We start from the raw sequence: 113,890 nt of genomic DNA, 5'->3' as shown, positions 1-113,890 counted from the left end.
ATACGCCCTGCATGTCAAATTGACCCTCAAAGGCGTGCTCACCGATGCACAGCGCGAAGAACTGCATCGCGTGGCTGACCGTTGCCCGGTCCACAAACTGATGACGACCACTGACGTCAGCATCGAAACCCACTTGTCCGAAGGGGCGTTCAGCCAATAGCGGCAAGGGCTGCGCAAGCGGGTTATGCTCCACGCATCACCCGCTCAGCCTGGAATGCAGCATGAACACTCCGCTCGTGATCCGCCCCCGCGCCGAAGATGTAGAAGGCCAGCCGATATTTCGCCCGTTGCCGTCCGCCAAATGCCGCAGTGTCGGGCCTTTCGTGTTTTTTGACCACATGCTCGAAACCGTTTATCCGGCGGGCAAAGGCATGAATATCCGACAACATCCGCACATCGGCCTGTCGACCCTCACCTACTTGTTCGAAGGGCAAATCCAGCACAAGGACAGTCTCGGCTCCGACCAGGTGGTGAGCGCCGGTGATGTCAGCTGGATGACTGCCGGCAGCGCAATTGCCCACGTAGAGCGCACGCCCGAGGCGTTGAAGGACAGCGGCTTTACGATGCACGGCTTGCAGATCTGGCTGGCCTCACCCAAGGACCATGAGCAGGGTCCAGGCCACTACAGCCATCACCCGGCGGCCACCTTGCCGGTCAGCGATAACCTTGGCGTGAAGATCCGGATGATTGCCGGGTCAGGCTTTTGCCTGGAGTCGCCGGTGCCAGTGCTGTCCCCTACGTTGTACGCGGAATTGAACCTGCAAACGGCGACCACACTGCTGATTCCCACCGAACATGAAGAGCGTGCGTTGTATGTCTTGAGCGGTGAAGCGCAGCTGAATGGCGACACGCTGGAGGTGAATTCGCTGGTGGTGTTGCCTGCGGGGGAAGAAATGACCCTGTTCGCCGAAAGCGACTGCCACGCCGTGTTGTTCGGCGGCGCGCCGCTGGACGGGCCACGGCGGATCAACTGGAATTTTGTGGCCAGCGATCCGGCGGCCATCGATGAAGCGCGGCGGCGCTGGGCGGCCGGGGATTGGCCGACAGTGCCGGGAGAAAGCGAGCGGATCGAACTGCCTTAGCTTTTCGATCGTTCCCACGCATCATCGTTCCCACGCTCTGCGTGGGAATGCAGCCCGTGACGCTCCGCGTCACTGGACGCAGAGCGTCCCTAGAGGCGTTCCCACGCAGAGCGTGGGAACGATCCGAAAATCAGTGGTCAGCCTTTAAACACTTCATCCAGCAAATTGTGCATCGACGTAAACGCCCGTGCAGCGATCTTCGCGTCGTACATCATCATGCCTGGCACATTGGCATGCGGATCGGTAAAGGAATGCACCGCCCCGCCGTAGCTCAGCAATTGCCAGTCCACACCCGCCGCATTCATTTCCGCTTCGAATGCCGGCAGTTGCTCCTTGGGCACCAATGGATCGGCGGCACCGTGCAGCACCAGCACCGAGCCCTTGATGTTTTTGGCATCCGCCGGATTTGGCGAGTCCAGCGTGCCATGGAACGACACCGCCGCTTTCAACGGTGCCCCCGTGCGTGCCAGGTCCAGGGCGCAGCAACCACCGAAGCAAAAACCGAATGCCGCCAGTTTCGAGGTATCGACCGCCACCTCGTCCTGATTTTTCAGTTGTTCAAACGCCGCCTGCAGGCGTTTGCGCAACAACGGACGGTCATGTTTGAGCGGCATCATTGCCGCGCCCGCCTCGTCGCCGTTCTGAGGGCGAACCGACTGACCGTACACATCCGCGATCAGCACCACGTACCCCTTGGACGCCACCGTCTTGGCAATCACTTCGGCCCCGGCGCTCACACCCATCCAGTTCGGCGCCATCAGCAAGCCCGGGCGCGGGCCTTTGTGGTCGGCGTCGAAAGCCAGGCGGCTTTCATACGAGTGGCCATCAATTTGATAAACGACTGAACGAACAGTGATTTGACTCATGACTCTCTCCCAGCAAAAGGCACCAGAATGAAAAAAACCCGCCGAAGCGGGTTTTTTTACAACGCAGTTAAACCGACAGTTCAACCAGCAGCTTGTTCAGACGGCGCACGTAGGCGGCCGGGTCTTTCAAGCTGTCACCGGCAGCCAGTGCCGCCTGATCGAAGAGAATGTGCGACAGGTCGCCGAAACGCTCCTCGCTCTGCTCGTTGTCGAGCTTCTCGATCAGTGGGTGGGCCGGGTTGAATTCGAAGATCGGCTTCGAGTCCGGAACCTTCTGACCGCTGGCTTCCAGGATCTGACGCATTTGCATGCCCAGGTCCTGCTCGCCGATGGCCAGAATCGCCGGGGAATCGGTCAAACGGTGGGAAACCCGTACTTCAGCAACCGAGTCACCCAGTGCGGTTTTCAGACGCTCAACCAGACCTTCTTTGGACTTGGCGACTTCTTCTGCGGCTTTCTTGTCCTCTTCCGAGTCCAGATTGCCCAGGTCGAGGTCACCGCGCGCCACGTCAACGAAGCTCTTGCCGTCGAAGTCGTTGATGTAGCTCATCAGCCACTCGTCGATACGATCGGTCAGCAGCAGCACTTCGATGCCTTTCTTGCGGAAGACTTCCAGGTGCGGGCTGTTTTTGACTTGCGCGTAGGTTTCGCCGGTCAGGTAGTAAATCTTGTCCTGACCTTCCTTGGCGCGAGCCAGGTATTCGGCCAGGCCAACCACTTGCTCGCCTTCCTCACCATTGGTCGAGGCGAAACGCAGCAAGCCAGCGATTTTCTCTTTGTTGGCGAAGTCTTCTGCCGGGCCTTCTTTCATGACCTGACCGAAGTTCTTCCAGAAGCTCTTGTATTGCTCAGGCTCGTTCTTCGCCAGTTTTTCCAGCATGTCCAGAACGCGCTTGGTCAGCGCCGACTTCATCGAATCGATGATCGGGTCTTTCTGCAGGATTTCCCGCGACACGTTCAGCGACAGGTCGTTGGAATCGACCACGCCTTTGATGAAGCGCAGATACAGCGGCAGGAACGACTCAGCCTGGTCCATCACGAACACGCGTTGCACGTACAGCTTCAGGCCTTTCGGCGCTTCACGCTGGTACAGATCGAACGGAGCACGGGCCGGCACGTACAGCAGCGAGCTGTATTCGAGCTTGCCTTCGACCTTGTTGTGGCTCCAGCTCAGCGGGTTCTCGAAATCGTGAGCGACGTGTTTGTAGAACTCCTGGTATTCCTCGTCTTTCACTTCAGTGCGAGGACGAGTCCACAGGGCGCTGGCACGGTTGACGGTTTCCCACTCAACGGCTGGCTGCTCTTCGCCTTCTGCGGCGGCCGCTTCCTTGGGCAACTCGATCGGCAGCGCGATGTGGTCGGAGTACTTCTTGATGATGTTGCGCAGACGCCAGCCATCGGCGAATTCGTCTTCACCGGACTTCAGGTGCAGGACGATGCGAGTGCCGCGCTCGGCTTTCTCAACGGTGGCGACTTCGAAATCGCCTTCGCCCTTGGACGACCAGTGCACGCCTTCGCTGGCCGCATCACCGGCACGACGGCTGAACACGTCGACTTTGTCGGCGACGATGAATGCAGAGTAGAAACCCACACCGAACTGGCCGATCAGGTGCGAATCTTTCTTCTGATCGCCGGACAGGTGTTTCATGAAATCGGCGGTACCGGATTTAGCGATAGTGCCCAGATGGGTGATCGCGTCTTCGCGGGTCATGCCAATGCCGTTGTCTTCGAGGGTGACGGTTTTGGCGTCTTTGTCGAAGCTCACACGGATTTTCAGTTCGGCGCCACCTTCCAGCAACTCAGGCTTGGACAGGGCTTCGAAACGTAATTTGTCGACAGCGTCAGAGGCGTTCGAGATCAATTCGCGAAGGAAAATTTCCTTGTTGGAATACAGCGAATGGATCATGAGGTGCAGCAGCTGCTTCACCTCGGTCTGGAAGCCCAGGGTTTCCTTTTGAGTTTCCACACTCATGGTCATCAAACTCCAATCAGATGGCTAAGCCGCGACCTTGAGGGTCGGCGGCGGGATGTCATCAGAGTTGGGGGCTGTGTTCAGGATTTCAAGGGCTCTTCAATTTTGAAATGCGCGCGGGCCGTGGCAATGGGCTCGGATTCGGTGCTTTGCCAGGCCGTCACGGCCACGTTGGCGACCCGGCGCCCCTGCCGGCAAACCTGACATTTGGCCCAGGTATCGCGAAACTGCCCGGCGCGCAGGTAGTCGAGGGAGAAGTCGATGATTTTCGGCACACCCGGTGAGCCGGTAAAAATCAGCAAGTGCAGCGCAGCCGAGAGTTCCATGAACCCGGCGATCACGCCGCCATGAATCGCCGGCAATAAAGGGTTGCCAATGTTGTCCTTGTTGGCCGGCAGGCGAAACAGCAGGTCATCCCCTACCCGCGAACATTCGACGCCGATCAGTTTGGCGTAAGGAATCAGGTGCAGCAGCGAGGCGTAGTCACCCTGCTCATGGGCCAGTTGAAGTTGTTCCTTGAAAGCGTCCGTCATTGCGCACCTCCGGCAATCGCGCCGCCAAAACTTTTGGTGCCCTTAATGCCTTTGCCCATGCGCATGAATGTACCGACAACATGAGCGATAGGTTGCTCGGGATCATCCTGATAGGCAAAGCCGCGAGCGAAGATCACGTCAGTGGTCACCCGATAGCATTGGGCAAAGCCGTAGACATCTTTATGTGGCTCGGCGGCATGCATGTAATCGATGCGCAAATCGAGGGTCGGGCAGACTTCGAATTCGGGCAGCACACACAGTGTCGACATACCGCACGCGGTATCCATCAACGATGTCAACGCCCCGCCATGAATGACACCGGTTTCTGGATTCCCCACGATTTGCGGACTGTAAGGCAAGATGACCGTTAGTCCGTCACTGCTGGCGCTGTGAACCCGCAGCCCGAGGACCTGACAATGACGCAGCGCCGACAGGAATCGCGTCGCACGCTCAAAAACGGGGTTTTCGGCCATGTGTTTAAAACTCTTCTTAATGTTCGGTCAAAGTAGCTCGTCAGCGGGGAAAAGTTCCATCACCTAACAAACTTATATATCTGAACGAATTGAGGAACTTAACGCTATGGAGCGTGCTCGAAAGGCCAGTAGTTATTTCCATAAGGAGAAACACCCCATGCGTAAGACTTTAGCTATTGCCTTGATGTTGACCGCTACCCTCGGTCTCGCTGCCTGCGATAAAAAATCCGAGGACAAAGCTCAAGATGCTGCCAAACATGCTGAGCAAGCTCAGCAAGATATGAGCAAAGCTCAGGATAAAGTGAACGACGCGGCAAAAGAAAACGCCGAAGCTGCCAAAGCTCAGGCTGAATCGAACGAAGCTGCCGCAAAAGAAGCACCTAAAAACTAAAACAGTTTTTAGCGTGACAAAAGAAAACCCGCCAAGTGCGGGTTTTCTTTTATTTGTGATTTGCTGCGTTAGAGCAAAACGCTTCTAAAAGTCGGACTAATCATCAGTAACAACGAACGGACGAAACCCACAAACCAGACCAGACTGCGCTGCCAGGCCAAATCCCCCCAGTAACACAGCAAGTAAATAACACGTGTGATCACAAAAATGATCGCCAACACATCGATCAACCATCCTGCAGTTTGTGTGGTGTGCGCCATCAACACGCCCACCGCAAACAATATGAATGCCTCAAAACAGTTTTGATGCGCAGCCACCGCCCTGGCGCCGAAACCGGTAAGTTGTGCCTGTTGCTGGCGTGGCGAGTGATTGTTGTAACCACCCTGCTCTTTCATCGCCTTGGCCACCGGCATGCGGGCCACGTAAATCAGTAGTGCGCTGATAAACACACACCAGAACGGAATACTCATCAAGCGGCCTCTTTGTTCGCCTCAGGCAAGGGTGCCTCTGTAGGGGTATAGACCATCACGTCGAGCACGTCGGAATGGAATTCCCGGCGATACAACACCAGCACCACGCCGGCACTCATCAACATGAACAACCACGGGCTGACAAACCAGGCCAGCATGGTCATGCCGAAGTAATAGGAACGCAGGCCAAAGTTGAACTGGTTCGCCGCCATCGAGATAACGCGAGCCGCTCGGGCAGCAAAGGCTTTGCGCTCCTGTTCGGACACATGGCGCTCACCCACCATCGGCGCCGAGCCAATCAGGATCGCCGCAAAGTTGTACTGACGCATGCACCAGCTGAACGTGAAGAACGCGTAGACAAACACCATTGCCAGGCACAGCAACTTGATTTCGGACATGCCCTGGGACGCCTGCTGCACCATCGGGATATCCGCCAGTAACGACACTGCTCTTTCGGAAGCACCGAGTACCGTCAAAATACCCGCCAGGATAATCAATGTGCTGGAGGCAAAGAACGAAGCGTTGCGCTCCAGGTTGCCGATCACACTGGCGTCGGCAATGCGGTTATCGCGCAGCAACATGCGACGCATCCAGTCTTCCCGGTAAAGGTGCAACACACTGGCCAGGCACGCGGTGTCGCGGCCCTTCCACGAGGCATAGCGGGTGTAACCACCCCAGCAGATGACAAACCAGAGCGCGGCGAGGATGTGGATCAGGTTGGCGTGGATGAACGACATGCAATTCCTTGTGAGACGTTGGCATTGGTAATCCCCGTAGGAGCAAGGCTTGCCCGCGATAGGGCCTTGGAAATCGCCATCGCGGGCAAGCCTTGCTCCTACAGGTAGTGCTTCGACGTTAGCTCAAGGAAAAAGACACTGCCTGACGCCCATAAAAAATGCCCCGTATCGATTGATACGGGGCATTTTTGTTTCAGCGTAACAGCCCGCTTGTGGCGGGCCATTGCGCGACTTAAGCCAGCACTTCTTCGCGCTTGCCCAGCAGACGATCGCAAACCACTGCGACGACCAGGGTCATGACCGATGGCACCAGCCACGCCAGGCCCTGCTCGCTCAGCGGCAAATGGGACAGCTGAGTCGGCATCCAGTCTGCCAGACCGGCGCCCTTGAGCGCGTCGATCAGGCCGAAGATGAACGACACCAGCATCACCGGACCGACAATGCGGCCCTGCTCATGCCAGAAGTCCTTGCAGAAGCTCAGCGCCACCAGGGCGATGCACGGCGGATAAATCGCGGTCAGTACCGGGATCGAGAACGCAATCAGCTTGGTGAGTCCCAGGTTGGACACCAGCAAGGAGAACGCCGCCAGGATGATGACCAGGGTCTTGTAGGACAGTGGCAACACGCGGCTGAAGTACTCGGCGCAGGCACAGGTCAGGCCGACCGCCGTCACCAGGCAGGCCAGCGAGATCAGCACCGCCAGGAAACCACTGCCCAACGAACCGAAGGTGTGTTGAACGTAGGCGTGCAACACGGCCGCGCCGTTGGTTGCACCGGCGGCCACTTCATGGCTGCCCGAACCGAGGCGGAACAGGCTGACATAAACCAGCGCCAGGCCCACGCCGGCAATCAGGCCGGCAATGATCGCGTAACGGGTAATCAGCGCCGGCGATTCCACACCGCGGGAACGGATCGCGTTGACGATGACAATGCCAAACACCAGCGCGCCCAGGGTATCCATGGTCAAGTAACCATTGATGAAGCCCTGAGAGAACGGTGCCGCCACATATTCAGGCGTGGCCATGCCGATATCACCGGCAGGCAATGCAAACGCGGCGATACCAAGCGCGGCCAGGGCGATGATCTTCAGCGGCGCGAGGAAACGTCCGACGGTATCCAGCAAACGGCCCGGATAGAGCGAGATGAAGAACACCACAAGGAAGTACACGGCACTGTAGATAAACAACGCCAACGGGCTCTCGCCGGTCAACGGCGCCAGGCCTACTTCGAACGATACGGTAGCGGTACGTGGTGTCGCGAACAACGGGCCGACGGCGAGGTAGCACGCGGCAGCCAGCAGGCCACCGGCGATTTTGCCGATAGGACTGCTCAGGGCATCCATTGCCCCGCCGACTTTTGCCAGCGCAACCACCGTGACCACCGGCAAACCGACTGCGGTGATCAGAAAGCCCAGCGCCGCCATCCAGACATTAGGCCCGGACTGCAAACCGACGATAGGCGGGAAGATGATGTTGCCAGCCCCGACAAACAGGGCAAACGTCATAAAACCAAGTGCCAGGATGTCCTGGCCTTTCAACACTTTCATTAAGGAAATACCACACTACTGAATCGGAATTTAGAGAGGGACTTCCCTTGGGGGTGAGGGAAATGCTGTCGATCCGTATGGGACTGACCCGTTTAGCGCGACGCTTCCTTGTGGGATGCGAACGCAAAAATGGCGAGTAGCCTAACGAATTTGCCCGACAAACGCACTGTTAGAGGGCGAACTATCCGATACGCGACGTTTCTGTGTCGCGTTTATGCATGTAAATGGTGGATGCCTGTAAATCCGTCTTCGCGAGCAAGCCCGCTCCCACAAGACTTGGGGCGTTCAACCGATGATTGATCGTTCCTACGCAGAGCGTGGGGACGATCACCCGGAAACGACAAAGGCCACCCGAAGGTGGCCTTTGTTTGGTGAAGCGTGAATTAAGCGCGAGGCTTACTTCATCGCCCAACCGGTCAGCTCGGACAAAGCCTTGCCGATGTCTGCCAGCGAACGCACGGTTTTAACGCCTGCGTCTTCCAGGGCAGCAAACTTCTCGTCTGCAGTGCCTTTGCCGCCAGAGATGATTGCGCCAGCATGGCCCATGCGCTTGCCCGCAGGGGCAGTCACACCAGCGATGTAGGAAACAACCGGCTTGGTCACGTGTGCCTTGATGTAGGCAGCCGCTTCTTCTTCAGCCGAACCGCCGATCTCGCCGATCATCACGATCGCTTCGGTCTTCGGGTCTTCCTGGAACAGCTTCAGGATGTCGATGAAGTTCGAACCCGGGATCGGGTCACCACCGATGCCGACGCAAGTCGACTGACCGAAACCGGCGTCAGTAGTCTGCTTCACAGCTTCGTAGGTCAGGGTGCCGGAACGGGAAACGATACCGACCTTGCCTGGCAAGTGAATGTGACCTGGCATGATGCCGATCTTGCATTCGCCTGGAGTGATCACGCCTGGGCAGTTAGGGCCGATCAGGGTGATACCCAGCTCGTCGCACTTGACCTTGGCATCCAGCATGTCCAGGGTAGGAATGCCTTCAGTGATGCAAACGATCAGCTTGATGCCGCCGAATGCTGCTTCCAGGATGGAGTCCTTGCAGAAAGGAGCTGGAACGTAGATCACGCTGGCGGTGGCGCCAGTGGCAGCTACAGCATCTTTCACGGTGTTGAACACTGGCAGACCCAGGTGCTCGGTGCCGCCTTTACCCGGAGTTACGCCGCCAACCATCTTGGTGCCGTATTCGAGCGCTTGCTGGGTGTGGAAACTACCTTGCGAACCGGTAATACCCTGGCAGATAACTTTGGTGTCTTTATTGATCAGGACGCTCATTATTTGCCCTCCGCAGCTTTAACAACTTGTTGAGCAGCGTCGGTCAGGCTGGTAGCAGCGATGATGTTCAAACCGCTTTCTGCCAGTACTTTAGCGCCCAGCTCAGCGTTGTTGCCTTCAAGGCGAACAACAACCGGGATTTTCACGCCGACTTCTTTCACAGCGCCGATGATGCCTTCGGCAATCATGTCGCAACGAACGATGCCGCCGAAGATGTTAACCAATACTGCAGCGACGTTGGTGTCGGACAGAATGATCTTGAACGCTTCGGTAACGCGTTCTTTGGTAGCACCGCCGCCCACGTCGAGGAAGTTGGCTGGTTTGCCGCCATGCAGGTTGACGATGTCCATGGTACCCATGGCCAGGCCAGCACCGTTGACCATGCAACCGATGTTGCCTTCCAGTGCTACGTAGTTCAGTTCGAACTTGGCAGCGTGCGCTTCGCGCGGATCGTCTTGCGACGGATCGTGGAAAGTCTTCAGCTTAGGCTGACGGTACATGGCGTTGGCGTCGATGTTGATCTTGGCATCGAGGCAATGCAGATCGCCGTCAGCCTTGATCACCAGCGGGTTCACTTCCAGCAGAGCCAGGTCGTGATCCTTGAACAGCTTGGCCAGACCTACGAAGATCTTGGCGAACTGAGCAACCTGCTTGCCTTCCAGACCCAACTGGAATGCCAGCTCGCGACCCTGGAATGGCTGAGCGCCAACCAGTGGATCGATAGTGGCTTTCAGAATTTTTTCTGGAGTGTCGTGAGCGATTTTCTCGATGTCCACGCCACCTTCGGTGGAAGCCATGAACACGATACGACGGCTCGAACGGTCAACGACAGCGCCCAGGTACAGCTCTTTAGCGATATCAGTGCACGATTCAACCAGGATCTTGGTGACTGGCTGACCATTGGCGTCAGTCTGGTAAGTCACCAGACGCTTGCCCAGCCACTGCTGTGCGAATGCCTTAGCGTCTTCTTTGCTGCGAACCAGCTTTACGCCGCCCGCTTTACCGCGACCACCAGCGTGGACCTGGGCTTTGACAACCCACTCGGTGCCGCCGATTTTGTCGCAAGCTTCTGCTGCTGCTTCCGGGGTGTCTACTGCATAACCGGTGGAAACTGGCAGGCCGTATTCAGCGAACAGCTGCTTACCCTGATACTCGTGAAGATTCATGCTTATTACCGTCTTCGTTAGGTACTGCGCATTCGGTGCTGCACTCATTCAAGTGCCGCACCACCTGTGACTGCTGCTTGCGTAGCCTTTCCGGGCATCCGGTGCAGCTACGCAAGACTGCGTCCAGCGGATATTCCGCGGTGAGTCTTGCATGCAAGGCTCACGACGGGCCATTCCGCCGTGGTTTCTTATTGTCTTAACGCTTCTTGCGGTTGGCGATGTGGATGGCGCCGCCATTCACTGCCAGAGCAGCTTCGTGCAAGGCTTCAGACAGGGTCGGATGGGAGAAAACCATCATGCCCAGGTCTTCAGCGCTGGTGCCGAATTCCATACCGATCGCGCCCTGCTGAACCAGTTCTGCAGCGCTCGGGCCAATCACGTGGACGCCCAATACGCGGTCGGTCTTGGCATCGGCGATAACTTTTACGAAACCGCCGGTATCGTTGGCAGCCATGGCACGGCCACTGGCTGCGAACGGGAAGGTGCCAACGTTAACTTCAACGCCTTCTGCCTTCAAGGTCTGCTCGGTTTTGCCGACCCACGCGATTTCCGGGTGAGTATAAATAACAGACGGGATCAAATCATAGTTCATCTGGGCTTTGTGGCCCTTGATGCGCTCGACGACCATGATGCCCTCTTCCGAGGCCTTGTGTGCCAGCATCATGCCGCGAACCACGTCGCCGATAGCGTAAACGCCCGGTACGGTGGTGGCGCAGTGATCGTCAACGTGCACGAAACCGCGCTCGTCCAGGGTCACGCCGCAATCAGCGGACAGCAGATCAGTGGTCACTGGACGGCGACCAACGGCTACGATCAGCTTGTCAAAAGTGATGTTCTGCTCGCCTTTGGCATCGGTGTAGTTCACAACGACTTCGTCGCCGTTCACTTTGGAACCGGTAACGCGAGCGCCCAGTTTGATGTCCAGACCTTGTTTGGTCAGGGTTTTCAAAGCTTCTTTGGACACAGCAGCGTCGGCAGCCATCAGGAACGTGTCCAGGGCTTCCAGAACAGTGACTTCAGCGCCCAGACGGGACCATACCGAACCCAGTTCCAGACCGATCACGCCAGCGCCGATCACGCCAAGACGCTTAGGTACGGACTGGAATTCCAGTGCGCCAGTCGAATCGACGATCACATTCTGGTCAACCGGAGCTGGCGGAATGTCGATCGGACGCGAACCTGGAGCCAGGATCACGTTCTCGGCTTCAATGATTTCTACCGAACCGTCAGGCTTGGTGACTTCGACTTTCTTGCCGGCCAGCAGTTTGCCGTGGCCCTGGATCGAGGTCACGCCGTTAGCCTTGAACAGGGTGGCAACACCCGAGGTCAGGCCTTTGACGATGTTGGCTTTACGGCCGACCATTGCTGGCACGTCCATGGTCACGCCGGCGTGGTTGATACCGTGGATCGCGAAGCCGTCTTGGGCTTCGTGGAACTTCCAGGAGCTGTCCAGCAGCGCCTTGGATGGAATGCAGCCGACGTTCAGGCAAGTACCGCCGAGGGCCAGTTTGCCTTCCTTGTCGGTGTACTTCTCGATGCAGGCAGTGGTGAGACCCAGCTGGGCTGCTTTGATGGCAGCAACGTAGCCGCCAGGGCCCGCGCCGATCACTACTACGTCAAATTTCTGCGACATTCAAAAAATCCTCTTTTTTGCGGCAAGCTTGAAGCCGCAAGCCTCAAGCCAGACTGCCCTTTCGTGCAGCCTGGACCTTGAAACCTGCAGCCGCTTCTATCAGATATCCAGCAACAAACGAGCCGGGTCTTCCAGCAGGTTCTTGATGGTAACCAGGAAGGTCACAGCTTCTTTGCCATCGATCAGACGGTGATCGTAAGACAGAGCCAGGTACATCATCGGACGGATAACGACCTGACCGTTGATCGCCATAGGGCGCTGCAGAATGTTGTGCATGCCCAGGATAGCCGCTTGCGGCGGGTTGACGATCGGGGTCGACATCATCGAACCGAAGGTACCACCGTTGGTGATGGTGAACGTGCCGCCGGTCATTTCGTCCATCGACAGTTTGCCGTCACGAGCCTTCTTGCCGAAGGTGGCGATGCCGCCTTCGATTTCAGCCAGGCTCATCAGTTCGGCGTTACGCAGAACCGGTACAACCAGACCACGGTCGCTGGAAACAGCAACACCGACGTCGGCGTAGCCGTGGTAAACGATGTCGCCACCGTCGATCGACGCGTTGACAGCCGGGAAGCGTTTCAGCGCTTCGGTAGCGGCCTTGACGAAGAACGACATGAAGCCCAGGCGTACGCCGTTGTGGGACTTCTCGAACAGGTCCTTGTACTTCGAACGCAGGGCCATGACTTCAGTCATGTCGACTTCGTTGAAAGTGGTCAGCATCGCCATGTTCGACTGAGCTTCTACCAGGCGCTTGGCCACGGTAGCGCGAACGCGGGTCATCGGTACGCGCTTCTCGACGCGGTCGCCGGCGGCGAACACAGGAGCAGCGGCAGCCGGGGCAGCAGCCTTGGCAGGCGCGGCAGCCGGAGCGGCTTTCTTGGCAGCGACAGCGGCTACTACGTCTTCCTTGGTCACACGACCGCCTTTGCCGGTGCCGGCAACGGAAGCGATGTTGATGCCGTTTTCTTCAGCCAGCTTGCGAGCAGCCGGTGCAGCAACAGGATCGTCTTCGCCATCAGCAGCTGGAGCAGCCGCTTGTGCAGCGGCCGGAGCGGCAGCAGGAGCAGCGGCTGCAGCGCCGCCTTCTACGATGGAGCCCAGAACTTCGTCGGACAGGACGGTCTCGCCCTCGCCCTTGACGATTGCGCCCAACACGCCATCAGCGGTAGCCAGAACTTCCAGTACGACTTTGTCGGTTTCGATGTCGACGATCAGTTCGTCACGCTTGACGGCGTCGCCCGGTTGCTTGTGCCACGTGGCAACGGTGCCATCGGCAACCGATTCCGGGAAAGTGGGGGCTTTGATTTCGATAGCCATTATCTGTGAGTCCTTAAATTCGGTTTCAGGTGCGCGAAGGCGTTAAACAGTAAAGGCGTCTTGCAGCAGTTTTTCCTGCTGTTCGGCGTGCATCGATGCATAACCACATGCCGGTGCAGCAGAAGCCTCACGGCCCGCGTACTCGAGTACGAGAGACTTGTTGAGGGTACTGATGCTGCGACGCAAATGGTGTTGGCTGCAGTACCAGGCACCCTGGTTCATCGGCTCTTCCTGACACCAAACGGCATGTTTGGCGTTGGTGTAAGGAGCCAGGACTTCTTTCAAGTCGTCCTCAGGGAATGGGTACAGCTGCTCGATACGCACGACGGCGATGTCGTCACGACCTTCGGCACGGCGTTTTTCCAACAGGTCGTAGTAGACCTTGCCGCTACACAGAACAATGCGCTCGACCTTTTTCGGATCTTGAGCATCGATTTCCGGGATCACGGTCTGGAACGAACCTTCGGCCAGATCTTCCAGCGTCGAGATGGCCAGTTTGTGGCGCAACAGCGACTTCGGAGTCAGAACGATCAATGGCTTGCGCAGCGGGCGAATGACCTGGCGACGCAGCAAGTGATAGATCTGAGCCGGCGTAGTCGGTACGGCTACCTGAATGTTGTGCTCGGCGCACAATTGCAGGTAACGCTCCAGACGTGCCGAGGAGTGCTCAGGACCCTGACCTTCGTAACCGTGCGGCAACAGCATGGTCAGACCGCAGAGACGGCCCCACTTGTGTTCGCCACTGGTGATGAACTGGTCGATAACCACCTGGGCACCGTTGGCGAAGTCGCCGAACTGGGCTTCCCAGATCACCAGCGCATCAGGCGTGGTGGTCGAGTAACCGTATTCGAACGCCAGTACGGCTTCTTCGGACAGGAACGAATCGTACAGGTCGAAACGTGGCTGGCCGTTGTACAGGTTTTGCAACGGGATGTAGGTACCCGCGTCTTTCTGGTTGTGCAAGACAGCGTGACGGTGCGAGAACGTACCGCGACCGATGTCCTGACCCGTCATGCGAATCGGGTGACCTTCGAACGCCAGGGTCGCGTACGCCATGGTTTCGGCGTAACCCCAGTTAATCGGCAGGCCGCCGGCTTGCATTTTCTGACGGTCTTCGTAGATTTTTGCGACCTGGCGCTGAACCACGAAACCTTCTGGAATTTCCAGCAGCTTGGCGGACAGTTCCTGCAGGGTCTTGAGGTCGAAACGAGTGTCGTGACGCGCAGTCCAGGCATGGCCCAGGTACGGACGCCAGTCCACGAACAGCTCTTTGTTCGGCTCTTTGACCAGGCTTTTTACAACATGCAGACCGTTGTCCAGTGCGTTGCGGTATTCGTCGATTTTCGACTGCACACGCTCTGCGTCCAGCACACCGCTCTGTGTCAGGCGATCGGCATACAGCTCACGGGTGGTGCGCTGTTTGGTGATCTGCTGATACATGATCGGCTGGGTGCCGCTTGGTTCGTCGGCCTCGTTGTGGCCGCGACGACGGTAGCAGACCAGGTCGATCACCACGTCACGCTTGAACTGCATGCGGTAGTCGATGGCCAGCTGGGTCACGAACAATACAGCTTCCGGATCATCACCATTCACATGGAGGATCGGTGCCTGGATCATTTTCGCAACGTCAGTCGCGTACTCGGTGGAACGCGAGTCCAGCGGGTTGCTGATGGTGAAACCGACCTGGTTGTTGATCACGATGTGCACGGTACCGCCGGTTTTGAAACCGCGGGTCTGCGACATCTGGAACGTTTCCATGACCACGCCTTGACCTGCGAACGCAGCGTCACCGTGGATGGAGATCGGCAGGACTTTTTCACCGGTAGGATCGTTACGACGGTCCTGACGGGCGCGAACCGACCCCTCGACCACCGGGGAAACGATTTCCAGGTGGGACGGGTTGAACGCCATGGCCAGGTGAACTTCACCGCCGGCGGTCATCACGTTGGACGAGAAGCCCTGGTGATATTTAACGTCACCAGAACCCAGCTCGACCTTCTTCTTGCCTTCGAACTCGTCGAACAGCTCGCGCGGGTTCTTGCCGAAGGTGTTGACCAGCACGTTAAGACGACCACGGTGGGCCATGCCGATGACGATTTCCTTGGTGCCGTAGGAGCCGGAACGCTGGATCAGTTCGTCGAGCATCGGAATCAGGCTTTCGCCGCCTTCCAGACCGAAACGCTTGGTACCCGGGTATTTGGTGCCCAGGTATTTTTCCAGGCCTTCGCCGGCGGTCACGCGCTCAAGCAAGTGGCTCTTGATGTCAGCGGAGTACGTCGGACGACCGCGCACGCTTTCCAGACGCTGCTGGAACCACTGGCGCTGCTCGGAATCGGTGATATGCGTAAATTCAGCGCCGATGGTGCGGCAATATGTCTGCTGCAACGCTTCGTGAATTTCGCGTAGGCTCGCCTCCTCTTTGCCGATGAACAGGTCGCCGGCACGGTAGGTCGTATCAAGATCGGCATTGGTCAAGCCGTAGTGATTGATTGACAGGTCTGCAGGTGCAGGACGCTGCCACAGCCCCAGCGGGTCAAGCTGGGCTGCCTGGTGGCCACGCATACGGTAGGCCTGGATCAATCGCAGCACTTCAACTTGCTTCTTCTCGTGCTCACTGCTCACGCTGCCGGCGGAAACCGGTTGGGCGCGGCGCTGGTTCTTTGCCAGCAAGACGAAATGATCGCGAATTGTGGAGTGCGAAACATCGGTGGCAGTGTTGCCGTCAGCAGGCAACTTCTGGAAGTAGGTGCGCCACTCTTCTGGCACAGCGTTAGGGTCGTGCAGGTAGAGCTCGTAAAGCTCTTCCACATAGGCAGCGTTACTACCGGACAGGTAGGCGCTGTTCCACATGCGCTGCATCACGCTTTCTTGCATGCTTGGTCACCCTCGGTTAGGGGAACACCACCGGCGTCGACACCGAGCAAACTTGCAGAAGTCCGAATGCAGCGACCAAAACAAGCCACTTAGGATCACGCTGATAGTCCGGGTACCAGCCCGGATGCCCCTGCTTGTCTCATTTCTTCAAAATAAGAGCTGCAGCTTTGTGAGCTGCTGCTCAGGTTAAAACTACGGCGCCGGTTGAAGCCTGCGCCGTAGCATCTACGGGTACAGCGGTCTTACGGGTACAACAGCTGAATCACACGCCGCTTTGCAGAAGCATGTTACGAATGTGACCGATGGCCTTAGTCGGGTTCAGGCCTTTCGGACAAACGTTGACGCAGTTCATGATCCCGCGGCAGCGGAATACGCTGAACGGGTCATCCAGCGAAGCCAGACGCTCGGAAGTCTTGGTGTCGCGGCTGTCTGCCAGGAAGCGATAAGCTTGCAGCAGAGCAGCTGGACCCAGGAACTTGTCCGGGTTCCACCAGAAGGACGGGCAAGAAGTCGAGCAGCAAGCGCACAGGATGCACTCGTACAGACCGTCAAGCTTTTCACGCTCTTCAGGGGACTGCAGACGCTCGATGGCCGGAGCCGGCGTGTCGTTCTGCAGGTAAGGCTTAACCTTCTCGTATTGCTTGTAGAAGATGCTCATATCGACGACCAGGTCACGGATAACCGGCAAACCTGGCAGAGGACGAACGATCAACTTGTTACCTTTTACGACGGCGGACAGCGGCGTAACGCACGCCAGACCGTTTTTGCCGTTGATGTTCATGCCGTCGGAACCGCATACACCTTCACGGCAAGAGCGACGATAGGAGAAACCTTCGTCCTGCTCTTTGATCAGGGCCAGCACGTCCAGCACCATCAGGTCTTTACCACCGGTATCGACCGAGAATTCCTGCATGAACGGCGCAGCGTCCTGATCAGGGTTGTAACGATAAACGCTGACTTTCAACATGGCGGCCACCCTTAATAAGTCCGAATCTTAGGTTCAAAAGTCGGAACAGTCTTCGGCGAGAAGTTCACAGCACGCTTGGTCACGCGCTTGTCACCCGGGAAGTACAGGGTGTGGCACAGCCAGTTTTCGTCGTCACGGTCTTCGAAGTCTTCACGGGCGTGAGCACCGCGGGACTCTTTACGTACTTCGGCAGCGATGGCAGTAGCTTCAGCCACTTCCAGCAGGTTCTGCAGTTCCAGAGCTTCGATACGTGCAGTGTTGAACGCCTGCGACTTATCGTTGATCTTGACGTTGGCGATGCGCTTGCGCAGGTCAGCCAGCTGGGCAATACCCTTCTGCATGTATTCGCCAGTACGGAATACACCGAAGTAGTTCTGCATGCAGTTTTGCAGCTCGCGACGCAGGGTTGCCACGTCTTCGCCTTCGGTACGCTCGTTCAGAGCAGACAGACGCGCCAGGGCCGCATTGATGTCGGCGTCGGTGGCGTCGTCGTATTCGATACCGTCGGTCAGTGCTTTTTCCAGGTGCAGGCCGGCAGCGCGGCCGAATACCACCAGGTCGAGCAACGAGTTGCCGCCCAGACGGTTGGCACCGTGAACCGATACGCACGCCACTTCACCCACTGCGAACAGGCCAGGGATGATTTCGTCGACGCCTTCGTCGTTCTGGGTGATTGCCTGACCGTGAATGTTGGTCGGAACGCCGCCCATCATATAGTGGCAAGTCGGAACAACCGGAACCGGAGCAACAACCGGGTCAACGTGAGCGAAAGTCTTGGACAGTTCGCAGATGCCTGGCAGACGGCTGTGCAGCACTTCCTCGCCCAAGTGGTCGAGTTTGAGCATTACGTGGTCGCCATTCGGGCCGCAGCCGTTACCAGCGATGATTTCCTTAACCATCGAACGGGCAACAACGTCACGACCTGCAAGGTCTTTGGCGTTCGGAGCATAACGCTCCATGAAACGCTCGCCGTGCTTGTTGATCAGGTAACCACCTTCACCACGGCAACCCTCGGTAACCAGTACACCAGCGCCGGCGATACCGGTCGGGTGGAACTGCCACATTTCAATGTCTTGTACCGGCACGCCAGCACGCAGAGCCATGCCGACGCCGTCACCGGTGTTGATCAGGGCGTTGGTGGTGGACGCGTAGATACGACCTGCACCGCCGGTAGCCAGTACGGTGGCCTTGGCACGGATGTAGGTGGTTTCGCCGGTTTCGATGCAGATGGCGATCACGCCGACGAACTCGCCTTCGCCGTTCTTCACCAGATCGACAGCGTAGTACTCGTTCAGGAACACGGTACCGGCTTTCAGGTTGCCCTGATAAAGGGTGTGCAGCAGCGCGTGACCGGTACGGTCGGACGCAGCGCAAGTACGAGCAGCCTGCCCGCCTTTACCGTAATCCTTCGACTGACCGCCGAATGGACGCTGGTAGATACGACCTTGCTCGGTACGCGAGAATGGCATGCCCATGTGGTCCAGCTCGTAAACGGCAGCCGGGCCTTCCTGACACATGTACTCGATAGCGTCCTGGTCACCGATGTAGTCGGAACCCTTGACGGTATCGTACATGTGCCAGCGCCAGTCATCGTTCGGATCAGCCGAAGCGATGGCGCAGGTGATGCCACCCTGGGCAGATACAGTGTGCGAACGGGTCGGGAAAACCTTGGTGATCACGGCAGTCTTGTGACCGCCCTGCGCCAGTTGCAGCGCAGCGCGCATGCCGGCACCGCCACCACCAATGATGATGGCGTCGAAAGAAATCGTTGGAATGTTAGCCATGAATCAGATACCCCAGAGAATCTGCACACCCCAGACGAAGTAAGCGAACATCGCAACGCCGCATACTGCCTGGAAAAGGAAACGTACTGCAGTCGCGGACTTGCCCAGCGCCATTGGCGTCAGGTAGTCGGTCGCGATGGTCCACATGCCGACCCAGGCGTGTGCGCCCAGGGCCACAAGGGCCAGCAGACTGAAGATACGCATCCCGTTGTGGGCGAACAGGCCATGCCATTGGCCGTAGCCAATGCCCGGATTCGCCGCGAGGTATCCGATCAGGAAGATGAAATAAGCCGCGAGAACAACCGCAGACACACGTTGTGCCATCCAGTCATAGAGGCCCGAACGCGAAAGGTTCGTAACGCTGGTTACCATATCCAAACTCCTGCCAGAACGATCAACACCACGGAAACGGCGATGATAATTTTCGAGCCCAGGCGGCCGCCTTCAAGCGTCTCGCCGATGCCCATATCCATGATCAAGTGGCGCACACCGGCTACCAGGTGATACAGAAGAGCGGACAGGAGGCCCCATGCTACGAACTTGGCCAGCGGGCTGGTCAAGCATGCCTTCACCTCGGCAAAACCTTCCTCGGAACCCAGGGATTTGCCCAATGCATAAAGCATGAAGCCAAGGCCCAGGAAGAGGATGATGCCGGAAACACGGTGAAGAAACGACGTAACGCCGGTGATGGGGAGTTTGATGGTCCTTAGGTCTAGGTTTACAGGTCGTTGGCTTTTCACGGCTTTTTTTTCACACTGAAGAGCCCCTAACAATCAGGGCAAAGTTGTTGGGGAGTGCACTGGTCAGGTAACCACCACCCAGGGATGCGACCCCCAATAAAGCAGGCCCAAAAGCCCCTGGCGGTCGGTGGCCGAGTATAGACAGTTAGGCTACTAATGACAACGCGTTCACCTTCCCCTAATAGCTGATTGCACAAGTTGGATAAAAGGCGTAAATGGCAGTCAATTTCGAGGAAAAAGTCCGGTTAAAGCCTTCTGGAGCAAGACTTTAGGCAAATTGACATTCGAATTTATCTCACTATAGTGGTGCGGGCCCTGCGTGGGGGGTCTGTCTGATGATTTCAAGCATAAATAGGAGGCCACATGGCTGACAAAAAAGCGCAGTTGATCATCGAGGGCGCAGCCCCCGTCGAGCTGCCCATTTTAACCGGCACCGTTGGTCCCGATGTTATCGATGTTCGGGGCCTGACGGCCACGGGCCGTTTCACCTTTGACCCTGGTTTCATGTCGACAGCCTCCTGCGAGTCGAAGATCACCTATATCGACGGCGACAACGGCATTCTGCTGCACCGCGGTTACCCGATCGAACAACTGGCTGAAAAGTCGGACTACCTGGAAACCTGCTACCTGCTGCTCAACGGCGAATTGCCGACCGCAGAACAGAAGGCCCAGTTCGTCAGTACCGTCAAGAACCACACCATGGTTCACGAGCAGTTGAAGACCTTCTTCAACGGCTTCCGTCGCGACGCCCACCCAATGGCCGTCATGTGCGGTGTAGTCGGCGCGCTTTCCGCCTTCTACCACGACTCCCTCGACATCAATAACCCGCAGCATCGCGAAATCTCTGCGATCCGCCTGGTTGCCAAGATGCCGACCCTGGCAGCAATGGTTTACAAGTACTCCATGGGCCAACCCATGATGTACCCGCGCAACGACCTGACGTACGCGGAAAACTTCCTGCACATGATGTTCAACACCCCGTGCGAGATCAAACCGATCAGCCCGGTGCTCGCCAAGGCCATGGACCGGATTTTCATCCTCCATGCCGACCACGAGCAGAACGCATCGACGTCAACCGTACGCCTGGCCGGTTCTTCGGGTGCCAACCCGTTCGCCTGTATCGCCGCCGGCATCGCTGCACTGTGGGGCCCTGCCCACGGCGGTGCGAACGAAGCCGTTCTGACCATGCTGGATGAAATTGGCGATGTATCGAACATCGACAAGTACATCGCCAAGGCCAAGGACAAGAACGATCCGTTCAAACTGATGGGCTTCGGTCACCGGGTTTACAAAAACCGCGACCCACGCGCCACCGTGATGAAGCAGACCTGCGACGAAGTACTGAAAGAACTGGGCATCAAGAACGACAAGCAGCTCGAACTGGCCATGCGCCTGGAAGAGATCGCCCTGACCGACCCGTACTTTATCGAACGCTCGCTGTACCCGAACGTCGACTTCTACTCGGGGATCATCCTCAAGGCGATCGGCATTCCAACCAGCATGTTCACCGTTATCTTCGCCCTGGCGCGGACTGTTGGCTGGATCTCCCACTGGAAAGAAATGCTCTCCAGCCCGTACAAGATTGGCCGCCCGCGCCAGCTGTACACCGGCTACGAGTCGCGTGACATCACCAAGCTGGAAGACCGCAAATAAGACCTGTCTTGCGATAACGTCTTAACTGCACCGGAAACGGCCTCTATTTATATAGAGGCCGTTTTTGTTTGTGCGCTTTGAAAGTCCTCATCCCACCACCCTCCTCGCCGCGCCGGAAAAAGCGGGACGCAGAGCATCCCCGGCAGCATTCCCACGCAGAGCGTGGGAACGATCATCCTACACATCTGTTAGAGATGGGTCGGCTGGCAGGCCGCCATCGCCGGCAAGCCATGCTCCTACAGGGAATGAGTACATCTGCAAAAGGCTGGCCGGCTGTCAGGCCGCAATCGCGGGCAAGCCCGGCTCCTACAGGGAATGAGTACATCTGCAAAAGGCTGGTCGGCTGGCAGGCCGCCATCGCGGGCAAGCCCGCTCCCACAAAAAGCAAAACAACACACATCCGCTGTTGCCCCTCACCACTCATCAGGCCGAGCGTTAGCTCGCCTACAGCTTTTGATCTTGATCCACCCGCCCCTTCGGGAGGCTGAGTAGAGGTGTTCATCCGGGGAGTGGCGCGCAGCGCCGTTCGACGCAGTCGAACACGCTGCATGTAGGTCGAAGCGAAGCCGACCGGAGGGCAGTGTCCCCGGAGGGATACCGGAGCGAAGGAACGCCGAGCCTTAGCGAGGGGCCGGACGCTCGGGGCGAGCGCTTTTGGTTACTTTTAAGGCGTTTGTTAAAAGTGACTCGCCGTAAGGGCGAAACCCTAAGCCGCCATTACCGCAACAACGGATATGTACTCAATCAACAAAAACACAGGCCGGCTATCAGGCCGCCTCGACAAAAAACCAAATTCAGACCGATAACCGCCCAATAAAAAATGCCCCGATCTCTCGACCAGGGCATTCATATTTTACGCAACTTACATAATTACCACTGAAACCTTAGTGCGCAACCGCCCCACTCGCCCCCAACCCAGTCTGCGAACGAACAAACTGCGGGAAGAACAGCGCACGCTCATTGTCAGCTGCGGTCGATTTGTCAGTAACCGAGAAGAACCAGATACCGACAAACGCAATCGCCATCGAGAACAGTGCAGGGTACTCATACGGGAAGATCGCCTTCTCGTGATGCAGGATCTGCACCCAAATGGTTGGCCCAAGCACCATCAAGCCCACAGCGCTGACCAGCCCCAACCAGCCGCCAATCATCGCACCGCGCGTGGTCAGCTTCTTCCAGTACATGGAAAGCAGCAGCACCGGGAAGTTACAGCTCGCCGCGATGGAGAACGCCAGGCCCACCATGAAGGCGATGTTCTGGCTTTCGAACAGAATGCCCAGGCCGATCGCCAACACACCGAGTGCGATGGTGGTGATTTTCGAGACGCGGATTTCATCCTTGTCGTTAGCCTTGCCCTTCTTGATCACACTGGCGTACAGGTCGTGAGACACCGCAGTAGCACCGGCCAGAGTCAAACCAGCCACTACAGCCAGAATGGTTGCAAACGCGACCGCCGAGATAAAGCCCAGGAAAATACTGCCACCCACCGCGTTGGCCAAGTGCACCGCCGCCATGTTGTTACCGCCCAACAGTGCGCCAGCCGCATCTTTAAAGGCCGGGTTGGTGCTGACCAGCAAGATCGCGCCGAAGCCGATGATGAAGGTCAGGATGTAGAAGTAACCAATGAAGCCGGTTGCGTACAGCACGCTCTTGCGAGCTTCTTTCGCGTCACTCACGGTGAAGAAGCGCATCAGAATGTGCGGCAGGCCAGCGGTACCGAACATCAGCGCAAGCCCTAAGGAGAATGCCGAGATCGGGTCTTTCACGAGGCCGCCTGGGCTCATGATCGCTTCACCTTTAGGGTGAACCTTGATCGCCTCGGAAAACAGCGTGCTGAAGTCGAAGTTGACGTGCTTCATCACCATCAGTGCCATGAACGAGGCACCGGACAGCAGCAGCACAGCCTTGATGATCTGAACCCATGTGGTCGCCAGCATGCCGCCAAACAACACATACAGGCACATCAGGATGCCGACCAGAATCACCGCAACGTAGTAGTCGAGACCGAAAAGCAGCTGGATCAGCTTGCCGGCACCCACCATTTGCGCGATCAGGTAGAACGCCACCACCACCAGCGAGCCGCAAGCAGACAGCGTGCGGATCTGGGTTTGCCCCAGGCGATAGGACGCCACGTCGGCAAAGGTGTATTTACCCAGGTTACGCAGGCGCTCGGCGATCAGGAACAGAATGATCGGCCAGCCCACCAGGAAGCCGATCGAGTAGATCAGGCCGTCGTAGCCGGAGGTGAATACCAGGGCGGAAATCCCCAGGAAGGACGCCGCGGACATGTAGTCACCGGCAATCGCCAGACCGTTCTGGAAACCAGTGATCTTGCCGCCCGCCGCATAATAGTCGGCAGCAGAATTGTTGCGCTTGGAAGCCCAATAGGTGATGCACAGGGTCAAACCGACAAACGCCACGAACATCAAAATGGCGGAAACGTTGAGCGGTTGTTTATGCACTTCGCCGGTCAGGGCTTCACCCGCCCAAACGGCCGGGGCAAAGGCTGCGATGCTCAATAGAGCCATTAGACGCCGGATCATTGCTGAGCCTCCTTGAGAATCGCATTGTTCAGGTCGTCGAATTCGCCATTGGCGCGTCGTACGTAGATTGCAGTCAGGACAAAGGCCGAGACAATCAGCCCGACACCAATGGGTATCCCCCAGGTAATCGAAGACTCAGGGGTGATTTTCGCCCCCAGCACCTGCGGCCCGTAAGCAATCAAAAGGATGAATCCGGAGTAAAGCCCAAGCATGATTGCCGAAAGAATCCAGGCGAATCGCTCCCTCTTGCTGACCAGCTCCTTGAAGCGCGGGCTGTTTTGAATCGAGAGGTAAATGCTGTCGTTCATTGTTTTTATCCTCGCAGCACAGATTATTGTTAGAACGTTATCCACTCTATGCGGCTGCGATACAGGTTCCAGACGACCTTAGTATTAGAACGACATGACTGTTTTGTTTCCTGTAGGAGCCCGGCTTGCCGGCGATGGCGATTTTGAGACCGCCATCGCAGGCAAGCCGGGCTCCTACAGAAACGCAAAAGGCCGCTTGGCGGTTATGCCAAGCGGCCTTCAGAAGTGCTGACCAGACGCGTCAAATCAAATCATTTGGTCCAGTCGGCAACACGTTCCGGGTGTTTGGCCACCCAATCCCTCGCCGCGGCTTCCGGCTTGGCACCATCCTGGATTGCCAGCATGACTTCGCCGATTTCATCTTTCGACGCCCACTGGAAGTTCTTCAGGAACTTGGCCACTTCCGGTGCCTTGGTGGCGAGTTCTTTGCTCCCGATGCTGTTTACGGTTTCAGCGGCGCCATAAACGCCTTTCGGATCTTCCAGGAAGCGCAGCTTCCACTTGGCGAACATCCAGTGCGGCACCCATCCGGTCACGGCAATGGATTCGTTTTTCTTCTCGGCACGGGTCAGCTCGGCAATCATGCCGGCGCCGGAACTGGCCTTGAGTTGATACCCGGTCAGGTCGTAGTCCTTGATTGCCTGTTCGGTCTTGAGCATCACGCCTGAACCGGCGTCGATGCCGACAATGCGGTTTTTGAAGCTGTCGTCGGTTTTCAGATCGCCGACGGTTTTGGCTTTGACGTACTCCGGCACGATCAGGCCGATTTTTGCGTCTTTGAAGTTCGGACCGTAATCGACGACCTGATCCTTGTTCTTGGTCCAGTAATCACCGTGTGTCACCGGCAACCAGGCCGACAGCATGGCATCGAGTTTGCCCGTGGCCACACCCTGCCACATGATCCCGGTCGCGACGGCTTGCAGTTTCACGTCATAACCCAGTTTCTGTTTGATCACTTCAGCCGCTACGTGGGTCGTCGCGACGCTGTCGGACCAACCGTCAACGTAACCGATGCTCAGGGTTTTGCTCTCGGCATTGGCCATGGTGGAGCCAATCGCAAGCACCAGAGCGGCACCTGCACCTAAAAGTCGTCGCATCTTCATCGTTACTTCCCCGAAAGTGCTGCGCTCGACGGATGCCGAGTCGCGTCAACGTATTGTTATGGTGCACAGCGCCCTCATCACGCCCACCGCAAACTCGTTCGAACATCAGCGTGATTTATCTATGAGAGCACTGATGCTTCGATAATCAACCTCGCGACAATAGCGACCTGCTCTGCCAGCGACATCAAGGCATCGAGAAACGACATCAGAACGCCATTAATCTTGAGCGGCGCAAACGCCTCGACCGCTCCGCCCGAACTTTGCATGTCAAAACCATGCAGGCCACCTGAGCCGGGAGAAATGCAGGTAACATGCGCGGCTTTGCTCTCAGACGGCCTGACCATGCCCGCGACATCACGCTTTCCTTTTTTTGCTTACCTGTTCGCCTGTCTGCTGGGGTTGTTTGCCTTCGGCGGCTTTTGGTACGGCCTCGGCAAACCGGTGATTCTGCCGGACGTGGCCAGCGCGACACACAAACTGCAATGCGCCTCCTACACCCCGTTCGACAAAGATCAATCGCCGTTCGATGTGCCGTTCAAGTTGCGTCCGGAACGCATGGACGCCGACCTCGCGCTGCTGGCCAAAAGCTTCGAATGCATCCGCACCTATTCCATGACCGGCCTCGAGGCCCTGCCCGACCTGGCGCGCAAACATGGCTTGAAACTGATGATCGGCGCCTGGGTCAACAGCAACCCGGTGGACACCGAGAAAGAAGTCGACCTGCTGATCGCCTCGGCCAATGCCAACGCCGACGTGGTGACCTCGGTCATCGTCGGCAATGAAACCTTGCTGCGCAAAGAAGTCACCGGCGCGCAGCTGGCCAGGCTTATCAACAAGGTCAAAAGTCAGGTCAAGCAGCCGGTCACTTACGCCGACGTATGGGAGTTCTGGCTCAAGCACCCGGAAATCGCCCCGGCGGTGGACTTCCTGACCATCCACTTACTGCCGTACTGGGAAGATGATCCCTCGAACATCGACGCGGCCCTGCAACATGTGGCCGAAGTGCGCCAGGTTTTCGGCAACAAGTTCGCGCCCAAAGACGTGATGATTGGCGAAACCGGTTGGCCGAGCGAAGGCCGCCAACGGGAAACCGCCCTGCCGAGCCGGGTCAATGAAGCCAAGTTCATTCGCGGTTTTGTCGTGATGGCAGAACAGCATGGCTGGCATTACAACCTGATCGAAGCCTTCGACCAGCCATGGAAACGTGCCAGCGAAGGTGCGGTCGGTGGCTACTGGGGATTGTTTGACGCTGATCGCCAGGACAAGGGCGTGCTCGCAGGCCCGGTGTCGAACGTGCCGTACTGGTCGCAGTGGCTGGCGGTGGGCGTGGTGATTTTTTTCGGCACGTTGATGCTTGGCGGTCGCGTTCGCAGCACTCGCGCCGCGTTGGTACTGCCACTGCTCGGCGCACTGGCGGCTTGTTCGATTGGCGCGTGGGGTGATCTGGCTCGCGTCACCACACGGTTTGCCAGCGAATGGCTGTGGGTGGCGCTGCTGACGGCGTTGAATTTGCTGGTGTTGACCCATGCCGCACTGACGCTGAGCGCCCGCACGGGTTGGCGTGAGCGCGCCTTCAATGCGCTGGAGCGCCGGGCTGGCTGGTTACTCGCGGCGGCAGGATTTGCCGCCGCGGTGATGATGCTGGAACTGGTGTTCGATCCGCGCTATCGCAGCTTCCCGAGTGTCGCGTTCATCCTGCCGGCGTTGGTTTACCTGTGCCGCCCGGTGAGCGTGCCACGTCGCGAGATTGCGTTGCTGACCTTCATCATCGGGGCTGGCATTGCGCCGCAGTTGTTCCGTGAAGGTTTACACAACCAGCAAGCCTGGGGCTGGGCGCTGGTGAGCGGGCTGATGGTTGCAGCGTTATGGCGCAGTTTGCGGGTTCGCAACAGGTAAACGTCGGCGAAGCTTCTGGCCTCATCGCGGGCAAGCCACGCTCCCACAGGACTCTGCAGCGAATGCAGCATTTGTGTACGACAAAATCCCTGTGGGAGCGGGCTTGCCCGCGATGACGATTTATCAGGCGCTACGAGAAGCCCGAACCAACCGCAAACCCGCAATCACCACCGCAAAAACAGCCAGCGTCGTGTTGTACAACGCCAGTGCCGGGAACCCGAACACCAGCGCCAGCACCGCCAGCCACCAACCTGCCCGGCCCGGCAGCACGAAGCCAAGCACCGCTGCCGAAATCGCCGCCCAGCCCAGCACGTTGAAGTGAATCATCAAGCCCAGATTCGAACGCACCCCACATTCCCAGCGGTTAGCCTCGTCCACGCAGATGCCCACCCACTGCCCATCCTCCATGAAGCCATAACGCGCGCCGTAACTGGCGGCCAGCCATAAAGGCAGCAAAACGAGCAGCAAAAACACGGGCAGACGGCGGGACATGAAACACTCCAATAGGGGAAAACGGCGGCCAGCTTAATCCCCCGACAGCGGTATGCAAACGCGAGCAACAGATAATTGGTAAGGAAACCGCTGCAAAGTGTATCGTCCAGCTACTATTACCCGAAAATAAGCCTCTTTGGTGCCGATGCGTGGCACTTTGGCGCAATACAAGTGGTCTTAGCCTGCGAACTTTATTCAGCACCTTCTTCTAAGGGATCTAGTCATGCTCCGTTCCTTGCGCTTCGCCGCCCTGTTTTGCGGCCTTATATTGAGTGCGTCCGCACTGGCAGTCGATATCGACGCCGCCAGTTATGGCTACCCCTTGACCAACCCGTTCGAGGCGACCATCGCAACGACACCTCCGGACCTGCGTCCGGAATTGCCGCTGGACGACGACATCAATCAGCGGGATGAAACCATCACGCTACGCCCGGAGCGCGCCTTCGAACTGCCAGACAACTTCTGGGCCGTGAAGAAGCTGACCTACCGCATCGCTACGCAAGATAAAGCCGCACCGCTGATCTTCCTGATTGCCGGCACCGGTGCCCGTTATGACAGCACCCTCAACGAATACCTGAAAAAGCTCTACTACCAGGCCGGCTATCACGTGGTGCAACTCTCGTCGCCGACCAGTTTCGACTTCATCGCCGCCGCCTCTCGCTTCGCCACCCCCGGCATAACCAAGGAAGATGCCGAAGACATGTATCGAGTGATGCAGGCCGTGCGGGCACAAAACCCGAATCTGCCGGTCACCGATTACTACCTGACCGGTTACAGCCTGGGCGCCCTCGACGCGGCGTTTGTCGCGCATCTGGACGAAACCCGCCGCAGTTTCAACTTCAAGAAAGTCTTGCTGCTCAACCCGCCAGTCAACCTGTACACCTCGATCACCAACCTGGACAAACTGGTCCAGACAGAGGTCAAGGGCATCACCAGCAGCACTACGTTTTATGAGCTGGTGTTGAACAAGCTGACCCGCTACTTCCAGCAGAAAGGCTACATCGACCTCAACGATGCCCTGCTCTACGACTTCCAGCAGTCCAAGCAACACCTGACCAACGAACAGATGGCCATGCTGATTGGCACTTCATTCCGTTTCTCGGCTGCCGACATTGCCTTCACCTCGGACCTGATCAACCGTCGCGGCCTGATTACGCCGCCGAAATTCCCGATCACCGAAGGCACCAGCCTCACGCCGTTTCTCAAGCGTGCGCTGCAATGCGACTTCGACTGCTACATCACCGAACAGGTCATTCCGATGTGGCGTGCCCGCACTGACGGCGGCAGCCTGCTGCAACTGATCGACCAGGTCAGCCTGTATGCGCTCAAGGACTACCTGCACGACAGCCCGAAAATCGCTGTGATGCACAACGCCGACGACGTGATCCTGGGCCCGGGCGACCTCGGTTTCCTGCGCAAGACCTTCGGCGATCGCTTGACCGTTTATCCACTCGGCGGCCATTGCGGCAACCTTAACTACCGCGTCAACAGCGACGCCATGCTGGAGTTCTTCCGTGGCTAAATATCTCCTGCTTATCGCTGCGTTACTCTGTGCAGGCGTCGCCAATGCCGACAACAGCAAAGCCAACGCCCCCGTCGTGATCGACAATGACGGCTTCAAGGAGCCGCTGAGCAAACTCAAGTTCAACCCCGGGCTGGACCAGCGCGAGTTCGAACGCTCGACGCTCAACGCACTGGCCGTCTATGACCCGCTGGAAGAGTGGAACCGCCGGGTGTATCACTTCAACTACCGCTTCGACCAATGGGTGTTCCTGCCCGTGGTCGACGGCTATCGCTACGTCACGCCAAGCTTCCTGCGTACCGGCGTGAGCAACTTCTTCAACAACCTCGGCGACGTGCCGAACCTGGTGAACAGCCTGCTGCAACTCAAGGGCAAGCGTTCGATGGAAACCTCTGCGCGCCTGCTGCTCAACACCACCATCGGCATCGCCGGCCTGTGGGACCCGGCCACCGCCATGGGCCTGCCGCGCCAGAACGAAGACTTCGGCCAGACCCTGGGCTTCTACGGTGTACCAGGCGGCGCCTACTTCGTCTTGCCAATTCTCGGGCCGTCCAACATCCGCGACACCGGCGGCCTGGCAGTCGACTTCACCGTAGAGTCAGCGATCAACTACCTGAACGTCTCCGAAGTCAGCTCCAATCATCCTGAAGTGTGGATCCTGCGCGGCATCGACAAACGCAACCAGACCCGCTTCCGCTATGGCCAGCTGAACTCGCCGTTCGAGTACGAGAAAGTGCGTTACGTGTATACCGAGTCACGTAAGTTGCAGATCGCCGAGTAATTCCGGCGGCAACAAAAAAGGCCATTCGATGTGAGTCGAATGGCCTTTTTTTATTCAATCACCCATGGATGACTTGCGATTGTTGGGGATCTGCGCCGTAGTCATTTTCACCCTTGGTTCCTCGGGTCCCCATAGATATCAAAACCAAAAGCGGGCCAATGAAAGGGATAAGTATCCATAGAAAGTTAACCCCTCCTTTGTTCAAATCATGATATCGCCGCCATGTAACCGCCAACCGAGGGCAAATAGTGCACACCGAATACACCGGAAGGAGCAGCAAGTAGACTCGTTCTTCGAGTAAACCCGACCACAATCCAAAAGCCAACCAGCATAGAACCAAGCAATTTTCGACTAGAGTAAACATCCAATACTCTTTCCTGCCGGCCCTACCTTGAAACGTTGCGTATTTCCCCAGCACCTGCAAATACCACTTCATCCCTAAACCCTTTAGCTTCTGGAAAATCCATTCAGGCTATTGCAGCCCAAACAGGGGAGCGAAGTTTACGAGAACCTCAAAAATAGCCTTGTAGGAACAATCTGAAAGGAATGTGGGCGCTTTGAGTTTCTTAACCTTTCACCGCTTTCCAGACCTTGCTGGCAACCATCACCCCCGCCAACACCACCGCGCCCGCGACAATCCCCGCCACCGCGTTCAGCAATGTCGGCACGATAAACCCGGCACCGCCGGCGCTGACGCTTTCGATCCAGTGATGAACCACCGGCACGCCGTGAGTCAGGATCCCGCCACCGACCAGGAACATCGCCGCCGTCCCGATCACCGACAGGCTTTTCATCATGTAAGGCGCTGCGCGCAAAATGCCGCCCCCGATGCTTTTCGCCATCTGCCCAGGCTTTTGGGTCAACCACAAACCGAGGTCGTCGAGTTTGACGATACCGGCGACCAGGCCATAGACGCCGACGGTCATGACGATGGCAATCCCCGAGAGCACGATCACTTGCTGGGTCAGCGAGGCGCCCGCCACGGTGCCCAACGTGATGGCGATGATTTCTGCCGACAGGATGAAGTCGGTGCGGACCGCGCCCTTGATCTTGTCCTGTTCGTAAGCCACCAGATCGACCGCCGGATCGGCAACAGCCTCGACCAGCTCTGCATGTTCAGCCTGATCCTCGGCCTTGCTGTGCAAAAATTTGTGGGCAAGTTTCTCGAAGCCTTCGAAACACAGGTACGCGCCGCCGACCATCAACAATGGGGTGACCAACCACGGAATGAATGCGCTGATGGCCAACGCTGACGGCACCAGGATCAGTTTGTTGCGAAACGAGCCCTTGGCGACCGCCCAAACCACCGGGATTTCCCGCTCGGCCCGCACGCCGCTGACCTGCTGGGCATTGAGCGCCAGATCGTCGCCCAGTACACCGGCGGTCTTCTTGGCGGCCATTTTGGTCATCAATGCCACATCGTCGAGCACAGCGGCGATGTCATCGATCAGCACCAGCAAACTGCTTCCTGCCATGAATCAGGTTTCCTTCTTGAATGAATGCTGCGCAGCATAGCGCGGCCGAGTGCCACACGGGGCATTCTTGAGCGGCGCGCGAGGCCGGTGATACCATGCGCAACCGCCAGAACAGGCAAGGAACCCCCTGGTTTATGAGCACTATCCGCGAGCGCAACAAAGAACTGATCCTGCGTGCCGCCAGTGAAGAATTTGCCGACAAGGGCTTCGCTGCGACCAAAACCAGTGACATCGCAGCCAAGGCGGGATTGCCCAAGCCCAACGTCTACTACTACTTCAAATCCAAGGAAAACCTCTACCGCGAGGTCCTGGAAAGTATCATCGAGCCGATTCTGCAGGCCTCGACACCGTTCAACCCTGAAGGTGTGCCCAGCGAAGTGCTGAGCGGCTACATCCGCTCGAAAATCCGCATCTCCCGCGACCTGCCTTTCGCTTCCAAGGTGTTCGCCAGCGAAATCATGCACGGCGCCCCGCACCTGAGCGCCGACCTGGTCGAACAACTCAACAGCCAGGCCAGACACAACATCGACTGCATCCAAACCTGGATCGACCGCGGCCAGATCGCCGCCATCGACCCTAACCACCTGATGTTCAGCATCTGGGCCGCGACCCAGACCTATGCCGACTTTGACTGGCAGATCACCGCCATCACCGGCAAAGCCAAACTGGATGAGGCCGATTATGAAGCAGCGGCGCAGACGATTATCCGGTTGGTGCTCAAGGGGTGTGAACCGGACTGACAGACCGGTTCAAAGCGAAAAGATCACCGGCCCATGCAGCAGTCGCGCGCTGGCGAAGATTGCGATCTTTGAGCCTAAACTTCACCGCCCATCATCCAGCGCAATGCCTGCGGGAGTGATGTTCTCCAGCCGTCCGGAAACGTGTGCCCGCCATCATGGGTAATGGATTTAACCTCGTTACCCTCACTGAATAACGCACGAAAATCGGCACTCATTTGCAAGTTGCCCGGTCCTTCCATCTTCCCGTTGATCACAAACACCTTTTTGCCACGCGCCTTGCTCGTGGTCGGTGTCGGTTGCATACCGCCGGGTGACAGCAACAATGCGCCTGCGTAATCATCCGGATGTTGCGCCAACAACGCTCCGGCATGCTGTGAGCCTTGAGAAAAGCCCATCAGGTAAACATGTTTGCGGTCGATGCATTGCTGCACCGCCAGCTCCTTCAGACCGTTTTGTACCGCTTTATGCGTGCCCTCAAAACCCGGGCCGATCCAGCGGAAGCTGTCGACAGAATTGATCATTTCAGTGCCATTAATGCCCAAGATAATGGCACCGGTGTCCGCAAGTGGCTGGTAATCCTCATCGACTTCACCGTTCACGCCATACCCGTGCAACCAGACCACCACCGGCCGACACGCGGCGGGCACAGGAATAGTGGCGGAAGGATTGAGCACTGAAATCGCTCCGACCTTGCCTAGGGCAATTTTCTGATAGCGTTGCTGGGCATTGGCCAACACGTTCTTGTAGGTGGATGTCTGGCGCAGATCGGCAAAGTCCTCGTCGCTCGCCATCAGTGGACCGAACCACATGCCGCGGTCATCGGCTTCCTTCAAAAAGCGCTCCGCCAGCTTGTTGTCACCGCGACGGGCAAACAGCGCCGCCACCTGATAAGGCGCTATCAACTGCTCGGGTTCTTCGCGGCTCGCCGCCAGGTAAACAGCAATAGCCTGCAAGGTGTCGGTACCTTCCAGTTTTTCAGCCCGGGCCATTAGCTCTTCTGCATCTTCGGCGTTGAGCAACGCAGTGACGACAGGACTGAGCGCCTGGAAAGCGATTTCATCGGCGTCCAGCGCTTCGTCGGCGTGCAGAAAAGGGGGGCAGAGGGTCATGGCCGCAGCCAGGGTGATGCCAAACAGCGTCTTCACGCATATCTTCCTTGATACAAAAACGAGAGGGGCGGCAGTCTATAGAGGCCGCCCCGCTTCGTCACCAGCGTCCTGCCGGCAGTATCGATTTAATTCACATCAAGCCGTTACCCCAGCATCCGCCGTCAACCCCAACGCCTCGATCGCACTAATCGCGCACTGTTCATCAACATCCGACAGATCCCCGCTGATGCCGACCGCCCCCAGCACGTTCCCTGCCAGATCGCGAATCAGCACACCACCCGGTGCCGGCACGATGCTGCCCTGCCCCAGGCTGTTCAACGCCGCGATAAACGCCGGGCGTTGTTGTGCGTCCAGCGCCAGCAGACGCGAGCCTTTGCCCAGGGCAATGGCGCCCCAGGCCTTACCGATGGCGACCTGCGGGCGTAGCAGGCTGGCGCCGTCTTCGCGTTGCAGGGTGATCAGGTGCCCGCCGGCATCCAGTACTGCAATGGTCAATGGAGCTGCAGAGATTGCACGCCCGGCAGAGATGGCCTGATCGATCAGGTTGACTGCGACTTTCAAGGTTAAAGCGCTCATGGTGCCGTCCTCATTTTGTTTTTCGGAAAGCCGTTGGGCTGCGCCGTTGTGCCGCAGCCCGATGCAACAAATAGAACACAATGAATTATTTTTTTGTATACAATAATTATCGAAAAGCGCCACATGCGACGAAAAGCCACACGTTAAAGGGCTTCCGACGAATGAAACAGTCGCTTGAGAAAATGGATTGACCTGCGCCGTCCGCCGTGAATACACTCTGCGCAAAGCCACTTGTATACAATTACAAAACGTAAGAGGCACAAAACCATGAGCAAAATGAGAGCAATCGAAGCCGCCGTTCTGGTGATGCGCCGTGAAGGGGTTGATACCGCTTTTGGCATCCCGGGTGCTGCAATCAACCCGCTGTACTCCGCCCTGCAGAAGGTCGGTGGCATCGATCACGTCCTCGCTCGCCACGTTGAAGGCGCCTCGCACATGGCCGAGGGCTACACCCGCACCAAGGCCGGCAACATCGGCGTGTGCATCGGTACTTCCGGCCCTGCCGGTACCGACATGGTCACCGGGCTCTACAGCGCCTCGGCCGACTCGATTCCAATCCTTTGCATTACTGGCCAGGCACCCCGCGCCCGTATGCACAAGGAAGACTTCCAGGCTGTCGACATCACCACCATCGTCAAGCCAGTGACCAAGTGGGCAACCACCGTCATGGAACCGGGCCAGGTGCCTTATGCGTTCCAGAAAGCCTTCTACGAAATGCGCTCCGGCCGTCCAGGCCCGGTGTTGATCGACCTGCCGTTCGACGTGCAGATGGCCGAGATCGAATTCGACATCGACGCTTACCAACCACTGCCGCTCGCCAAGCCCACCGCTAACCGCGTGCAAATCGAGAAGGCCCTGGCCATGCTCGATCAGGCTGAACGCCCATTGCTGGTTGCCGGTGGCGGCATCATTAATGCGGACGCCAGCGAGTTGCTGGTCGAGTTCGCCGAACTGACCGGCATCCCTGTCATTCCAACCCTGATGGGCTGGGGCACCATCCCGGACGATCACCCGTTGATGGTGGGCATGGTCGGCCTGCAAACCTCGCACCGTTACGGCAACGCGACGATGCTCAAATCCGACCTGGTACTGGGCGTCGGCAACCGTTGGGCCAACCGCCACACCGGCTCGATCGACGTGTACACCGAAGGCCGCAAGTTCATTCACGTTGATATCGAACCGACGCAGATCGGCCGCGTGTTCAACCCGGACCTGGGCATCGTTTCTGACGCCGCAGCCGCGCTGACCGTGTTCATTGAAGTCGCTCGTGAATGGCAAGCCGCCGGCAAGCTGAAAAACCGCAGCGCCTGGCTGCAAGACTGCCAGCAGCGCAAAGCCAGCCTGCAGCGCAAGACTCACTTCGACAACGTGCCGGTCAAGCCGCAGCGCGTCTACGAAGAAATGAACCAGGTGTTCGGCAAAGACACCTGCTACGTCAGCACCATTGGCCTGTCGCAGATTGCCGGCGCGCAGTTCCTGCACGTCTACAAGCCGCGTCACTGGATCAACTGCGGTCAGGCAGGTCCCTTGGGCTGGACCATTCCGGCGGCACTGGGTGTGGTCAAGGCGGATCCGACCCGTAAGGTCGTGGCGCTGTCGGGCGACTATGATTTCCAGTTCATGATCGAAGAGCTGGCAGTCGGCGCGCAGTTCAAACTGCCGTACATCCATGTTGTGGTAAACAACTCGTACCTGGGGCTGATTCGTCAGGCTCAGCGCGGTTTCGACATGGACTACTGCGTGCAGCTGTCCTTCGATAACCTGAACGCTCCGGAACTCAACGGTTACGGTGTCGATCACGTCGCAGTGGCCGAAGGCCTGGGCTGCAAGGCATTGCGCGTGTTTGAACCAAGCCAGATCCAGCCTGCCCTGCGCAAGGCTCAGGAACTGATCGAAGAGTTCAAGGTGCCGGTGATTGTCGAGATTATTCTGGAGCGCGTGACCAACATTTCCATGGGCACCGAGATCAACGCCGTCAACGAATTCGAAGACCTGGCGCTGGTCGGCAACGATGCGCCAACGGCGATTTCGTTGCTTGATTAAGAAGACCTGATACCTGTAGCAGCTGCCGAGGCACGAGGCTGCGTTGCGTGTCCGCAGGACCGCCCTCGGGGGCCGCTTCGCAGCCCAACGCAGCCTCGTGCCTCGGCAGCTGCTACAGGCAACTATTTTTACAGGAGACCACCATGCCGCGTTTCGCAGCCAACCTGTCCATGCTGTTCACAGAGCAAGATTTTCTTGCCCGTTTCGAAGCGGCCGCCAAGGCCGGCTTCAGTGGTGTCGAATACCTGTTCCCGTATGACTTCAGCTCCGCCGAGATCAAGGCCAAGCTGGATGCCAACGGTCTGACCCAAGTGCTGTTCAACCTGCCAGCCGGTGACTGGGCCAAGGGCGAACGCGGTATCGCGTGCCTGCCGGATCGGGTTGAAGAGTTCCGCGCCGGTGTCGACCTCGCCATTGCCTACGCGCAAGTGCTGGGCAACACCCAGGTCAACTGCCTGGCCGGTATTCGCCCACAAGGCGTGGACGATGCCACCGTGGAAAAAACCTTCGTCGCCAACCTCAAATACGCAGCAGACAAGCTGCAAGCGGTGGGCATCAAACTGGTGATGGAAGCGATCAACACTCGCGACATCCCGGGTTTCTACCTGAACAACACCGCGCAAGCCCTGTCGATTCGCGAACAGGTCGGCAGCGCCAATCTGTTCCTGCAATACGACATCTACCACATGCAAATCATGGAGGGTGACCTGGCCCGCACCATGGCCACGCACCTGGGCGAAATCAACCACATCCAGTTGGCCGACAACCCTGGGCGCAACGAACCGGGCACCGGTGAAATCAACTACCGCTTCCTGTTCGAACACCTTGACCGCATCGGTTATCAGGGTTGGGTGGGTTGCGAATACAAGCCGCTGACCACCACTGAAGCGGGCCTGGGCTGGCTGAAAACCCATAACGCGATCTGACACCGATCCCTGTAGGAGTGAGCCTGCTCGCGATGAAATCACCTTGGTACACCTGATGTACCGCAGCGGCTGAATCGCGAGCAGGCTCACTCCTACAAAAAGCTACGCCCCCTATTTGCTTGAGCAAGACAAAAACAAGAGGATTTTCTCATGGCTAAAATCGGATTTATCGGCACCGGCATCATGGGCCACCCAATGGCGTTGAACCTGCAGAAAGCCGGCCACAGCCTGTTCCTGTCGGCGCACCACGACGCTGCCCCTGCCGACTTGGTTGCTGGCGGCGCCGTTGCTCTGGCGAACCCGAAAGAAGTCGCACAAGAAGCCGAATTCATCATCGTCATGGTGCCGGATACCCCCCAGGTCGATGACGTGCTGTTCCGCGCCGACGGCGTTGCAGCCGGTGTTGGCAAAGGCAAAGTCGTCATCGACATGAGCTCGATCTCGCCTACTGCCACCAAGGCTTTCGCCGCCAAAATCAATGAAAAAGGCGCCCAGTACCTCGACGCACCGGTGTCCGGCGGTGAAGTCGGCGCCAAGGCGGCGAGCCTGAGCATCATGGTCGGCGGCGATGCCGATGCTTTCGAACGCGCCCTGCCGCTGTTCCAGGCCATGGGCAAGAACATCACCCTGGTCGGTGGCAACGGCGACGGTCAAACCGCGAAAGTGGCGAACCAGATCATCGTGGCGCTGAACATTCAGGCGGTGGCTGAAGCCCTGCTGTTCGCTTCGAAGAACGGTGCTGATCCAGCCAAGGTGCGTGAAGCACTGATGGGCGGTTTCGCCTCCTCGAAGATCCTCGAAGTACACGGCGAGCGCATGATCAAAGGCACCTTCGATCCGGGTTTCCGCATCAGCCTGCACCAGAAGGACCTGAACCTGGCCCTGCAAGGGGCCAAGGAACTGAACATCAACCTGCCGAACACCGCCAACACCCAGCAAGTGTTCAGCACCTGCGCAGCCATTGGTGGCAGCAATTGGGACCACTCGGCGCTGATCAAGGGCCTGGAGCACATGGCGAATTTCTCGATTCGCGATAAGTAAGCCCTGCGCTACAGAGGGCCTGACTGGCCCTCTGTAGGAGCAAGGCTTGCCCGCGATGGAATCGCCTCGGTGCAGCAGAAACACCTCAGCGTCTGCATCGCGGGCAAGCCTTGCTCCTACAGGGATCGTGCACGTTCGATAACCCCAATAACAAGAATTCCGGGAGCCCGCCATGTCGGTCGATCCGCAACAATTCCTGCGCGAGCTGTTTGCCACAGCCATCGACGCCGCCCACCCACAGCAAGTCCTCGAAGCCCATTTGCCCAAAGACCGTAGCGGTCGGGTGATCGTCATCGGCGCCGGCAAAGCCGCGGCCGCCATGGCCCAGGTGGTCGAGCGTTGCTGGCAGGGTGAAGTCTGCGGTCTGGTGGTGACCCGTTACGGTCACGGTGCCCCGTGCGAAAAAATCGAAGTGGTCGAAGCGGCCCACCCAGTGCCGGACGCTGCCGGTCAGGCCGTTGCCAAACGGGTCTTTGAACTGGTCAGCAACCTGACCGAAGACGACCGCGTGATCTTCCTGCTTTCGGGCGGCGGCTCTGCCCTGCTGGCATTGCCGGCGGCCGGCATCACCCTTGCCGACAAGCAATCAATCAACAAAGCCCTGCTCAAATCCGGCGCGACCATCGGCGAGATGAACTGCGTGCGCAAGCACCTCTCGGCGATAAAGGGTGGCCGTCTCGGCAAAGCCTGCTGGCCTGCCACTGTTTATACCTATGCGATTTCCGATGTACCGGGCGACCTCGCCACGGTCATCGCCTCCGGTCCGACCGTGGCCGACCCAAGTACCTCTGCCGAAGCACTGGCGATCCTCAAGCGCTACGACATTGACGTTTCGGTCTCTGTGCGCAACTGGCTGCAAAGCCCGGAATCGGAGACGGTCAAACCCGGCGACCCGAGCCTGGCCCGCAGCCACTTCCAGTTGATCGCCCGCCCACAGCAATCGCTTGAAGCGGCCGCCGTGAAAGCGCGGCAGGCCGGTTTCAGCCCGCTGATCCTCGGTGATCTGGAAGGCGAATCCCGTGAAGTGGCCAAGGTTCACGCCGGCATTGCGCGGCAAGTGGTCCTGCACGGCCAGCCACTGGCGGCGCCATGTGTGATTTTGTCGGGCGGTGAAACCACCGTGACCGTGCGCGGCAATGGCCGTGGCGGGCGCAACGCCGAATTCCTGCTGAGCCTGACCGACAGCCTCAAAGGCCTGCCCGGTGTGTATGCCCTGGCCGGTGACACCGACGGCATCGATGGCTCCGAAGACAACGCCGGCGCCCTCATGACCCCGGACAGCTACGCCCGTGCCACGGCGCTGGGCCTGAGCGCCAGCGACGAGTTGGACAACAACAATGGCTACGGTTATTTCGAGGCACTGGACGCCCTGATCGTCACTGAGCCGACCCGCACCAACGTCAACGACTTCCGCGCCATCCTGATTCTCGAGAACCCAAAAAATGACGCCTGACAAGAAGGTTAAAATCCTCGCCACCCTCGGCCCCGCCACCGACGGGATCGACGACATTCGCGAACTGGTGCAGGCCGGGGTCAACATTTTCCGCCTGAACTTCAGCCACGGCGATCACGCCGACCACGCACAGCGCTACCAGTGGATTCGTGAAGTCGAGCGCCAGCTTAATTATCCGCTGGGTATTCTGATGGACCTGCAAGGCCCGAAACTGCGGGTCGGCAAGTTTGCCGAGGGCAAGGTGCAACTGCATCGCGGTCAGGCCCTGCGACTGGACCTGGACCCGACGCCAGGGAACGAGCGCCGCGTTAATCTGCCTCACCCGGAAATCATCGCGGCGCTGGAGCCGGGCATGGACTTGCTGCTGGACGACGGCAAGCTGCGTTTGCGAGTGGTCACCAAGTACTCCGACGCCATCGACACCACCGTGTTGAATGGCGGCGAACTGTCGGACCGCAAAGGCGTGAACGTGCCGCAAGCGGTGCTGGACCTAAGCCCGCTGACCGCCAAGGATCGCCGCGACTTGAGCTTCGGTCTGGAGTTGGGTGTGGACTGGGTCGCGCTATCGTTTGTGCAACGTCCGCAAGACATTCGCGAAGCCCGCGAACTGATCGGCGACAAGGCCTTTTTGATGGCCAAGATCGAGAAGCCATCGGCCGTGACGCAACTGCGGGAAATCGCCGAGTTGAGCGACGCGATCATGGTGGCGCGTGGCGACCTCGGCGTGGAAGTGCCCGCCGAAAGCGTGCCGCAGATTCAGAAAAACATCATCACCCTCTGCCGCGAGCTAGGCAAACCGGTGGTGGTGGCCACGCAGATGCTGGAGTCGATGCGCTTCTCCCCGGCCCCGACCCGGGCCGAGGTTACCGACGTGGCCAACGCCGTGGCCGAAGGTGCGGATGCGGTGATGCTGTCGGCGGAAACCGCCTCCGGCGAGTACCCGCTGGAAGCCGTGCAGATGATGAGCAAGATCATCCGCCAGGTGGAAAACGGCCCGGACTATCAGGCACAACTTGACGTGAGCCGACCGAAAGCCGAGGCGACGGTGTCCGATGCGATCAGCTGCGCGATTCGTCGCATCAGCAACGTGCTGCCGGTGGCCGTGCTGGTGAACTACAGCGAGTCCGGCACCTCGAGCTTACGTGCGGCGCGGGAACGGCCGACGGTGCCGATCCTCAACCTGACACCGAACCTGCAAACCGCGCGCCGCTTGACCGTGGCGTGGGGCGTGCATTCGGTGGTCAATGACCGACTGCGGCAAGTGGATGAAGTGTGCTCGACGGCGCTGGAAATCGCCCAGGCACAGGGCATGGCCAAGCGTGGCGATACATTATTGATCACGGCAGGTGTGCCGTTTGGGCAGCCGGGATCGACTAACTCACTGCGTATCGAGACATTGATTTAGCGCCTATCCGGCCTCATCGCGAGCAAGCTCGGCTCCTACGGTTCGTTGAGGACCTGTAGGAGCCGAGCTTGCTCGCGATGCAGGCGACACGGTCCCACTGACACACTGAACTAAAATGCCTGCCCACCATTTCAACACCCACTGTCCCGACTGGGCCGAAGCGTTGCTCAACGGCTTCAGTCAGATCTTCCTCCAGCGCAATCCGCTGTGCGGCCTGCTGTGCCTGTTGGCGATTCTGTTTACCGCGCCGACGTTGCTCGGCGGTGCGCTGCTGGGCGGTGTCGCCGGTTTGCTCACTGCGCAACGCCGCAACTATGCCAAGGCTGATCGTCAGGCCGGGTTGTTCAGCTACAACGGCGTTCTGCTCGGTCTGTTGCTGAGTTTGTATTTCCCTTGGTCGGCGATGATGCCACCGCTAACTCTGGCCGCCGGCGGTCTGAGCGCGATGATCACCCAGCAGTGGCTCAAGCGCGTCCGGGTCAGCCAATGCCTGCCGGCCTACACGGCGCCCTTCGTCGGGCTGGGCTGGTTGCTGCTGTGCTTCGCCACGCCCTCGACAACGGCGCATTTGATCGAAATCAACACGCTGAACATGCTCGCCGCCCCCTTCAAAGGCGTGGGTCAGGTGATGTTCCTCGGCCATCCACTGGCCGGTGCGATGATTGCCGTCGGTTTGCTGATCGCAGATCGCCGTGCATTCTGCTGGGCGTTGTTGGCGTCTGTCGCGGGCATGGGCTGGAGTATGTTGCACCACGACTTCTACAGCGCATTGCTCGGTCTCGGGAGCTATAACGCCGTACTCGCCGCCCTCGCCTTCAGCTCACAGCGTCGCCAACCGTGGCTGCCGTTGGTGGGCATCGGCCTGGCGCTGTTACTGACGCCGGTCTTTGCCGCCATCGGCCTGCCCACGCTGACCGCGCCGTTCATTCTCGCAGGCTGGTTGATCCGCACGGTTGTGCAGATGCTCGGCAAAGCCACGGTCGAAAGCGCGCCTTGCGTTCCCGGGGAGAATCAACCTAGGCTGCGCTGATTAGCGGCCAAGGCGATTTGAATGAACAGCAACGACACGTGGCGCAATCGCCTTTACGTGATTATTTTCCAGACCGACACCGTCGCCGGACGGCGCTTCGACTCAAGCCTGCTGCTGATTATTTTCGCCAGCCTGGTGGTGGTGATCCTCGACAGCATCGATGACGTTCATCAGAACTACGCCGGCCTGCTGGCGGCCATCGAGTGGGGCTTCACGGTGATTTTCCTGGGCGAGTACATCCTGCGCCTGTATTGCTCGCCCAAACCCATGCGCTACGCGTTCAGTTTTTACGGCCTGGTGGATCTGCTGGCCATCGTGCCGGGCATCCTCGCGCTGTATTACAGCGATGCCCAGTACTTGCTGATCATTCGGGTGATCCGGATGCTGCGCATCTTCCGCGTGCTCAAGCTCGGTCCCTACCTCAAGCAAGCCCATTACTTGCTCGATGCCCTGCGCGGCAGCAAGCAGAAAATCCTCGTGTTCCTCCTCAGCGTCTGCACCCTGGTCACGGTGTTCGGCACCCTGATGTATGTGGTTGAAGGCCCGCAACATGGCTTCACCAGCATTCCCAAAGGCATCTACTGGGCGATCGTGACGCTGACCACCGTCGGCTATGGTGACATCGTGCCCAAGACCGCGTTGGGCCAGGTGATTTCGTCGATGGTGATGATCACCGGTTACTCGATCATCGCCGTACCCACCGGGATCTTCACCGCCGAACTGGCCACGGCCATGCGCGGTGGCCAGTTGCATCACGATTGCCCGGTGTGTACCAAAGACAACCATGAACAGGAAGCATCGTTCTGCTCTCGCTGCGGCAATGCGCTGTTCAAAAAACAGGAATAAGCAAAGAGCTTTTTAATCTTTAAGGCTCTATGCGAGCCCAGTTATAGTCGCTGGCAAATTGCCTCAATTTAAATAGAACAAGGACTGCGCAGTGAAAAAACTCTTTGGCGCCTCACTTCTGGCCGCTGGCCTGGCACTGACCAGCATGGCCCAGGCCGCACCGACCCTGCTCAACGTTTCTTACGACGTGATGCGCGATTTCTACAAGGACTACAACACTGCCTTCCAGAAACACTGGCAAGCCGAACACAACGAAAACATCACCCTGCAAATGTCCTTCGGCGGCTCCAGCAAACAAGCGCGCTCAGTCATCGACGGCTTGCCGGCTGATGTCATCACCATGAACATGGCCACCGACATCAACGCCCTGGCAGACAACGGCAAACTGGTGCCGGAGAACTGGGTCACGCGCCTGCCGAACAACAGTGCGCCGTTTACTTCCGCCACGGTGTTCATCGTCCGTAAAGGCAACCCGAAAGCCCTGAAAGACTGGCCTGACCTGCTCAAGGACGGCGTTCAGGTGATCGTGCCCAACCCGAAAACCTCGGGCAATGGCCGCTACACCTACTTGTCCGCCTGGGGTTATGTGCTGAAGAACGGCGGTGACGAGAACAAGGCCAAGGAGTTCGTCGGCAAGCTGTTCAAGCAAGCACCCGTGCTGGACACCGGCGGTCGTGCCGCTACCACAACGTTCATGACCAACCAGATCGGCGACGTCCTGGTGACCTTCGAGAACGAAGCGGAAATGATTGCCCGCGAGTTTGGTCGCGACCAGTTTGAAGTGATCTACCCAAGCGTTTCCGCCGAAGCCGAGCCACCGGTGTCGGTGGTCGACAAAACCGTCGACAAGAAAGGCACCCGTGCCGCCGCCGAGGAATACCTGAAGTACCTGTGGTCGCCGGAAGGCCAGGAAATTGCGGCAGCCAATTACCTGCGCCCGCGTGACCCGGCGGTGCTGGCCAAGTACACCGATCGCTTCCCGAAAGTGGACTTCCTGTCGGTGGAGAAGACCTTCGGTGACTGGCGCACCGTGCAGAAGACTCACTTCAATGATGGCGGGATTTTCGATCAGATTTACACCGGTCAGTAATCGCTGAGCGGCCATGAAAAAGGCGACCTTTGCAGGTCGCCTTTTTTGTGGGTTTCAGCGGTTACAGTTTCCTTGTACGACGTCAATCCTGTGGGAGCGGGCTTGCCCGCGATGGCGGTTTATCAGTCACATCAATGCTGAATGTAGCGCCTTCTTCGCGGGCAAGCCCGCTCCCACAAGGATTTCGCCAAGCCCTTACATCGGCGGCGTCACACCCTCCTTACCCGCAGAAATCGACTGAGCCGTCAGCGTCCCGTCCGCACTCTGTGTCACAAATGTCACGATCTTCACCCCCACTTTCAACAAGCTGCGATCCCCCGGCATCAGGTTCACAATCGGCACGTCCTCCGGCACCAGAATCTTCTGCTGGCCGCCCTTGTAGTTGACCGTCAAGACCCGGCCGTTGCTGACCACCAGATCGCCGACGCTGCCGTTGGTCATGCTGCTGCCCTTGACCAGGTCGAACGGTCGATGCCCGTCGCCGCTACCCGCCAGTTCCGGTGGGAAGACATGGACTTCCAACGCCTTGAGAGTGCCATCCTCCTGAGGAATAGCCGCCGAGCCGATGTAGCTGCCCGGTTTGATGTCGTCGATATTGGCCAACGTGACAGCGCGGACTTTGGTATCCGGGGTCAGGTTGATCACGACGTTTTCGCCGCTGTTGACGTGAACCTTCAACACATCAGGGCTGACCCCGGTGATTTCGCCACGAACACCGATACGCAATCCCGGCGCGTCGGCGGCCTGGGCCAGGCCTGTGGTGAACAATGTGATCAGTGTCAGGGCCGAAGCGCCGCGAATCAGGTGACGGAACATCGTATTCATGGAAGTACCTTGCGGTGATGAAACGTGAGAGAGAACATAAGCACGCTATCGAACAGGATGTAAGTGAATGTATCATCGGACCTGATTATTTGGACGCAAGGTGCATGGGCCAACTGCACATGCCGGTGCCACTCATTCCGCAATGGAATGATTACTATCACTTCAATCCCACTTCCGCCGTCCCGGCTTGCCGCTTAGCCTTCGCGCATTCCCTTCTGTTCAGCGAGACACGTTATGAATCCAGCGACGCCGGCGCCTCACGGTGCCACGACAATGACCAAAGGCATGGTGCTGCTCTTCGCCTTCTGTTGCGGCGCCATTGTGGCCAACCTCTACTATGCCCAACCGATCATCGGCCTGATCGCGCCGGACATCGGCCTGACCAGCACCATGGCCAGCCTGATCGTTTCCCTGACACAGATTGGCTACGCACTGGGGCTTTTCTTCCTCGTGCCGCTGGGCGATTTGCTGGAAAACCGCCGACTGATGATCATCACCACCGTGGTGGCGATTGCGAGTTTACTGGGCGCCGCGTTCACCGATCAGCCCAATGTGTTTTTACTGATTTCGTTGCTGGTGGGCTTCAGCTCGGTGTCGGTGCAAATCCTGATTCCACTGGCCGCGCACCTGGCTCCGGAAGAGTCGCGTGGCCGCGTGGTCGGCGGGATCATGGGCGGGTTGCTGCTGGGGATTCTCCTGGCTCGCCCGGTGTCCAGCGTGGTGGCTGACTATTTCGGCTGGCGCGCGATGTTTGTGATAGCAGCGGTGTTGATGGTGGCGATCAGCATCGTGCTGGCGCTGACCATACCCAAGCGCCAGCCTGATCACAGTGCATCTTATGGGCAATTGCTGGGTTCGCTGTGGACATTGCTGCGCCAACAACCGGTATTGCGTCAGCGTGCGTTTTATCAAGGCTGCATGTTCGCGACCTTCAGCCTGTTCTGGACCGCCGTGCCGCTGGAGTTGGCACGCAATCACGGCCTGTCGCAAACCCAGATCGCGATCTTCGCCCTGGTCGGCGCCATCGGCGCTATCGCGGCGCCCATCGCCGGTCGCCTGGCGGACGCCGGCCACACGCGCATCGCCTCGCTGCTGGCCCTGCTGTTCGCCAGCCTGAGCTTTCTGCCGGCGTTCATCCATCCGCTCTACAGCGTCATTGGCCTGGCCGTGACCGGCGTGGTCCTCGACTTCTGTGTGCAGATGAACATGGTGCTCGGCCAACGCGCGGTCTACGCCCTCGACGCCAAAAGCCGCAGCCGCCTGAATGCGCTGTATATGACCAGCATCTTCATCGGCGGCGCCTTTGGCTCTTCGGTGGCCAGTGCCGTGTACGAGCACGGTGGCTGGTTGTGGATCGTGATAGTCGGCAGCGCGTTTCCACTGTTGGCGTTGCTGCGTTTTTTGAGTGTTTCGCAGAAGGGCTCGCTGGCGACGGCTTAATCGTTCAAAAACAACTTCGCAATGCCGGCCGGAGCAAGATTCGGTCGGTGTTCCGACAAATGTGACGTATCCGCCACCTCATTCCCCCCAAGAATGAATCCTATGCCCCCCACCTGCGTTCCGCCCTCCTCGCCTCAAGGTCACCATTGATCCCGGCCATCCGGCTTTCTCACCAAGGATTACGATCATGACCTTGCAAGCAAAACTCGATGCCTTCAAAGCGGACTTCAAGGCTGGCAAACCGCCCTATAACGCCCCGGCTGACATCCACCCGATCATGGAGCGCGCCACTGCCGAGCTGATCGCCTCTGGTGCGGCGAACAAAGCGCTGAAGGTCGGTGACAAGGCGCCACTGTTTACCCTGAAAGATCCCGACGGGCATCCGGTGTCCTCCATCGACCTGCTGGCCAAGGGGCCTTTGGTGCTGACGTTTTACCGTGGCGTGTGGTGCCCTTACTGCAACATGGAGCTGCAAGCGTTGCAGGATTTTCTGCCAATGTTGCAGGACGCCGGCGCCAGCCTGCTGGCGATTTCGCCACAGATCGCCGCCAACAGCCGCAAGTCGATGCGGACCAATGGCCTGACGTTTCCTATCCTCAGCGACACCCACAATGACGTGGCGCATGCATTGGGTTTGCGCTTTGAGTTGCCGGATTACCTGATCGAGCTGTACAAGAATCTGCGTAACGATTTGCCAACTTTCAATGATGATCCGTCGTGGACGCTGCCGATGCCGGCACGCTATGTGATCGGTCAGGACGGTGTGATTCGTTACGCCGAGGTCAACCCGGATTACACTCAGCGTCCTGAGCCTGAAGCGATGCTGGATGCTATTCGCGGCTAACCGATCAAATGCCGCCTGACCCGCGGCATGTTTTTTCAAGGAGTGTGAAATGACCCGTCGTACCTTCCTCATCACCGGCGCCAGCAAAGGCATTGGCCGCGCTGTGGCCGAGCACCTGGATCGTGCGGGCCACCGGGTGGTGGGCATCGCCCGCACGCCCGACCTGACGTTCCCCGGCATCCTGTTTCCGCTGGACCTGAGCGACCGCGTCCTGACCCAGGAAGTGCTGGCCGATCTGGCCCGGACTTACGAATTTGACGGGCTGGTGAACAACGTCGGCCTGGTGCGCCCACAAGTACTGGGCGAGATTGACCTGGACACCTTCGACGACGTGATGCGGGTCAACCTCCATTCGGCGTTGCAGGCCACTCAGGCGCTGCTGCCCCACATGCGCGACAAGGGGTGGGGTCGTGTGGTGAACATTTCCAGCCTGACCGTCCTCGGGATTACCCAACGCACGGCCTACGCGGCGGCCAAAGCAGCGCTGATCAGCTTCACGCGCTCCTGGGCGCTGGAACTGGCGAAAACCGGCGTGACGGTGAACGCCGTGGCGCCAGGGCCGACCGAGACCGAACTGTTTCGCACCAATAACCCGCCGGGCAGTGAAGGTGAAGCACGGTATCTGGCGGGAGTGCCGATGGGTCGATTGGGGCAACCACAAGAAATCGCGGCGGCGATTGCGTTTTTGTTGTCCGAGCAGAGTGGGTTTATTACCGGGCAAACGTTGTTTGTCGACGGCGGCGCCTCAATAGGAAAAGCCGCTTTCTGACCGACGATTTTCGGTGAATTTCAGAACCTCATAAGGACCTTCGATGGACCGCCTCGGCGCAATGGAAACCTTCGTCTACGTGGTGGAAACCGGCTCGTTTTCCGCTGCCGCCCGGCGTCTGAATATCGGCCAGCCCGCCGTGTCGAAAGCCATTGCGCAGCTGGAATCACGTCTTGCCGTGCGACTGCTGTTGCGCTCAACCCGAGGCCTGACACCGACCGAGGCCGGCCTGGCCTTTTTCGAGCGTTCCAAACGCGCCCTCGAAGAAGCCGACGAGGCCGACAACGCCGCCCGCGGTGCCGCCAGCGGACTCACTGGCAACCTGCGCATTTGCGCCGCCGTGACCTTCGGCCGGCTGCACATCGTGCCGCACCTTGGGCCGTTTCTCGAACAGAACCCGGACTTGAACATCGACCTGATGCTCGACGACCGTAACGTCAATCTGGTCGAGGAAGGCGTCGACATTGCCCTGCGCATGGGCGCCCTGAGCGACTCGGGGCTGACGGCCCGCAAAATCGCCGAGTGTCGACGCGTGGTACTGGGCACACCGGCCTACTTCGAAAAATACGGCGAACCCACCTGCCCCGCTGACCTGTGCAAGCATCAGGCGGTCGTCTACTCCTTGGGCGGCGGCGCCAATTGGCAATTTCGAAACGCCTCTGAAGAACAGGCCGTGATCATCAGCGGCCGAATCCGCGTCAACGCCGCCGAGGGATTGCGAGAAGCAGTGCTGGCTCATCAGGGGCTGACCATGGCGTCGCAATGGATGTTTGCCCCGGAGTTGGCCAACGGGGCGGTCAGGGAAGTGATGACGGACTGGACGCTGCCAAACCTGGACCTGTGGGCAGTGTTTCCAACCGGAAGAATGGCCAGCGCCAAGGCGCGGGCGTTTGTGGAGTATGTGCAGGAGTTGCTGACAAAAGAGACCTGAGGTTCGCCGGTTTCGTTTCCTGACAGTACGCGTGGACTGATTTCACGACTGCTTCGCCCGAGCGCGGACCGGCCGAACGCAGGCTTCGCCAGCTGCTACAGGTTTGGGGTGAATCGGGAATTTCAACAGGCACAAAAAAGGCGACCCGAAGGTCGCCTTTGCTTACTGCCCGAATTGCCGTCCCAACCCACCCGGCACGCCGTGAATATCCGTGTCTTCCCATGGCCCGTTGGGGCTGATCGAGCGGCTCCAGCCATTGTTCCAGCGGTAGTAGGTGCGCTGGCGGTAGAAGGTGTTGGTCTGGTCATCCAGCACGTAGACGCCGAGTTTGGCATCCCAATGGCTGTTGCCACCCGGCGGCGGCGCGAAGCTGGCGGAGGTGCGCGGCATCGGTTTGGCAGGCTTGGCCGGAATGCCCGGTTTACCTGGCGTGGGTGTTGGCGACGGAGTAGGCCTTGGCTGTGACGGCGGAATCGGTGGCGGCGACGTTCGCTCCGGCGGCTGGACCGCACAAGCGCTTAACCCCAAGACCAGACTGAGCAGGGTGATACGAGCGATGGCGGTCATGGGGCGTTTTCCTGTTATTTGTCAGGGCTGTCGATGGTCAGTGTCTGCGGCGCCGTCGTGTTGCTGGCCAGAGGCTGGCTGCGACCGACCCATTCACCGGCAGTCGGTTGGCCGGCACGGGAGACGCGCGCAACCAGTTGGACTTCAGGAAAGTTCGACAGTTTCAACTGCGGCATCATGGCGTCGGCATCGCCTAATTCGACGGTCACCGGCAAGTCGGCCACGGTCAGGCGCTTGGCGGCCAACGGTGCAGGTGGACCGGAGGTGGCGCGGGCGAAAATGAACACGCTGTCGCCCGGCTGGACCTTGGCTTTGAGCGCCGGGGCCAGGTCAACGGTGACTTTCAACAACGCTGCAGCTTTGGCCGCAGGTGCCTGAACCACCTTGCCGCCGCTGGCTTCGAGCTTCTCGGTGGCCCGGGCAATCCCGCCTTGCAGCGCAGCGCGGGAGTTGTCATCGGGTGGCAGTTGCGTCAACAGACGATTCCAGTAGTTGATGGCGTCCTGGTAACGCTGGCTTTCAAACGCGGCGATACCGAGCAGGCCCAGGCTGGTGACTTCTTTCGGATCGGCTTTCAGCGCTTCATCGGTCAGGGCCTGAATCTTGTCCGACCACTTTTTACCTTCGGCAAAATACAGCGCCTGAGCCCATTGGCCGAGCAGTTCCGGTTGGCGACCGGCCAGGTTCACGGTGCGTTCGAAAATCTTCGCCGCGTCGCCCGGACGATCCTGAGCCATGTACGTGCGGCCGAGGAAATACAGGCCTTCAGCCGACTCCGGTTGAGCGGCGACGGCGCGTTCCAGCCGACGGGTCATCTCTTCCATCGACTGCGGCGCCTGAGCGAACTCGCGGGTCAGCTCGACTTTGTCGCTGGCACCGAAATGCAGGTACAAACCAAGGCCCAACACCGGAACCAGAACCGCCGCCAGCAAAGGCAACGGCTTGCCCAGGCGGGTCACTCGCGGCGCCCCAACGCCTTCGGTGTCGGCGAGCAGCTCACGGGCCGCTTCGGCGCGGCCGGCGTCCATTTGCGCCGCGTCGAGAACGCCCTCTTCCTGCTGAACCTGCAGCTCAGCCACGCGCTCTTGATACAGCGCGACGTTCAGGGCAGTACGATCCTCTTCACGCTGAGCGCGGCGACCGCGCAGAACCGGGATCAACAGAAAACTCAGGGCAACCAGAAGCAGCAGACCTGCAGCGAGCCAGAAATCAATCATTCTTGGTTTTTATCCAACAGGTGGTCGAGGCGCTCACGCTCATCGGTGGAAAGCTCAGTCTTGGTTTCGGCGCGTTGCACGCGACGACGGCGGACGATCACGGCGATGACCACAAAACCGCCCAAAAGCAGACCGGCCGGGCCGAACCAGAGCAGTGCAGTCTTGGCGTTCAGTGCGGGTTTGTAGCGGACGAAATCGCCGTACCGATCAACCATGAAGTCGATGATCTGCTGGTTGTCCTTACCCTCGCCCAGCATGCGAAAAATCTCTTTGCGCAGGTCGGCGGCAATCGGTGCGTTGGAATCGGCAATGTCCTGATTCTGGCACTTGGGGCAACGCAGCTCTTTGGTCAGCTCGCGAAAACGCTCGCGATCACCTTCTTTGGCGAACTCGTAGGTGTCGATGGCCGCGTGTGCCACGCCGGCCAAGCTCAAGCCCAACACCACGGCGGCTATCCAGCGCTTCATGGCTTGGCCTCATCGACCAGCGCCTGATACTTGGCGGCCAGTTTTTCACGCCAGACTTGCTCGTCGATCACGCCGACGAACTTGTCGCGGATGATGCCCTTGGCGTCGATGAAGAAGGTTTCCGGCGCGCCGTAGACACCGAGGTTCAGACCCAGGGTGCCGGCATCGTCACGAACATCCAGTTGGTAGGGGTTGTGAAACTCCACCAGCCACTTCAAGGCGTCGGCATTGACGTCCTTGTAGTTGATGCCATAAATCACCACGCCCTGCTGGGCCAGCTTATTCAGCACCGGGTGCTCGACCCGGCAGGAAATGCACCAGGTGCCCCAGACATTGACCAGCGCCGGTTTACCGACGATGTCAGCGCGGGTCAGGGTCTTGTCGCCCTGCACCGAAGGCAGGGAAAACTCCGGGAACGGCTTGTTGATCATCGCCGAAGGCAGCTCGGCCGGGTCCAGGTACAACCCACGGTAAAGGAATACAGCGACCACTAGAAAAATCGCCAGTGGCAACAACATCAACCAACGCTTCATGCAGTGGCTCCCGACATGCCCAGTGCTTCACGCACCCGGCTTTTCACCTTGACCCGATAACGGCGATCCAGCGCCGCCAGCAACCCACCGAAACCGGTCAGCAGTCCGCCGAACCAGATCCAGCGCACAAACGGTTTGACGTGAACACGAACAGCCCAGGCGCCATCGCCCAGTGGCTCACCGAGGGCGACGTAGAGGTCACGGGTGAAACCGGCGTCGATCCCGGCTTCGGTCATCACCGAGTTCTGCACGGTGTAGAGGCGCTTTTCCGGGTGCAGCACGCTGACTTCCTTGCCGTCGCGAATCACTCGAACGGTGCCCTTGTCGGAGGTGAAGTTCGGGCCTTCGAAGTGCTTGGCGCCTTCGAACACGAAGTGATAACCGGCCAGGTCCATGGACTCGCCCGGCGCCAGGCGCAGGTCACGCTCGGCGCTGTTCTGGCTCGACAACACGACGCCCAGTGCGCACACGGCAATGCCCAAATGCGCGACCTGCATGCCCCAATAGCTGCGAGTCAGGGTCGGCAAGCCTTTGATCAGGCCTTTGTGGCGGGTCTTGTCGAAGATGTCTCGCACGCCGGCCAGCAATACCCAGGCCGCGAGCATGAACGTCGCGATCACCGCCCAGTTGAAATCGCCGTAAGCGACGCCGGCCACTACGGCCAGTGCGGCACTGCCGAGCAATACCGGCGTGAGCATGCTGGCCAGCCATTTCACCGGCGTGTCTTTCCAGCGCACGATCACACCGACCGCCATCACCATCATCAGCAACGCCATCAATGGAATGAACAACGCGTTGAAGTACGGCGGGCCGACCGACAGCTTGGCGCCGGTCATTGCGTCAAGGATCAGTGGGTACAAGGTGCCGAGCAGGATCATCGAGGCCGCCACCACCAGCACCAGGTTGTTGCCCAGCAGCAGGGTTTCCCGGGACCAGAGGTTGAAGCCCACCTGACTCTTGACCACAGGCGCGCGCAGGGCGAACAGCGTCAGCGAACCACCGACCACAAACAACAGGAAGATCAGGATGAACACGCCGCGCTCAGGGTCGGACGCAAACGCGTGAACCGACGTCAGCACGCCGGAACGCACGAGGAACGTACCCAGCAAGCTCAACGAGAACGCGGCGATGGCCAGCAACACGGTCCAGCTCTTGAACACGCCACGTTTTTCCGTGACCGCCAACGAGTGAATCAGCGCGGTGCCCACCAGCCAAGGCATGAACGAGGCATTTTCCACCGGGTCCCAGAACCACCAGCCGCCCCAGCCAAGTTCGTAATACGCCCACCACGAACCGAGGGTGATGCCGATGCCGAGGAATGCCCAGGCGACGATGGTCCACGGACGCGACCAGCGAGCCCACGCGGCATCCAGGCGACCGCCCATCAGCGCCGCGATGGCGAAGGCAAAGGCCACCGAGAAACCGACGTAACCCATGTACAGCATCGGCGGGTGAACGATCAGGCCGATGTCTTGCAGTAACGGATTGAGGTCGGCGCCATCGCTGGGCATCTGCGGCAGGATGCGCTTGAACGGGTTGGACGTGAGGATCAGGAACAACAGGAAACCAGTGCTGATCATGCCCATCACGGCCAGTACCCGGGCCAGCATGACTTGCGGCAATTGGCGGGAGAACACCGACACCGCGAAGGTCCAGCCGCCGAGGATCAATGCCCACAACAGCAATGACCCTTCGTGGGCGCCCCATACCGCGCTGAATTTGTAGTACCACGGCAAGGCACTGTTGGAGTTGCTGGCGACGTAGCCGACCGAGAAGTCGTCAGTCATGAACGCGTAGGTCAGGCACCCGAAGGCGAACACCAGGAAGGTGAACTGACCCCAGGCGGCCGGCTGCGCCAGGCTCATCCACAAGCGGTCACCGCGCCAGGCACCGAGCAACGGCACCACGGCCTGAACCAGCGCGAAACACAGCGCCAGGATCATGGCCAGGTGGCCCAGTTCGGGGATAAACAGCCCTGAATTATAGAGAGCGGATGTCATCAATTAACCCTCTTTGGCTTGTGTGGGCGCCGACTGGCCGCTGTCTTTCAGGGCCTTGGTCACTTCCGGCGGCATGTACTTCTCATCGTGCTTGGCCAGCACTTCGTCGGCCACCACCACGCCGTCGGCGTTGATTTTGCCCAGGGCCACGATACCCTGCCCTTCACGGAACAGGTCTGGAAGAATGCCGCGATAGGTGATGGTCACGGATTTGTTGAAGTCAGTAACGACAAATTTCACGTCCAGCGAATCACCGGAACGTTGCAGCGAACCTTTCTCGACCATGCCACCGGCACGGATGCGCGTGTCTTGCGGCGCTTCGCCATTGGCGATCTGGGTCGGGGTGTAAAACAGATTGATGTTCTGCTGCAGGGCGCTCAGGGCCAGGCCGACGGCAGCGCCGACACCCACCAGGATCGCGAGAATGATGATAAGACGCTTTTTGCGCAGCGGATTCACTTGCCGTTCTCCCGGCGCAGACGACGCGCCTCTTGTTGCAGATACCGCTTGCGGGCCAGGATCGGCGCCGCCACGTTGAGGGCCAGCACCGCCAGGCAGATGCCATAGGCTGACCAGACATACAGGGCGTGATGGCCCATGGCGAGGAAGTCGCCAAATGAAGCAAAACTCATCGAGCGACCTCCAGACTGTTCTGTACTTCGGCCTTGACCCAACTGGCCCGCGCTTCGCGCTTGAGTACTTCAAGGCGCATGCGCAGCAACAGGACCGCGCCAAAGAAACAGTAGAAGCCCAGCACCGTCAGCAGCAGAGGCAGCCACATTTCGGCCGGCATGGCCGGTTTTTCGGTGAGGGTGAAGGTCGCGCCCTGGTGCAGGGTGTTCCACCACTCCACCGAGTATTTGATGATCGGGATGTTGATCACGCCAACAATCGCCAACACCGCACACGCCTTGGCGGCGCTGTCACGATTGCTGATGGCGTTGCCCAGCGCAATCAGACCGAAGTACAGAAACAGCAGAATCAACATAGACGTAAGTCGCGCATCCCAGACCCACCACGAGCCCCAGGTCGGTTTGCCCCAGATCGCGCCGGTGACCAGCGCCACGGCAGTCATCCAGGCACCGATGGGCGCCGCACATTGCAGGGCGACATCGGCCAGTTTCATCTTCCAGACCAACCCGACAATGCCGCACACGGCCAGCATCACATAGCAGGATTGCGCCAGCATCGCGGCAGGAACGTGGATATAAATGATGCGAAAGCTGTTGCCTTGCTGGTAGTCGGGCGGCGCGAAGGCCAGGCCCCAGACTACGCCAACGCCGATCAACAGCAACGCCGCGACGCTCAGCCAGGGCAACAGTTTGCCGCTGATGCCATAAAACCATTTGGGCGAGCCGAGCTTGTGAAACCACGTCCAGTTCATACTGTTTCCATCACGGTTGCCCTTCGCTGTGAAGAGCTGGGTCTTTACTGGTCAAATTTTAACCAGACCTCATTATTCGCCGACGCTGATCTTCAGGCCAGCAGCTATTGCAAACGGTGTCAGGGTTATCGCCAGGGCGGTCAGGCTACCAAGCCACAAGAGATAACCGGTCGCCGGCATGCCCATCAAGGCTGCCTGCAAGGCGCCACTGCCGAGAATCAACACCGGGATGTACAGCGGCAGAATCAGCAGCGCCAACAACAGGCCGCCACGCTTCAATCCTACCGTCAGGGCTGCGCCCACCGCACCGAGCAGGCTCAGTACCGGTGTACCCAGCAATAACGAAAGCAGCAACACCGGCAGACAAGCGGCAGGCAAACCGAGCATCAACGCCAGCAGTGGAGCGAGCAAAACCAGTGCCAGGCCCGAGAAGGCCCAGTGTGCCAGTACCTTGGCCAAAACCAGAAGAGGCAGAGGGTGCGACGAAAGGACCCACTGTTCGAGGGAACCGTCCTCGAAATCACTGCGGAAAAGCCCGTCCAGCGAGAGCAAAACCGATAAAAGGGCCGCGACCCAGACCAGCCCCGGAGACAAGGTTTGCAACAATTGAGCCTCGGGGCCGACCGCTAGCGGGAACAGGGCAACCACGATGGCGAAGAACACCAACGGGTTCGCCAACTCCGCAGGACGGCGGAATAACAAACGGGCCTCACGGGCGACCAACAGGCCGAAAACACTCATACGGCCCAATTCCCCAGATCAATATCGCGATAACCGGTCGGCATCCGCGTCAGCGTGTGGTGGGTGGTCAATACGACCATGCCGCCGCGCTCGCAGTGTGCGGCCAGGTGCTCTTCGAGCTGCGCCACGCCTTGTTTGTCGAGTGCGGTGAACGGTTCATCGAGAATCCACAGCGGTGGGCTGTCCAGGTACAACCGCGCCAGCGCCACACGGCGATGCTGGCCGGCAGACAGCGTGTGGCACGGAACGTCCTCGAAACCGCGCAACCCCACCGCCGCCAAGGCCTGCCAGATGGCGTCATGGGACGCCGGATGATGCAGGGCGCAGAGCCAGCTGAGGTTTTCCTCAGGGGTCAGCAATTCCTTGATACCGGCGGCATGACCGATCCACAACAGGTTGCGCGCCAGTTCAAAGCGTTGCTCATTGAGCGGCTGGCCATTGAGCAGCACTTGGCCGGCGGTCGGTTGCATCAGACCGCACAGCAGGCGCAACAGGCTGGTCTTGCCACTGCCGTTGGGGCCGCTGATTTGCAACATTTCGCCACTGGCCAGTCTCAAATCGAGATTTTCGAAGAGCAGCCGAAGGTCTCGCTCACAAGCGAGGGCAACGGTTTGCAGGACTGGGCTGGTCAAGGGATCACGGGCCTTTTGCGGTTCAAGTCGGCAGTAGTACGGCCGCTAAAGAGATGCAGAATAGATGCATTGGCGGCCCGTCATAGAGAGCTGGGTCAAACATTTGCAATGTTTTTAGCGCCCCAGTGATAACGGGGCGGCATTATACATGCCATGCCCTACTCTCAAGAGGGCAATTTCCTCAGGTTGTGACCGCGTATGACAGGCGAAATGAACATTCTCCCGCTACCGCAGACCCCGCCCGCGACGTCGCGGCCGCTGGTGGTGAGTGGCGACCTGCTCAAGTTACTGACGCCGATGGAGGGCCTGATCTCCGTCGGGCAAACCGCCAAGGCTGAAGTGCTGTCGCTCAAGCAGACGGATCAGACCTTTCAATTGTTGCTCAAAGTCACCCTCGACAGCGGTCGCCAGACCACGGTCCAGGCCACCAGCAGCCAGCCTCTGCCTCAAGGCACCAGCCTGGCGATCACCCAACCGTCGGCCAGCAACCTGGCGATCACCGTGCAACAGGCCATCGCGGCGAGCGTCGCCACCCTCACCCGCATTGACACGGCGCAACTGCCCGCTGGCACGCTGTTGCAGGGCAAAGTGCTGACCTCACAAGTCATGCCGCAGGTGCCGGGGCAACCCACGGTGTTCCGCTCCATGGTGAGTTTGCTAAACACGGTGCTGAGCGGCAGCACGCTGAGCATCGACAGCCCCACGCCCCTGCGCATTGGCACGTTGTTGAGCGCCATGGTGCAAGACACCCAAACGCTTAAATTCGTCCCGCTGAGCAGCCGTCAGGAACAGTTGGCGGTGACGCAGCAACTGGTCAGCCAGCAAAGCCGCCAAGGTTCGCTGGATGGCTTGATCAAAGCCTTGCAAAACCTGACGCCGACGCCGCAATCGTCACTGCAGCCGCCATTGCAGCCATCGCCACTTGCGTTGGACCCAACCTCCAGCGACCTGCGCCTGGCCGTGGAAAAACTCCTCGCCGGCCTGCCGGACGTTCAGCAACTGAGCACGCCAAAGGGCCTGGCTCAAGCGCTGGCAAACAGCGGACTGTTCTTGGAAGCGAAATTGCTCACCGGGCAAAATCCGACATTGGCGCCGGACATGAAAGGCGATTTGCTCAAGCTGATCGCGCAACTGACACCGGGACTACCGGCCAATACCAACCTCAACGCGATCATCGCCGCCAATACATTGGTGCAGACGATGCCGAGCTTCGTGCGCAGCGCCCTGGGGATGCTCGGGCAAGTCAGCGCCAAGCCGCTGCCGACCAGTTTCCCGCTGCCCGAACGCCTGCTGCAAAGCCATGACGGTGAAGGTGATCTGGAGCATTTGCTGCGTTTGGCGGCGGCAGCCGTTTCGCGCCTGCAAAGCCATCAACTGTCGAGCCTGGAGCAAACCGGCGTGACCGACGATGGTCGGCTGCTCAGCACCTGGCAACTGGAAATCCCGATGCGAAACGCGCAGGACATTGTCCCGCTGCAGGTCAAGTTCCAGCGCGAAGAAGCGCCCGAGAAAGAACACCCCCACGAACGCCGCGACGAACACGAACCCAAGCAACCGCTGTGGCGTGTCGACCTGGCCTTCGACATGGAACCGCTGGGCCCCTTGCAGGTTCACGCGCAACTGATCAAGGGCAGCCTGTCCAGCCAGCTCTGGGCCGAACGGCCGTACACCGCCAGCCTGATCGAAAGTAACCTGGCCGGCCTGCGCGAACGCTTGCTGGCATCGGGCCTGAACGTCGGCGATCTGGATTGCCACCTCGGCACCCCGCCACAAGGACCGCAAACCCGTCTGGAACAACGCTGGGTCGACGAAACCGCATGAAAACCACCAACGCCCCACGCCAGGCCATCGCCCTCAAATACGACGGCAGCCACGCCCCTACCCTCACGGCCAAGGGTGACGAAGAACTGGCCGAAGAAATTCTGCGCATTGCCCGCGATTATGAAGTGCCGATCTATGAGAACGCCGAGCTGGTAAAGCTGCTGGCGAGGATGGAACTGGGGGAAAGTATTCCGCAGGAGTTGTACCGCACGCTGGCCGAGATCATCGCGTTTGCGTGGCATTTGAAGGGCAAGTTTCCGGCGGGGCATGATCCGCACGCGCCGATGATCGAGAAGGATGTCACCGATCGCGGGGATGATTATTGAATCTTTGTTGAATGCAAAAAATCGCAGCCTCGTTTCACTCGACAGCTCCTACATTGGAATGGCGTACGCCTTGTAGGAGCTGTCGAGTGAAACGAGGCTGCGATCTTTTGATCAGTTCAGTTCAATTCTTGTGCAACTTACGCATCAACTCCGCCTCAGCCTGGGTCAACCCGCAAGACTGAGTCAGTTCATCAACCGTCGCCCCCATTCCCACCAATCGCGCCGCCTGGGCGAACGACAGGCTCGACGGGTCGCGCTGTTCCAGCTGTGCCAGTTTGTCCGGCAAGGGGCCAACCACCGCGCGCAGTTCGTGCAGGTCTTCACCCATGCGCACGTTGCCGCTCTGGTAGTCGTCCACGCGTTTGGCCAGGTCCTTGATGCGCTGATCCCGCAGCGCATCGCCCTGGGCCTGTTGAGCGGCGATCAGTCGTTGACCGCGAATGTACGCCAGAAACATCGCCAGCGTGCCTGCCCAGAAGAGGAACAGGACAATGACCGCAACCTCAAGAATCAATCAGATGTTCTCCAGGTCCGACCATTCTTCTTCGCTCATCATCTTGTCCAGCTCGACCAGGATCAGCAGTTCGTTGTTCTTGTTGCACACGCCTTGAATGAACTTGGCGGATTCTTCGTTACCGACGTTTGGCGCAGTTTCGATTTCCGACTGACGCAGGTAAACCACTTCGGCCACGCTGTCGACCATGATCCCGACAACCTGCTTGTCGGCTTCGATGATGACGATACGGGTGTTGTCGCTGATCTCCGCATTCATCAGGCCGAAGCGCTGACGGGTGTCGATCACGGTGACCACGTTACCGCGCAGGTTGATGATGCCCAGCACGTAGGTCGGGGCACCCGGAACCGGGGCGATTTCGGTGTAGCGCAGGACTTCCTGGACGCGCATCACGTTGATGCCGTAGGTTTCGTTGTCCAGCTTGAAGGTTACCCATTGCAGGATCGGATCTTCGGAACCCTTTGCAGCCGTCGCCTTATCATTCATACCCTGACCCCTCAAAAAACCGCCCTGGCGGTGTGTGTTCTGTGCAGCGGCATTCACTGCCGTTGCGTGTTTTTTATGCTGGTTTGTGAGCCGGCTTGATATTGCTTATGTGCTTTGCCCCGCCACTGGCGATCAACTCGGCCAGCGCGGAGACGTCGAGCAATGCACACATGTGTTCAATCACAGTGCCCGCCAGCCATGGCCGTTGACCACGGTGGCTGCGCCATTTGATTTCGTTCGGGTCCAGGCGCAACGAGCGGCTGACCTGATGCACCGCCAGCCCCCACTCGTAGCCCTGAACCGAAATAACGTATTGCAGGCCCTGCCGGAAATCGTCGCGGTAGCGGTCGGGCATGACCCAACGTGCGGTGTCCAGGACTTTCAGGTTGCCGGCCTGGCTCGGCAGAATCCCGAGGAACCATTCTGGCTGGCCGAACAGCGGCGTCAGCTCGTGGCCCGCCAACGAATAAATCGAACCCAGGCACACCAGTGGCACCGCCAGGGTCAACCCGGCGACGTCGAATAACAGACACTCGAACGGCTCGGCGGCCCACGACGGGCGACCATCGGTTTCGACCGGTGGCGGCGTGTTGCTCGGTGGCAAGTGGACTTCGACGACGTGCGGCACCAATGTTTGCAGCAGGGGTGCAATGGTCGATACCGGTGCGAGGATCGGTGCCGGCGCCTCCATGACCGGCGCTGGCGCCTTGGCCACGGCGGCGATCACGGGCGCTGCAACCACAGGTGCGCCAACTACAGGCGCAGCAACCGCCGCCGGGCGTGCATCGCGCGCTTGTTCTTCGAGGACCGCGGCCTGGAATTCGTCCAGGGTGTTATCCGGTTCGAGCACTTCGGCGGGCGCTTCGATGATCGGCGCAAGCTCCTCCGTCGCGTCCTGCAGCAAGCTGTCCAGATAATGCTGGAGCGCCAGTTGCGGGCGAGAGGTGATCTTCACCGGCCGATTCATTTAAGCACCACGCAAGGAAGGTTCATCTCACGCCACCTGCGCGACAGATTGCTGCGCCAGCAAATGCTTGAGCAGCGCACGGTAAGCGAGAACTCCACGGCTCTTGCCGTCGAATTGCGAAGGCGTTAGGCCGGCCCGGCTCGCATCCCGCAAGCGGGTGTCGACCGGGATGTAACCTTGCCAGATTTCTTCCGGGTACTTGTCACGCAGCACGCGCAGGGTCCCGAGGGACGCCTGGGTACGACGGTCAAACAAGGTCGGGATGATGGTGAACGGCAGCGCCTGTTTGCGTGAACGATTGATCATGTCCAGGGTGTTGACCATGCGTTCCAGGCCTTTGACGGCCAAGTGCTCGGTCTGCACCGGGATCACCAATTGCTGGCTCGCCGCCAAGGCATTGACCATCAGCACACCGAGCAACGGCGGGCTGTCGATCACCGCGTAATCGAAGTCCTGCCACAACTGCGCCAGGCTCTTGGCGATCACCAGGCCCAAGCCACTCTGCCCCGGCGATTGACGCTCAAGCGTGGCCAGTGCGGTACTCGAAGGCAGCAGCGAAATACTGTCGTGACTGGTGGGCAACAACAACTGACCGGGCAAGCCTTGCGGCACGCTGCCCTTATGCAGGAACAAGTCGTAGCTGCTGTGTTCCAGGCTGTCGGGATCGTAGCCGAAGTAGCTGGTCATGGAGCCGTGCGGATCGAGATCGACCACAACCACGCGCTTGCCCGCCTCGGCCAGCAAACCGGCTAAAGCGATAGAGGAAGTGGTTTTACCAACACCACCCTTTTGATTGGCAACGGCCCAGACTCTCATTTGAATGTTTCCTCCCGGCCGACGAGGTCAGCCGAGAAATAGCTCAACGTTTTAATGCGGGTGACGGAGAATTGACGGCGCTCTCTCGTACCGGCGACTTGACCGCTGACGGTGCAGTTTGTGTGCCAGCACGCTTCAACGCGGCGTCCGGTTGCGCATGAGCGGTTCCGGTGCCGGTGAGGCTGCGACGAACATCGAGATTGCGTGAAACCACCAGCACCACACGACGGTTGCGTGCCCGGCCTTCGGCGGTGGCATTGTTGGCCACGGGCTGAAACTCGCCATAACCCACGGAGGCCATTCGGCTCGGGTTCACGCCCTGCATCGCCAGAATGCGCACAATGCTCGCCGAGCGGGCCGAGGACAGTTCCCAGTTAGTGGGGTACTGCGCGGTGCGGATCGGTTGATCGTCGGTAAAGCCTTCGACGTGAATCGGGTTGTCGAACGGCTTCAGAATCCCGGCCACCTTGTCGATGATATTGAACGCGTTGTCGCTGGGCATGGCATCGCCGCTGCCGAACAACAGGCTGGAATTGAGTTCGATCTCGACCCACAACTCGTTGCCACGCACGGTCATCTGATTGGAGCTGATCAGGTCGCCGAACGCCGCGCTGATGTCGTCTGCAATGCTTTTGAGCGGGTCGTTGGAACCGGCCACACCGGCATCGACCTGCTCGCTGTCTTTCACCAACGGCTTGGCCGGCGTCACCGTCATCGGTCGCTCTTCGCCAACAGGAATCGGCTTGAGGGAACGATCGGCATCGGTGAAGACCCCGATCAGCGCTTGCGAAATGATTTTGTACTTGCCTTCGTTGATCGACGAGATCGAGTACATCACCACGAAGAATGCGAAGAGCAAGGTAATGAAGTCGGCATAGGAAACGAGCCAACGTTCATGGTTTACATGTTCTTCAGGTTGGCGACGACGAGCCATAATCCATTACCCCCATCAATCCATGAAGCCCTGAAGCTTCAACTCAATAGAGCGAGGGTTCTCACCTTCGGCGATCGACAGGATCCCTTCCAGCAACATTTCGCGGTAACGCGATTGGCGCAATGCAACGGATTTGAGCTTGGACGCAATCGGCAGCAACACCAGGTTGGCACTGGCCACGCCGTAGATGGTGGCGACGAAGGCCACGGCAATGCCGCTGCCCAGTTGCGTCGGATCAGCGAGGTTGCCCATGACATGGATCAGGCCCATCACCGCACCGATAATCCCGATGGTCGGCGCGTAGCCGCCCATGCTTTCGAAGACTTTGGCAGCCTCGATATCGCGGCTTTCCTGGGTGTAGAAATCCACCTCCAGAATGCTGCGAATCGCTTCCGGCTCCGCACCGTCGACCAGCAACTGAAGGCCTTTGCGCGAGTAGCTGTCGGGTTCGGCATCGGCCACCCCTTCCAGGCCCAGCAATCCTTCCTTGCGCGCGGTCAGGCTCCAGTTCACGACTCGATCAATGCCACCGGCCAGATCAACGCGAGGTGGAAACAGAATCCAGCCAACAATTTGCATGGCGCGCTTGAAGGCGCTCATCGGCGACTGCAACAAGGCTGCGCCAATGGTCCCACCGAGAACGATCAGCGCCGCCGGGCCGTTGGCCAGCGCGCCAAGGTGGCCACCTTCAAGGTAGTTGCCGCCAATAATGGCGACGAACGCCATGATGATGCCGATAAGGCTTAAAACATCCATCAGATACACGCCTCGACCAAGTGCTTGCCAATATCTTCCAGCCCATAGATCGCATCCGCGAGATCGGCTTTGACGATGGCCATCGGCATGCCGTAGATCACGCAACTGGCTTCATCCTGAGCCCAGATCGCGCTGCCGCTCTGTTTGAGCAGGCGAGCACCTTCACGACCGTCGGCGCCCATGCCGGTGAGTACGACCGCCAGAACTTTGTCGCCGTAGGACTTGGCTGCCGAACCGAAGGTGATGTCCACGCACGGTTTGTAATTGAGACGCTCGTCGCCCGGCAGGATTTTCACCGCGCCACGGCCGTCGATCATCATTTGCTTGCCACCCGGTGCCAGCAACGCCAGGCCCGGACGCAGGATGTCGCCATCCTCGGCTTCCTTGACGCTGATGCGGCAGAGCTTGTCCAGACGCTCGGCGAAGGCCTTGGTGAAGGCTGCCGGCATGTGCTGGACCAACACGATCGGTGCCGGGAAGTTGGCCGGCAACTGAGTCAAGACTCGTTGCAGCGCAACCGGACCGCCCGTGGACGTGCCGATGGCAACCAGTTTGTAGGCTTTGCGCTTGGGTGCAGGCGACGATGGGCCGGGGGACGCAGGGGCATGATGCGTACGTGTCGGGATCGGTGCCGGTGCAGGGCGCGAAGGTGTGCTGCTGCCGTAACTGCTGACGCTCGAAGGCGCGGGCGTCGGGGCTGGCGCGGCAACCGGTGCCGGCGCGCTGTAGGCGCTGGCGCGACGGTTACTTCGTGAAATGCTGAGAATCTTCTCGCACAGCAGTTGCTTGACCTTCTCCGGGTTACGGGAGATGTCTTCAAAATTCTTGGGCAGGAAATCGACGGCGCCGGCGTCCAGCGCATCAAGGGTGACCCGGGCGCCTTCGTGCGTCAGCGACGAGAACATCAACACCGGCGTCGGGCAGCGCTGCATGATGTGCCGCACGGCGGTGATGCCGTCCATCATGGGCATCTCGTAGTCCATGGTGATCACGTCCGGCTTGAGGGCCAGGGCCTGATCGATCGCCTCTTTTCCGTTGGTCGCCGTACCGACGACCTGGATATTCGAATCCGCTGAAAGAATTTCCGAGACGCGGCGGCGGAAAAACCCCGAATCGTCCACCACCAGGACTTTAACTGCCATAAACACTCCGTTAGACGCAGCGGGGCCTCAGTCGCCCCGCTCCACCAGAATCAAATACGCCGTGTGGCGTAACGCTTGAGCATGCTCGGAACATCGAGAATCAGCGCAATACGGCCGTCACCGGTGATGGTGGCGCCCGACATGCCCGGGGTTCCCTGGAGCATTTTGCCCAATGGCTTGATGACCACTTCTTCCTGGCCCACCAGTTGATCGACGACAAAGCCGATCCGCTGCGTGCCCACCGAAAGGATCACCACATGGCCTTCGCGCTGCTCTTCGTGAGCGGCGGAGCTGACCAGCCAGCGCTTGAGGTAGAACAGTGGCAGCGCCTTGTCTCGCACGATCACCACTTCCTGGCCGTCCACCACGTTGGTGGTCGACAGGTCGAGGTGGAAGATCTCGTTGACGTTCACCAGCGGGAACGCAAACGCCTGGTTGCCGAGCATGACCATCAGCGTCGGCATGATCGCCAGGGTCAACGGCACCTTGATGACGATTTTCGAACCCTGGCCCTTGGTCGAGTAAATGTTGATCGAACCGTTGAGCTGGGAAATCTTGGTTTTCACCACGTCCATGCCCACGCCACGACCCGACACGTCGGAGATCTCGGTTTTGGTCGAGAACCCTGGCGCAAAAATCAGGTTGTAGCACTCGGTATCGCTCAAGCGATCGGCCGCGTCCTTGTCCATCACACCGCGTTTAACCGCGATGGAACGCAGGACGTTCGGGTCCATGCCTTTACCGTCATCGGAAATCGACAGCAGGATGTGGTCGCCTTCCTGTTCGGCAGCAAGGACCACCCGGCCGCCACGGGACTTGCCCGAAGCTTCGCGTTCTTCCGGCGACTCGATGCCGTGGTCGACCGCGTTGCGTACCAAGTGGACCAGCGGGTCGGCCAGGGCCTCGACGAGGTTCTTGTCGAGGTCGGTTTCTTCACCGACCAGTTCCAGGTTGATCTCTTTCTTGAGCTGGCGAGCCAGGTCGCGAACCAGGCGCGGGAAGCGCCCGAAGACTTTCTTGATCGGTTGCATCCGGGTCTTCATGACCGCGGTTTGCAAGTCAGCCGTGACCACGTCGAGGTTCGACACAGCCTTGGACATGGCCTCGTCGGCACTGTTGGCACCCAGGCGAACCAGGCGGTTACGCACCAGCACCAATTCGCCCACCATGTTCATGATTTCGTCGAGGCGAGCGGTATCGACCCGCACGGTGGTCTCGGCTTCGCTGGCCGGTTTTTCCGGTGGCGGCGCGGCTGGAGCACGGGCCGGGGCCGGTGCAGCAGCGGCGGCTGGTTTCGGTGTTTCAGCTTTCGGTTCAGGCGCCTTGGCGATCGGGGCCGGTGCGGCAGCCTTGGCGACGGGTGCCGCGACATTCGATACAGCAGAACCTGTGCCGACTTCGCTGAACTTGCCTTTACCGTGCAATTCGTCGAGCAGCGATTCGAACTCGTGATCGGAGATCAGATCACCACCCGCCGCCGCTGCAGTTGGCGCAGCAGGAACTGGCACAGAAGCAATGGCCGACTCCAGCGCATCCACCGCAAAGTTGCCTTTGCCGTGCAACTGGTCGAGCAGTGCTTCAAATTCGTCGTCGGTAATGTCGGAGCTATCGCCTGCCGCTTTCGGGGCGGCTGGTGCAGCTGGCGCGGCGGCCACGGCATCGACAGCGAACTGGCCTTTACCGTGCAGTTGATCGAGCAAGGACTCGAACTCGGCATCGGTGATTTCGTCGCTCGCAGCGGCATCGCTGGAAGGCGTTGGTGCAGGTGCAGCCGCCGGAGCCTCAGCTTGAGCCTTGACGGCATTGAGCGAGTCCAGCAGTTGTTCGAATTCGTTATCGGTGATGTCGCCCGATTCGGCTTCAGCGGCAGGCGCTTCAAACACTTCAGCGACCGGTGCAGCTTCATCAGCCGTTTGCGGCTCGGCCAGTCGGGCCAGAGCTGCCAGCAATTCAGGTGTGGCAGCCGTGATCGGGCTGCGCTCGCGGACTTCGCTGAACATGCTGTTCACCGCGTCCAGCGCTTCGAGCACCACGTCCATCAGTTCTGAATCAACGCGACGCTCACCCTTGCGCAGGATGTCGAACACGTTCTCGGCGATATGGCAGCACTCCACCAGCTCGTTGAGCTGGAGGAAGCCGGCGCCCCCTTTTACAGTGTGAAAACCGCGAAAAATTGCATTGAGCAAGTCCGCATCATCCGGTCGGCTCTCAAGCTCGACCAGCTGTTCGGACAGTTGCTCTAGAATCTCGCCGGCCTCAACCAGGAAATCCTGAAGGATCTCTTCATCGGCGCCGAAGCTCATGTATGGGGTGCTCCTAACAGGTTTAAAAACCTAAAAAACCTAGAATGCTAAAACTCTAAAATCCCAGGCTGGATAGCAAATCGTCCACATCGTCCTGACCGGACACAACGTCTTCTCTTTTATCGGCATGAATCTGCGGACCTTCACCCTGAGAGAGATGTTTTTGCGGATCTTTTTCAGCCAGCATCGATTCACGGTCATGTTCGATACCCGCAAAGCGGTCTACCTGGCTGGCCATGAGTACGAGCTTGAGCAAATTGCTTTCAACTTCGGTGACCAATTGGGTCACACGCTTGATGACCTGACCGGTGAGGTCCTGGTAATCCTGAGCCAGCAGGATGTCGTTGAGGTTGCTCGACACCATGCGGTTGTCTTCGATACTGCGAGTCAGAAAACCGTCGACCCGACGGGCCAGTTCACGAAACTCTTCAGCCCCGACTTCACGACGCATGAACCGGCTCCAGTCGGTGCTCAACGCCTGGGCTTCATCGCTCAGGTTGTTGACCAGCGGCGTGGCGCTTTCCACCAGGTCCATGGTGCGGTTGGCCGCGGCCTCGGTGAGCTTGACCACATACCCCAGGCGCTCGGTGGCGTCCGTGATCTGTGACACTTCCTCGGCTTGCGGCATGTTCGGGTCAATCTGGAAGTTGACGATCGCGCTGTGCAGCTCGCGAGTGAGCTTGCCCACTTCCTGATACAGGCCGCGGTCACGGGTCTGATTGAGCTCATGGATCAGTTGCACAGCTTCGCCGAACCTGCCTTTTTCAAGGCTGGCGACCAGTTCGACGGCGTGTTTTTTCAGGGTCGATTCAAAATCGCCCAGTGAAGATTCTTTATGCTCCATAGCTCCCCCGTGGCGCAGTGGATCAACCGATGCGTTCGAAAATCTTCTCGATTTTTTCTTTCAACGCCTGGGCCGTGAAGGGTTTGACCACGTAGCCGTTTACACCGGCCTGGGCTGCTTCAATGATCTGCTCGCGCTTGGCTTCAGCGGTCACCATCAGCACCGGCAGGTGCTTGAGCTTTTCATCGGCGCGCACGTGACGCAGCAAGTCGATACCGGTCATGCCAGGCATGTTCCAGTCCGTTACCAGAAAGTCGATGCTCCCGCTGTTGAGAACCGGAATGGCAGTAGTGCCATCGTCGGCCTCGACCGTGTTGGTGAACCCAAGGTCACGCAACAGGTTTTTTATGATCCGCCGCATCGTTGAGAAGTCATCAACGATGAGGATTTTCATGTTCTTGTCCAATTCGACCTCCAAGCAGTCTTAAACGCGCCCAGCACCTGGACGCGCCATTTCAATCAATCCGGCAATGCATTCGATGACTGTCTGGAGCACAACAGATCGCAACCGGTGCCGTTCAAAACCGCACCAGCCACGTTCGCAGTGTCCCCACACTGCCTTCAGCGCGCTCGCCACTCCCCCAAACGCCCCCGCAAGCGGGCCGCGCACTGGCTGTGTAACTGGCTGACCCGCGATTCGCTGACCCCCAGGACCTCACCGATTTCCTTGAGATTCAACTCTTCGTCGTAGTACAGCGCCAACACCAGTCGCTCGCGCTCCGGCAAATTGGCAATCGCGTCCGCCAGCGCCGCCTGGAAGCGTTCATCTTCCAGATCGCGTGACGGTTCGAGATGAGCACTCGCGCCATCCTCGTGCAGCCCTTCGTGTTCGCCGTCTTGCAACAGATCGTCGAAACTGAATAGGCGGCTGCCCAGGGTGTCGTTCAAAATCCCGTAATAATCGTCGAGACTCAATTGGAGTTCGGCCGCAACCTCGTGATCTTTAGCGTCACGGCCGGTTTTAGCTTCAATAGAGCGAATTGCGTCACTGACCATGCGGGTATTTCGGTGGACCGAACGTGGCGCCCAGTCCCCCTTGCGCACTTCATCGAGCATTGCGCCGCGGATTCGTATGCCCGCGTACGTCTCGAAACTCGCGCCTTTGCTGGCGTCGTATTTGGTCGATACTTCCAGCAGGCCGATCATCCCGGCCTGAATCAAATCTTCAACCTGCACACTGGCTGGCAGACGCGCCAGCAAATGGTAAGCAATGCGTTTGACCAGTGGCGCGTAACGCTCGATCAGCTCGTACTGCGCGTCACGCGCCGACTTCTTGTAGAGGTTGTAGCCACTGGCTGTCATAGGACGGGTCCTGCGGTCTGTTGCACGAGGCGCTCGACGAAAAACTCCAGGTGCCCACGCGGGTTGGCAGGCAACGGCCAGGTATCGACCTTCTGAGCGATGGCCTTGAACGCCAGGGCACACTTGGAACGCGGGAAGGCTTCGTACACGGCGCGCTGTTTCTGCACGGCCTTGCGCACACTTTCGTCGTAAGGCACCGCGCCGACGTATTGCAGGGCGACGTCGAGGAAGCGATCGGTGACTTTGGTCAACTTGGCGAACAGGTTGCGACCTTCTTGCGGGCTCTGGGCCATGTTGGCCAGGACACGGAAGCGGTTCATGCCGTAATCGCGGTTGAGCAATTTGATCAGCGCGTAGGCGTCAGTGATCGAGGTGGGCTCGTCGCAGACCACCAGCAATACTTCCTGGGCCGCGCGAACAAAGCTGACTACCGAGTCACCAATACCTGCAGCGGTGTCGATGACCAGTACGTCGAGGTTGTCGCCAATATCACTGAACGCCTGGATCAGGCCGGCGTGTTGCGCCGGGCTCAAGTGAACCATGCTCTGTGTACCGGACGCCGCCGGAACGATTCGAATACCGCCCGGCCCTTGCAACAGAACGTCGCGCAGCTCGCAGCGGCCTTCGATCACGTCGGCCAGGGTACGTTTGGGTGTCAGTCCCAGCAGGACGTCAACGTTCGCCAGGCCCAGGTCAGCGTCCAACAGCATGACGCGACGGCCGAGCTCAGCCAGGGCCAGCGACAAATTCACTGACACGTTAGTCTTGCCGACGCCACCCTTGCCGCCGGTCACCGCGATCACCTGTACGGGATGCATGCTGCCCATGTTATTTCTTTACCTTGTCTTGCATAGACGGAGGCCACATTACTGGCTGCGCGTTCGCAATTGGAACAATGCATGGCAGACCATCGATGTAGGTACAAAAACTGTTCATTACTACCTTAGCCAACCTGCTTGGTCGGGCTGTGGTAAATATCAGCGAACATGTCAGCCATGGCTTCTTCGCTGGGTTCTTCCTGCATTTGTACGCTGACGGCACGGCTGACCAATTGATGACGACGCGGCAGATGCAAATCATCCGGAATCCGCGGACCGTCAGTCAGGTAGGCCACCGGTAACTCATGACTGATCGCCAGGCTTAACACCTCGCCCAGACTTGCCGTTTCATCCAGTTTAGTCAGGATGCAGCCAGCGAGCCCGCAGCGCTTGTAACTGTGATAAGCGGCTGTTAGAACCTGTTTCTGGCTGGTGGTTGCCAATACCAGATAATTTTTTGATTTGATGCCACGTCCGGCCAGGCTTTCGAGCTGCATGCGCAGTGCCGGATCGCTGGCCTGAAGGCCCGCGGTATCGATCAGCACGACGCGTTTGCGCAGCAGCGGCTCCAGTGCCTGAACCAGGGACTGGCCCGGATCGACGTGGGTTACCGACACATTGAGGATACGCCCCAACGTCTTGAGTTGTTCCTGGGCACCGATGCGGAAGCTGTCCATGCTCACCAGCGCGATGTTCTGCGCGCCGTACTTAAGCACGTAACGGGCCGCGAGTTTGGCCAGCGTGGTGGTCTTGCCCATGCCGGCAGGACCGACCATGGCAATCACACCGCCCTCTTCCAGTGGTTCGACTTCCGGCGTGGCAATCATCCGCGCCAGGTGCGCCAGCAACATGCGCCAGGCCTGACGGGGCTCATCGATGTCGGGAACCATCGCCAGCAAATCGCGGGACAACGGGCCGGACAAGCCGATGCGTTGCAGGCGACGCCACAGATTGGCCTGGGCCGGACGGCTGCCTTGCAGTTGATTCCAGGCCAGCGAGCCGAGCTGCACTTCCATCAGTTCGCGCAGGCTGTTGAGTTCGAAACGCATCGAGTCGAACGCACGCGGATCCACGCCGCTCGCGGCAGGTGCCGGTGCTGGCGCAGCGCGACGCGGCTCGGCGTAGGTCGGCTCGATCAGCGGCTCGGCGGCGGTCAGCGGCAGACCGGCGAACAGCTGGCGATTGGTGGTCTTGTCGCCGTCAGTTTCGCCATCGCCACGCAGGCTCAGTTCGGCCTGGGCGGTGACGATCCGCGACTGGGTCTTGCGCAGCTCATCCTCGAGTTCCATGTTCGGAACACGCGGGGCCAGCGCCGACAACTTGTAATCCAGGGCAGCCGTCAGCTCGACACCACCGGCGATCCGGCGATTGCCAATAATGGCTGCATCGGCGCCCAGCTCATCACGAACCAGTTTCATGGCCTGACGCATATCGGCGGCGAAAAAACGCTTAACTTGCATAAACCACTACCTCAGCCGTTGGGCCCTACTGTCGCAACGATGGTCACTTGCTTGTTGTCAGGGATTTCCTGATAAGCCAACACATGCAAACCCGGGACTGCCAGTCGGCCAAATCGCGACAACATTGCGCGAACCGGACCGGCCACCAGCAGAATCACCGGTTGACCTTGCATTTCCTGACGCTGCGCCGCATCGATCAACGAGCGCTGCAGCTTCTCCGCCATGCTTGGCTCCAGCAGAACACCCTCTTCCGAGCCTTGTCCTGCCTTCTGAAGACTATTGAGCAATATCTGTTCCAACCTTGGCTCCAGAGTGATCACTGGTAGCTCGGAGTCAGTGCCTACAATGCTTTGCACGATTGCGCGCGATACGCCGACGCGCACTGCGGCCACCAATGCGGCAGTATCTTGACTCTTGGCCGCATTGTTGGCGATCGCTTCGGCGATGCTGCGAATATCGCGCACGGGCACCTGTTCGGCCAGCAGCGCCTGCAACACCTTGAGCAGTTGCGACAGCGAAACCACGCCCGGCACCAATTCCTCGGCCAGTTTAGGCGAGCTTTTGGCCAGCAACTGCATCAGTTGCTGGACTTCTTCGTGACCGATCAGTTCGCTGGAGTGCTTGTACAGAATCTGGTTCAAGTGGGTTGCCACGACCGTACTGGCATCGACCACGGTGTACCCGAGCGATTGCGCCTGGGCCCGCTGGCTGATTTCGATCCAGACCGCCTCCAGGCCAAATGCCGGATCCTTGGCAGTTATGCCATTAAGCGTGCCGTAAACCTGCCCCGGGTTGATCGCCAGTTCGCGATCCGGATAAATCTCCGCCTCGGCCAGGATCACCCCCATCAACGTCAGGCGATAGGCACTCGGCGCCAGATCGAGGTTGTCACGGATATGCACGGTCGGCATCAGGAAGCCCAGGTCCTGGGACAGCTTCTTGCGTACGCCCTTGATCCGCGCCAGCAACTGACCACCCTGATTGCGGTCAACCAACGGAATCAAGCGGTAGCCGACTTCAAGGCCAATCATGTCGATTGGGGTGACGTCATCCCAGCCAAGCTCTTTGGTTTCCATGGCACGGGCCGGCGAAGGCAGCAGTTCCTGCTGACGCTTGACCTCTTGCAGCGCCTGAACCTTGACCACGTTCTGTTTTTTCCAGAACAGGTAAGCACCACCGGCGGCGACGGCGGCCATGCTCAAGAACGAGAAGTGCGGCATGCCGGGCACCAGGCCCATCACTGCCATCAAGCCAGCGGCCACCGCCAACGCTTTGGGCGAGGCGAACATCTGGCGGTTGATTTGCTTGCCCATGTCTTCCGAACCGGAAGCACGGGTCACCATGATCGCTGCAGCGGTGGACAACAGCAGTGATGGCAATTGCGCCACCAAACCGTCACCGATGGTCAGCAGCGCGTAAACCTTGCCTGCGTCGGCAAATGACATGTTGTGCTGGAAGATACCAACCGCCATGCCGCCGATCAGGTTGATGAACAGAATCAGCAGGCCGGCGATGGCGTCACCGCGCACGAACTTACTGGCACCGTCCATGGAACCGTAGAACTCGGCTTCCTGAGCGACTTCCATCCGGCGCAGCTTGGCCTGGTTCTGATCGATCAGGCCGGCATTGAGGTCGGCGTCGATAGCCATTTGTTTGCCGGGCATCGCATCGAGGGTGAATCGTGCGCTTACCTCGGAAATCCGCCCGGCGCCCTTGGTCACCACGACGAAGTTGATGATCATCAAAATCGCGAACACTACGATACCGACCACGTAGTTACCGCCGATCACCACCTCACCGAAGGCCTGGATCACCTTACCGGCGGCAGCATGACCGTCCTGGCCGTGGAGCATCACCACTCGCGTCGAGGCCACGTTCAGCGCCAGCCGCAACAGCGTCGCCACCAGCAGAATGGTCGGGAACACCGCAAAATCCAGCGGCCGCAAGGCGTAGACGCAGACCAGCAACACGACGATGGACAGCGCAATGTTGAACGTGAAGAACACGTCCAGCAGGAACGGCGGCACCGGCAGCATCATCATGGCCAGCATGACCAGCAGCAGCAACGGCACGCCCAGATTGCCCCGACTTAAGTCGGCAACGTTTGTGCGGGCACTGTTGAGTAACTGAGAGCGATCCACCGGTTTTCCCCGTTCCTTTAAAGCAAACTTTTGACGCCTGAAGCAGGCGCAGGGCGGCTATTGCAAGAAGCCTTCCAACTTTTGCAAAGGTCGTAAATAGAGGGGTTTATTAGGGTTTGTAGCAGCTGCCGAGCCTGCGAGGCTGCGTCCGAGGACGGAGTCCTCGCAAAGCCTTACGACTGCTTCGCCCGAGCGCGGACCGAGCCGGACGCAGCCTCGCAAGCTCGGCAGCTGCTACAGGCGTAGGGATCAGGAATCGCGGCGCAGATCCGGTGGAATCGGCAGATCATCCTTGAGCGGCTCCGGCGGCTTGCCCTTGCCCGCACGGTGCTGGCGGATCTGGTAGACGTAGGCCAGGACCTGAGCGACCGCCAGGTACAGCCCGCCGGGAATTTCCTGCTCAAGCTCGGTGGAGTGATAGATCGAACGCGCCAGGGCTGGCGATTCGAGCAGCAGCACCTCGTTGGCCACGGCGATTTCACGGATCTTCAAGGCCAGGAAATCAGTACCCTTGGCCAGTAGCACCGGCGCGCTGCCTTTGTCCGGGTCGTACTTGAGCGCGACGGCGTAGTGGGTCGGGTTGGTGATAACCACATCGGCCTCGGGAATGGCTGCCATCATCCGGCGCTGCGACATCTCGCGCTGCAACTGGCGAATGCGCTGCTTGACCTCCGGCCGCCCTTCCTGATCCTTGTGTTCGTCGCGCACCTCCTGCTTGGTCATCAGCAGTTTATTGTGGCTTTCCCACAACTGCACCGGCACGTCGACAGCGGCGATGATGATCAGCCCACAGGCCATCCACAACGTGCTCCAGCCGACGACTTGCAGACTGTGAATGATCGCCATCTCCAGCGGTTCGTGCGCGATACGCATCAGGTCGTCGATATCGGAAGACAACACCGCCAGCGCCACGAACAGCACGATCAAAAACTTCGCCAGCGCCTTGAGCAGCTCGACGATAGCCTTGGCCGAAAACATTCGCTTGAGGCCCGCACCGGGGTTCATGCGACTGAATTTCGGTGCCATCGAGCCTGCCGCAAACAACCAGCCACCCAGGGAAATCGGGCCAATCAAAGCAGCCAGCAACAAGGTGATCATCACGGGTTGAATCGCGACCAGGGCAATCTGCCCTGAATGCAGCAGGAAGGTCCCCATGTTGCGCTGATCCAGAATGACTTCCCGCGACAGCGTGAAGTTCATCCGCATCAATTCCATCATCTCCTGCGCCAGGGCACCGCCGAAAATCAGCAATCCGCCCGCGCCGGCGAGCATGATCGCCAGGGTATTGAGCTCCTTGGAGCGCGCAATTTCACCCTTGTCCCGGGAGTCCTTTTTGCGTTTCTCCGTGGGGTCTTCTGTTTTGTCCTGACCGCTTTCGCTCTCAGCCATGACTCAGCGCGCCCGTGCCAGTTCGCGTAAAAACTGCAAGGCCTCGCTGGCCAGCGGTTGATACTGATTGATGATGTCCGCCAGCCCGACCCAGACAATGAACAGCCCGAGCACCAGCGTCAGCGGGAAACCGATAGAGAAAATGTTGAGCTGCGGCGCAGCCCGGGTCATCACGCCAAACGCGATGTTGACCACCAGCAGCGCCGTAATCGCCGGCAGCACCAGCAACAACGCGGCACCCAGGACCCAGCCAAGCTTGCCGGCCAGCTCCCAGAAATGATTGACCATCAACCCGCTACCGACCGGCAGCGTGGTGAAGCTTTCCGAGAGAATTTCGAAGACCACCAGATGCCCGTTCATCGACAGGAACAGCAGCGTGACCAGCATGGTGAAGAACTGCCCGATCACCGCCACCGAAACGCCGTTGGTGGGGTCGACCATCGACGCGAAACCCATGCCCATTTGAATCGAGACGATCTGCCCGGCGATCACGAAGGCCTGGAAAAACAACTGCAAGGAAAAGCCCAGCACCGCGCCAATCAGGATCTGCTCGGCAATCAGCAGCAACCCGCTCAGGTCCAGCGCATTGACCGGCGGCATCGGTGGCAGGCCTGGCGCAATCACCACGGTGATTGCCAGCGCGAAGTACAAACGCACTCGCTTGGGCACCAGCGTCGTACCGAACACCGGCATGACCATCAGCAACGACCCGATGCGAAACAGCGGCAACATGAAAGTCGCCACCCAGGTACTGATCTGGATGTCGGTCAGCTGCAACAACGAGGGCATGGTTCAGCCAATGACCTGAGGAATACTGCCGTACAGCTGCAGGATGTATTCCATGAACGTCTGCACCAGCCACGGACCGGCAACGATCAGCGTCACCAGCATGACCAACAGGCGCGGCAGGAAGCTCAGGGTCTGTTCGTTGATCTGCGTCGCGGCCTGGAACATCGCCACCAACAGGCCGACCAGCAGGCTGGGAATCACCAGCACGGCGACCATCATAGTGGTCAGCCACAGCGCTTCGCGAAAGATGTCTACCGCCACTTCCGGCGTCATGGCGATACACCGCCGAAGCTGCTCGCCAACGTACCGATGATCAACGCCCAGCCATCCACCAGCACGAACAACATGATTTTGAACGGCAGGGAAATAATCAGCGGCGAGAGCATCATCATCCCCATCGCCATCAACACACTGGCCACGACCAGGTCGATGATCAGGAACGGAATGAAGATCATGAAGCCGATCTGGAACGCGGTTTTCAGCTCGGACGTGACAAACGCCGGCACCAGAATGGTCAGCGGCGCCTGATCCGGCGAGGCGATATCGGTACGCTTGGACAGGCGCATGAACAGTTCAAGATCACTGCTGCGCGTCTGGGCCAGCATGAAATCCTTGATTGGCACCTGGGCCTTGGCGACTGCGTCCTGAGCGGTGAGTTTTTCCGCCAGATACGGTTGCAAGGCGTCCTGGTTCACCCGATCAAAGACGGGCGCCATGATGAACATCGTCAGAAACAACGCCATGCCCGTGAGAATCTGGTTCGACGGTGTCTGTTGCAGGCCCAGGGCCTGACGCAGAATCGAGAAGACGATGATGATCCGCGTGAAACTGGTCATCAGCATGACGAACGCCGGGATGAAACTCAGCGCCGTCATGATCAGCAGGATTTGCAGGCTGACCGAATATTCCTGAGCGCCATTGGCGTTGGTGCCCAAGGTGATCGCCGGGATCGACAACGGATCGGCGGCGAACGCCAGCGGTGCAGCCAGCATCAGGGCCAGCGTCAAGACGATGCGTAACGCACCCATTACTTCTTATCCTTCTGATCCTTGCCGAGCATCTTCAACAGATGCTGGGCAAACTCGGGGGTCGCTTTCTCAGTCCCGCCCGGCACTTGCACCGGCTCCTTGAGCACATGCAGCGCAGTGATGGTGCCGGGGCTGAGGCCGAGCAGAATCTGTTCGTTACCGACTTGCACCAGCATCAAACGGTCGCGCGGGCCCAGCGCACGGGAACCGATCAACTCGATCACCTGCCCTTTACCGGCCGGCCCGGCCTGCTGGACCCGGCGCAGCAGCCAGGCGAGGAAGAAGATCAACCCCAGCACCAACAGCAAGCCGAACACCAACTGTGTCAATTGCCCGGCCACACCGCTGCTGACGGCGGGTGCTGCGGCCACCGTCGCGGTCGTTACCGGTTCGGCAGCCAGCACGCTGAACGGCAACGCCAGCGCGAATACCAGCAAAGAACCCAGGACCTTTTTCACTTAGCGCAGCTTCTTGATGCGTTCGCTTGGGCTGATCACGTCGGTCAGGCGGATGCCGAACTTCTCGTTGACCACAACCACTTCGCCATGAGCGATCAATGTGCCGTTGACCAGCACGTCCAGCGGCTCGCCGGCCAGACGATCCAGCTCGATCACCGAACCCTGGTTGAGTTGCAGCAGGTTACGAATGTTGATATCGGTGCTGCCCACTTCCATGGAAATCGATACCGGGATATCCAGGATCACGTCCAGGTTCGGACCTTCCAGGCTGACCGGGTCGTTGCTTTTCGCCACACCGCCGAACTCTTCCATCGGCACACGGTTGGACGACGAGCCAGCGGTATCGGCAGCCAGCAAGGCGTCGATATCGTCCTGACCGGCGTCACCGGTTTCTTCCAGGGCCGCAGCCCACTCATCAGCCAGCGCCTGGTCGTCCTGGGCGTTCATATCGTCGTTCATCATTTGTCCTCGGCGGGCAACTATTCAATCAAGAGCAGTCAATTAATAGGGAAGTGGAGCGCCGGTCAGCGGCGCTCGATCGGCTCGATCACTTGCAACGCGAGGTTGCCTTTGTGCGAGCCCATCTTGACCTTGAAGGCCGGCACGCCATTGGCGCGCATGATCATGTCTTCCGGCATCTCGACCGGGATAACGTCCCCCGGCTGCATGTGCAGGATGTCGCGCAAGCGCAACTGGCGACGGGCAACCGTGGCGCTGATCGGCACGTCGACATCCAGCACGTCCTGACGCAAGGCATTGACCCAGCGCTCGTCCTGATCGTCGAGGTCGGACTGGAAACCGGCGTCGAGCATTTCACGCACCGGCTCGATCATCGAGTACGGCATGGTGACGTGCAGGTCGCCGCCACCGCCATCGAGTTCGATGTGGAACGTGGACACCACTACCGCTTCGCTCGGGCCGACGATGTTGGCCATGGCCGGGTTCACTTCCGAGTTGATGTACTCGAAGTTCACTTCCATGATCGCCTGCCAGGCTTCCTTCAAATCGACGAAGGCCTGCTCCAGCACCATGCGCACCACACGCAGTTCGGTCGGGGTGAATTCACGCCCCTCGATCTTGGCGTGACGGCCGTCGCCACCGAAGAAGTTGTCCACCAGCTTGAACACCAGCTTGGCGTCGAGGATGAACAGCGCGGTACCGCGCAACGGCTTGATCTTGACCAGGTTGAGGCTGGTCGGTACGTACAGCGAGTGCACGTATTCGCCAAACTTCATGACCTGCACACCGCCGACGGCAACGTCCGCCGAGCGGCGCAGCATGTTGAACATGCTGATGCGGGTGTAACGGGCAAAACGCTCGTTGATCATTTCCAGGGTCGGCATGCGTCCGCGGACGATGCGATCCTGGCTGGTCAGGTCGTAACTTTTGACGCTGCCGGGTTCAGCAACGTTATCGGTCTGTACCAGACCATCGTCGACGCCATGCAACAGCGCATCGATCTCATCCTGGGACAGCAGGTCCTGCACGGCCATGTCGTGTTCCTACTGCAGTACGAAATTAGTGAAAAGCAACTGTTCGATAACCACTTTGCCGAGCTCTTTCTGCGCCACTTCCTGCACGCTGGCCGTAGCCTTCTGGCGCAACATTTCCTGACCAACCGGCGTTGCCAGCGTGGCGAAATCCTGACCGGAGAACAGCATGACCAGATTGTTGCGGATCACCGGCATGTGCACCTTGAGCGCTTCCAGGTCGGCCTGATTGCGCCCCTGCATGGTGATGCTCACCTGCATGTAGCGCTGACGGCCATTCTGGTTGTAGTTGGCCACGAAGGCCGGCGCCATGGGTTCGAAGATCGCGGGCTGCTTGCCAACCACTGCGGGTTCCGCGGCAACAGGCTTGCTCTGGGCGCTATTCATGAAGAACCAGGTCGCCCCCACGGACATGCCGATCGCCAGCAGCAAGGCCACCACGATCAAAATGATCAGCTTGATCTTGCCTTTGGTTGCGGGGTCTTTTACTGCTGCTTCGCTCTTCGCCATGCCAATAATCCGTCACTATTCGGGTTTTCACAGTCGCACGGCAAGGCAAGAGCAAGTGTTATGCCAGAAGTGTCGGAGGCAGTTGGGGCCGGGAGCTTCAGCCACCCTAAACGACTGTGGGAGCGGGCTTGCGCGCGATAGCGGTGTGACAGTCAATGAAGATTTTGACTGTCAGACCCTCATCGCGGGCAAGCCCGCTCCCACAGGTTTTTGTTGCGTTTGATCAGGCGTAGTAGTCGACCGCGCTTGAGCCGATCACGCTGCTGGTTTCGGCGGTGGCTTCAGTGATGGAAGCCGAAAGCTCCTCATCCATCGAATCAACGCGACCGCCACTGGCGCTGGTGCGTCCACCCTGCCCCTGCTGAGCCTGCTCTTGACCCTGCCCCTGCCAGCCACGGGACTGATCGGACACGTTGACGTCGACCTGCCCCATGCCCTGTTGCGAGAACATGTCACGCAGGCGATGCATTTGGCTGTCCAGCGCTTCGCGAACGCTTGGATGGGCGCTCATGAAGGTGACTTGGGTCTGCTGGTCCGGAACCATGTTCACCCGAATATCCAGGCGACCCAGTTCGGCCGGTTGCAACTGAATGTCCGCCGCCTTGAGATTGGCGCTGGAGAGGTACATGACCCGGTTGACCACTTCTTCGGTCCAGCCACTTTGATGCATGGCGATCGGCTGATTCACCGGCAACGCGTTGGCGGTCTTGGGTGTGGCTGCCTGAGTCAATGCCGCCAGACGGTTGGCGAAGTCGTCGACACGGGTATCGCTGCTGGCGGAGGTCAGGTCTTTCAGGCCATCGTCGATGAGACCGCTGAAGGCTTTCTCGCCGCCTTGGCTGGTGCTGTCTTTATCGACTTGCAGGTCGAGCATGCTCGCCATGCCGGCGGCAAAATTCTGCGCCGACGTCGGCTCGCTGTTGGCCTGGACTTGGGCCTGGGAAGCTTTTGGCTGGGCCTGGCTGGAAGCGGACACGTGACCACTTTGCTCCATGGCCAGACGCACGGCTGGCAGCGCATCAAGTGGATCGGCTTCAGGATCGAACCCGCTGTCAGCGAGAGGAGCGGCCACTTGCGCGGGAGCGGCAACGACGGCTGCAGCCACCGGCGCTTCAACTTTCGGTGCAACGCTCGCCACAACCGATGCAGGTGCCGGCGTTACCGGCACAGTCACCAACGGCTGCACGGCTTGCATCAAGACAGGATCGAGGGCCGGATCGAGGGTCGGATCTGCCGGTGGAACATCGGCTACCGGCGTATCAATTGTCAGCAGTGGGTCATCGCTGGCCGTCGTGTCATCTGTCGGCGCCGGTTTATCGGCGGGCAAGGAATTGCCGCTATCGGCAACCGCAGGTTCCACGACGGCAGCCGTATCGGTGCTGGCGCCAGGCTTGGCGGCGTCTTGCGGCGCATTGTCAGTCGTCGGCTTGGCCGATTTATCAGCGACCACAACAGGCGTGTCCTGACCCTGTTTGGCGTAAACCTCAGCAAAGCTGGACGCCTTGTCCCCTGGCTCGGCAGCCACCGCCGGGGTATTGGCGGAAGCGGCGGGAGTCTTGGCCGCCGGGCTGGCCTGAAGAAGTGAATTGGGGGTAACGGGCATAAAACGGTCTCCGCTGCACTGGGATCGTAGGTACAGTTGATCGGTATACGTGCAAGTGTCGGGCCAGAATTGCCAGAATAATGTTTAAAACGTCGAGTGGCTGGATAGCCCAGCCAGAGAGCGTTGCTTTTCCGCCCCGTAAAGCACTCGGACGATGGCGAATTCAGCCTCAATTTTCTCCACCAGATTCCCAATGACTTCGGGGCTTTCTTGCTTGGCACGCCGTTCAAGGTCACCACACAACTCAGCCAGGCGAACGGCGCCCATGTTACTGCTGCTTCCCTTGAAGCTATGGGCGGTTTCCACGAGCTGCGCGGCATCGCCAGCCTTTTTCAGCAGAAGCAAACGCTCTTCTGAATCGCGAAGGAACGTATCCAGCAATTCGGGATAGTCTTGTTCCATGACCTCTTGCAACGCGCTCAGCACGTTTCGGTCCAGATGTTCGTCAGCCACTTGCTCACTCCTTGATCAAGAATGGGTGAATTATGCCAGAGCCTCCCAGAGAAACTCCACGCGCGCACTTCGACCATCGTCAGACCAGCTCGCGTTACGGCTCAACTGGCGGATAAGACTGATGCCACGACCCGACAGACGGATACCATCAAGCGGTCGCTCCAGCACCCGATCCACATCAAAACCGATACCGCTGTCCTCAACCCGAACAATCAGCCGACCGCCCTCGCCTTCGGGCACCACTTGCAAATGCACCCGCACATAGCCGTCCTGCAGTGCCTCCAGCCGCTCATTTCGCTGAAGATAATAGCGCGCGAACCCCGACGAATCACGCTTGAGGCTTGAATCCAGCCCCAGCACGCCGTGCTCCAGGGCATTGGAATACAGCTCGGCGAGCACGCTGTGAAGCGCGCCACTTTGAGCCCGCAGCCCATGAACCTCAAGCAACAACTGCAAGAGGTATGGCAGCGGGTTGAAACGCTTGAGGGTGGCCGCACGAAACTCGAAACTCACCGACCAGTCCAGCGGGCAGGACTGACCACTGTCGGAATACACCAGTGCCGGCGGGCTCAGTTGCGCCGCCTCCAGCAGACTGACCTCGACCATGCTCACGTCATCACGGGCCTGGCCACCGAAATCGCGCAAGGCCTGTTCGATTTCCTCAAACAGCAGGTCAGGCTGACGATTGGCTGCAAACACCTGCTGCAACCGGTCCACGCCAAACAATTGTTCGTGGCTATCGCAGGTGTCGATGACCCCGTCGGACAGCAGGAACACGCGATCCCCGACCGCCATCGGAAACACTTCGGTGCGGTCATCGAAGGTTTGCGGACTCAGCACCCCCAGCGGCAGGTGGCGCGCTTTCAATCGTTTGCGCTCCCCCGTAGCAATGACGTGCAGGTAGCCATCCGGCATTCCGCCATTCCAGACTTCCACCGAACGTCGTTGAAAACTCAAACTCAACAGCGTTGCGCAACAGAACATGTCCACCGGCAGGATGCGTTTGAGCTTGGCGTTCATTTCACGCAGGGTTTCGGCCAGCCCGTAGCCCTTGGCGGTCATGCCGTAGAACACTTCCGCCAGCGGCATGGCGCCCACGGCCGCCGGCAAGCCATGGCCGGTGAAATCCCCCAGCAGCACGTGCATGTCGCCGGCCGGGGTGAAGGCCGCTAACAGCAGATCACCGTTGAACAGCGCATAGGGTGATTGCAGGTAGCGGATGTTCGGCGCATTCAGACAGCCCGAATGCGCCACTTTGTCGAACACCGCCTTCGCCACCCGCTGCTCATTGAGCAAATAATCGTGATGTTTGGCGATCAGGTCGCGCTGTTGCAGCACCGTCGCCTGCAAGCGGCGCAAGCGATCCATCGCGTTGATCTTGGCGGCGAGAATGACCGGGTTGTAGGGCTTTGCCAAAAAGTCGTCACCGCCGGCCTCCAGGCATCGGGCCAAGGCTTCACTTTCGGTGAGCGACGTCAGAAAGATGATCGGCACCAGGGTTTCCCCGGCCAACAGTTTGATCTGGCGCGCCGCCTCGAAACCGTCCATCACCGGCATCATGGCGTCCATCAAGACCAGTTGCGGTCGCTGTTCACGAAATGCATCGACCGCTTCGGCGCCATTGGCAGCCGTCAGCACCTCATGGCCCTGGCGACGGACGATAGTCGACAGCAGCATGCGATCGGCCGCGCTGTCTTCGGCGATGAGGATCGTCAGGGGGGCGAGCGACTGCATGGCAGTCAACTGATGTCGAACAGCTTGTCGAAGTTGGAGATGGCGAGGATCTTCCTGACGTCCGAACTGCTGTTGACCACGCGAATATCGGAATCGTCGCCACCGGCGTGATCCCGTAGCAGCAGCAACATGCCCAGCGCGGAGCTGTCGAGGTAGGTCGCATCTTTCAAGTCGACCACGACCGCCGAAAGCGCCTTGTCCTCGTAAGACTCACGAAACTCCTGATGCTTGGCGAAATCGAATCGTCCCTTGATCGAAATCGTCAGTTTTTGCCCATCTTTGGACACTTCTGAGATGACTGACATTTATCGGCTTCCTTGTCATGGGGTAGCGTGCTGTACAAGGTTTAGCACTTGGTAGAGAGGGGAGCAAGGCGCAGCGATTGTTCAATACGGATTCTGACGCGGCAAGCGCTGGGACAGCTCATCCAGCAATCTCTGCTCGCGCTTGTCCTCCAACTGCCGCGCTTCGTCCATGTAACGTTGTACAAGTTTGCGCAAGCCTTCAACCCGCGCGAACGCCTGCTGCCAGGAATCGCGCGCTTTGCTCAGGTTGTTTTGATGCCAGTTCAGGCTCTGTCGCTGCTGATCGATGGCCGTACCGAGTTGCGCCAGAAAGCCCTGATAGCCGAGCAACCACTGACCAGAAACGCCACTGCTGCCGCGCACGATCCATTGTTCCTGGTATTCGAGGCGAAAGGCTTCGAGGTCGGCGAGTTTGCTTTCCGCCACGCGAACCTGACCCTGAAAGTGCCCGAGGCGCATGACGGCGGTTTTCTCGGCCTTTTCGGCCATTTCCACCACCGGCGCCAGGCGCGCGGCTCGACTCAGGGCCATGGTCGGTTAGCCGCCCGCTGCCGGGGCAAAGACGGAGGCGAGATGGTTGACGCTGGCGCCCATGCCAATGTTGTCGTTCAAACCCTGACGCAGGTAAGTAACCATGGCCGGCTGGAGGGAGATCGCGGTGTCGGTTTCACGATCGCCGCCCGGCACATAGGCACCGACGCTGATCAGATCGCGACTCTGCTGATAGCGTGACCAGTATTGCTTGAACATTTGCGCACGGGTCATGTGTTCCGGGCTGACCACCGACGGCATGACCCGGCTGATGGACGCTTCGATATCGATGGCCGGGTAATGCCCTTCCTCGGCCAGGCGCCGGGACAACACGATGTGCCCGTCGAGCACGCCTCGCGCGGCATCGGCAATCGGGTCCTGCTGATCATCGCCTTCGGACAACACCGTGTAGAAGGCGGTGATCGAACCTCCGCCCTTCTCGGCGTTACCGGCCCGCTCCACCAGTTTTGGCAACTTGGCGAACACCGACGGCGGATAACCCTTGGTGGCAGGTGGTTCGCCGATGGCCAAGGCGATTTCCCGCTGAGCCTGGGCAAAACGGGTCAGGGAGTCCATGAGCAACAGGACGTTCTTGCCCTTGTCGCGGAAATATTCGGCGATGCGCGTGCAGTACATCGCTGCGCGCAGACGCATCAGCGGCGCATCGTCCGCAGGCGACGCCACTACCACGGAACGCTTGAGCCCTTCTTCACCGAGGATGTGCTCGATGAATTCTTTAACTTCGCGACCCCGCTCACCGATCAGCCCGACGACGATGATGTCGGCCTCGGTGAAGCGCGTCATCATGCCCAACAGCACCGACTTACCGACGCCGGTACCGGCGAACAGCCCGAGCCGCTGACCGCGACCGACTGTCAACAAACCGTTGATGGTACGAATGCCAACGTCCAGCGGTTCGCTGATCGGCTCGCGCTTGAGCGGGTTGATCGTGGGGCCGTCCATCGGCACCCAGTCTTCGGCTTTCATCCCGCCCTTGCCGTCGAGCGCGCGGCCGGCGCCATCAAGCACCCGCCCGAGCATGCTCATGCCCATCGGCAAGCGACCGGTATCGGCCAGGGGAACCACGCGGGCACCGGGCGCAATACCGGCGACGCTGCCGACCGGCATCAGGAAAACTTTGCTGCCGGAGAAGCCCATGACCTCGGCTTCGACCTGCACCGGGTGATACGTGTCGTCGTTGATGACCATGCAGCGGCTGCCCATGGCCGCCCGCAAGCCTTCGGCTTCGAGGGTCAGGCCGACCATGCGCAACAAACGGCCTTCCAGAATCGGCGCGCCGGCAAGCTCCGTGGCCTCGGCGTAACCGCCCAGGCGCTTGGCGAAGCTGGTGCGATCAAGGCGCATCGGGGTCGTCCAGTGCCGACTCGGCAACAGGTTTTTCGTCGACCGGAACGTCCAGGCTCAGATCCGGCGCAGACGGGTGCAACGCCTGATCGTGCAGTTGATCGAGCAACTTGGCCATGACTTGGGCAACGCGGGTTTCGACGGTGGCATCGATGCGGCTGTGTTCAGTCTCGACGCGGCAACCGCCAGGCAACAGCGACTCGTCTTCGACGATGCGCCAGGTTTCTTCATGGCGTTCGCGCAGGGCTTTGACTTGTTCGAAGTCTTGCGGGTTGATGTACAAGCGCACGTTACCCACGCCCAATGGCAGGAGCTTGAGCGCTTCACGCATGACGTGTTCGATCTGTGTCGAATCGATGGCCAATTCGCGCTGGATCACCTGTTTGGTGATGTGCTGCACGAGGTCGACCAGCGATTTTTCAATCTGGGTGTCCTGCTCGGCGATGGGCTCGAACAGGTTGACCATCAGTTGCTCCAGCCCGGCGATTTTCGGCGCCAGGGCCGCTTCGGCTTCCTGACGGACCTTGAGCGTGGTGCTGTGGAAACCTTCTTTCTCGCCAACGGCGAAGCCTTCGTTGTAGGCCTCCTGGCGAATGGCTTCGAGCTCTTCGAGGGTCAGTGGCTGGACTTCTTCCAGCGGCACTTCTTCCATCTCCGGTGGCTCGGGCTCAGGTTCTGGCTCGGGCTCCGGGACGAAAGGGTCGAAACTGGGCAGCGCCCAGACGTCGAAACCGGCAACGTGCTTACCGCGAATCAGGTCGGTCTGGGACTCATCATGTTTGGACGACATAGTGACCTTAGATCATCTCTTCGCCGCCCTTCCCGCCGAGAACGATTTCTCCGGCTTCGGCCATACGGCGGGCAATGGTGAGGATTTCTTTCTGCGCGGTTTCCACGTCGCTGACGCGCACCGGGCCTTTGGCCTCGAGGTCGTCGCGCAACAGTTCGGCCGCCCGTTTGGACATGTTCTTGAAGATCTTTTCCTTGACGCCTTCGTCCGAACCCTTGAGGGCCAGCACCAGCACGTCGGAGGACACTTCGCGCAGCAACGCCTGAATTCCGCGGTCGTCGACATCGGACAGGTTGTTGAACACGAACATGAGGTCTTCGATCTGACCGGACAGGTCTTCGTCGACTTCGCGGATCGAGTCCATCAGCTGACCTTCGATCGAGCTGTCGAGGAAGTTCATGATGTCGGCCGCGCGCTTGATACCACCCAGGGTGGTGCGCGAGGCATTCGAGTTGCCGGAGAACTGCTTCTCGAGAATCTGGTTGAGTTCCTTCAGGGCCGCCGGCTGCACAGTGTTCAGCGAGGAGACTCGCAGAATGATGTCCAGTCGTACCTTGTGGTCGAAGTTGCCCAGCACTTCGCCAGCCTGATCCGGGTCGAGATACGCCACCACGATCGCCTGGATCTGCGGGTGCTCGTAACGGATCACGTCGGCGACGGCGCGCGGTTCCATCCACTTCAGGCTGTCGAGGCCGCTGGTGTTGCCACCCAGCAGGATGCGGTCGATCAGGCCGTTGGCCTTGTCTTCGCCCAGTGCCTGGGTGAGCATTTTGCGCACGTAGTCGTCGGAGCCGACGCCCAGGCTGGTCTGGTCGCCGACGATGTCGACGAACTCGCTCATGACCTGTTCGACTTGCTCGCGGTGCACGTTGCCCATTTGGGCCATCGCCACACCTACACGCTGGACCTCCTTAGGCCCCATGTGGCGCAACACCTGGGCAGCATCGGTCGAACCGAGGGACAGCAGCAGGATCGCGGCTTTGTCGACCTTGGTCAGTTTGGCGGCAACGGCTCGGTTATCACTCATCTGCGTTAATCCACTCTTTCACGACCTGGGCCACGCGACCCGGGTCTTCTGCCACCAGACTCTTGATTGCATTCAACTGTGCGTCATAGCCTTCGCTCGGGCTCGGCAGCAGGATGCTTTGCGGGCCGCCGAGGCTGACGCGATCGTTGGCCAGTTCGCCGTCCAGGCCGACCATGCCACCGAGTTCTCCGTCGCTGCCCAAGCCAGCCAGTTGCTTGTCTTTGCCGCCACCGGTGATGTTGTTGAGCACCGGACGCAGTACGCCGAACACCAGCACGAGGATGAACAAGACACCCATCACTTGCTTGACGATGTCCCAGAACCACGGCTGCGAGTAGAACGGAATATCGGCAATCACTTCACCGCGCTCTGCGGAGAACGGCATGTTGATCACGCTGACGCTGTCGCCACGGCTGGCGTCGAAACCGACGGCGTCCTGCACCAGGCGAGTGAAGCGTGCCAATTCGTCGGCACTCCACGGCGCACGGGTGGTTTCGCCGTTGGCGGCATTGACCTTGACCTGATCGTCCACCACCACCGACACCGACAGGCGATTCAATCGGCCCTGCTGCTGCTTGGTGTGACTGATGGAGCGGTCGAGCTCGAAGTTCTTGGTGGATTGTTGTCGCTTGTCTGCCGGGTACGGCGCCAGCATTGGCTGACCGGTGGCAGGGTCCATGATTTGCTGGCCGTTGGCATCGATCAACGGCTGGCCTGGCTGCACCATGCCGGCTGAGGCGGTCGTGCCACCAGTGGTTTGCGGTGCCGAGGCTGGCGACGGCGGCTGGTTGCTCAAGGCACCCGGCACACCTTGCGGGCCATTGCTGGCGGTGCGTTGTTCGTTGACCGATTGCTCGCTGCGCAACGCCGGTTGATCCGGGTTGAACTGCTCGGAGGTCGACTCGACGGCACTGAAATCGACGTCAGCCGAGACTTCGGCTTTATAGCGGTCATTGCCCAACACCGGTTGCAGGATGTTGTGCACGCGCTGGGTCAGCATGGTTTCCATGCGACGGCTGTAATCGAATTGCTTGCCGGCCATCGTCAGTTCGGAGTTCTCCGCCTGATCCGACAGCAGGTTGCCTTTCTGGTCGACGACGGTGATCTGCGATTTGCTCAGTTCAGGAACACTGGTCGCGACCAGGTTGATGATCGCGATCACCTGACCCGGTTCCAGCGAACGACCGGAATACAGCTCAACCAGTACCGAAGCGCTTGGCTTGCGTTCATCACGCACGAACACCGAGCTTTTCGGAATCGCCAGGTGCACGCGGGCACCCTTGACGTTGTTCAGGCTGGAAATGGTCCGCGCCAGTTCGCCTTCGAGGCCGCGACGATAACGGGTCGCTTCCATGAACTGGCTGGTCCCGAGCCCCTGGTCCTTGTCGAGGATTTCAAAGCCGATGTTGCCATCGCTGGGAGTGACACCAGCGGCCGCGAGCTTGAGACGCGCACGGGACAGGTCATCGGCCTTGACCAGCAAGGCACCGGAATTGGGTTCAACGGTATAGGGAATATCGGCGGAGGCCAGGGTGTCCATGACCTGCTTGGCGTCCATACCGGCAAGGCTGCCGTACAGAGGCCGGTAGTCCGGCTGCTGAGACCACAGCACGACGGCAAAACCAATCGCCACGCTCGCAGCCAGGCCGACCAACAGGCCTACCTGACGCAACATGGTCATCTCGGAGAGGTTTTCCAGGAAGGACAACCCGAACAGCGGCGGTTTGCCGTCTATTGGAGTGACCTTGGCCGGAACGTTATCGGCGACTGCTTCTGCCATGACTCAATTCGTCCTTAAACCGGCATCTGCATGATGTCTTGGTAAGCCTGAACCAGCTTGTTGCGCACTTGCGTCAACGCCTGGAAAGACACGCTGGCCTTCTGCGAGGAAATCATGACGTCCGTCAGGTCGACGCCGCTCTTGCCGATCTCGAAGGCACTGGCCAACTGATTGGACGCCTGCTGGGTGTCGTTCACTTTATTGACGGCCTGACCGAGCATGTCGGAAAAGCTGCTGCCACCCAATTCAGGGACTGCGGCAGTCGATTTCGGCGCAGACATGGCATCCATTTGCATGGAACGCATATCCAGCATCAACCGATTAAATTCAATACCTTGGCTCATGGTCTACTCTCATTGGCGACCCGCAATTTTTTGACACTCACTCGGCGGGTAGTGAGGTGTTAGCAACAAGGGTGCCAGCTCCGTGGCCACTCCAAACAAAACCGCATCCTCACAACCTGTAACGCTATCTGTAGCAGCTGGCGCAGCCTGCGTCCGGCTGCGCAGCAGTCGTAAAATCAGTCAATGCGGTGTTTCAGGAAAATCGAGTACTCAGGCTTTACGACTGCTACGCAGCCGGACGCAGGCTTCGCCAGCTGCTACAGGGATCAGGTGGCGAACAAGTAAGCTTCGACGTCCATGCCGGCGTCGCGCATCTGCGCCAGCTTGTAGCGCAAGGTGCGCGGGCTGATGCCCAGTCGTTCGGCGGCCTCTTTTCGACGGCCGCGCTCGGAACGCAAGGTGTCGACGATCATCTGGTACTCGCGGCGACGCAGGTCATCACCCAAAGCGCCAGCCGATTCAGCATCAACCTCCACCGCACGCACCTGCACCGGCGCCATTGCAGGCAACGGCGCGCAGGCGACCGGCCCGGACAGGCAGAAATCCTGCGGCTGAATCAAACCACCCTGCTGCAAAATCAAGGCACGCTGGATCGCATTATCCAGCTCCCGCACGTTGCCCGGCCACGGATATCCCATCAGGCAGGCCTGCGCCTCGGGCGACAGCTTCGCCGCGGCATGCTTCATTTTATTGACGTGCTTGGCCAGAAGGCGCTCGGCCAGCGGCAGGATGTCGGCGGTGCGTTCGCGCAGCGGACGCCAGGCCAGCGGAAACACCGACAGCCGATAGTAAAGGTCTTCACGAAAACGCCCCGCCGCCACCTCACCGGCCAGATCCCGGTTGGTGGTGGCCACCACTCGGATGTCGAGCGTGATCGTTTTGCGTGCGCCCACCCGCTCGACTTCGCGCTCCTGCAAAACACGCAGCAACTTGGCTTGAAGTCCAAGGGGCATTTCGGAAATTTCGTCGAGCAGAATCGTGCCGCCGTCAGCCTGTTCGAACTTGCCAGCCTGCGCCGCGATGGCGCCAGTGAACGAACCTTTTTCGTGACCGAACAACGTGGCTTCGAGCATGTTGTCGGGAATCGCCGCACAGTTGATCGCAATGAACGGCTGACTGGCGCGATGGGAATGCTGGTGAATGTAGCGCGCCAACACTTCTTTACCCGTGCCCGATTCGCCAGAGATCAACACCGTGGAATCACTGCGCGCCACTCTGGCGGCCAATTCCAGCAATTGCGCACTGGCCGGCTCGAACGCCACCGGGCCTTCACCCTCGGCCGTACCGAGATTGCCCAGCGCATGCCGCGCCACCAAATCAAGCAATGCCTTGGGTTCGAACGGCTTGACCAAATAATCCGCCGCGCCCTGGCGCATTGCATCGACCGCCCGCTCGACGGCGCCATGAGCCGTCATCAGCAGCACCGGTAATTGCGGCTGACGCGCCCGAAGCAAGCCAAGCAGTTGATGCCCGTCCATGCCCGGCATGTTGACGTCACTGATGACCAGATTGAACGCCTCGACAGCCACAGCCGCCAACGCATCCTCGGCCGAGCCGACTGCCTTGTAGTCGTGACCCGCCAACATCAGCGTATCGGCCAACGCTTCGCGCAGCGCGCGGTCATCTTCGACCAGCAGAACCTTGATTGTCATGCCCTTCACTTCGCTCCCTGAGCATTGCGCTTTTCACCCGAAAACAGCGGCAGGATCACTTGCGCACACGTACCGCGCCCGGGCCGCGAGTGCAGCTGCAATTCTCCCTGATGCGCACGCGCTACCGCCTTGACCACGGTCAGGCCCAGGCCGGTTCCGGTGGTCTTGGTGGTAAAGAACGGCTCCCCCAGACGCGCCAGCACTTTGCTATCGATGCCACTGCCACTGTCGCTGACGCACACGCGCAGGTTGTTTTCACGGGTATAAAAGTGAACCTTCAAACGGACCTCGCCGGCACTCGCCTGAATCGCATTCTCGATCAGATTGAGGATCGCCCCAATCAGCGTGTCGCGATTGCACAGCAACTCTCCGGCGTGACTGTCGCACTGCCAACGCACCGGCAAATCCTGAACATGGGTCAATGCCGCCGCTTGCAGCGACCGCATCAGCTGCCCGGGCGTGAGGCGATCGGTCAACGGTAACTCCCCACGCGCGAACACCAGCATGTCGCGAACCTGATGCTCCAACTCATGCAAGCGCTCTTTCAGGCGACCGGCAAAACGTTGCTGCGTGGCGACGGGGAGTTCCTGCTCAGTCAAGTGACTGGCGTAAAGCAGAGCGGCCGACAACGGCGTACGAATTTGATGAGCCAGCGAGGCAACCATTCGACCCAGGGAAGACAATCGCTCATGACGGGCCAGTTGATCTTGCAGGTGGCGGGTTTCAGTCAGGTCGTTGAGCAACACCAACTGCCCCGGCTCAGCATCAAGCGAGCGAGTGGCGATCGACAGACGGCGACCGTCCTTTAGCGAAACTTCGTGACCGTCGTCTTCGCGAGGCGCGAAGCAACGGGCGATGACATGGCGCCACAGCTCTCCTTCCAGAGGCAACCCAAGCAATTCGCAAGCCGCCGGGTTGGCTTCGCGCACGATGCCTTGGGCATCGATAACGATGACGCCGCCGGGCAATAGATCGAGGAGGTTTTGCAGACGATTAGCCAGGCGTTCTTTTTCCGCCAGCTCTTGCATGCGCTGGGCACTGACCACGGCCAGCTCGCCCTTGAGCTCAGTGACCCGAGCTTCAAGCATGCTGTAGGAATCGGTCAATTGGCTCGACATCTGACTGAACAGTGCAAAGGCCTGCTCAAGGCCTGGCCGGTTTGCCTGCTCTACGGACGACAGTTGCCCCGAGGTGTCAGGGACAGGAGACATCTGGGCGGCTTGGGGCATCGTGCTCTCTCGCTTGGCTGACCGTCAGTTAAACGGAACGTTGCGAGGGACTTAGCAATACCCGTGCCTAAAAAAAACCGCCCAAATATGAAGGACTTGAAAAACAGGCGTCAATCATCCGCCTGTTCATCACCGTCACGACGGCTCATGCCGTACTTGCGCATCTTTTCCACCAGCGTGGTGCGACGAATACGCAGGCGTTCAGCCGCGCGTGCAACGATGCCATTGGCATCATCCAGCGCCTGCTGAATCAGGCCCTGCTCCAGACCACCGAGGTAGTCCTTCAGGTCCAGGCCTTCCGGCGGCAGCATGGCATTGGCGGTGAAGTCCGGGGTATGACCATTGATGGCCACCCGCTCTTCAAGCTCGCTGCGCAAGCTGTCGACCAGCTGCTCGTCTTCGTCATCGACGTAGCGGAATTTCTTCGGCAACTCGACGACGCCGATTACCCCGTACGGGTGCATGATCGCCATACGCTCCACCAGGTTGGCGAGCTCGCGGACGTTGCCCGGCCAACCGTGACGGCACAGCGACATGATCGCGGCGGAGTTGAAACGGATCGAACCGCGCTTCTCGTGCTCCATGCGCGAGATCAACTCGTTCATCAGCAACGGAATGTCTTCGACGCGTTCGCGCAGCGGCGCCATTTCGATCGGGAACACATTCAGGCGGTAGTACAAGTCTTCGCGGAACGTGCCGATCTCGATCATGCTTTCGAGATTCTTGTGGGTCGCGGCAATGATGCGCACGTCGACGCTCTGGGTCTTGTTGCTGCCCACGCGCTCGAAAGTGCGTTCCTGCAGCACGCGCAACAGCTTGACCTGCATCGGCAGCGGCATGTCGCCGATTTCATCGAGGAACAGCGTACCGCCATTGGCCAGTTCGAAACGCCCGGCACGGCTGGTGATCGCCCCGGTGAAGGCACCTTTCTCATGACCGAACAATTCGCTTTCCAGCAACTCGGCCGGGATCGCCCCACAGTTGACTGGAACGAATGGCGCATCACGGCGCTTGGAGTGGTAATGCAAGTTGCGCGCAACCACTTCCTTGCCAGTGCCGGACTCACCGAGGATCAGCACGCTGGCGTCGGTGTCGGCCACTTGCTGCATCATCTGACGGACGTGTTGAATCGCCCGGCTGGTGCCGACAAGGCTGCGGAACAGATTGGGTTCACGGTGACGACCGCGCTCGCGAGCCTGGTCGTACATCTCGCGATAGACCTGGGCACGGTGCAGCGAATCGAGCAATTTGCTGTAGCTGGGTGGCATTTCGAGGGTCGAAAGTACCCGGCGACGCTGGTCTTCTGGCAGGTCAACGGAAGAATTATCGCCCATTAACAAAACCGGAAGGAACTCATCCCAGGTTGCGAGTGTCTTTAACAAGCCCGTAAGTGCGCCAGGAGCATTGACCGTCCCGATGAGGACACAGATCACTTCACGACTTGATGACAAAGAGCCGACAGCCTGCTGCCAGTCATGGCTACCACAGGGTAAATTTTCTTCGCCAAGAAAATTTAAAATCACCGCCAGGTCGCGGCGACGGACGCTATCGTCATCAATCAGCAGAATTTTGGTTTCACGCCACATGCAATAGCAACTTCCCTAGTCAACTCAATGCCCAAAAATGATGGGGCAAGCTAGACGCTTGCAGACACATTCTGCCTGTAAACGTCTGAAATCTGGAACCAGCCACTAGTTAAGTCAAAAAACCGTGCACAGTCAAATTTATGGCGCACTATCATTGGATTAACTGAGGATTAATTAACCGAACAGATGGTAAACCTTTGCCGCGTTCTGTGCTTGATGGATCTGCGACATCTCGTCGACTATCGCTTGCCTCTCCCCCGTCGCCGCCTCAAGAAGCTGCTTGTACACCCCAAGCAACTCCTCAAGATTGTCGCGCAACGCGGCCTCGTCCACCGACGCTTCACTCAAGACGTCTTCCATGCAGGACCGGCACGCCAGGTCCAACTCACCGATGGCCTCCCAATTACGCTCGGCCAATGCACCGACCAGGGCTTCGCGGGTGTGTTCGATTCGCTGCAATACAAGACTCATGGCGACCTCCTTAAAACTGCGGAACAGGTGCGGCGATACCATCCCAACCGTCTTTGACAGTACGAAGCAAATCAGAGACTTCGTCGAGAATCTTCGGATCAGTCTTAATATTGGCTTCTGCCAGACGCTTCATCATGTAGGTGTATAGATTGTCCAGTTCACCGACCGTTTCGATGGAGTTTTCGAGGTCCAGGCCTTCACGCAAACCACCGATGATGCCGATGGCCTTGCCAATCAGAATGCCTTTGTTCGGAATGTCTTTACGCTCCATCGCGCCTTTGGCCTGGGCAATACGATCCAGGCCACCTTCCATCAGCATCTGCACCAGTCGATGAGGACTGGCTTCGGAAGTTTGCGCTTGAGCGCCAATCTTCTGGTACTGGCGAAGGGCTAACATTGGATTCATGTTGTACCTCATCAAAATTCTGTGTTCGTCTAACCAGTGTATCGACGACGCGTCAAAAAACTTTAGATTCAAATGCAAAAAGCCCGGAGCGCTTGAAAACGCTGCCGGGCTTTTGGCGTTTTGGGTGTTACGAGTTCTTCTGCTGAGCAGCCATGGCATCGAACATGCTGGTGATATTGCTGGCTGTCGCCTTCAATTTACCAACGAGGGAATCCATGTCGTTGTACTTTTTAGTCAATAGAGCGGTCAGCGTTTCGACTCGACGATCCAAATCAGCCTGATCGGCGGTCAGCTTGGTTTTGGTTTTATTCAGGTTGGCGGTGCGTGTGTCGATAATGCCACCGGTATCGGTGTAGGGCTTGATCACATTGTTCATGCGCTCAAGCAGACCGTTAGTACCGGTAAACAGGGTCTGAACCTCGCCACCAAGCTTCTTGTCGTTCATGGCAGCGGTGAACTTGGTGCCATCAAAGGTCAACGCACCGGTTTTCTGGTCGGTGTTGATCCCCAGCTGCGACAGAACAGTCAGCTTGTCGCCGGCACCGGTCTGGGACAATGGACCACGAATGGCCGCCAACAGGGCACGAGGCATCGGGTCACCGGTCAGCGCAGCCGGTACGGTTGGCTTGCCATCGTCGTCCAGGGACGGCTTGGTCAGCGAGGTCACAGCGTTGGCGACTGCGTTGTAGGCGTCGACAAACTTCTGGATCGACGCTTTCAGACCATCGTTGTTGGAAGCGACGGTTACAGTCGATGTACCTACGGCGACCAGGTTCAGACTCAGACCAGAGATCGTCTTGTCGATGGTATTGGACTTGCTGGTCATTGCCAGACCGTCGACCGAGAACACCGCATCCTTGGCAAGGGCACTAATGGCACCCGAAGACGTCGCCGTCGGGGTGGCGCCCATTGGGAGCGACCCGTTGATTGCCAGTTCCGCAATGCCGCTGGCAGAGATATCAGAACCTGCACCGGTCGTGGTGGAGCCCAACACCAGGCGGGAACCGAAACTGTCGGTCACGATGTTGGCGCTCAGACCACTGGCCTGGTACTGGCTGTTGATCGAGTCACGCACCGATTGCAGCGTGGCGCCCGCACCGACGGTAACAGGGTAGCTGGTGCCGTTCTGAGTAATGGTCAGCGTGCCCGGAGTGATCGCACTGGTCGCACCGCCGGCAAATGCCGCAGAGGCTACTTTGGACGCAGTGGCAAGACTGGTGACGTTGACGACGTAGTTGCCGGCAACAGCCGTGTTACTGGACGTGGCGGTCAGCACCTTGGCGTCGGACGACGTGGCCGCATACCCCGTGAACTGAGGGGTTGTCGTGCTGCCCAGATCGGCGAGCGCTTTCTGGAACGTGGCCAGAAGCGACTTCAGGGTACCGATCCCAGAGATGCTCGCGGTATTGGTAGTGGTCCCACGGTCGATCTGACCTTGCTTGGCCGCTTTGTCAGCGTTCACCAAGGCCTTGACGATAGCACCGGTATCAATACCTGAACCTAAACCCGTGCCCGGTAAAATTGGACTTGCCATGTGGAACTCCCTTCAGTGTGTCGCCGGTCTTTTGACCACTACAACGCCCAAAAGAACATAGCAACAAAATTCGTGCCAGCTGTCAGGCTTTAGCGCTGAACAACAAGCTGCTTGCATCATTCAAACTATTGGCCAGCTTCAGGACTTCTTCGTTGGGGATCTGGCGAACCACCTCACCCGACTCACTGGCAATGACTTTCACAACCACTTGCCCGGAAGGCTCATCAATCGAGAATTCCAGGTTACGCTTGACCGACTGAACGAACTTTTCAATTTCCTGGACAGCCATCTTCAGCTTGTCCTGTTCAGTCTGGGCAGTCTGGCGCGCGCCCTTGACGTCGACCACTTTCGCGGGCTCCGCTCGAGGCTTTTCCGCAGGCTTATCGGCAACGGTCGTCGCCTGCTTGGCCGCCGGATAAGACAAGTTCAGCTTCACGCTCATATCCATGTCCATCACCTCTAAAAGTGAAAAAGCGAGAGGGCGCCAACAGCGCGCACCCCTCGCCAAAACTCAATCAGCTATTACTGAAGCAGTTTCAGTACAGCGGATGGCAGTTGGTTGGCCTGAGCCAGAACTGCGGTGGAAGCTTGTTGCAGAGTTTGTTGCTTGGTCAGCTGTGCAGTTTCAGAAGCGAAGTCGGTGTCTTGTACGCGACCACGAGCAGCTTCGGCGTTTTCGTTGATGTTCTGCAGGTTGGAGATGGTGCTGGTCAGACGGTTTTGTGCAGCACCCAGGTCAGCACGGCTGGCGTTGATTGTTGCCAGAGCAGCGTCGATCTTGGTCACAGCAGCGGTGAACGAAGCCTGAGCAGTAGCCGAGCTGTTACCAGTGATCTGCAGGGCAGCCGAGTTAACGGACAGAGTTGTTGCGTCGAAGCCGCTGGCCAGAGTCAGAGTGATCTGGTTAGCAGTACCGCTGTTGGAACCAACCTGGAAGGTCATGGTGCCGGCGGTGCCGTCGATCAGGTTTTTGCCGTTCAGGTTGGTCGACTGGGCGATACGAGTCACTTCGTCCGACAGAGCCATGAACTCTTTGTTCAGAGCGGTGCGGTCAGCAGTACCGTTCGAGTCGTTTCGTGCCTGAACAGCCAGTTCACGCATACGCTGCAGAATGTTGGTCGATTCCTGCATCGCGCCTTCAGCGGTCTGAGCGATCGAGATACCGTCGTTGGCGTTTTTGATCGCCATGTTCTGACCGCGGATTTGCGAGGTCATACGGGTAGCGATCTGCAGGCCGGCGGCGTCGTCTTTAGCGCTGTTGATTTTCAGGCCGGAAGACAGGCGGGACATCGAAGTCGACAGGGCATCGGAAGCGCGGTTCAGGTTTTTCTGAACGTTCAACGACGTGGTGTTGGTGTTTACAGTTAAAGCCATGACGAATTCCTCGTTGGTTGGGTACTGCGGCTTCCGGCCCTGGCAACCGCCGGGTATGGCCTAGAGAACCTTCGTAATAGTTATCGTCGCCAACGCAACTTGCTTTAGGGGATTTTCAAAAATATTTGCCATCACGTTGCCACCCCCCACAAATCAAGGGGTTGGCAACGATTTGATTGCGAAAAAATGACGCCAGGGAAACGTCGGCGACAGATTGGCGAGCGTTCGCCGGCACCGAAAGAAGAGAAAATTGCTTAAATGGACAGGCTTTCGGTCAACAACTCGACCAGTTCGTATTCCAGATAATCGGCCAGCGCGAGCCAGTTCTGCGCTTCCTGACACGCAGACAGCTGGCCGAGCAGAGATACCCACTGCTGCTGCGCTTGCTGCGACGCCGAATCGAATGCCGGGTGGACCTCACCGACCAGGTCGGTCATCTCTATTCCGGCTTCGACGTCACTCCCCAGACGGAACAAGGTGGCGCAGTGTTGCGCCTTGGCAATGAAAGACTCACGAACGCTCATGACGCAAACTCCGGATGAAACGTGGTCCCGACGATAATCGCCCCTGCCCGGCTGCTGTTATAGAAGCGCACCTGCGGATGGCCGGCAATAAACCGCTCCAGCTCACACAAGTAGCTGCGGAAGTTGAGCTGCGTCTTGATCCGCTGACCGTGACCATCCAGCACCCAGTGCTTGGCCGCGCCCAGTTGCGGCCCCAGATCGCCATCGTTCCAGCCGGCGTGGGTCTTGTCGCCGGGGAAGGCGAAATCGGCGCCAAACAGCGTGATCTGCGCCGCTCCCATTTTCACCGCCAGGTCTGCCGCCGGATGAATCACGCTGCCACCGACATACAACTCGCCCTTGGGCAATTGTTCGCGCAACGATTGGTAGATGGGGCTGGTGGAGTAAGCGGCATACCGCGCCCCCTGCCAGGCTTGAAGTACCAACGGGTCCAGCATGGGCATGTACACCAGGCGAATGCCGGCCGAATCTTCAGAAGGCAGATGGCGAGCCGAGATGCGTTGATCGATGCTGACCACTATATCCGGGTGAATCCCGTGTTTAAGCAAGGGTCGGTAAGCTGTATCGACGCAAATGAACAACGGCCGTCCTTCCTGCCCGCGAATCGCGCGCAACGTATCGAAGTGCTGCTCCAGGCTTGGGCCGGTGGCAATCACAAAGACCTCCCGCCCCGCTTGCGAGCCAAACAGTTCAGCCACGTCGGCATCGGCGGTCGCGAGCGGCAAACAGGCCTGCAAGCGTTCGATGATCTCAGGCGACTGCGGATTGAACTCACGATTATTGAACGTCAGATGAGTTTCGCTGATCAACCGGTCGCGGATCTTGGCATTGAAGTCATCCGCCAGCACCAGCTCGGACGGCAAGGCAAAAAACGGCAGTTGGATTTCCGCCAGGTCGCCGGCATACAACAGCTCGACGCGAGGGTCGCTGAGCCATTGATGTTGTTCGAGCAACTGCAACACCAGCGCAAACACCGCACCATTGAGAATGTGCACGTACAATCGCTGCAGACTGGCGCGCTCAAGCAACTCGACCTGCAGATCGCCAAGCCCGGTGCCGTAGACATGCAGCACCGCACTGTCGACGGGCAAGCTATCGGCCTGGACCCTGGCCTCGCGAGTGCGATCGTGGCGGCTGGTCAATTGAATGCCGTTGATGCTCAACGTCGAACCCAGGCCTTCCACCAGATCAGCCTGCAACAGGCTCGTGTCTTCAACCAGCAAACGCACAGCCAGTGCCGGCCAACGCTGCTGGATGACGTCGACGTTGCGCTCAAAGAACTCGCTCATGCAGCCTCGCTTTTCGTTCGGGCAAAAAAATAGCGCTCAAGATTACACCTTGAGCGCTATTTTTGTGTCTGGCTTTCTATGACTGAAGCGCCGCCGTCACGGGCGATAAAGAATCGCCGAACCCCATGACAATCCAACACCGAAACCACTCAGTGCGACACGCTTCCAGCTGGAATCCAGTACATGTTTTTCCAGCAGCAACGGAATGCTCGACGACACGGTATTGCCGGTCTCGACCATGTCCTTGATGAACTTCTCCGGCTCGCCTTCGAAGCGGCGTGCCACGGCGTCGACAATCGCCGCACTGCCCTGGTGAATGCAGAAGGCATCGATGTCGTCGGCGGTCAGTTGCGAATCGGTCAGCAGCTCATGCAAATGCGCCGGAACTTTGAGCAACGCAAAGTTGAACACCTGACGACCGTTCATGAAGAACACGCCATCGGTCACTTTCAGGTGCGGAGCACCAGAACCGTCGGTGCCGAACTTGGCCTTGCCCAACTGCCAGGGGGCGTTTTCGCCCATCCAGGTCGCGGTGGCGGCATCGCCGAACAGCATGGTGGTGTTACGGTCTTCCGGGTCGACGATCTTGGAGTACGGATCGGCGGTGATCAGCAAGCCATTCTTCAGGCCCGCAGCTTCCATGAAGCCCTTGATCGCGTAGATGCCATAGACGTAGCCGGAGCAGCCCAGGGAAATATCGAACGCTGCCACAGTCGTTGGCAGGCCCAATTTGTCCTGAACGATGGCCGCCGTGTGTGGCAGGCCTTCTTCGTCACCGTTCTGGGTGACCACGATCAGCGCGTCGATCGCTTCACGTTTCAAATCAGGGTTATTGGCGAACAGCGCGTTGGCAGCTTCGACGCACAGGTCCGAAGTCTCTTGCCCGTCGCCTTTGCGCGGCAAGAAAGCCGAACCGATTTTGCCGAGGATGAACTCTTCATCCTTCTCGAATTTTGCACCTTGTGCGTAATTGTCTATGCCGGCTACAGGAACGTAGCTCGCAATGCTCTTTATGCCAATCATTACGGCTTCCCAATAATAAACAGCCCAATACCACCGCTCGTAATGATTCGAGGGGCGCCGACAAGCAGAGAAATACGTCGCCCCGAAAAGGCGACGGCGGGAAGAATAAAAGGCTGTCACTGGGCCAAAAAGCAGGCCAGGCGCCACCTTCCCGATTAATACAATACAGTGAAGATGCGCGTTATGACTCGCAGGTCACGCTAATTTGCCGAATCAACCCGATAAGCTGTTATTCGACCAGCGACCAATCCAGCGGGGTTCCACGCGTGATGGCGTGGCGGGCGCGGCGGCCCAGAAGGGTTTCAGCGTGTTTGGGGGCCAGCCCCAGGCCAGGACGGATGGCTCGCAGGTTGGCTGTGGTGAATGGCTCGCCGGCGGCCATGTCCTGGGTGACATACAGCGATCGGCGGTACACCAGCGATTTGCGCTCGGCGTCAGTCACGCCGTAATGCACCTGCCCCATCGCCTGCCAGGCGCGTTCCGTTTCGATCACCAGGCTTTCGAGTTCGGCCGGTTCCAGCGAGAAACTCGCGTCTACGCCACCGGCCGCGCGGTCGAGGGTGAAATGTTTCTCCACCACTGTCGCCCCCAGCGCCACCGCCGCCACGGACACCCCGACACCCATGGAGTGATCGGACAAACCGACCTGGCAACCGAACAATTCGCGCAGATGAGGAATCGTGCGCACGTTGCTGTTGGCCGGTGTCGCCGGATACGTGCTGGTGCACTTGAGCAGAATCAGGTCCTTGCAACCGGCCTCGCGGGCGGCACGCACGGTTTCATCGAGCTCGGCGATGCTGGCCATGCCGGTGGAGATGATCAATGGCTTGCCAGTGGCGGCGACCCGGCGAATCAGCGGCAGGTCAGTGTTTTCAAAACTGGCGATTTTGTACGCTGGCACATCGAGGCTTTCAAGGAAGTCGACGGCGGTGTCATCAAACGGCGTGGAGAAGGCCAGCATCCCCAGCTCTTTGGCCCGGGCGAAAATCGGCGCATGCCATTCCCACGGCGTATGCGCCTTCTCGTACAACGCATACAACGAAGAACCAGCCCACAGGCTGTTTGGATCCTTGATGAAGAACTCGCCTTCCGATAAATCCAGGGTCATGGTTTCAGCGGTGTAGGTTTGCAGTTTCAAGGCATGGGCGCCGGCCTTGGCCGCCGCTTCGACGATGCGTAAGGCCATGTCCAGCGACTGGTTATGGTTACCACTCATCTCAGCGATGATGAAGGGTGGCGCATCCGCACCGATCAAGCGGTTGCCGATCTTGAAACTAGTCATTGCAGTGATCCTTCAATACGCGCGTAAACGCGCAGGCACTCTGGGTAAAACCGGCTTCGCGAAAGACTTTCAGCGACGGCTGATTGGTCGGCACTACCTGGGCGGTAATCACCTGCAATGGCGGCCAGTGGGCCTTCACAAACGTTTCGCCCCGCGCCAGCAGCGCCCTGCCCCAGCCCTGCCCGAAACGGCCTTCAAACAGATAAATCGAGACTTCGGCTTCAACGCCGCGCCGGTCATATCGCAGCACACCCACCGGGCCGTCATCCGCCTCGGCGATCAACAACAAGCGCTGGGCGTTGCTCAAGCTGGCGGTCAGCCAGTTTTGATGCGATTGCCAGTCGATGACCCCGGTCTCCAGCGACCAGCGTCGCACGGCCTCGGCATTGCGCCCCTCGAACAGCAACCGGGCATCGGCCGGTGTCGCCGGGCGCATCTGCAAAACAGCACCGGCCAATGCGGCAGCCACGCGTTGCGCGCCCCGGCCATCGACCAGTTGCCGGGAATGTTGCGCGAGACTCTGGCGCAGCCCCTGATTGCCAGCGACAAAGCCAATGGCCTGACGCAACTGTTCAACGCTGACCTGCTCGCGAGGCCCCAGATAGACATGGGCGCCCGCCGTCGCCATCACCTCGCCGTTGGCCTGCTGATTATTCGACACGGCAATGCAAATCGTCGGCAGCCCCAGGGCCGCCCGCTCCCAACTGGTGCCGCCACCGGCTCCGATAAACAGGTCCGCTTCGGTCATCAACCGATAGAAGTCGCTGACGAAACTGTGCAATCGCCAGTTCGGACGCTTGGCCGCCAGCGCCTGCATTGGCTCCCAGGCCGGGTTATCGGCACCGGCAACAAAATCGACTTCCAAGTCATGGAAATCCGTCAGCGCCAACATCGCATGGTGAGTCTGCATGGCGGCATCGAAACCACCGAAGTTCACCAGCACGCGTTTGGCCTGCGGTTTGATCTCGATGGCCGGGCAGCTGAATTCTTCGCGCAGCATCGCAAACCGTGGGCCGAGCAAGGCCTGGCAACCGGGCGATAGCAGCGAGGCGTAAGCCTCAGGTGTACCGGACAGGTTTTGATTGAGCAGCAGATCGACATCGTAGGTGCGCGTCGCGAGGTCATCCACGGCCGCAATCCGGGGCGCCCAGCGCCGTGCTGCGCGCTGCCAGTGATGGTCGAGGCCATAGTGATCGACGACGATCCAGTCGAATACCGCCTGGTTTTCCAGTGCCTGCGCCAACGCGTCGATGTCGGCCTGCCACGGCAGCATGGACTCGATGGCTTGCTGCGGGTCTTCATCGGGATAGCGATCGGGCAACGCAAAGGTTTCGAAGCCTTCGCCCGCCAGCATGTCCAACCGATGTCCCGGCAGCCGCCGGCACGCAAACGCCACGTACACCCCCTGCTTGCGCAAGGTTCTGGCCAGTGGCAACAAACGGGCGATATGCCCGCTGCCAATAGTCGGCGAGGCGTCGGAACGAATCAGCACTCTCATTGCAATTCACCGCCGGCTTTCAACGCGGCGTACAAATATTCGGCGCGTTTCCAGTCTTCAGGGGTGTCGATGTCCTGCACCAGATAGCGTGGCAGAATCACCGGCAAGCTTTGTGGCGAGTACAAGGTGTCGCCCCGCAACCATGCCTCGCGGCGCCCCCAGTAAAACTGGCCGGCGTCCTGATAGGCCGGCGGCAAGTCCTGGGAACGGGTGTTGCGAAACTCTGGGTACAACGCGGTCAAGGCCCCTTGGTCGTCGACGGTTAAAGCACGCTGTACCGGGAAACCGAAATCGCACACCGAAAACGCGAAAGACTTGGCCGGGTGCTGCTGCAGAAGCGCCAGCCCTTGTTGCAAAAACCGGGCTTGCAGCAGTGGCGCAGTGGCGTAGATGCAACAGGCAAAATCAAAATCCAGGCCCTGTAACGCTTGCAAGGCATGAGCAATCACCGCCGCCGTGCCGGTGTAGTCATCAGCCAGTTCTGCGGGCCGCATGAATGGCACCTGAGCGCCGCACGCCAGGGCCAGCTCGGCAATCTCCTCGTCGTCAGTGCTGACCACGACTTGAGTGAACAAACCGGAATCGAGCGCGGTTTGAATCGAGCGGGCAATCATCGGAACGCCATCGAACGGCTTGAGGTTCTTGCGCGGGATACGCTTGCTGCCGCCTCGGGCCGGGATGATCGCGACGCTGTTCAAGGACGTTTTTCCAGAAGAAACCAAGTGATGTCATCCACCGGGAATTGCGGGTCGCGATGATAGCCAAAACCATAGTCCAGCAATTGCAGGTCGCTGTAACGATCAAGCATTTCACCGGCGAAATCGCGCTTGAACAGCTTGCCGCTGTTGCCGCGATAAGACACCTCCACCGGTGCCGGGTTGTAGTACTCGGCGATCAGGATGTAACGCTCGCTCAGTTCATACAACTGTGCATAGGCGGCGGGCAGCAGCTCGGGCGCCAAGTGAATCAGCACACCCTTGCTCAAGGTCAGGTCATAGCGGCGTGTCCGGGGGAAGTCGAACAGCGATCCATGCCAGATCTGCGCAATGTCCAACGCCTGGGCCTGGGTGCAGGCGCTGGCATTGATCTCCACACCAAACAACTCGCACCGGGGCAACAGTTGACGCAGCGCCTGCAAATTGTTGCCGGCATTGGTGCCCAGCTCCACCAGGCTGTCGATCCGCCCGGCCCGGGTCAGTGCCTTGGCAAACAGCGCCAGGTTAGCCGCCACCAGCGGCTGCCCGACGTTGCGGTCAACGTACTGGTTACCAAAATCGCCCTGCCAGAATTTTTCCTGCTCGGTCAGTCCACGCATCACACATTCTCATCAGCCGCTTTCGCAGTGTTTACTCAGTCAATCGTCGCAATTGCTCGACCACATAATCTTGCTGCTCATCGCTTAGCAAGGGGAACAGCGGCAGGCTGATGGCCTCGGCGTAATAACGCTCCGCTTGCGGGAAGTCACCCTCGGCAAATCCAAGGTCACGATAGTACGGCTGCAAATGCACGGGTATGTAGTGCAGGTTCACACCAACCCCGGCCGCTCGCAACCCTTCGAACACTTGGCGATGGCTGAGACTGATCCGATCTGTCTGCAAGCGAACGACGTACAGATGCCATGCGGACTCGGCCTCAGGCTGAATACCGGGCAAGGTCAGCGGCAGGTGCGCCAGCAAACGCTCATAACGCGCCACCAGTTCACGACGACGCTCGATAAACCCGTCGAGCTTGCTCAACTGAGACAAACCCAGCGCTGCTTGCAGGTCCGTGATTCGGTAATTGAAGCCCAGTTCCACTTGTTGGTAATACCAGGGGCCGTGGCTGGGCTCGGTCATATGCTGCGGGTCGCGGGTCATGCCGTGGCTGCGCAGACGCTGCAAGCGTTCGGCCAGTTCCGGCCGATTGGTCAGCACCATGCCACCTTCGGCACTGGTGATGATCTTGACCGGATGGAAGCTGAACACCGTCATGGCGGCAAACTCACCACAGCCCACCGGGCGCCCGGCGTAGGAAGCGCCGACCGCGTGGGAAGCGTCTTCGATGACCGTAAAACCGTAGCGCTCAGCCAGTTCGGCGATCATGCGCATGTCACAGCTTTGACCCGAGAACGCTACCGCCACCAGCACTTTAGGCAGCGTATTGTTCTCTTCAGCGGTTTCCAGTTTCGCTTTCAGGGCGTGGGTGTCAAGGTTCCAGGTCAGCGGATCAATGTCGACGAAATCCACCTCCGCACCGCAATAACGGCCGCAGTTGGCCGAGGCCAAAAAGGTGTTCGGCGTGGTCCACAAACGGTCACCCGGCCCAAGCCCTGCCGCCAGACAGGCAATGTGCAGCGCCGCTGTGGCGTTGCACACCGCGACGGCAAAATCGGCCTGGCAACGTTCGGCCATGGCCTGCTCGAAACGCTCGATGGTCGGCCCTTGCGTGAGCCAGTCAGACTGCAACACGGCAACCACCGCGTCGATGTCTGCCTGATCGAGGCTTTGCCGACCGTAGGGAATCATGCCGGCAGCTCTGCGTGCAGGTCAGCGATCTGGCCCACGGACAAGAAATGTGGATTGGTGTCAGAGCGGTACTCGAAGTCTTCGCTCACGGGCTTGCCCTGCTCACCCAGCTTGTCCACGGCAAAATCCACATCGACGCTGGTGAAGCGCACTGATGGCTGAATCGTGTAGTGGTCGGCGAATTCCAGGGTCATCCGCGCGTCGTCCAGCGGCACCATCAGCTCATGGAGTTTTTCACCCGGTCGAATCCCGACGTGCTTGTGCGGCAAGTGTTCAGCCATGCCCAGCGCCAGATCGACAATGCGGATCGACGGGATCTTCGGCACGAACACTTCACCACCGTGCATGCGCGCGAAGCTGTCGAGTACAAACTGCACGCCGTGATCCAGGGTGATCCAGAAGCGGGTCATGCGCTCATCGGTGATCGGCAGTTCGGTTGCGCCTTCGTTGATCAGCTTGCTGAAAAACGGCACCACCGAGCCCCGCGAACCGGCAACGTTGCCGTAGCGAACCACGGCGAACCGGGTTTGCTGTTCGCCGGCAATGTTGTTGGCCGCAACGAACAGTTTGTCCGACAGCAACTTGGTCGCGCCGTACAGGTTGATCGGGCTGGCCGCCTTGTCCGTGGACAACGCCACGACTTTTTTCACGCCGTTATCGATCGCTGCGGCGATGATGTTTTCTGCGCCGTTGACGTTGGTGCGGATGCACTCGGTCGGGTTGTACTCGGCTGCCGGCACTTGTTTCAGGGCGGCGGCATGCACCACGTAATCGATGCCGCGCATGGCCTGGCGCAAACGGTCGGCGTCGCGCACGTCACCCAGGAAGTAGCGCATGCACGGGGCATTGAACGTCTGCTGCATTTCGTACTGCTTGAGCTCGTCGCGCGAGAACACGACGACGCGCTTGGGCTGGTATTGCTCCAGCAGGCGACGGATGAAATTGCGTCCGAACGAGCCGGTGCCGCCGGAGATGAAAATCGATTTACCGTTAAACATGCCTTGAGTCCTTGTACCTGTCAGCCAGGCTTAAGCGAGCAACTGCGCCCAGTTCACACTGGACGCTGCGCCGAGGGTAAAGCCCTTGCCGGTCAAGGCCAGGTTCTGGTTGTACGCCACATCCTGGGTGAAGCGTGCGCGCCACTTGTCTTGCAGGGCGGCAGCCGTTTGCGGTGCATCCGGCAACAGGCCCGGGTGCAGCATCTGGGCTTGAGGGCACCAGACAATCAGGTAACCGGCGTCTGCGGCTTTCAGGCACAGGTCGATGTCGGCAAACGCTTCATCGAAATGTTCTTCGTCCAGCCCACCGACGGCTTCATACAGATCCTTGCGAATCATCATGCAAGCCCCGGACACGGCCGAGTAGTTCTGCTCGACCTGGTGGCCGTTCATGTAGCCCTTGGCGTCTTTGCGCTCACCGACAAACACCGAACCGACCACACCATTAAAGCCCAGCACCAGACCGCCTTGCGTGGTGACGCCACGGAAATCCATCAGTTTGGCGCCTACGATCCCGACTTCCGGACGCTGGGCCTGGTTCAGCAAACTGTCGAGCCAGTTGGAGTTGACCACTTCAACCTGGGCCGACATCAACACCACATACTTGCCCTTGGCTTCAGCGACCGCGAAGTTGTGCAGCGCCGAGGCGCTCAGACGTTCACCGGTGCGCAATATGCGCAAGCGATCACTCTTGCCGTCCAGGCTGGACAGCCAGGCTGCCAGTTCTTCGGACTGACTGTGATTGTCGGCGATCAGAATTTCGTGCTGCTGGTAACGGGTACGTTGCAGCACGCTGACCACGGCGCGTTGCAGCGTCTCCAAATTGTCCTGGCTGTGCAGGATGATCGAGACCTTTGGCCGCTCGCTGTGCTGGTAATCGATCTGCCAGGTCTGCGCCAGCTCGGAGCTGACTTGACCGCGGTAGCCGCGGGCCGTCAGGTGTCGGGTCAGGGTTTGACGCTCGTGAGGGTTTTCCTCTGCAGACGGTGCATTGCAGATCAGCAGCGGCTCAGCCAGATGCGCCAGGCCACCGAGCCCGCCGTCTTCGATCAGGCGCAACAGCAGGTCGAACTCCAGCGCCGACATGTATTCAGCCGAGTAGCCACCGGCGCCCACCAACACGTCACGCTGGATCAACCAGTGCCGGGCCATCATCGACGGCACGGTTTGCAGCAGATCAAGATTGACGCCCGGACGGAACACATCCACCAGGGAACCATTGTCCTGGCGCTGGATTTCGTCCATCGCCACCGCACGAACGCCTTCGGCACCCATCAGTTCGAGGCTGGCGCGCAGCAGGCCACTGGCGGTGAACTGATCACCAGCCTCGGCCAGCACCAGCCAGTCGGCGGTGGACTGGTTAACGCTCTGGTTGAGGCGTTCGACGTAGTTGTTGGCCGTGACTTTGACGAAGTGCACGGTGTCACGCGACGTGGTGGTCGCCGGCAAATCGCCGGTGGTGAACACCACGACTTTGAACGCCTTGCAGTGACCTCCGGCCAGACTGTCGAAGGTGGCCTGCAACTTGACCATGTCCGCATCGAGATCCAACAGCATGATGCCGAACTGCGGGCCACCATTACGTTTGCGCAGCTGCGCCGCAATCACTTTGAGCTGTTTGGCATCCGGGTTGCGAGCCTCCAGCCAGTTCAGCAGACGCCCGGACGGCATGTTTTCGAACAACGATTGTTCGTCCTGTGCCGGCACCGACGCCAGACGGTCTGCCCAGGCTTGCAGCTTGAGGCCTTCTTCCGCTTCTTCTGTGCCCTTGAGCGACTCGACCAGACGCGAAACCACCGTGCGGTTGAACGCATAGAGGCTCAGGGCCTCCCACAAACGACTGCGCAAAGTGCGCTCGTTATCGTTGGGATGAACGCGCATCAACTCATGCTGTTTGAGCAAAATGCCTTCCAGTTCCTGCAACTGATAATTGGCGGCAGGCATGGTGTGCAGAAGGAATTCGAACTCAGTCAGCAGATCGAAAACCGGCTGGTTATAGAACGGCATCTCGACAAATTGCAGTTGACCAAACAGACGCTCCGGCTCTTCGCCGGCTTTATGCCAGGCCGAATTGAAAATGGCCGTTCCCTTGAGCGAGCGGGTGTTACTCAGGCAGTCAGCCATGGTGGCGAAACTGTCCAGCGCAACCTGCTTGCCCTCGGCCAGAGTCTTGTGGCTCATACCGGTCGGTAGCGACGCCAGAAACTCGGCAAAGCGCTCGCGGTCGGCAACGGTTTTGGCGTCCTTGAACGTCAACACCGTCAGTACGTTGGTGTTGTGCTCCGTGGCACCGTAAGTGATTTCCCGCACAGCGAACGGAATCGGCAGGATCCGCGCCTTGGCACGCGCGAGCATGTAATAGGCATGCCCGATTTCCTGCCACTCGAAGCTGGTGCCCGGCAGTAACGTGTTGTGCCAGTCCTGCAGCAACTCGGTACGGCTGACCGCGTAGAACGGCGGCAGGAAGTGCCCCATGAATTGCATCAGGCGCTCTTGGGCGTTATCCGAGCAGTAATCTTCCGGCCCCTTGCGGTCACGGCGGAAATAATCCACTTGCGTGGCGCGCGCCAGGTACATGATCCCGTAGCCGTGGCACATGCCGTAGTCGGCGTTGTCTTCCAGAAACTCCAGGGACTCGGTCACCGCGTCGTGAATCAGGAAATCATCGTCGGCCGACAGCACCATGTACGGTGTAGTGACCTGATTGACGCCAAAGGCGAGTTTTTCCTGCAACCCGGTATAGGTGAATTGCGGCAGATGCCGGTAATCAACCATAGGGTAATCACGGGCGATGTTCTCGTCGATTTTCAGCGAAGAGTCCAGCACCAGGATCTGGCAGGGATAGCTGCTGTAATACTGCAAGGTGCGCCGCAGGTAGGCGTTGCGGTTGTGGGAAATCACCACCACCGTCAATCGTTCATTCAGCGGTGCCACATCATTTCGAGCAGTGTTTTGAACGCGCATATTTCTATCCCCACAACCGGCCAGACGCCGAGAACCTACTTTCAATAATGATTAACGAACGCGACGCAGGTAGCCGTCCGGCGCCACGGTGATCAGCAGTTTGTTCTGCAACTGACGGTCGATTTCGAAGTCAGCGTTTTCTTCCAGGTATTTCCATACCGCGGTTTTCGGGTTGTCGCCCGGGCCCCATGGACGGTCCGGGAAGAAGTCGGCCGGCATGTCTTCAACCACGGTGTCCATGACCACGCAGTAGCTGTCCACCGACACCAGTGGTGCGTACAGGCGCAGCTCTTCGAGCACGTGATCGTGGGTGTGGTTGGAATCGAGGACCAGAATGACTTTCTTGCCTTCGGCGGCAGCGCGGACTTGCGCGGCGATGCCGGCGTCGATGCTCGAACCTTCAATCATCTTGATGCGCTTGCTCATCGGGTGGCTTTCGATGGCTTCGCGGTTGTGCGGGCGAATGTCGAGGTCAATGCCCAGCACTTCGCCGTGACCTTGCAGTTCCAGCAACGAGGCGTAGTAGATGATCGAACCGCCGTGAGCGATGCCGCATTCAATCACCAGGTCTGGTTTGACCTGCCAGATGATTTCCTGCATGGCCATCATGTCTTGCGGCAACTGGATGATCGGACGGCCCATCCACGAGAAGTGGTAGCTGTACTTGTGCTTGGCCGACTGATTGAAGAAATCCTGGGCCAGGCCGGTGAGTTTCTGGTCGTCGCCCTGAGCGGCGATTTGTTCTGCGCATTCGGCTTCGAAGGCTTTATTGATGGTGTTGTCAGTCATTTTTCTAATCTCAATAGTCACTGGAACGAAGCGCTGTCGACGGCGTGATAGACGTAGCGTCCACCGGTCATCCGCTTGATCTCTTCGAGGTAGTTGGAATTCATTACAAACAGGTTGGCGCCTTCGGGCAGTGCATCCATGGCCTCTTGCGGTGAGGAAACCCGCGCGCCACTGAGGGGCAGATACCGGCCCTGTTTGGCCGGGTTGATATCCACCACGCGGTCCACCGCCACGCCGGCCCGTTGCAGGAACAGCGAATAGATCACGCCTTTGGATGACGCGCCCCAGATCGCCGAACCTTGCTGCGGCGCGCCTTGAACAATGTGCACCGCACGCTCAAGGCTCGCGGTGAAACCGTCAGCCAGGTCCAGGCGTGGCACCGGTTGTTCCGGGGTCAGGCGCAAGGTTGCAAGGTCTGCAACGATGTACAGGTACTGGCCACCGAAAAGATGGCCGGCCTCATGCACGGTGCCGAACATCCGGCGCAGGTCATCGAGGCGGAAATAATTGACGTGCTCGTAGAACAGGTCGAACCAGGCTTTGTGCTCCAGGATCCAGTCGAAGCACGGCACTTCGATGTAGATCTGCCCGCCCTGATTGGCGTCGGCGATCTCGGCGAGGAAACTCACCGGGTCCTGAATGTGTTCCAGTACATGGCGCAGCACGATGGCGTCCGCCGCCAGACCGAGGCCACGGGTGAACGGTGCCTTGATCACGTCGGCGTTGCTGCCTTCGTAGGCCGGGTCGATGCCGGTGATGGCGTAGCCCAGGCCTTTGAGCAGTTCGAGGAAGTAGCCCTTGCCGCAGCCGACTTCGATCAGTTCCCGGCCTTTGAAGTGGCGGGCAATGATGCCCTCGACATCGTTCAAGTGCTTCTGGAACTGGCCCGAATGCGCCTGCTCGTTCTGATAGTCGGCGTCGTAGCTGAGCTTGTTGGCATCAAAGGCCTGATTGAAGATCAACCCGCTCTTTTCGTCCTGCACCAGCAGCATGTCGGCGCTGGCCGAAGCCCTGGCTGACACGGGGTCGGCGAAGGTGCGGTTTTGCAACACCGGCAGGTCGGCGACCCGATACAACTCATGCCTCATGCTCTGCTCCCAGTAGCTGTTGCAAACGGTCCGTCACGCCCCAGAACGCCATCGGTTCGTGAGTCGGGTATGGGTAATGACCGAGGTTCAACCGGATTGATGAACCGCGCGCCTGTAGCCGCTGCTCAACCAGCGCCCGCACCGAAATCGGCTGGCCGCTGGCGCAATTGATCACGCCATCGAATTTGCGCTGTTGCAGGATCGCGGCGAGGTAACCGGCAGCGGTTTCAATCGCCAGGTAATCACGCAATTGCTCACCGGCCGACATGTTGAAACTGTCATCGCCCGCGTCGATGGCGCGGTCCAGCGCGGCGAGCAAACTGTTCGGGTTTTGCCCTTCGCCGTGCAGGTAAAACAGCCGCGCCCATTGCAGGGTGAACGGTTGAACCTGCTGCAGGTTTTGCAAAAACACACGCAGCGTATTTTTTGCCAACCCGTAAGGGTTGATGGGTTGCGGTGCGGTTTGCTCGCTGAGCGGGCCGCTTTGCAGGCCGTATTCGAAACACGTTCCGGTGACCAATACTTGCGAGATCCCCGCCTCCACCGCGCCCTTGATGAACCGGTAATCGGCCATCAGGTTGTGCTCGAAGTGAAACAGCGCCTGATAGTTCGGCAAGCCCGGCCACGCCAGATGCACCACCGCATCGACGCCATCGGTCAGTGCCTGGATGTTCAGTGTCGGGGCGTGAATATCCGCCGCAATGAACTCCACCGCATTGATCCACGACAAATCCGCAGCGGTCTCGGCGTTGCGCGCCACGGCCCGGACTTCGCAGCCGCGAGCGAGCAAGGCCTGGACCACATGGCGGCCGACAAACCCGGTGGCACCGGTCACGAGCACTTTCACAGGACGGTCAACTCAGGCACGGCGATGACAAAACGGCCATCCCACTGGCGCACCTGCGCCAGTTGCTGACTGACTTCGTGCAGCAGGTTCCACGGCAGCACCAGGACGTAATCGGGCTTCTCAAGATCGATCTGCGCCGGCGACACAATCGGAATGCGGCTGCCCGGCAAGTACTTGCCCTGCTTGTGCGGGTTGGCATCGGCCACCCACGCCAGCAAGTCAGGTTTGACCCCGGCGTAATTGAGCAAGGTGTTGCCCTTGGCGGCGGCGCCATAACCGACCACACGCTTGCCGTCGGCCTTGGCCTGCAACAGGAAGCGCAGCAGTTCGTGCTTGATGCGTTCAGCGGCGGGCGCGAGGGTCGCGTAGTACTCGGCGGTTTTCACCCCGGCGGTGAGTTCGGCTTGCAGTTGCTGTGCAACCGCTGGCTGCACGTCGCGACGCACGCCATCGGCACGCTGGACGAAAACCCGCAGCGACCCGCCATGGGTCGACAACTGACTGACGTCGAACACGTGCAAACCGTTGCGCTCGCACAAGGTCTGCACGGCCGTCAGTGACAAGTAGGAATAGTGTTCGTGATAGAGCGTGTCGAACTGCTGGCCGGCCATCAGCGTCAGCAGTTGCGGAAACTCGAACGTCGCCACACCGGTCGGCTTGAGCAGGGTCGCAAAGCCACCAAGAAAATCATTGATGTCCGGGACATGGGCCAACACGTTGTTGGCGGCCATCAGGTCGGCGGACCAGCCTTCGCTGACCAGCTGCGATGCGGTGTCGCGACCGAAGAACAGTTCACGAATTTCCAGGCCTTTTTCCCGCGCCGCTTGCGCGGTACTGCGGGTCGGCTCAACGCCCAGGCACGGGATGCCGCGACCGGCGACGTACTGCAACAGGTAACCGTCGTTGGCGGCGATTTCCACCACGCGGCTGTCCGCCGTCAGGCCGAAGCGCTCAGTCATCTCGGCGACGTAACGCTCGGCATGGGCCAGCCAGGTTGTGGAGAACGAACTGAAGTAGGCGTACTCAGCATCGAACAGGCTGTCGGCGCTGGTGTAATCCTCGGTCTGCACCAGCCAGCATTGCTGACAGACCGCGACCTTGAGCGGCACCCATTGCTCGGCTTGCTCAAGTTGATCGGCACGCACGTAAGCGTTGGACGGCGGCGAGGTGCCGAGGTCGATCAGCGGCAAGGCCAGGGAAGTCCCGCAACCACGGCAGTTCATACACGCACTCCAGCGAAGTGTTCATCGAGCAAGAGATGGCTGGAATCCCGGGCCGACAGATTATTGACAGGCAACGGCCAGGTTATCGCCAGCCGTGGATCGTTCACACTCAAACCACCCTCATGCGCAGGCGTGTAATCGGCGCTGTGCAGGTAGAGCAATTCGGCATCGTCAGTCAGGGTCTGGAAGCCGTGGGCGAAACCGGCCGGGATCAGCAAGCTGCGTCCGTCGCCGGCACGCAAGTGCTCGGCATGCCAGTGCAGGAAGGTCGCGGAATCAGGGCGCAAATCCACCGCCACGTCCCAGACTTCGCCACGCAGGCAGGTGATCAGCTTGGCTTCCGGCGCACTCGCATTTTGAAAATGCAGGCCTCGCACACTGCCCCGCTCGCGGGTGCAGGAATGGTTGATCTGACGGATATGAAACGGCTGGCCGAAGGCGCTCAGGCTGCCTTCGCAGAACAGGCGCGCGAAGTGCCCGCGCTCATCCTCGAAGCGTTTGTGCTGCACGCTGAACAGACCGGCCAGCGGCAATGGCTTTAACAGAAACTCGCTCACAACGCGCCCCGATACAGGTTCAACTGAGCCAGGGTGATGGCGCGCATGTCGTCGCCGTTTTGCCAGGCCAGGTGCCAGTCCAGCGTGTGGGTCAGGCACTGCTGCAACGACCAGCGCGGTTGCCAGGCCAACAGTTGACGTGCGCGGCTGCTGTCCAGGCGCAGCAGGCCCGCCTCATGCAATTCACTCGGTTCGATGCGCAAGCCACGGGCTTGCGGCCAGCGGTCGGCGAGCAATTCGACGACTTCGCCGACGCTGCACATGTCCGTTTCACTCGGGCCGAAGTTCCACGCACCGGCAAACTTGGGACCGTGTTCGTAGAGACCGGCCGCCAGTTGCAGGTAACCGGCCAGCGGCTCCAGCGCGTGTTGCCACGGGCGCACGGCTTGCGGGTAGCGCAGGGTCACCGGTTCGTCAGCGGACCAGGCCTTGAGCACATCGGGAATCAAACGCTCCGGTGCAAAATCACCACCGCCCAACACGTTGCCGGCACGGGCCGTGGCCAGGGCCAGACCATGCTCGGCATATTTTTCAGCCGGGAAGAACGAAGCCGCGTAAGACTGCGCCAGCAACTCGCAGCAGGCTTTGCTGCTGCTGTAAGGGTCATGCCCGCCC

114 protein-coding genes (2 of these 114 cut by a window edge) are annotated in these 113,890 nt (G+C 59.2%); 22 read left to right on the top strand and 92 right to left on the bottom strand.

What is annotated here, in order from left to right; translation table 11 throughout:
* Positions 1-160 carry the final stretch of an OsmC family protein gene (locus C7534_RS17070; protein WP_109786442.1) on the top strand. Its footprint begins 257 nt before the window's first position, so 160 of the gene's 417 nt are visible here — the last part of the coding sequence; the start codon falls outside the window, past its left edge; it ends in the stop codon at positions 158-160.
* Positions 161-221: 61 nt separating this feature from the next.
* On the top strand, positions 222-1,082 hold the full coding sequence (locus C7534_RS17065) for a pirin family protein (protein ID WP_109786441.1): 861 nt from the start codon (positions 222-224) through the stop codon (positions 1,080-1,082).
* A gap of 137 nt (positions 1,083-1,219) precedes the next feature.
* On the opposite strand, the gene C7534_RS17060 is transcribed toward C7534_RS17065, so the two are convergent.
* From C7534_RS17060 to C7534_RS17045, 4 genes are all read right to left on the bottom strand, one after another.
* A complete protein-coding gene (locus tag C7534_RS17060; protein WP_109786440.1) occupies positions 1,220-1,948 on the bottom strand; it encodes a dienelactone hydrolase family protein in 729 nt (242 codons plus the stop codon).
* 67 nt (positions 1,949-2,015) lie between these two features.
* Positions 2,016-3,920 (bottom strand): molecular chaperone HtpG, encoded by a 1,905-nt coding sequence (gene htpG, locus C7534_RS17055; RefSeq protein WP_109786456.1) that lies wholly within the window; start codon positions 3,918-3,920, stop codon positions 2,016-2,018.
* Positions 3,921-4,000: 80 nt separating this feature from the next.
* On the bottom strand, positions 4,001-4,453 hold the full coding sequence (locus tag C7534_RS17050) for a PaaI family thioesterase (RefSeq protein ID WP_046032897.1): 453 nt from the start codon (positions 4,451-4,453) through the stop codon (positions 4,001-4,003).
* Entirely contained in the window at positions 4,450-4,926 is a 477-nt protein-coding gene (locus C7534_RS17045) for a PaaI family thioesterase (protein WP_046032896.1), read from the bottom strand. Before C7534_RS17045 ends, C7534_RS17050 begins: the two co-directional genes overlap by 4 nt.
* Positions 4,927-5,083: 157 nt before the next feature.
* On the opposite strand from C7534_RS17045, the gene C7534_RS17040 reads away from it, so the two are divergent.
* Positions 5,084-5,317, top strand: coding sequence for a hypothetical protein (locus C7534_RS17040; protein WP_046032895.1), 234 nt, complete (start codon positions 5,084-5,086; stop codon positions 5,315-5,317).
* Positions 5,318-5,385: 68 nt separating this feature from the next.
* On the opposite strand, the gene C7534_RS17035 is transcribed toward C7534_RS17040, so the two are convergent.
* From C7534_RS17035 to sdhC, 12 genes are all read right to left on the bottom strand, one after another.
* Complete coding sequence (locus C7534_RS17035) at positions 5,386-5,787, bottom strand: MAPEG family protein (RefSeq protein ID WP_109786439.1); 402 nt, start codon at positions 5,785-5,787, stop codon at positions 5,386-5,388.
* Positions 5,787-6,524: a DUF599 domain-containing protein gene (locus C7534_RS17030; protein ID WP_046032893.1), complete on the bottom strand. Its 738-nt coding sequence runs from the start codon at positions 6,522-6,524 to the stop codon at positions 5,787-5,789. The genes C7534_RS17035 and C7534_RS17030 overlap by 1 nt, the downstream gene beginning before the upstream one ends.
* A 232-nt stretch (positions 6,525-6,756) precedes the next feature.
* Complete coding sequence (gene brnQ / locus C7534_RS17025) at positions 6,757-8,070, bottom strand: branched-chain amino acid transport system II carrier protein (protein ID WP_046032892.1); 1,314 nt, start codon at positions 8,068-8,070, stop codon at positions 6,757-6,759.
* 396 nt (positions 8,071-8,466) lie between these two features.
* Positions 8,467-9,348 carry a succinate--CoA ligase subunit alpha gene (gene sucD, locus C7534_RS17020; protein WP_109786438.1) on the bottom strand — a complete coding sequence of 294 codons (882 nt, stop codon included), beginning with the start codon at positions 9,346-9,348 and terminating at the stop codon, positions 8,467-8,469.
* Positions 9,348-10,514 carry an ADP-forming succinate--CoA ligase subunit beta gene (gene sucC / locus C7534_RS17015; protein ID WP_007898980.1) on the bottom strand — a complete coding sequence of 389 codons (1,167 nt, stop codon included), beginning with the start codon at positions 10,512-10,514 and terminating at the stop codon, positions 9,348-9,350. The genes sucD and sucC overlap by 1 nt, the downstream gene beginning before the upstream one ends.
* Positions 10,515-10,710: 196 nt before the next feature.
* Positions 10,711-12,147, bottom strand: coding sequence for a dihydrolipoyl dehydrogenase (gene lpdA, locus C7534_RS17010; RefSeq protein ID WP_046032890.1), 1,437 nt, complete (start codon positions 12,145-12,147; stop codon positions 10,711-10,713).
* A gap of 99 nt (positions 12,148-12,246) precedes the next feature.
* Positions 12,247-13,464, bottom strand: a complete 1,218-nt coding sequence (odhB, locus tag C7534_RS17005; RefSeq protein WP_046032889.1) for a 2-oxoglutarate dehydrogenase complex dihydrolipoyllysine-residue succinyltransferase — start codon at positions 13,462-13,464, stop codon at positions 12,247-12,249.
* A gap of 42 nt (positions 13,465-13,506) precedes the next feature.
* Positions 13,507-16,338 (bottom strand): 2-oxoglutarate dehydrogenase E1 component, encoded by a 2,832-nt coding sequence (locus tag C7534_RS17000; RefSeq protein ID WP_046032888.1) that lies wholly within the window; start codon positions 16,336-16,338, stop codon positions 13,507-13,509.
* 262 nt (positions 16,339-16,600) lie between these two features.
* Positions 16,601-17,305, bottom strand: coding sequence for a succinate dehydrogenase iron-sulfur subunit (locus tag C7534_RS16995; protein ID WP_046032887.1), 705 nt, complete (start codon positions 17,303-17,305; stop codon positions 16,601-16,603).
* An 11-nt stretch (positions 17,306-17,316) separates the two neighbouring features.
* Entirely contained in the window at positions 17,317-19,089 is a 1,773-nt protein-coding gene (gene sdhA, locus C7534_RS16990; protein ID WP_046032886.1) for a succinate dehydrogenase flavoprotein subunit, read from the bottom strand.
* 3 nt (positions 19,090-19,092) lie between these two features.
* The gene (gene sdhD / locus C7534_RS16985; RefSeq protein WP_109786437.1) at positions 19,093-19,461 is read right to left on the bottom strand and encodes a succinate dehydrogenase, hydrophobic membrane anchor protein; all 369 of its coding nucleotides are present in this window, start codon (positions 19,459-19,461) and stop codon (positions 19,093-19,095) included.
* Complete coding sequence (gene sdhC / locus C7534_RS16980) at positions 19,455-19,829, bottom strand: succinate dehydrogenase, cytochrome b556 subunit (RefSeq protein WP_015096190.1); 375 nt, start codon at positions 19,827-19,829, stop codon at positions 19,455-19,457. Before sdhC ends, sdhD begins: the two co-directional genes overlap by 7 nt.
* Before the next feature lie 363 nt (positions 19,830-20,192).
* On the opposite strand from sdhC, the gene gltA reads away from it, so the two are divergent.
* Complete coding sequence (gene gltA / locus C7534_RS16975) at positions 20,193-21,482, top strand: citrate synthase (protein ID WP_007945132.1); 1,290 nt, start codon at positions 20,193-20,195, stop codon at positions 21,480-21,482.
* Between the two features lie 884 nt (positions 21,483-22,366).
* On the opposite strand, the gene C7534_RS16965 is transcribed toward gltA, so the two are convergent.
* From C7534_RS16965 to C7534_RS16950, 4 genes are all read right to left on the bottom strand, one after another.
* Complete coding sequence (locus C7534_RS16965) at positions 22,367-24,025, bottom strand: cation acetate symporter (RefSeq protein WP_046032885.1); 1,659 nt, start codon at positions 24,023-24,025, stop codon at positions 22,367-22,369.
* Complete coding sequence (locus C7534_RS16960) at positions 24,022-24,333, bottom strand: DUF485 domain-containing protein (protein WP_109786436.1); 312 nt, start codon at positions 24,331-24,333, stop codon at positions 24,022-24,024. Before C7534_RS16960 ends, C7534_RS16965 begins: the two co-directional genes overlap by 4 nt.
* 251 nt (positions 24,334-24,584) lie before the next feature.
* Positions 24,585-25,436, bottom strand: coding sequence for a glycine betaine ABC transporter substrate-binding protein (locus C7534_RS16955; RefSeq protein ID WP_109786435.1), 852 nt, complete (start codon positions 25,434-25,436; stop codon positions 24,585-24,587).
* Positions 25,437-25,555: 119 nt separating this feature from the next.
* Positions 25,556-25,702, bottom strand: coding sequence for a hypothetical protein (locus C7534_RS16950; protein WP_256577147.1), 147 nt, complete (start codon positions 25,700-25,702; stop codon positions 25,556-25,558).
* 34 nt (positions 25,703-25,736) lie between these two features.
* On the opposite strand from C7534_RS16950, the gene C7534_RS16945 reads away from it, so the two are divergent.
* Positions 25,737-27,332, top strand: coding sequence for a glycoside hydrolase family 17 protein (locus tag C7534_RS16945; protein ID WP_077430645.1), 1,596 nt, complete (start codon positions 25,737-25,739; stop codon positions 27,330-27,332).
* A 123-nt stretch (positions 27,333-27,455) separates the two neighbouring features.
* Here the strand turns inward: C7534_RS16945 and C7534_RS16940 are convergent, their stop codons facing one another.
* Positions 27,456-27,824, bottom strand: a complete 369-nt coding sequence (locus C7534_RS16940) for a hypothetical protein (protein ID WP_046032881.1) — start codon at positions 27,822-27,824, stop codon at positions 27,456-27,458.
* A gap of 223 nt (positions 27,825-28,047) precedes the next feature.
* Between C7534_RS16940 and C7534_RS16935 the strand changes: the two genes are divergently transcribed.
* The gene (locus C7534_RS16935; RefSeq protein WP_046032880.1) at positions 28,048-29,346 is read left to right on the top strand and encodes a serine/threonine protein kinase; all 1,299 of its coding nucleotides are present in this window, start codon (positions 28,048-28,050) and stop codon (positions 29,344-29,346) included.
* The gene (locus C7534_RS16930) at positions 29,339-30,127 is read left to right on the top strand and encodes an MlaA family lipoprotein (protein ID WP_046032879.1); all 789 of its coding nucleotides are present in this window, start codon (positions 29,339-29,341) and stop codon (positions 30,125-30,127) included. Before C7534_RS16935 ends, C7534_RS16930 begins: the two co-directional genes overlap by 8 nt.
* Positions 30,128-30,185: 58 nt before the next feature.
* Here the strand turns inward: C7534_RS16930 and C7534_RS33300 are convergent, their stop codons facing one another.
* Positions 30,186-30,563: a DUF805 domain-containing protein gene (locus tag C7534_RS33300; protein ID WP_109786434.1), complete on the bottom strand. Its 378-nt coding sequence runs from the start codon at positions 30,561-30,563 to the stop codon at positions 30,186-30,188.
* A 130-nt stretch (positions 30,564-30,693) separates the two neighbouring features.
* Positions 30,694-31,602, bottom strand: a complete 909-nt coding sequence (locus C7534_RS16920) for a DUF808 domain-containing protein (protein ID WP_109786433.1) — start codon at positions 31,600-31,602, stop codon at positions 30,694-30,696.
* Positions 31,603-31,736: 134 nt separating this feature from the next.
* Between C7534_RS16920 and C7534_RS16915 the strand changes: the two genes are divergently transcribed.
* On the top strand, positions 31,737-32,342 hold the full coding sequence (locus C7534_RS16915) for a TetR/AcrR family transcriptional regulator (protein WP_109786432.1): 606 nt from the start codon (positions 31,737-31,739) through the stop codon (positions 32,340-32,342).
* A 74-nt stretch (positions 32,343-32,416) separates the two neighbouring features.
* On the opposite strand, the gene C7534_RS16910 is transcribed toward C7534_RS16915, so the two are convergent.
* Both C7534_RS16910 and C7534_RS16905 read right to left on the bottom strand, forming a co-directional pair.
* Positions 32,417-33,487 (bottom strand): alpha/beta hydrolase, encoded by a 1,071-nt coding sequence (locus tag C7534_RS16910; protein ID WP_109786431.1) that lies wholly within the window; start codon positions 33,485-33,487, stop codon positions 32,417-32,419.
* Between the two features lie 99 nt (positions 33,488-33,586).
* On the bottom strand, positions 33,587-34,027 hold the full coding sequence (locus C7534_RS16905) for a GlcG/HbpS family heme-binding protein (protein ID WP_046032875.1): 441 nt from the start codon (positions 34,025-34,027) through the stop codon (positions 33,587-33,589).
* Between the two features lie 267 nt (positions 34,028-34,294).
* Between C7534_RS16905 and gcl the strand changes: the two genes are divergently transcribed.
* The 8 genes from gcl (at position 34,295) to C7534_RS16865 (ending at position 43,861) form a co-directional block, all read left to right on the top strand.
* Positions 34,295-36,070 (top strand): glyoxylate carboligase, encoded by a 1,776-nt coding sequence (gene gcl / locus C7534_RS16900; protein ID WP_077430648.1) that lies wholly within the window; start codon positions 34,295-34,297, stop codon positions 36,068-36,070.
* Positions 36,071-36,213: 143 nt separating this feature from the next.
* Positions 36,214-36,996 (top strand): hydroxypyruvate isomerase, encoded by a 783-nt coding sequence (gene hyi / locus C7534_RS16895; RefSeq protein WP_109786430.1) that lies wholly within the window; start codon positions 36,214-36,216, stop codon positions 36,994-36,996.
* A gap of 150 nt (positions 36,997-37,146) precedes the next feature.
* Positions 37,147-38,037, top strand: a complete 891-nt coding sequence (locus C7534_RS16890; protein WP_077430650.1) for a 2-hydroxy-3-oxopropionate reductase — start codon at positions 37,147-37,149, stop codon at positions 38,035-38,037.
* Positions 38,038-38,209: 172 nt separating this feature from the next.
* Positions 38,210-39,490: a glycerate kinase type-2 family protein gene (locus C7534_RS16885; protein ID WP_077430651.1), complete on the top strand. Its 1,281-nt coding sequence runs from the start codon at positions 38,210-38,212 to the stop codon at positions 39,488-39,490.
* Positions 39,480-40,895 carry a pyruvate kinase gene (gene pyk, locus C7534_RS16880; protein WP_109786429.1) on the top strand — a complete coding sequence of 472 codons (1,416 nt, stop codon included), beginning with the start codon at positions 39,480-39,482 and terminating at the stop codon, positions 40,893-40,895. The genes C7534_RS16885 and pyk overlap by 11 nt, the downstream gene beginning before the upstream one ends.
* Before the next feature lie 115 nt (positions 40,896-41,010).
* On the top strand, positions 41,011-41,925 hold the full coding sequence (locus C7534_RS16875; protein ID WP_109786428.1) for an urea transporter: 915 nt from the start codon (positions 41,011-41,013) through the stop codon (positions 41,923-41,925).
* A 21-nt stretch (positions 41,926-41,946) separates the two neighbouring features.
* Positions 41,947-42,771 (top strand): ion transporter, encoded by an 825-nt coding sequence (locus tag C7534_RS16870; protein ID WP_109786427.1) that lies wholly within the window; start codon positions 41,947-41,949, stop codon positions 42,769-42,771.
* Positions 42,772-42,862: 91 nt separating this feature from the next.
* On the top strand, positions 42,863-43,861 hold the full coding sequence (locus C7534_RS16865) for a sulfate ABC transporter substrate-binding protein (protein ID WP_109786426.1): 999 nt from the start codon (positions 42,863-42,865) through the stop codon (positions 43,859-43,861).
* A 195-nt stretch (positions 43,862-44,056) separates the two neighbouring features.
* On the opposite strand, the gene C7534_RS16860 is transcribed toward C7534_RS16865, so the two are convergent.
* Complete coding sequence (locus C7534_RS16860) at positions 44,057-44,686, bottom strand: hypothetical protein (RefSeq protein WP_175648954.1); 630 nt, start codon at positions 44,684-44,686, stop codon at positions 44,057-44,059.
* 234 nt (positions 44,687-44,920) lie between these two features.
* Between C7534_RS16860 and C7534_RS16855 the strand changes: the two genes are divergently transcribed.
* The 4 genes from C7534_RS16855 to C7534_RS16840 all read left to right on the top strand — a co-directional run bounded on the left by C7534_RS16855 (position 44,921) and on the right by C7534_RS16840 (position 48,670).
* A complete protein-coding gene (locus C7534_RS16855) occupies positions 44,921-46,126 on the top strand; it encodes an MFS transporter (RefSeq protein WP_109786425.1) in 1,206 nt (401 codons plus the stop codon).
* 187 nt (positions 46,127-46,313) lie between these two features.
* Positions 46,314-46,970, top strand: coding sequence for a peroxiredoxin-like family protein (locus C7534_RS16850; RefSeq protein ID WP_046032864.1), 657 nt, complete (start codon positions 46,314-46,316; stop codon positions 46,968-46,970).
* Between the two features lie 49 nt (positions 46,971-47,019).
* Positions 47,020-47,739 (top strand): SDR family oxidoreductase, encoded by a 720-nt coding sequence (locus C7534_RS16845; protein ID WP_046032863.1) that lies wholly within the window; start codon positions 47,020-47,022, stop codon positions 47,737-47,739.
* A 43-nt stretch (positions 47,740-47,782) separates the two neighbouring features.
* Complete coding sequence (locus C7534_RS16840; protein ID WP_109786424.1) at positions 47,783-48,670, top strand: LysR family transcriptional regulator; 888 nt, start codon at positions 47,783-47,785, stop codon at positions 48,668-48,670.
* Positions 48,671-48,832: 162 nt separating this feature from the next.
* Here the strand turns inward: C7534_RS16840 and C7534_RS16835 are convergent, their stop codons facing one another.
* From C7534_RS16835 to ccmA, 10 genes are all read right to left on the bottom strand, one after another.
* Positions 48,833-49,237, bottom strand: coding sequence for a hypothetical protein (locus C7534_RS16835; RefSeq protein ID WP_046032861.1), 405 nt, complete (start codon positions 49,235-49,237; stop codon positions 48,833-48,835).
* Between the two features lie 14 nt (positions 49,238-49,251).
* On the bottom strand, positions 49,252-50,454 hold the full coding sequence (ccmI, locus tag C7534_RS16830) for a c-type cytochrome biogenesis protein CcmI (protein ID WP_046032860.1): 1,203 nt from the start codon (positions 50,452-50,454) through the stop codon (positions 49,252-49,254).
* Entirely contained in the window at positions 50,451-50,921 is a 471-nt protein-coding gene (locus tag C7534_RS16825; RefSeq protein ID WP_046032859.1) for a cytochrome c-type biogenesis protein, read from the bottom strand. The genes ccmI and C7534_RS16825 overlap by 4 nt, the downstream gene beginning before the upstream one ends.
* Positions 50,918-51,454: a DsbE family thiol:disulfide interchange protein gene (locus C7534_RS16820; RefSeq protein ID WP_046032858.1), complete on the bottom strand. Its 537-nt coding sequence runs from the start codon at positions 51,452-51,454 to the stop codon at positions 50,918-50,920. Before C7534_RS16820 ends, C7534_RS16825 begins: the two co-directional genes overlap by 4 nt.
* Entirely contained in the window at positions 51,451-53,454 is a 2,004-nt protein-coding gene (locus C7534_RS16815) for a heme lyase CcmF/NrfE family subunit (RefSeq protein ID WP_046032857.1), read from the bottom strand. Before C7534_RS16815 ends, C7534_RS16820 begins: the two co-directional genes overlap by 4 nt.
* Before the next feature lie 3 nt (positions 53,455-53,457).
* Entirely contained in the window at positions 53,458-53,913 is a 456-nt protein-coding gene (gene ccmE, locus C7534_RS16810) for a cytochrome c maturation protein CcmE (RefSeq protein WP_027922384.1), read from the bottom strand.
* Positions 53,910-54,086 (bottom strand): heme exporter protein CcmD, encoded by a 177-nt coding sequence (gene ccmD, locus C7534_RS16805; protein WP_008145547.1) that lies wholly within the window; start codon positions 54,084-54,086, stop codon positions 53,910-53,912. The genes ccmE and ccmD overlap by 4 nt, the downstream gene beginning before the upstream one ends.
* Positions 54,083-54,838: a heme ABC transporter permease gene (locus tag C7534_RS16800; protein WP_046032856.1), complete on the bottom strand. Its 756-nt coding sequence runs from the start codon at positions 54,836-54,838 to the stop codon at positions 54,083-54,085. The genes ccmD and C7534_RS16800 overlap by 4 nt, the downstream gene beginning before the upstream one ends.
* Positions 54,839-54,910: 72 nt before the next feature.
* A complete protein-coding gene (ccmB, locus tag C7534_RS16795; RefSeq protein ID WP_046032855.1) occupies positions 54,911-55,579 on the bottom strand; it encodes a heme exporter protein CcmB in 669 nt (222 codons plus the stop codon).
* Complete coding sequence (gene ccmA, locus C7534_RS16790) at positions 55,576-56,211, bottom strand: cytochrome c biogenesis heme-transporting ATPase CcmA (protein ID WP_109786423.1); 636 nt, start codon at positions 56,209-56,211, stop codon at positions 55,576-55,578. The genes ccmB and ccmA overlap by 4 nt, the downstream gene beginning before the upstream one ends.
* Before the next feature lie 198 nt (positions 56,212-56,409).
* On the opposite strand from ccmA, the gene fliK reads away from it, so the two are divergent.
* Both fliK and C7534_RS16780 read left to right on the top strand, forming a co-directional pair.
* Positions 56,410-58,032 (top strand): flagellar hook-length control protein FliK, encoded by a 1,623-nt coding sequence (gene fliK / locus C7534_RS16785; RefSeq protein ID WP_109786422.1) that lies wholly within the window; start codon positions 56,410-56,412, stop codon positions 58,030-58,032.
* Positions 58,029-58,358 (top strand): EscU/YscU/HrcU family type III secretion system export apparatus switch protein, encoded by a 330-nt coding sequence (locus C7534_RS16780; protein WP_109786421.1) that lies wholly within the window; start codon positions 58,029-58,031, stop codon positions 58,356-58,358. Before fliK ends, C7534_RS16780 begins: the two co-directional genes overlap by 4 nt.
* A 121-nt stretch (positions 58,359-58,479) precedes the next feature.
* Here C7534_RS16780 and C7534_RS16775 read toward each other — a convergent pair whose 3' ends face one another.
* The 56 genes from C7534_RS16775 to rfbG form a co-directional block, all read right to left on the bottom strand.
* Positions 58,480-58,872, bottom strand: a complete 393-nt coding sequence (locus C7534_RS16775) for a DUF2802 domain-containing protein (protein ID WP_046032851.1) — start codon at positions 58,870-58,872, stop codon at positions 58,480-58,482.
* Positions 58,873-59,358: a chemotaxis protein CheW gene (locus C7534_RS16770; protein ID WP_046032850.1), complete on the bottom strand. Its 486-nt coding sequence runs from the start codon at positions 59,356-59,358 to the stop codon at positions 58,873-58,875.
* 73 nt (positions 59,359-59,431) lie between these two features.
* Positions 59,432-60,325, bottom strand: coding sequence for a CheW domain-containing protein (locus C7534_RS16765; RefSeq protein WP_109786420.1), 894 nt, complete (start codon positions 60,323-60,325; stop codon positions 59,432-59,434).
* Positions 60,326-60,352: 27 nt separating this feature from the next.
* Complete coding sequence (locus C7534_RS16760) at positions 60,353-61,141, bottom strand: ParA family protein (protein ID WP_109786419.1); 789 nt, start codon at positions 61,139-61,141, stop codon at positions 60,353-60,355.
* Positions 61,142-61,184: 43 nt separating this feature from the next.
* Entirely contained in the window at positions 61,185-62,075 is an 891-nt protein-coding gene (motD, locus tag C7534_RS16755; RefSeq protein WP_046032847.1) for a flagellar motor protein MotD, read from the bottom strand.
* A 15-nt stretch (positions 62,076-62,090) separates the two neighbouring features.
* Entirely contained in the window at positions 62,091-62,831 is a 741-nt protein-coding gene (locus C7534_RS16750) for a flagellar motor protein (RefSeq protein ID WP_046032846.1), read from the bottom strand.
* Positions 62,831-63,973, bottom strand: a complete 1,143-nt coding sequence (locus tag C7534_RS16745) for a protein-glutamate methylesterase/protein-glutamine glutaminase (protein ID WP_046032845.1) — start codon at positions 63,971-63,973, stop codon at positions 62,831-62,833. The genes C7534_RS16750 and C7534_RS16745 overlap by 1 nt, the downstream gene beginning before the upstream one ends.
* A 50-nt stretch (positions 63,974-64,023) precedes the next feature.
* Positions 64,024-66,276, bottom strand: a complete 2,253-nt coding sequence (locus C7534_RS16740; RefSeq protein ID WP_109786418.1) for a chemotaxis protein CheA — start codon at positions 66,274-66,276, stop codon at positions 64,024-64,026.
* Positions 66,277-66,331: 55 nt separating this feature from the next.
* Positions 66,332-67,120: a protein phosphatase CheZ gene (locus C7534_RS16735; protein ID WP_046032843.1), complete on the bottom strand. Its 789-nt coding sequence runs from the start codon at positions 67,118-67,120 to the stop codon at positions 66,332-66,334.
* A gap of 22 nt (positions 67,121-67,142) precedes the next feature.
* Positions 67,143-67,514, bottom strand: coding sequence for a chemotaxis response regulator CheY (locus C7534_RS16730; RefSeq protein WP_003183998.1), 372 nt, complete (start codon positions 67,512-67,514; stop codon positions 67,143-67,145).
* Positions 67,515-67,681: 167 nt separating this feature from the next.
* Positions 67,682-68,422: an RNA polymerase sigma factor FliA gene (gene fliA, locus C7534_RS16725; RefSeq protein ID WP_007894214.1), complete on the bottom strand. Its 741-nt coding sequence runs from the start codon at positions 68,420-68,422 to the stop codon at positions 67,682-67,684.
* On the bottom strand, positions 68,419-69,249 hold the full coding sequence (gene fleN / locus C7534_RS16720; RefSeq protein ID WP_003222917.1) for a flagellar synthesis regulator FleN: 831 nt from the start codon (positions 69,247-69,249) through the stop codon (positions 68,419-68,421). Before fleN ends, fliA begins: the two co-directional genes overlap by 4 nt.
* Before the next feature lie 116 nt (positions 69,250-69,365).
* Positions 69,366-70,700 carry a flagellar biosynthesis protein FlhF gene (flhF, locus tag C7534_RS16715; RefSeq protein ID WP_109786417.1) on the bottom strand — a complete coding sequence of 445 codons (1,335 nt, stop codon included), beginning with the start codon at positions 70,698-70,700 and terminating at the stop codon, positions 69,366-69,368.
* An 11-nt stretch (positions 70,701-70,711) separates the two neighbouring features.
* Entirely contained in the window at positions 70,712-72,841 is a 2,130-nt protein-coding gene (flhA, locus tag C7534_RS16710) for a flagellar biosynthesis protein FlhA (protein ID WP_046032841.1), read from the bottom strand.
* A 249-nt stretch (positions 72,842-73,090) separates the two neighbouring features.
* A complete protein-coding gene (gene flhB / locus C7534_RS16705; RefSeq protein ID WP_046032840.1) occupies positions 73,091-74,230 on the bottom strand; it encodes a flagellar biosynthesis protein FlhB in 1,140 nt (379 codons plus the stop codon).
* 3 nt (positions 74,231-74,233) lie between these two features.
* On the bottom strand, positions 74,234-75,019 hold the full coding sequence (gene fliR, locus C7534_RS16700) for a flagellar biosynthetic protein FliR (protein WP_046032839.1): 786 nt from the start codon (positions 75,017-75,019) through the stop codon (positions 74,234-74,236).
* 3 nt (positions 75,020-75,022) lie between these two features.
* The gene (fliQ, locus tag C7534_RS16695; protein ID WP_007948918.1) at positions 75,023-75,292 is read right to left on the bottom strand and encodes a flagellar biosynthesis protein FliQ; all 270 of its coding nucleotides are present in this window, start codon (positions 75,290-75,292) and stop codon (positions 75,023-75,025) included.
* A complete protein-coding gene (fliP, locus tag C7534_RS16690) occupies positions 75,289-76,047 on the bottom strand; it encodes a flagellar type III secretion system pore protein FliP (RefSeq protein ID WP_109786416.1) in 759 nt (252 codons plus the stop codon). Before fliP ends, fliQ begins: the two co-directional genes overlap by 4 nt.
* Positions 76,047-76,505 carry a flagellar biosynthetic protein FliO gene (fliO, locus tag C7534_RS16685; protein WP_109786415.1) on the bottom strand — a complete coding sequence of 153 codons (459 nt, stop codon included), beginning with the start codon at positions 76,503-76,505 and terminating at the stop codon, positions 76,047-76,049. The genes fliP and fliO overlap by 1 nt, the downstream gene beginning before the upstream one ends.
* Positions 76,506-76,964 carry a flagellar motor switch protein FliN gene (fliN, locus tag C7534_RS16680; protein ID WP_046032836.1) on the bottom strand — a complete coding sequence of 153 codons (459 nt, stop codon included), beginning with the start codon at positions 76,962-76,964 and terminating at the stop codon, positions 76,506-76,508. It lies immediately after the preceding gene.
* Positions 76,965-77,029: 65 nt separating this feature from the next.
* Positions 77,030-77,998, bottom strand: a complete 969-nt coding sequence (gene fliM, locus C7534_RS16675) for a flagellar motor switch protein FliM (protein ID WP_046032835.1) — start codon at positions 77,996-77,998, stop codon at positions 77,030-77,032.
* Between the two features lie 9 nt (positions 77,999-78,007).
* The gene (gene fliL, locus C7534_RS16670; protein ID WP_046032834.1) at positions 78,008-78,505 is read right to left on the bottom strand and encodes a flagellar basal body-associated protein FliL; all 498 of its coding nucleotides are present in this window, start codon (positions 78,503-78,505) and stop codon (positions 78,008-78,010) included.
* A 223-nt stretch (positions 78,506-78,728) separates the two neighbouring features.
* A complete protein-coding gene (locus tag C7534_RS16665) occupies positions 78,729-80,108 on the bottom strand; it encodes a flagellar hook-length control protein FliK (protein ID WP_109786414.1) in 1,380 nt (459 codons plus the stop codon).
* 84 nt (positions 80,109-80,192) lie between these two features.
* On the bottom strand, positions 80,193-80,561 hold the full coding sequence (locus C7534_RS16660) for an Hpt domain-containing protein (protein ID WP_046032832.1): 369 nt from the start codon (positions 80,559-80,561) through the stop codon (positions 80,193-80,195).
* Positions 80,562-80,591: 30 nt separating this feature from the next.
* Positions 80,592-82,295 (bottom strand): ATP-binding SpoIIE family protein phosphatase, encoded by a 1,704-nt coding sequence (locus tag C7534_RS16655; protein ID WP_109786413.1) that lies wholly within the window; start codon positions 82,293-82,295, stop codon positions 80,592-80,594.
* 5 nt (positions 82,296-82,300) lie between these two features.
* Positions 82,301-82,600, bottom strand: a complete 300-nt coding sequence (locus C7534_RS16650) for an STAS domain-containing protein (RefSeq protein ID WP_109786412.1) — start codon at positions 82,598-82,600, stop codon at positions 82,301-82,303.
* A gap of 81 nt (positions 82,601-82,681) precedes the next feature.
* On the bottom strand, positions 82,682-83,131 hold the full coding sequence (gene fliJ, locus C7534_RS16645; RefSeq protein ID WP_046032829.1) for a flagellar export protein FliJ: 450 nt from the start codon (positions 83,129-83,131) through the stop codon (positions 82,682-82,684).
* 6 nt (positions 83,132-83,137) lie between these two features.
* Positions 83,138-84,496, bottom strand: a complete 1,359-nt coding sequence (gene fliI, locus C7534_RS16640) for a flagellar protein export ATPase FliI (protein WP_046032828.1) — start codon at positions 84,494-84,496, stop codon at positions 83,138-83,140.
* Positions 84,486-85,286, bottom strand: a complete 801-nt coding sequence (gene fliH / locus C7534_RS16635) for a flagellar assembly protein FliH (RefSeq protein ID WP_109786411.1) — start codon at positions 85,284-85,286, stop codon at positions 84,486-84,488. Before fliH ends, fliI begins: the two co-directional genes overlap by 11 nt.
* A 7-nt stretch (positions 85,287-85,293) precedes the next feature.
* Entirely contained in the window at positions 85,294-86,313 is a 1,020-nt protein-coding gene (gene fliG / locus C7534_RS16630; RefSeq protein ID WP_007894195.1) for a flagellar motor switch protein FliG, read from the bottom strand.
* On the bottom strand, positions 86,306-88,093 hold the full coding sequence (fliF, locus tag C7534_RS16625) for a flagellar basal-body MS-ring/collar protein FliF (RefSeq protein WP_109786410.1): 1,788 nt from the start codon (positions 88,091-88,093) through the stop codon (positions 86,306-86,308). Before fliF ends, fliG begins: the two co-directional genes overlap by 8 nt.
* A gap of 14 nt (positions 88,094-88,107) precedes the next feature.
* Positions 88,108-88,437, bottom strand: coding sequence for a flagellar hook-basal body complex protein FliE (fliE, locus tag C7534_RS16620; protein ID WP_008072611.1), 330 nt, complete (start codon positions 88,435-88,437; stop codon positions 88,108-88,110).
* 266 nt (positions 88,438-88,703) lie between these two features.
* On the bottom strand, positions 88,704-90,089 hold the full coding sequence (locus C7534_RS16615; protein ID WP_046032943.1) for a sigma-54-dependent transcriptional regulator: 1,386 nt from the start codon (positions 90,087-90,089) through the stop codon (positions 88,704-88,706).
* Positions 90,090-90,094: 5 nt separating this feature from the next.
* Positions 90,095-91,300, bottom strand: a complete 1,206-nt coding sequence (locus tag C7534_RS16610; RefSeq protein ID WP_177412251.1) for a sensor histidine kinase — start codon at positions 91,298-91,300, stop codon at positions 90,095-90,097.
* Positions 91,301-91,428: 128 nt separating this feature from the next.
* Positions 91,429-92,904, bottom strand: a complete 1,476-nt coding sequence (locus C7534_RS16605) for a sigma-54 dependent transcriptional regulator (RefSeq protein WP_046032824.1) — start codon at positions 92,902-92,904, stop codon at positions 91,429-91,431.
* A gap of 174 nt (positions 92,905-93,078) precedes the next feature.
* Positions 93,079-93,375, bottom strand: coding sequence for a hypothetical protein (locus C7534_RS16600; protein WP_046032823.1), 297 nt, complete (start codon positions 93,373-93,375; stop codon positions 93,079-93,081).
* 10 nt (positions 93,376-93,385) lie between these two features.
* Positions 93,386-93,781 carry a flagellar export chaperone FliS gene (gene fliS / locus C7534_RS16595; RefSeq protein WP_046032822.1) on the bottom strand — a complete coding sequence of 132 codons (396 nt, stop codon included), beginning with the start codon at positions 93,779-93,781 and terminating at the stop codon, positions 93,386-93,388.
* 127 nt (positions 93,782-93,908) lie between these two features.
* Complete coding sequence (gene fliD / locus C7534_RS16590; protein WP_109786408.1) at positions 93,909-95,315, bottom strand: flagellar filament capping protein FliD; 1,407 nt, start codon at positions 95,313-95,315, stop codon at positions 93,909-93,911.
* Between the two features lie 82 nt (positions 95,316-95,397).
* Complete coding sequence (locus C7534_RS16585; protein ID WP_109786407.1) at positions 95,398-95,763, bottom strand: flagellar protein FlaG; 366 nt, start codon at positions 95,761-95,763, stop codon at positions 95,398-95,400.
* A gap of 74 nt (positions 95,764-95,837) precedes the next feature.
* Positions 95,838-96,689, bottom strand: a complete 852-nt coding sequence (locus tag C7534_RS16580) for a flagellin domain-containing protein (RefSeq protein WP_109786406.1) — start codon at positions 96,687-96,689, stop codon at positions 95,838-95,840.
* 254 nt (positions 96,690-96,943) lie between these two features.
* The gene (locus C7534_RS16575; RefSeq protein ID WP_109786405.1) at positions 96,944-97,213 is read right to left on the bottom strand and encodes a hypothetical protein; all 270 of its coding nucleotides are present in this window, start codon (positions 97,211-97,213) and stop codon (positions 96,944-96,946) included.
* Entirely contained in the window at positions 97,210-98,502 is a 1,293-nt protein-coding gene (locus C7534_RS16570) for a motility associated factor glycosyltransferase family protein (RefSeq protein ID WP_109786404.1), read from the bottom strand. The genes C7534_RS16575 and C7534_RS16570 overlap by 4 nt, the downstream gene beginning before the upstream one ends.
* 96 nt (positions 98,503-98,598) lie before the next feature.
* The gene (locus C7534_RS16565) at positions 98,599-99,525 is read right to left on the bottom strand and encodes a ketoacyl-ACP synthase III (protein ID WP_109786403.1); all 927 of its coding nucleotides are present in this window, start codon (positions 99,523-99,525) and stop codon (positions 98,599-98,601) included.
* Positions 99,526-99,754: 229 nt separating this feature from the next.
* A complete protein-coding gene (gene pseI, locus C7534_RS16560; protein ID WP_046032815.1) occupies positions 99,755-100,807 on the bottom strand; it encodes a pseudaminic acid synthase in 1,053 nt (350 codons plus the stop codon).
* A complete protein-coding gene (pseG, locus tag C7534_RS16555) occupies positions 100,800-102,305 on the bottom strand; it encodes a UDP-2,4-diacetamido-2,4,6-trideoxy-beta-L-altropyranose hydrolase (RefSeq protein WP_109786402.1) in 1,506 nt (501 codons plus the stop codon). Before pseG ends, pseI begins: the two co-directional genes overlap by 8 nt.
* Complete coding sequence (gene pseF, locus C7534_RS16550) at positions 102,302-103,003, bottom strand: pseudaminic acid cytidylyltransferase (RefSeq protein ID WP_109786401.1); 702 nt, start codon at positions 103,001-103,003, stop codon at positions 102,302-102,304. The genes pseG and pseF overlap by 4 nt, the downstream gene beginning before the upstream one ends.
* Positions 103,000-103,620, bottom strand: coding sequence for a pseudaminic acid biosynthesis-associated methylase (locus C7534_RS16545; protein ID WP_109786400.1), 621 nt, complete (start codon positions 103,618-103,620; stop codon positions 103,000-103,002). The genes pseF and C7534_RS16545 overlap by 4 nt, the downstream gene beginning before the upstream one ends.
* Positions 103,621-103,651: 31 nt before the next feature.
* Complete coding sequence (gene pseC, locus C7534_RS16540; protein WP_109786399.1) at positions 103,652-104,809, bottom strand: UDP-4-amino-4,6-dideoxy-N-acetyl-beta-L-altrosamine transaminase; 1,158 nt, start codon at positions 104,807-104,809, stop codon at positions 103,652-103,654.
* Entirely contained in the window at positions 104,806-105,807 is a 1,002-nt protein-coding gene (gene pseB / locus C7534_RS16535) for a UDP-N-acetylglucosamine 4,6-dehydratase (inverting) (protein WP_109786398.1), read from the bottom strand. Before pseB ends, pseC begins: the two co-directional genes overlap by 4 nt.
* A 30-nt stretch (positions 105,808-105,837) precedes the next feature.
* Complete coding sequence (locus C7534_RS16530; protein WP_109786397.1) at positions 105,838-108,771, bottom strand: TIGR00180 family glycosyltransferase; 2,934 nt, start codon at positions 108,769-108,771, stop codon at positions 105,838-105,840.
* Between the two features lie 51 nt (positions 108,772-108,822).
* On the bottom strand, positions 108,823-109,560 hold the full coding sequence (locus C7534_RS16525) for a cephalosporin hydroxylase family protein (protein WP_007948882.1): 738 nt from the start codon (positions 109,558-109,560) through the stop codon (positions 108,823-108,825).
* A gap of 17 nt (positions 109,561-109,577) precedes the next feature.
* Entirely contained in the window at positions 109,578-110,648 is a 1,071-nt protein-coding gene (locus tag C7534_RS16520) for a class I SAM-dependent methyltransferase (RefSeq protein ID WP_109786396.1), read from the bottom strand.
* Positions 110,638-111,495, bottom strand: coding sequence for an NAD-dependent epimerase/dehydratase family protein (locus tag C7534_RS16515; protein WP_109786395.1), 858 nt, complete (start codon positions 111,493-111,495; stop codon positions 110,638-110,640). Before C7534_RS16515 ends, C7534_RS16520 begins: the two co-directional genes overlap by 11 nt.
* Entirely contained in the window at positions 111,492-112,718 is a 1,227-nt protein-coding gene (locus tag C7534_RS16510; RefSeq protein ID WP_046032807.1) for a class I SAM-dependent methyltransferase, read from the bottom strand. Before C7534_RS16510 ends, C7534_RS16515 begins: the two co-directional genes overlap by 4 nt.
* Positions 112,715-113,275 (bottom strand): dTDP-4-dehydrorhamnose 3,5-epimerase family protein, encoded by a 561-nt coding sequence (locus tag C7534_RS16505; protein ID WP_109786394.1) that lies wholly within the window; start codon positions 113,273-113,275, stop codon positions 112,715-112,717. The genes C7534_RS16510 and C7534_RS16505 overlap by 4 nt, the downstream gene beginning before the upstream one ends.
* On the bottom strand, positions 113,272-113,890 hold the 3' portion of the coding sequence (rfbG, locus tag C7534_RS16500; protein ID WP_109786393.1) for a CDP-glucose 4,6-dehydratase. Its footprint extends 464 nt past the window's final position; 619 of the gene's 1,083 nt are visible here — the last part of the coding sequence; the start codon falls outside the window, past its right edge — the gene reads right to left on this strand; its stop codon occupies positions 113,272-113,274. The genes C7534_RS16505 and rfbG overlap by 4 nt, the downstream gene beginning before the upstream one ends.

The organism is Pseudomonas sp. OV226, from assembly GCF_003148705.1.
Taxonomy (GTDB): domain Bacteria; phylum Pseudomonadota; class Gammaproteobacteria; order Pseudomonadales; family Pseudomonadaceae; genus Aquipseudomonas.
The sequence above is the reverse complement of the archived record's forward strand: the minus strand, read 5'-3'. Positions and strand labels throughout refer to the sequence as shown.

What these genes read in the sequence shown, in the direction of transcription:
- C7534_RS17065 (WP_109786441.1), top strand. Translation starts at nt 222, where the DNA reads ATGAACACTCCGCTCGTGATCCGCCCCCGCGCCGAAGATGTAGAAGGC.
- C7534_RS17060 (WP_109786440.1), bottom strand. Translation starts at nt 1,948, where the DNA reads ATGAGTCAAATCACTGTTCGTTCAGTCGTTTATCAAATTGATGGCCAC.
- htpG (WP_109786456.1), bottom strand. Translation starts at nt 3,920, where the DNA reads ATGAGTGTGGAAACTCAAAAGGAAACCCTGGGCTTCCAGACCGAGGTG.
- C7534_RS17050 (WP_046032897.1), bottom strand. Translation starts at nt 4,453, where the DNA reads ATGACGGACGCTTTCAAGGAACAACTTCAACTGGCCCATGAGCAGGGT.
- C7534_RS17045 (WP_046032896.1), bottom strand. Translation starts at nt 4,926, where the DNA reads ATGGCCGAAAACCCCGTTTTTGAGCGTGCGACGCGATTCCTGTCGGCG.
- C7534_RS17040 (WP_046032895.1), top strand. Translation starts at nt 5,084, where the DNA reads ATGCGTAAGACTTTAGCTATTGCCTTGATGTTGACCGCTACCCTCGGT.
- C7534_RS17035 (WP_109786439.1), bottom strand. Translation starts at nt 5,787, where the DNA reads ATGAGTATTCCGTTCTGGTGTGTGTTTATCAGCGCACTACTGATTTAC.
- C7534_RS17030 (WP_046032893.1), bottom strand. Translation starts at nt 6,524, where the DNA reads ATGTCGTTCATCCACGCCAACCTGATCCACATCCTCGCCGCGCTCTGG.
- brnQ (WP_046032892.1), bottom strand. Translation starts at nt 8,070, where the DNA reads ATGAAAGTGTTGAAAGGCCAGGACATCCTGGCACTTGGTTTTATGACG.
- sucD (WP_109786438.1), bottom strand. Translation starts at nt 9,348, where the DNA reads ATGAGCGTCCTGATCAATAAAGACACCAAAGTTATCTGCCAGGGTATT.
- sucC (WP_007898980.1), bottom strand. Translation starts at nt 10,514, where the DNA reads ATGAATCTTCACGAGTATCAGGGTAAGCAGCTGTTCGCTGAATACGGC.
- lpdA (WP_046032890.1), bottom strand. Translation starts at nt 12,147, where the DNA reads ATGTCGCAGAAATTTGACGTAGTAGTGATCGGCGCGGGCCCTGGCGGC.
- odhB (WP_046032889.1), bottom strand. Translation starts at nt 13,464, where the DNA reads ATGGCTATCGAAATCAAAGCCCCCACTTTCCCGGAATCGGTTGCCGAT.
- C7534_RS17000 (WP_046032888.1), bottom strand. Translation starts at nt 16,338, where the DNA reads ATGCAAGAAAGCGTGATGCAGCGCATGTGGAACAGCGCCTACCTGTCC.
- C7534_RS16995 (WP_046032887.1), bottom strand. Translation starts at nt 17,305, where the DNA reads ATGTTGAAAGTCAGCGTTTATCGTTACAACCCTGATCAGGACGCTGCG.
- sdhA (WP_046032886.1), bottom strand. Translation starts at nt 19,089, where the DNA reads ATGGCTAACATTCCAACGATTTCTTTCGACGCCATCATCATTGGTGGT.
- sdhD (WP_109786437.1), bottom strand. Translation starts at nt 19,461, where the DNA reads ATGGTAACCAGCGTTACGAACCTTTCGCGTTCGGGCCTCTATGACTGG.
- gltA (WP_007945132.1), top strand. Translation starts at nt 20,193, where the DNA reads ATGGCTGACAAAAAAGCGCAGTTGATCATCGAGGGCGCAGCCCCCGTC.
- C7534_RS16965 (WP_046032885.1), bottom strand. Translation starts at nt 24,025, where the DNA reads ATGATCCGGCGTCTAATGGCTCTATTGAGCATCGCAGCCTTTGCCCCG.
- C7534_RS16960 (WP_109786436.1), bottom strand. Translation starts at nt 24,333, where the DNA reads ATGAACGACAGCATTTACCTCTCGATTCAAAACAGCCCGCGCTTCAAG.
- C7534_RS16955 (WP_109786435.1), bottom strand. Translation starts at nt 25,436, where the DNA reads ATGAAGATGCGACGACTTTTAGGTGCAGGTGCCGCTCTGGTGCTTGCG.
- C7534_RS16950 (WP_256577147.1), bottom strand. Translation starts at nt 25,702, where the DNA reads ATGCAAAGTTCGGGCGGAGCGGTCGAGGCGTTTGCGCCGCTCAAGATT.
- C7534_RS16945 (WP_077430645.1), top strand. Translation starts at nt 25,737, where the DNA reads ATGCAGGTAACATGCGCGGCTTTGCTCTCAGACGGCCTGACCATGCCC.
- C7534_RS16940 (WP_046032881.1), bottom strand. Translation starts at nt 27,824, where the DNA reads ATGTCCCGCCGTCTGCCCGTGTTTTTGCTGCTCGTTTTGCTGCCTTTA.
- C7534_RS16935 (WP_046032880.1), top strand. Translation starts at nt 28,048, where the DNA reads ATGCTCCGTTCCTTGCGCTTCGCCGCCCTGTTTTGCGGCCTTATATTG.
- C7534_RS33300 (WP_109786434.1), bottom strand. Translation starts at nt 30,563, where the DNA reads ATGAAGTGGTATTTGCAGGTGCTGGGGAAATACGCAACGTTTCAAGGT.
- C7534_RS16920 (WP_109786433.1), bottom strand. Translation starts at nt 31,602, where the DNA reads ATGGCAGGAAGCAGTTTGCTGGTGCTGATCGATGACATCGCCGCTGTG.
- C7534_RS16915 (WP_109786432.1), top strand. Translation starts at nt 31,737, where the DNA reads ATGAGCACTATCCGCGAGCGCAACAAAGAACTGATCCTGCGTGCCGCC.
- C7534_RS16905 (WP_046032875.1), bottom strand. Translation starts at nt 34,027, where the DNA reads ATGAGCGCTTTAACCTTGAAAGTCGCAGTCAACCTGATCGATCAGGCC.
- gcl (WP_077430648.1), top strand. Translation starts at nt 34,295, where the DNA reads ATGAGCAAAATGAGAGCAATCGAAGCCGCCGTTCTGGTGATGCGCCGT.
- hyi (WP_109786430.1), top strand. Translation starts at nt 36,214, where the DNA reads ATGCCGCGTTTCGCAGCCAACCTGTCCATGCTGTTCACAGAGCAAGAT.
- C7534_RS16890 (WP_077430650.1), top strand. Translation starts at nt 37,147, where the DNA reads ATGGCTAAAATCGGATTTATCGGCACCGGCATCATGGGCCACCCAATG.
- C7534_RS16885 (WP_077430651.1), top strand. Translation starts at nt 38,210, where the DNA reads ATGTCGGTCGATCCGCAACAATTCCTGCGCGAGCTGTTTGCCACAGCC.
- pyk (WP_109786429.1), top strand. Translation starts at nt 39,480, where the DNA reads ATGACGCCTGACAAGAAGGTTAAAATCCTCGCCACCCTCGGCCCCGCC.
- C7534_RS16875 (WP_109786428.1), top strand. Translation starts at nt 41,011, where the DNA reads ATGCCTGCCCACCATTTCAACACCCACTGTCCCGACTGGGCCGAAGCG.
- C7534_RS16870 (WP_109786427.1), top strand. Translation starts at nt 41,947, where the DNA reads ATGAACAGCAACGACACGTGGCGCAATCGCCTTTACGTGATTATTTTC.
- C7534_RS16860 (WP_175648954.1), bottom strand. Translation starts at nt 44,686, where the DNA reads ATGAATACGATGTTCCGTCACCTGATTCGCGGCGCTTCGGCCCTGACA.
- C7534_RS16855 (WP_109786425.1), top strand. Translation starts at nt 44,921, where the DNA reads ATGAATCCAGCGACGCCGGCGCCTCACGGTGCCACGACAATGACCAAA.
- C7534_RS16850 (WP_046032864.1), top strand. Translation starts at nt 46,314, where the DNA reads ATGACCTTGCAAGCAAAACTCGATGCCTTCAAAGCGGACTTCAAGGCT.
- C7534_RS16845 (WP_046032863.1), top strand. Translation starts at nt 47,020, where the DNA reads ATGACCCGTCGTACCTTCCTCATCACCGGCGCCAGCAAAGGCATTGGC.
- C7534_RS16840 (WP_109786424.1), top strand. Translation starts at nt 47,783, where the DNA reads ATGGACCGCCTCGGCGCAATGGAAACCTTCGTCTACGTGGTGGAAACC.
- C7534_RS16835 (WP_046032861.1), bottom strand. Translation starts at nt 49,237, where the DNA reads ATGACCGCCATCGCTCGTATCACCCTGCTCAGTCTGGTCTTGGGGTTA.
- ccmI (WP_046032860.1), bottom strand. Translation starts at nt 50,454, where the DNA reads ATGATTGATTTCTGGCTCGCTGCAGGTCTGCTGCTTCTGGTTGCCCTG.
- C7534_RS16825 (WP_046032859.1), bottom strand. Translation starts at nt 50,921, where the DNA reads ATGAAGCGCTGGATAGCCGCCGTGGTGTTGGGCTTGAGCTTGGCCGGC.
- C7534_RS16820 (WP_046032858.1), bottom strand. Translation starts at nt 51,454, where the DNA reads ATGAAGCGTTGGTTGATGTTGTTGCCACTGGCGATTTTTCTAGTGGTC.
- C7534_RS16815 (WP_046032857.1), bottom strand. Translation starts at nt 53,454, where the DNA reads ATGACATCCGCTCTCTATAATTCAGGGCTGTTTATCCCCGAACTGGGC.
- ccmD (WP_008145547.1), bottom strand. Translation starts at nt 54,086, where the DNA reads ATGAGTTTTGCTTCATTTGGCGACTTCCTCGCCATGGGCCATCACGCC.
- C7534_RS16800 (WP_046032856.1), bottom strand. Translation starts at nt 54,838, where the DNA reads ATGAACTGGACGTGGTTTCACAAGCTCGGCTCGCCCAAATGGTTTTAT.
- ccmB (WP_046032855.1), bottom strand. Translation starts at nt 55,579, where the DNA reads ATGAGTGTTTTCGGCCTGTTGGTCGCCCGTGAGGCCCGTTTGTTATTC.
- fliK (WP_109786422.1), top strand. Translation starts at nt 56,410, where the DNA reads ATGACAGGCGAAATGAACATTCTCCCGCTACCGCAGACCCCGCCCGCG.
- C7534_RS16780 (WP_109786421.1), top strand. Translation starts at nt 58,029, where the DNA reads ATGAAAACCACCAACGCCCCACGCCAGGCCATCGCCCTCAAATACGAC.
- C7534_RS16770 (WP_046032850.1), bottom strand. Translation starts at nt 59,358, where the DNA reads ATGAATGATAAGGCGACGGCTGCAAAGGGTTCCGAAGATCCGATCCTG.
- C7534_RS16765 (WP_109786420.1), bottom strand. Translation starts at nt 60,325, where the DNA reads ATGAATCGGCCGGTGAAGATCACCTCTCGCCCGCAACTGGCGCTCCAG.
- C7534_RS16760 (WP_109786419.1), bottom strand. Translation starts at nt 61,141, where the DNA reads ATGAGAGTCTGGGCCGTTGCCAATCAAAAGGGTGGTGTTGGTAAAACC.
- motD (WP_046032847.1), bottom strand. Translation starts at nt 62,075, where the DNA reads ATGGCTCGTCGTCGCCAACCTGAAGAACATGTAAACCATGAACGTTGG.
- C7534_RS16750 (WP_046032846.1), bottom strand. Translation starts at nt 62,831, where the DNA reads ATGGATGTTTTAAGCCTTATCGGCATCATCATGGCGTTCGTCGCCATT.
- C7534_RS16745 (WP_046032845.1), bottom strand. Translation starts at nt 63,973, where the DNA reads ATGGCAGTTAAAGTCCTGGTGGTGGACGATTCGGGGTTTTTCCGCCGC.
- C7534_RS16740 (WP_109786418.1), bottom strand. Translation starts at nt 66,276, where the DNA reads ATGAGCTTCGGCGCCGATGAAGAGATCCTTCAGGATTTCCTGGTTGAG.
- C7534_RS16735 (WP_046032843.1), bottom strand. Translation starts at nt 67,120, where the DNA reads ATGGAGCATAAAGAATCTTCACTGGGCGATTTTGAATCGACCCTGAAA.
- C7534_RS16730 (WP_003183998.1), bottom strand. Translation starts at nt 67,514, where the DNA reads ATGAAAATCCTCATCGTTGATGACTTCTCAACGATGCGGCGGATCATA.
- fliA (WP_007894214.1), bottom strand. Translation starts at nt 68,422, where the DNA reads ATGACAGCCAGTGGCTACAACCTCTACAAGAAGTCGGCGCGTGACGCG.
- fleN (WP_003222917.1), bottom strand. Translation starts at nt 69,249, where the DNA reads ATGGGCAGCATGCATCCCGTACAGGTGATCGCGGTGACCGGCGGCAAG.
- flhF (WP_109786417.1), bottom strand. Translation starts at nt 70,700, where the DNA reads ATGCAAGTTAAGCGTTTTTTCGCCGCCGATATGCGTCAGGCCATGAAA.
- flhB (WP_046032840.1), bottom strand. Translation starts at nt 74,230, where the DNA reads ATGGCTGAGAGCGAAAGCGGTCAGGACAAAACAGAAGACCCCACGGAG.
- fliR (WP_046032839.1), bottom strand. Translation starts at nt 75,019, where the DNA reads ATGCCCTCGTTGTTGCAGCTGACCGACATCCAGATCAGTACCTGGGTG.
- fliQ (WP_007948918.1), bottom strand. Translation starts at nt 75,292, where the DNA reads ATGACGCCGGAAGTGGCGGTAGACATCTTTCGCGAAGCGCTGTGGCTG.
- fliP (WP_109786416.1), bottom strand. Translation starts at nt 76,047, where the DNA reads ATGGGTGCGTTACGCATCGTCTTGACGCTGGCCCTGATGCTGGCTGCA.
- fliN (WP_046032836.1), bottom strand. Translation starts at nt 76,964, where the DNA reads ATGAACGACGATATGAACGCCCAGGACGACCAGGCGCTGGCTGATGAG.
- fliM (WP_046032835.1), bottom strand. Translation starts at nt 77,998, where the DNA reads ATGGCCGTGCAGGACCTGCTGTCCCAGGATGAGATCGATGCGCTGTTG.
- fliL (WP_046032834.1), bottom strand. Translation starts at nt 78,505, where the DNA reads ATGGCGAAGAGCGAAGCAGCAGTAAAAGACCCCGCAACCAAAGGCAAG.
- C7534_RS16665 (WP_109786414.1), bottom strand. Translation starts at nt 80,108, where the DNA reads ATGCCCGTTACCCCCAATTCACTTCTTCAGGCCAGCCCGGCGGCCAAG.
- C7534_RS16655 (WP_109786413.1), bottom strand. Translation starts at nt 82,295, where the DNA reads ATGCAGTCGCTCGCCCCCCTGACGATCCTCATCGCCGAAGACAGCGCG.
- C7534_RS16650 (WP_109786412.1), bottom strand. Translation starts at nt 82,600, where the DNA reads ATGTCAGTCATCTCAGAAGTGTCCAAAGATGGGCAAAAACTGACGATT.
- fliJ (WP_046032829.1), bottom strand. Translation starts at nt 83,131, where the DNA reads ATGGCCCTGAGTCGAGCCGCGCGCCTGGCGCCGGTGGTGGAAATGGCC.
- fliI (WP_046032828.1), bottom strand. Translation starts at nt 84,496, where the DNA reads ATGCGCCTTGATCGCACCAGCTTCGCCAAGCGCCTGGGCGGTTACGCC.
- fliH (WP_109786411.1), bottom strand. Translation starts at nt 85,286, where the DNA reads ATGTCGTCCAAACATGATGAGTCCCAGACCGACCTGATTCGCGGTAAG.
- fliG (WP_007894195.1), bottom strand. Translation starts at nt 86,313, where the DNA reads ATGAGTGATAACCGAGCCGTTGCCGCCAAACTGACCAAGGTCGACAAA.
- fliF (WP_109786410.1), bottom strand. Translation starts at nt 88,093, where the DNA reads ATGGCAGAAGCAGTCGCCGATAACGTTCCGGCCAAGGTCACTCCAATA.
- fliE (WP_008072611.1), bottom strand. Translation starts at nt 88,437, where the DNA reads ATGAGCCAAGGTATTGAATTTAATCGGTTGATGCTGGATATGCGTTCC.
- C7534_RS16615 (WP_046032943.1), bottom strand. Translation starts at nt 90,089, where the DNA reads ATGACAATCAAGGTTCTGCTGGTCGAAGATGACCGCGCGCTGCGCGAA.
- C7534_RS16610 (WP_177412251.1), bottom strand. Translation starts at nt 91,300, where the DNA reads ATGTCTCCTGTCCCTGACACCTCGGGGCAACTGTCGTCCGTAGAGCAG.
- C7534_RS16605 (WP_046032824.1), bottom strand. Translation starts at nt 92,904, where the DNA reads ATGTGGCGTGAAACCAAAATTCTGCTGATTGATGACGATAGCGTCCGT.
- C7534_RS16600 (WP_046032823.1), bottom strand. Translation starts at nt 93,375, where the DNA reads ATGAGTCTTGTATTGCAGCGAATCGAACACACCCGCGAAGCCCTGGTC.
- fliS (WP_046032822.1), bottom strand. Translation starts at nt 93,781, where the DNA reads ATGAATCCAATGTTAGCCCTTCGCCAGTACCAGAAGATTGGCGCTCAA.
- fliD (WP_109786408.1), bottom strand. Translation starts at nt 95,315, where the DNA reads ATGGCAAGTCCAATTTTACCGGGCACGGGTTTAGGTTCAGGTATTGAT.
- C7534_RS16585 (WP_109786407.1), bottom strand. Translation starts at nt 95,763, where the DNA reads ATGGATATGAGCGTGAAGCTGAACTTGTCTTATCCGGCGGCCAAGCAG.
- C7534_RS16580 (WP_109786406.1), bottom strand. Translation starts at nt 96,689, where the DNA reads ATGGCTTTAACTGTAAACACCAACACCACGTCGTTGAACGTTCAGAAA.
- C7534_RS16575 (WP_109786405.1), bottom strand. Translation starts at nt 97,213, where the DNA reads ATGAGCGTTCGTGAGTCTTTCATTGCCAAGGCGCAACACTGCGCCACC.
- C7534_RS16570 (WP_109786404.1), bottom strand. Translation starts at nt 98,502, where the DNA reads ATGAGCGAGTTCTTTGAGCGCAACGTCGACGTCATCCAGCAGCGTTGG.
- C7534_RS16565 (WP_109786403.1), bottom strand. Translation starts at nt 99,525, where the DNA reads ATGATTGGCATAAAGAGCATTGCGAGCTACGTTCCTGTAGCCGGCATA.
- pseI (WP_046032815.1), bottom strand. Translation starts at nt 100,807, where the DNA reads ATGACTAGTTTCAAGATCGGCAACCGCTTGATCGGTGCGGATGCGCCA.
- pseG (WP_109786402.1), bottom strand. Translation starts at nt 102,305, where the DNA reads ATGAGAGTGCTGATTCGTTCCGACGCCTCGCCGACTATTGGCAGCGGG.
- C7534_RS16545 (WP_109786400.1), bottom strand. Translation starts at nt 103,620, where the DNA reads ATGCGTGGACTGACCGAGCAGGAAAAATTCTGGCAGGGCGATTTTGGT.
- pseC (WP_109786399.1), bottom strand. Translation starts at nt 104,809, where the DNA reads ATGATTCCCTACGGTCGGCAAAGCCTCGATCAGGCAGACATCGACGCG.
- pseB (WP_109786398.1), bottom strand. Translation starts at nt 105,807, where the DNA reads ATGTTTAACGGTAAATCGATTTTCATCTCCGGCGGCACCGGCTCGTTC.
- C7534_RS16530 (WP_109786397.1), bottom strand. Translation starts at nt 108,771, where the DNA reads ATGCGCGTTCAAAACACTGCTCGAAATGATGTGGCACCGCTGAATGAA.
- C7534_RS16525 (WP_007948882.1), bottom strand. Translation starts at nt 109,560, where the DNA reads ATGACTGACAACACCATCAATAAAGCCTTCGAAGCCGAATGCGCAGAA.
- C7534_RS16520 (WP_109786396.1), bottom strand. Translation starts at nt 110,648, where the DNA reads ATGAGGCATGAGTTGTATCGGGTCGCCGACCTGCCGGTGTTGCAAAAC.
- C7534_RS16510 (WP_046032807.1), bottom strand. Translation starts at nt 112,718, where the DNA reads ATGAACTGCCGTGGTTGCGGGACTTCCCTGGCCTTGCCGCTGATCGAC.